Below are 92,371 nucleotides of genomic sequence, written 5' to 3'. Positions count from 1 at the left end.
TTTGGGTAAGAGCTTCGTTGGCGCATGGAAATCCTGACGTTAAGGGCGATCGCGTCCGCTTAAAAATACGCGGACACCATCGCGCTTAATGCTGGAGTTCGGAAGGTGTGTTCCCGGAACGCTTACGTCACAGCGACGTGTCGGTGTCATGGGGGTTGGCAACCTTGGACGTGCCGCGCTTGATCGTCTTCAACCATTGGCTTTTCGACTCAGTGGCTGGAATCGTTCTTTGAAGGAGGTTCCAGGTGGACGCTGTTACGTCGGCCCAGAACAGCTGGAGGAGTTTTTGGGGCAGTGCGACATCCTGGTGAACATGTTGCCGCTGACTCCAGAAACAGATGGGATCCTCAATTCGGCGAGACTTGATTGTCTGCCTCATGGTGCTGGACTAATAAACGTAGGGCGTGGTGCGCACGTTGTAGAGCGGGATCTGCTTTCTGCGTTGGATGATGGCCGTGTGGGAGGGGCGGTATTGGATGTCCTGATAAAGGAGCCGCCCACTGAAGATAGCCCTTTCTGGAATCATCCCCGCGTACTCTTGACCCCTCATATCGCGAGCGATGTGCAGGTTGAAGGTGGTGTAGCGGTGATAGTTGAGAATCTTCGACGAGAGAGTCATGGGATGCCGCTTCTGAATGTGGTTGATCGGTCTAAAGGCTATTAGATCTCGCGTTGCGAGGGGCTGAAAAAGTCTGCGCTAAATCTAGCCCCGAGCGTCGTAATCCGGCGACACAAACCAGTGTTAAAAGACTTGGCGAGTCTGTTCACTCGGTCTGGAGGGAGGCGTTATTTTATGACGCTGACCGGCGTTCCTAAAACATCCATATTCGGGGTGACACCCAAGCCAGGACGATCAGAGGCGACCATATAGCCGTCCTCAATCTTTGGCCCACCTGATGCGATTTCCAGAGAGTGGTACTCGTGAAACGCTGAAGACTGGAAGTGATACCCTTTAGGCGTTGAGTGAGCCAAGTGCGCAATGGCAGACGTCGCGATCTCGCCGCCCCACGTGTCTTCAATAGTCATCGTGATTCCCATGCTCACGCATAGATCTCTGAACTGCCGCGCTTTTGTCAGTCCGCCTACACGGTTGATCTTCAGGTTGATGACATCCATGGCGCTATCGTTGTAGCCACGGATGAGCGTTCTTAGATCATCCATACACTCATCCAAAATCATTGGATGGTCAGAATGCTTGCGGACGGCAAGGCACTCCTCATAAGAAAGGCATGGCTGCTCGATATAGATATCTACGTCGCGTACCGCTTTGACTACTCGGATTGCCTCGTGTTGACGCCAGCCGGTGTTGGCATCAGCTGCCAGGATGTTGCCGGAACGTAGCACTTCAGATACGGCGAAGATGCGGTCGATATCGCTATTTGCACCCGCTCCCACTTTCATTTGGAATTGCTTGAAGCCCTGATCTTGGTAGGCACTGAGCTTCGCAGCCATCGCATCAGGGGCTTGGCGACTAACCACTTTGAACAGGGTGACTTTGTCTTGAAGAAGGCCGCCAAGGAGGTTGTAGACCGGCTGGCCTGTGGCCTTACCTAAAATATCCCAGCACGCCATGTCAAAAGCCGACTTGACGTAAGGATGGCCTTTCAAAAGCTCGTCCATTCGTTCATTGATCTTGCCGATCTGAATGGGGTCTTCGCCGATCAATCCCTGAGCGATTTTGGCAAGCCCGACTCGCGCTCCCTCGGCGTAAGCTGGAAGGTAGGACGGGCCGAGTGGGCATGTTTCGCCAACGCCAATCAGGCCACTGTCGCACTCTACGATGATCACAGTGCTATCAAAGGCTGTGAATGTCTGAGTAGACCAACTGTAGGAGCCTTCTTTCAGAGGAAGGTCTACCTGATAGATCGAGATTTTTGAAATTTTCAACGGAAACACTCCTGATAGTGAGCTTCAAACAGAGCGTCATACTAATATTGAGAGTAGAGTTCCTAATTGTAGATTTCGGTCATTTTTCGGTAGGATTTGCAATCCATTGAGAGTCGGCATTATGCGCACGGATTACTCCTCCCTTGGCCCGTCCAAGGTTCCTCCCCAGATCGAACCATCGCTCAAAGTAGGGATCGTCCCCACCCCTGACTTCACGCTTTTTTCGCTCTCTTGCTTCGTAGAGTTTCTCCGGCTTTCATCAGACGAAAGCGACTTCAGTAGACAAATTTATTGTTCGTGGGAACTGCTGTCGCATGACGATAAGCCCATCAGGTCTAGCTGTGGTTTTCCATTGGTTCCGACCAAGTCGTATGGTGATCCCACAGCCTATGACTACATCGTTGTGCACGGAGGCGTGCTTCACGGCAACACGCCAATACCTGACGAGCTGTACCGATTTGTAGAAGCTGCAGTAAAAGTTGGTGTTCCTATTGTTGGGCTGTGTACTGGGCAGTTCGTGCTGGCTGAGATGGGCTTGTTGGCGGGCAGGCGTTGCGCTGTTCACTTCTCTCTGTCATCTGCACTGGTTCAGTCCTTCCCAGACGTAATTCCAGTAACGGAAGCCTCGGTGGTCACTGACGGTGAGTTCATAACCTGTCCCGGCGGCTTGGCATCAGTTAACCTCGCCATGCATCTGGTGACAGAAAGCTGTGGTAAATCGCGCGCTCATAAAGCAATGCACTACCTGATGGCGGGCCGAGGTTTTGATGACATGGTGGCCATGAAGCAGGACACGGAGCTTGGGTTGCAATGTTCCGATCAAAGGGTCGTCAATGCGGTGGGGATCATGCGCCAACGGTTGTTCGAAACCGGCTCGGTTACTGACGTGTGTAAGGGGGTAGGGGTAACAGAGCGCGAGCTGACACGCCTGTTCCAGAAACATTTGCGGACTTCACCTGCCGATTACTGGAGGCAAATGCGGATCAAATCCGCTCACTGGATGGTGCTGAACAGTAGTCGGTCTATGACTCAAATTGCCTACGAGTGTGGGTTTACCGATAGCTCACACATGACCCATTGGTTCAAACGCACATTCAACACAACACCTACTCGACTTAGGCGTGTGAATACACAGTTTGGTATCCACTAGCGAGTTGTTGTTTTGTCGCGTCACGGTAATCCAGGACGAATCATCCCTGCTTGGTAGAGAAAACCGCAGGCATTTGAAGATGCAGGTAAATGGCCAAAAATCTTAGACCGAAGCTGAAGAGGAAAGCGATCCATCCTGCGACCCAAATCGACGGGAATACATCACGCAGCACAACGTAAAGGGTGCACCCCAACAAGATTGGCGTTGCGTAGATCTCACGCGACATCAATAGCGAAACTCTTCCGGCCAAGACGTCGCGCGCTATACCACCTCCAATGCTGGTGAGCACGCCCATCATTACTGCCAACGGCGCGGCAAGGTGCAATACCAGCACTTTTTCAGTCGCGGCCAAGCCGAATAGTGCAGCCGCCAAGCCATCGAGATAGAGCAGCAGCCGGTAACGTCGCTGTAGTCTCTGGGTCAGAAAAAACGCCAGCAGTGCAGCAGTCAGGGCGGCCCAAATGTAATTGAAGTCGGCAATCCAGAAGATCGGTAGATCCAGAAGCAGATCTCGTATGGTGCCACCTCCAATCGCGGTGATGATGCCAAGCACCACCGCCCCGAACAGATCGACATCGGCTTTTTGGATAGCCAGCACACCGGTTATTGAGAACACGGCAATGCCAAGCATCTCCTGAAAATAAAGCATCCTGTGTTCCTTTCTCAGGTTACCCAACACCCAACTATGTTGAGACAGTAGCCCAAGATGGAGAAATCGCTTTTTCGGGCACCTGGGCTCGACTGCTGCAGGTATCCGTATCAGTATTTGCATGAGGATGAACGCTGCAATGGGGGCCATTCCGATCACGGCTGATCTGGGAGAAAGGTCCATACCCAGCAAATGCATTCCCGAGAAGAGCATTATTAAAAGGTTCAACACGTAGTAGGTGATGGCGATGATCGAAAGATCTTCCACTGCTCGCTGAATTTTGATCTGTGCATCAGCCCGAGCATTCAGGCTTTTCAAGATTTCGGCGTTCTGCTCCTCCATCTCCACTTGAACACGCGCCTGCAAGAGGTCACCAAGATTTGCCACGCTCTTGGCCAGCACGTCGAGTCGCTGCTCTGTAACAGCACAGTATCTAACCGTCGGCTTGAATCGCCGTTCGATGAATACCCCCAGACGCTGGCAGTCATCCGCGCGGTTTTCCCGTAGTTCCGCCAGGCGCTCGAAGACCAGTTGTGCATAGGCTTGTGTAGCGCTGAAGCGGTGACGATGTTTGGCTGAGAGGCTGACGACTTTTGCCGACAGCTCGGCGATTTCCGAAAGCAGTGCCTTTGCGTTGCTCGTGTCGGGTGCGGCGTTTTTCTCCGACAGGTCGGCCAAGGTTTTATCGAAAGTATTCAGCTGCGAACTCAACTGTTTTGCCGCAGGCAGCGAGAGCGAGGCCATCATGCGATAGGTTTCAATCTCGAGCAGCCGGCGAATCATCCGTCCTTGTCTGTAGGCATTGAGCTGATGGTTTATGAACAGAAAGCGGTTCTCGCCGCATTCGCTTAACCGGAAGTCGCTCCATACTGCCGCATCGCCGCCACCAATGGAGGAACCGCACGGGTCCTTGAAGCCGTATTGCGCGTGATCTCCGGTAAAGGCGCTCTGGTTGCGCACCACAATTTGCACGCGGTTGATCAGCAACTGGGTGTAAGGGCTGATTTTCGCGGCCAGGGCATCAGGAAATGAAATCCATTGCGGGCTATCCGTGGAAGCGGTGACTGCATAAGTGAGGGTAAAGAATTGGGCTGTCGCTCCCATTTCAGCCAGTGCCCATCAAGCCTGATGATGCCTTGGGGTAGATCATCACCAACCGGCTCGGTATAGAGACTGTTGAGCAGTGACTGTCGATCGCATTCACTGCCCATGATGGCCAGGTGAAACACATAAGCCGGCTCGCTGAAGTACAGGGAAGGGCGGGCGTGCAGTTCGTTATGAAGCGCATGTCGTAACGGGTGCATGGTGTTCAAGCCTTCAGCGCTGATTCTTTGCCGCAAGTGATGATGCCCAGGACAAAGTGGGTCAGGGTATCCGTGAGTTTTTGTTCCGGGACTTCAATACTCTGCCAGAGGGACTGTCCGTAGAGCATGCCGATAACGGCCTCGGTGATCAGGCCGGTGCGGTCACTGATACAGCCGGTTTCGCCACACTCTGCGGAAATGATGGCCTTCAACAGGGCGGCGTAGCTGCTCTTGAGCTGGTTGATTTTCTGTTGTTGTTCATCGGTCAGATTGACGAACTCACGGGTTACCAATAGCAGCCGGTGCTTCTCGGTCAAGTTGAAAACCACAAATGCATGCACAAAGCGCTGAAGACGGTCGCGATGAGTCCGGGCGCCGCGCATTCGGCGCTTGGTATCGGCCAATAGGTCAGATACCGCGCCTTCGATCAGCTCGAACAACAGGCACTGTTTGTTCTCGATATGGTTGTACAGCGAGCCGGCATGCAGCCCCAACTGGCCTGCCAGGTCGCGCAGGCCTACGGCCTGGTAGCCGCGCGTGGCAAAGAGTTCCAGCGCCACCTCCAGAAGGCGGTCGCGGGCACTGTTGGGTACAGGTTTCGAGGAAGCGGTGGCCGCAGGCATTGTGCTGTCCTGTGTGCTTGATCTGGGTATTTGCCGACCATTGTCGGACAAATTCGGTTTGACCAAATGTAAGACAACAGGCATCTTACGTAAAGACTAATCGCGGAGGTGTTTTATGGATGGACAAACGGTCGTAATCGTCGGTGGCGCTTCGGGTCTGGGGCTGGAAACGGCCAAGCTGATGCGTAAACGCGGCGCAGGCAAAATCGGCATCATCGATAGAAATGAGCTGTTGATGGCGGCGGCGGCAGAGATTTTGCGTGCCGATGGTTGCGAGGTTGCCACGGCAGTGGGTGACATCTCCCGCCAGGCGTCCGCTCATGGTGCTTTCCAGCAAATCGTCGATGCGCTGGGTCGCGTGGATTGTCTGGTCAACAGCGCCGCGATTTATCCGCGCAAGGACATTTTCGAGATCACTGACGAAGAGTGGGATATGGAAAATGCGGTCAACATCAAAGGCACCTACCACATGATGGTGGCGGCGGTGAAACACATGCAGGCCTATGTGGCTGCGCCCGCCGTGACAGGTCGTATCGTCAATGTCACCTCGGTAGACGCATTCAAGGCCCATCCTCAGAACGCCCATTACGCCGCGACCAAAGCCGCTGTGGTCAGTCTGACCAAATCATTCGCCCAGGCGTGTGCCAAGGACCAGATCCTGGTCAACTCCGTAGCGCCGGCCGGGTTTGCCACCGAACGCGCCAAGCAGTTGGGCTTCCTCGGTGAGCTGGCTGCGGCGAACCCGTTGGGACGCGCCGCTGAACCCGCCGAGATCGCCGAGTGGATCGTCATGATGGGCAGCAGCCGTAACAGCTACGCCACCGGTGAAAACGTGATCGTCAGCGGAGGATACATCTATGCCTGATTCAGTGTCGGTGCCGGCGGTTTATCGTCGGGCGCTGGTGACGGGCGCCACCAGCGGCATTGGTAAAGCCGTGGTATTGGCATTGCGTGATGCCGGTTTGCAAGTAATTGCGGTGGGGCGCAGCCCGGAAGCATTGGCCGAGTTGCACCAGGAGCCGGGCGTGACAGTGGTCGAGGCCGATGTACGCCAGGCAGAGGCGTTCACTGAAGTCCTCGCGAATTACCCGGTGGATGTGCTGGTCAACAATGCCGGTGTGTTGTCTACCCGCTCGTCCTTCCAGGAGATGGATCCGGCTGAAATCGACAACATGTTCGATATCAACCTGAAAGCGCCTTTGCATCTGGCACGCAAGGCATTGCCCGGAATGATCGAGCGTGGCATCGGCCATCTATTCTTTATTGGCTCCAGTGCCGGTCGGGCGCCGCATCCAGGCGCTGCGGTTTATGGTGCGTCCAAGGCTGGTATCAGCCTGTTCTGCGACGCCTTGCGCTGCGACTTACTCGGCAGCGGGGTACGGGTGACGGAAATCGCCCCCGGACGGGTCCAGACTCAACTGTACAAAAACGCCATGGGCATGCAGGCCGCTGGCGCCGAATTGTACGAAGGTTATGAGTCGATCATGCCGGAAGATATTGCGACGTTGCTGCTGGCAGCATTGAGCTTGCCGCAACAAGTGGATGTGTCACGTCTGGAGGTGTTCCCGACCGCACAAGCGGTAGGCGGGGCGCGGATGGTCAAGACCAAGGGTTGATGTTAAAGGCCGGGATTTCGTGGATCCCGGTCGACACTTTTACGAGTGTCTGGAGAAGCAGAATACCGTGTGACAATGCTTGACTACCTGTAAGACAACATATAACTTACATTTCAAGCGGGCTTGATTGCCTCTTGTCATGAAACCGGGAATTTCAGGGGATACGACGATGACTGCTACTTCATGCCGGGTCGGCGTGGACATAGGTGGGACCTTTACCGATATCGCGCTGGACGTAGGCGGGGTATTGCATTCAACCAAAATTCTTACCGACTATGAGCTGCCAGAGCGTGCCATTCTCACCGGTGTGAAAAGTGTCATCGAGGCCGCCGGCCTGAAGCTGTCCGACATTGATCAACTGATCCACGGCACCACCCTGGCCACCAACGCATTGATCGAGCGACGTGGGGCCAAGACTGCATTCATCACCACCGAAGGTTTTCGTGACACGCTGGAAATGCGCACCGAAAACCGCTTCGAACAGTACGACATCAATATCACCTTGCCGCCGCCGCTGATCGAGCGCGAGCACCGCTACACCCTGCGCGAGCGCCTGGATGTTCACGGTGATGTGTTGATCGCCCCAGCGCAGGCTGATATCGATGCACTGGTTGAGCGGGTGGCCGAGGGCAATTACGAAAGCATCGCGGTCGGCCTGATTCACAGCTACGTCAACGGCGTCCACGAACGTCTGCTGCGCGACGCTTTGCAGCGCCGGCTGCCGCAGGTGTCGGTCTCGATCTCCAGCGAAGTGTCGCCGCAGATGCGTGAGTTCGAACGTTTCAATACCGTGTGCGCCAACGCCTACGTCAAGCCGCTGATCAAGTCCTACCTTGACCGCCTGGTGGTGACGCTCAAGGCGTCCGGCGCCGATTGCCCGGTGTTCATGATTCACTCCGGCGGCGGGATCATCTCGGTGCAGAGCGCCGCGGAGTTTCCCGTGCGCCTGGTTGAGTCCGGACCTGCCGGCGGGGCGATTTTCGCTGCCGATATTGCGCGCAAGTACTCGCTGGATTCGGTAGTTTCATTCGACATGGGCGGTACCACGGCGAAGATTTGCCTGATCGAAAACCAGGTGCCGAAGACCGCCAAGACCTTTGAAGTGGCGCGTACCTACCGCTTCAAGAAGGGCAGTGGCATGCCGATCTCGATCCCGGTGGTGGAGATGGTCGAAATCGGTGCCGGTGGCGGTTCCATCGCCAGCATCGACAGCATGCGTCAGATCCGGGTCGGGCCGCACAGTGCCGGTTCCGAGCCAGGCCCTGCGTGCTACGGCCGTGGCGGCCTGGAGCCGACTATCACCGATGCCAACCTGTTGCTGGGGCGCCTGGATCCTGACAACTTCGCCGGCGGCGCCATGCGTCTGTCCACTGACAATGCCGCCTCGGCGACGGCTCGCGCCATCGGTCAGCCATTGAACATGGAGGCGGTCACCGCCGCCTACGGCATTTGTGAAGTGGTCGATGAAAACATGGCCAACGCCGGCCGTGTGCATGCCGTTGAAAGCGGCAAGGACATCGCCGAATACACCATGATCACCTTCGGTGGTGGCGGTCCGCTGCACGCGGCGCGTCTGTGCGAAAAAATGGGCGTGTCGCGCTTCCTCGTACCCGCGGGTGCTGGCGTCGGGTCGGCTATTGGCTTTCTGCGTGCGCCATTTGGTTACGAGGCAGTACGCAGTGCCTTTGTGCGACTTTCTGAATTTGATGCGCCACAGGTCAATGCCCTGATTGACGACATGAAGTCCGAGTCCATCGGTTTCCTGCGCCAGGGCATGCCTGAAGGCGAGCCTGAGCTGGAATGCACAGCATTCATGCGTTACGTCGGCCAGGGCTGGGAAATTCCCGTCTCTTTGCCATTCAAGCCTTTCAGCAATAGCGACACCGCACAGTTCAAGACGCTGTTTGAAGCCGCTTACACGCAATTCTTCGGTCGCCCGATCGAAGGGCCCGATGTCGAGATCGTTAGCTGGTCGGTTAAAGCCAGTTCGCCGTTATTGCCGGTGCAGCCAGTCCAGCAGATCGGCGCCTCGCATCGTGCTCACGAGGTATCGCGTCGAGAAGTCTTCGACGTCGTCAGCGGTGGTTTTGTCGATGCTGGCATCTTCCAGCGTGAGGAGCTGCAGCCGGGTGCTCGCATTGATGGCCCGGCCATCATCGCCGAGCGCGAAACATCGACCTTCGTGTCGTCCTCCTTTACCGCCACCGTTCAGCCTGACGGCTGCCTGCTGGTTGTCCGGCGCTGAGCGTCCCTTGCATAGAAGGCGATTTTCCCATGAGCGATACCTTGATCGATATTCAAATGCAGGTGATGTGGAATCGCCTGATTTCGGTGGTTGAAGAACAGGCCCTGACGCTGATTCGCACGGCGTTCTCCACCAGCGTGCGTGAAGCTGGCGACTTGTCCGCCGGGGTCTTCGACCGTGCCGGCAATATGCTTGCCCAGGCCGTCACCGGGACGCCGGGGCACGTCAACACCATGGCCGAGGCGGTGGTGCACTTCATCAACGACATCGGCCTGGACAACATCTTTGAGGGCGATGTCTACGTGACCAACGACCCGTGGAAGGGCACCGGTCACTTGCACGACATCACCATCGTTTCGCCCTCGTTCTACAAGGGCAAGTTGATCGGCTATTTCGCCAGCACCGCCCACGTGGTCGATATCGGCGGTCGCGGTTTCGGCCCGGATGCCCGTGAAGTCTACGAAGAAGGCTTGTTTATTCCGATCATGAAGTTGTTCGAACGCGGCAAGGTCAACCGCGACCTGATCAACATCTTGCGCAACAACGTGCGCGAGAACGATCGGGTGGTGGGTGATTTCTACGCGCTGTCGGCCTGCAACGAGACCGGTCACAAGCGCTTGCTGAGCATGCTTGAGGAGTTCCGCCTGGAAGACCTGGAGCACATCGGCGGCTTCATCCTGGAACACAGTCGCCGTGCCACGCTGGAATGCTTCAAGTCCCTGCCGTACGGCACCTACCAGAACAGCATGACCCTGGATGGTTACGATGTTCCGGTGACCTTGTCGGTAACGCTGACGGTCGGGCCGGATGGCATTTTGACTGATTTCAGCGGCACCTCCGGCATGAGTCAGTTCGGTATCAACGTACCGCTGGGCTATGCCAAGGCCTACGCCTGTTATGGCCTCAAGTGCATCGTCGCACCAGAGATCCCGAACAACTCCGCGTCGCTCGCGCCGTTCGATGTGGTGGCGCCCGAGGGCTGCATTCTCAACGCCAAGCATCCGGCGCCGGTCTCGGTGCGTCACGTGCTCGGACATTTCGTGCCTGACCTGGTGCTCGGTGCGTTGCACAAATGCTTGCACGGCCAGGTCCCGGCCGAGGGCGCCAGTGCCCTGTGGAACCTGCACTTGAGCGTTCGCCCGCTGGAAAGCAATCCAGAAGGGAGCAATGCCGAGATGCTGATGTTCAACAGCGGCGGCATGGGCGCACGCGCAGCCAAGGACGGCTTGAGTGCCACGGCGTTCCCGAGTGGCGTGCACACCATGCCGGTCGAGGCCACCGAGCATGCCGGACCTGTGATTGTCTGGCGCAAGGAGCTGCGTAACGGTTCCGGTGGTGCCGGGCAGCTGCGCGGTGGCCTGGGGCAGGAGATCGAAGTATCGGCTGCCGAGGGTTATTCGTTCCGCTTCAGTGCCATGTTTGACCGCATTCTCTACCCGGCTCGCGGCCTTGAAGGCGGCAAGGAAGGCGCCAAGGGTTATGTCGGCCTGGACGATGGCACGCTGCTGCGCGGCAAGGGCCAGCAGTTCGTGCCCTCGGAGCGACGTCTGATTCTCAGTCTGCCAGGCGGCGGTGGCTACGGTGATCCGCGTCAGCGTCCACGTGAGGACGTCGAGCGCGACCTGCGCTTTGGCTACATCAGTGCCGAACAGGCGCGTGACGATTATGGCTATGAAGCCGGGCAGGGGACCAAGTGATGGAATTTCAAAGTTCGCGGGTCAGGACAGTCAAGAGTTCGCCCAGCATGGCGGTGTCGGTTCTGGCCAAGAAAATGCTCGCTCAAGGCGAGCCGGTGATCAACCTCAGCCTGGGCGAGCCGGATTTCAATACCCCGGCCCACGTGATCGAGGCGGCCTACCAGGCGATGCTCGACGGCAACAACCACTACACTGCGCCCAACGGCTATGAGGCATTGCGTCAGGCCATCGTCGACAAATTCTCTCGTGAAAACGATCTGAATTACGGCCTGGACGAAATCTGCGTCGCCAACGGTGCCAAGCAGCTGCTGTTCAATGCCTTCCTGGCGACCCTGGAGCCGGGCGACGAGGTCATCACACCGGCGCCGTATTGGGTGTCCTACACCGATATGGTGTTGCTCAACGGCGGTGTGCCGAAGGTCATTCCCTGCGGTTCCGAGTATGGGTTCAAGCTCGACGCTGCGCGGCTGGAAGCGGCCATTACGCCGAAGACACGCTGGCTGATGCTCAACTCGCCGAACAATCCCTGCGGTGCGATTTACAGTCGGGAAGAGTTCGCCGCCCTGGGTGCGGTTTTACAGAAACACCCACGGGTTCTGGTGATCTCCGATGAGATCTACGAGCACATCATCCTCGGCGACAAGCCTTTCGTGCCGTTCGTGACCGCGTGCCCCGAGCTGCGTGAGCGCACGCTGCTGATCAACGGCGTGTCCAAGGCCTACGCGATGACGGGCTATCGCCTGGGGTATGCCGCCGGCCCGAAAGCGCTGATCGTGGCAATGAACAAGACCCAGTCGCAGACCACGACCTGCCCGTCGGCCATCTCACAGTTGGCAGCGGCTGCCGCCTTGAGCGGTCCACAGGATTTTGTACGTGACGCCAATCGCGAGTATCAGGCCCGAGGTGCAATGGTTGTCGAAGGTCTGGCGGCAATCGACGGTCTGGAACTGCAAATGCCGGAAGGGGCGTTCTATGCCTTCCCGAAATGCTCGGCGTTTATCGGCAAGCGTACGCCCGACGGACAAGTAATCGAAACCGATACCGATCTTGCCAACTACCTGTTGCGAGTCGGCAAGGTTGCAACGGTCCCGGGCTCTGCGTTTGGTCTTGAGCCCTACATTCGCCTGTCTTTCGCAACATCCCGCCAACAGCTTGAGCAGGCAATCGTGCAGATGCGCGATGCCCTGGCCCTGTTGGTTTAAGCGTTGCAGTCACTGACTAATTCGAGATTGATCTGATGAGCAAGCCTTTTAAACGACTGTTGATTACCGGGGCTGCCGGCCGCTTGGGCAAAGTCTTGCGCGAGCACTTGCGGGACTTCGCCGATGAGCTGCGCCTGACCGATATCGCTGACATGGGCACGGCGGCGCCGCACGAACAGCTGGTGCGCTGCGACCTGGGCAATCTGGCCGATGTGCTGCCGCTGGCCGAGGGTGTTGATGCGATTATCCACGCCGGTGGTATACCGCTGGAAAATACCTTTGCCGCGATCCTCAACGGCAATATCGTCGGTACCTACAACATCTACGAAGCCGCGCGTCAGCATGGTGTGAAGCGAGTGGTTTATACCAGCTCCAACCATGCCATCGGTTTCTATGACCGTACCGAGACCATCGACTCCACTGTTGCGCATCGCCCCGACAGCCTGTACGGCGTGAGCAAATGCTTTGCCGAGGATCTGGGGCGCTATTACTGGGACAAGTTCGGCGTCGAGTCGGTGAATCTGCGGATTGGCTCCTCGTTTGAAGAGCCGTTGGATCGCCGCATGCTGGCGACCTGGTTGTCGTTCGCCGACTTCGCTCAACTGGTGCAGCGCTCGCTGACCGCGCCACGCGTTGCGCACATGATCGTCTACGGCATGTCGGCCAACCGTGAGTCGCTGTGGGACAACCGCATGGCCTCCTCGATTGGCTACGTGCCACAGGACAGCGCCGATGATTACCGCGAAAAAATCGAAGCGAAATTCCCGCCCATGGACCCCAATGAGCCTGCCGCGCGCTACCACGGTGGCAATTTTGCCGGCGCAGGCCATTTCGAAGATCCGAAGTAACGTTTCCCTATCGAATTCTTAGAGGTCCGAACCATGGCTTCGACAGCTACAAAGCAACACTACGACGTAGTGATCGTGGGCGGCGCGGTGAACGGCAGTGCCACGGCTTACTTCCTGGCCAATAACCCGGACTTCACCGGGTCTGTGCTGGTCATCGAGCGCGACTGGACCTATGCGCAGTCGGCCACGGCGCTCTCCAGCAGCTCGATCCGCGTGCAGTTTTCCAACCCGATCAACATCCAGATCTCTCGGTTTGGCGCGCAGTTTATCCGCGATTTCCCGCAACTGATGGAGGTCAATGGAGACAAGCCTGACCTCGCCTTCAAGGAAAACGGCTATCTGTTCCTCGCTGACCAGACGGGTTTCGAGGTGCTCAAGCGTTTGCACCAGACCCAGCTCGATAACGGTGCCGATGTCACGCTGATGGACACCGAAGCGCTGGTTCGGCGCTTCCCTTGGGTCAACCCTGACAGTCTGGCTGGTGGTACTTACGGCGAGAAGGACGAGGGCTGGTTCGACAACTACGGGATCATGAACGGCTTTCGCAAGAAAGCGCGCTCAATGGGTGTGGAGTACATCGAGAATGAAGTGGTCGAGGTGCTGCGCAAGGGAGATCTGGTCACGGGGGTGACCCTGGCCAGTGGCGAACGTATCGACTGTGATTATCTGATCAACACCGCTGGCACCCGTGGGCCCAAGGTCGCCCGAATGGCGGGCTTGCAGATACCGGTCGAACCGCGTCGGCGCTCGCTGTTCGTTTTCGACTGCCATACGCCTCTGGAAGGTGTCGTGCCCTTGACCATCGACCCGACCGGAGTGTTTTTCCGCCCGGAAGGCCACCTGTATCTGGGCGGCACCTATCCAAAGTCGGACCCGGAAGTGGACTTCGATGACTTCGACGTGTTGCACGACGAGTTCGAGGAAGAGGTCTGGCCGATTCTCGCCGAGCGAGTCCCCGCTTTCGAGGCGATCAAGGTGGTCAACTCCTGGGCCGGTCACTATGACTTCTGCGTGCTGGATCACAACGCAATCGTCGGGCCTCACAACGAAGTGCGCAATTTCCTCTTCTGCAACGGCTTCAGCGGTCATGGCCTTCAGCAGGCGCCGGCAATCGGTCGTGGCTTGAGTGAGCTGATCACTTACGGCGAATACCGCAGCCTGGACCTGAGTGCGCTGTCTTATGAGCGCGTAGTTGAAAACCGTCCCTTTTTGGAAGACTCGGTCATCTGACCGCGTGGCCTGATGGAGAGCAGCGATGACTAACAATAATTCCACAGCGACCCGCACGGGCGGTCAGGTGTTGGTCGATGCATTGCGCATCAACGGCGTCGAGCGTGCCTTCTGTGTGCCGGGCGAAAGTTATCTGGCGGTGCTCGATGCGCTGCATGATGCCAAGGACGATATCGAACTGATCGTTTGCCGCCAGGAAGGTGGGGCAGCTTACATGGCCGAGGCTTATGGCAAGCTGACCGGCAAGCCGGGTATCTGCTTCGTGACCCGTGGTCCGGGTGCAACCAATGCTTCGGTAGGCGTGCACACGGCGTTTCAGGATTCCACGCCAATGATCCTGTTCATCGGCCAGGTGGCTCGGGATCAGGTTGAGCGTGAAGCCTTCCAGGAAATCGACTATCGCCGCATGTTTGGGCAGATGGCCAAATGGGTCGTGGAAGTGGACGACGCCTCGCGCTTGCCGGAGCTGCTGAGCCAGGCCTTCCATCGCGCCACCAATGGTCGACCCGGACCGGTCGTGGTGGCGCTGCCGGAAGACATGCTGACGGACCTGGTGGATGTGGCCGATGCCGGTCCGGCGCAAGCCATCGAACCGGCTGCTTCACCCGCTTCGCTTGAGCAATTGCAAAGCCTGATCGGCCAGGCGCAGCGTCCGCTGGTAGTACTCGGTGGCGGTGGTTGGAGCGCTGAAGCTGTCAGCGACATCCGTACATTCATCGAGAAACAGAACCTGCCGGTGGCGGCATCATTCCGTTGCCAGGACCTGTTCAACAACACGCTGCCCAATTACGCCGGTGACTTGGGTCTGGCGGCTGGGCCCGAGCTGGTCGAGGCCGTCAGGAATTCAGATCTGTTGCTGGTGATTGGCGCACGCCTCGGCGAGATGACCACCGGTGGCTATTCGCTGGTGAACATCCCTGTACCCAAGCAAAAGCTGATTCACGTGCATGCGGGCATTGAAGAGCTGGGACGGGTCTATCAACCGACACTGGCGATCAACGCCGGGATGAAAACCTTCGCCGCGCAGGTTGCTGCTTTGCCGGCCGTCAATCCGCAAGGGCTGGCTAACTGGACGGCACAACTCAATCGTGGCTATCGCGCAAACTTTGACTGTCCCGCCTCTCCGGGACCGGTGCAAATGAGCGAGGTCATCGCCTGGCTCAATGATCGCCTGCCCCACGACAGCATCATCACCTGTGGCGCGGGCAACTACACCGGCTGGGTGCACCGCGGCTATCAGCACCGGACCTTCCGTACGTTGTTGGGCCCAACCAACGGTTCGATGGGGTATGGGGTGCCGGCTGCGGTGGCGGCCAAAATCACCGCTCCAGAGCGTACGGTCGTGGCATTCGCCGGCGATGGCTGTTTCCTCATGAACGGTCAGGAGCTGGCAACGGCCGCCAACTATGACGCCCGTCTGGTGGTGATCGTGGTGAACAACGGCATGTACGGCACCATCCGCATGCACCAGGAGCGTAGCTATCCAGGTCGAGTTTCCGGCACGGAGTTGCACAACCCGGATTTCGCCATGTTGGCCCGCTCCTATGGTTTTCATGCTGAAACTGTCGTGGCAACCGAACAGTTCGCCAAGGCCTTCGAGCGGTGTGTCGCTTCGCAGAAACCGGCCTTGATCGAGATTCAGGTTGACCCGGAAGCACTGACGCCGCGAATGACCCTGAGTCAGATACGCGAAAAAGCCCTCGCTTCGCGCTGATTGACCTCGGGCGGGACGGATGGATCGTCCCGCCTTTTTTTTGCCTTCAATTTATACGAGCGCCTCATCATGAGACTTGCCGATCCTGAACTGCTGCGTGAACTTTGCTACATCGATGGTCAATGGGTGGCGGCTGACACTGCTCAGACAATTGACGTGACCAACCCGGCCACCGGCGAGGTGATCGGATGTGTACCGCGCATGGGTGCCGACGAAACCCGGCGCGCGATCAATGCGGCGCAGGCCGCGTTGCCCGCCTGGCGGGCGCTCACCGCCAAGGAGCGAGCCTCACGACTGCAAGCCTGGTTTCGCGAAATCATGGCTCATCAGCAAGACCTGGCGCAGATTATGACCGCCGAGCAAGGCAAGCCCCTGGCCGAGGCGCGCGGCGAAATTGCCTTCGCCGCCGCTTATGTGGAGTGGTACGCGGAGGAGGGCAAGCGCATCTATGGCGATGTGATCCCGTCGCCCCATGCTGATCGACGACTGATCGTGACCAAGGAACCCATTGGCGTTTGTGCTGCGATTACCCCGTGGAACTTTCCGGCGGCGATGATCACCCGCAAGGCTGCGCCGGCGTTGGCGGCGGGCTGCACACTGGTGTTGAAACCGGCTTCACAGACGCCTTTCAGCGCGCTGGCTCTGTGCGTGCTGGCGGAGCGGGCGGGCATTCCCCGTGGAGTGTTGAGCGTGATCACGGGCGACTCCGGGGCGATTGGCGGTGAGCTGACGTCTAGCCCGATTGTGCGCAAGTTGTCGTTCACCGGCTCCACGCCGATTGGCATCAAACTGCTTGAGCAATGCGCTGCCACGGTCAAGAAAGTCACCATGGAGCTGGGCGGCAATGCGCCTTTCATTGTGTTTGACGACGCAGATCTCGACGCGGCAGTCGAGGGTGCGCTGATTGCCAAATTCCGCAATGCCGGGCAGACCTGCGTGTGCGCTAACCGCTTTTTTATCCAGGATGGCATCTATGATCGTTTCGTCGAGAAATTCGCCGCGCGGATCAACAGCCTGGTGGTAGGAGAAGGCACTCAAGCGGGTATCGAGGTGGGGCCGATGATCGACACCAAGGCTCTGGCCGGCGTCGAGGCTTTAGTGGTCGAGGCTCGGGACTCCGGAGCCCGGGTCGTGGCGGGCGGCAAGCGTCATGCCTTGGGTGGCGCCTTCTACGAGCCGACCCTGCTGGCCGACGTCACCGCCGATATGCGTGTGGCTCAGGAGGAAATCTTCGGGCCGGTGGCGCCGTTGTTCCGCTTCAGTAGCGAAAGCGAGGTCATTGCCTTGGCAAACGCTACGGAGTTCGGTCTGGCCTGTTACCTCTATGCCCGTGATCTTGGGCGGGTATGGCGGGTGTCGGAGGCACTGGAATACGGCATGGTGGGTGTCAACGTAGGGGTGCTGGCAACCGAGGTGGCGCCGTTTGGCGGGGTTAAAGCTTCGGGTCTGGGTCGTGAAGGATCACGCTATGGCATCGAAGATTATGTCGAAATCAAGTACCTGTGCCTGGGGCTTGGCTGACGGAATGGAACAGCAGGGCGGAGATCACTCTCCGCTCTGTACCAGGCGCTGATAGCGCGACAGGCTTTCTTCAAGGTGCTTGCGCAGTGCGTTGCGGGCGCCGTTGATATCGCCCATGGTGATTGCCGAAAGAATCGCACCGTGTTCCCGGCCGATTTTCTTGATGTGTGCCTGACGGCTTTTGCCTGTGGATTGCCCGTGTTTGAGGTGCAGGTCGAAAATGATGTCCGGCCCCAGTGCCTCTAGAAGCTGGGTGAAGTGAGGGTTGTTGGTTGCCCGTGCAATGGCCAGGTGAAACTCGAAGTCGGCCTTGGCCTCTTCTTCAAGATCGGTTCCGTCCAGTGCGTTGAAGCGGTCGAAGGCCTGGGTTATGTCGGCCATGCTGGTCGGGCTGCGGCGTTCGGCGGCTCGTGCAACGGATTCGGTTTCGATGCCCAGGCGCAGCTCAAGCACTTGCGCCGCCGCACGAACGTCGTCGACAGCCGTGCTGAGTGCGTAACCGATGCGTTTTACGTCCTGTTCGACAACAAAGACCCCCACGCCTTGACGTGCGATCAGACGACCACCCAAGCGCAGCGAAGCGACTGCCTCACGGATGACCGGCCGGCTGACGTTGAATTCTTTGCACAACGCCTGTTCGGAAGGCAGCTTCTCGCCAGGACCGTATGTGCCTATATCAATACGATTAGACAATTCACGGATAACCGTCTCTGCAAGATTTTCCCTGCGTGTACCAGTTGTCGCGTCCATTTGTGTTGCTCCTGAACAAATTTGCTCATCACGGAAGATGAATGGTTGACCAGCTGAACGGACCTCGTCAAATAAATGCAAAGTCTCTGTTTATTTCATCAAAAGGCCGATGATCCGGGCGGATGACTGCTTCCCGTATGTTATCAAACAACTGACCTCACATGGTGCGAGCGTCCCATCTAACCGATGAAAACGCGTCGGATTTGTGCGTTTTTTTATCCTCCTGAAATTCTTCTTCCTCATTTTCGCTGACGCCTATCATATACCAATTGACAGTTGCCTGCTGACTGTTATCTTACAAGTGCGGTCGCCGGTGGCGGCTGTGCAATGCAGTGAGATTGTCCCGAATAAAGTCTGGCCGCCGTGACAGGGCTTCAGACGTGGAAAAGAAGACTTGCACGCCAACGTGCTCAATTCGTTTGTCCGATGATTTCTGGGAGGGGTATATGCGTAAACACAACCTGATCTTCACAGCACTCGCTGCGGCCATGGCTTCAGCGCTGAGTGTCGGGATCGCTACTGCTGCGGACACCGAGCAGGTCCGGATCGGATTTGCCGGGCCACTGACCGGGCCTTCCGGCCACCAGGGCCTGGATGTTGAACATGGCGTAAGCATTGCCATTGAAGAAGCCAACCAGCAAAAGCTGAAAATTGGCGACAAGGTGGCCGAATTCAAGCTGGTCTCCGAAGATGACGTGGCCGACCCACGCACCGGCACGGCGGTGGCCCAGCGACTGGTGGATGCCAAGGTGGCGGTGGTCATCGGCCACTACAACTCGGGCACCAGTATTCCTGCCTCGAAAATCTACGGCGACGCCGGCATTCCGCAAATCTCGCCTTCGGCCACCAACCCTGCGCTGACCAAGCAAGGCATCAAGTCCGTTTTCCGTGTCGTCAATGATGACGCGACCTTGGGGCGTTATGCCGGCAACTACCTGGTCAACAAACTCGGCGCCAAACGCATTGCGATTTTTGATGACCGCACTGCGTATGGCCAGGGCCTGGCGGATGAAGTGAACAAGGCGGTCAAGGCCGCTGGCGGCAATGTCGTGGTGCGTGAATACACCAACGACAAAGCCACCGATTTCAACGCCATTCTGACGACTGCGAAAGCGCAACAGGTGGACGCAGTGTTCTTTGCTGCCCTGGATTATCAAGCGGCGCCGATGGCCAAGCAGATGAAGAACCTGGGCATCAAAGCCAAGTTCATGAACATCGGCAACCTGCCTAATGACGAGTTCAAAAAAATGGCCGGCAGTGCTGCCGAAGGTGCTTACGCCTGGAACTACGGGACCCCGCTACAGGACATGCCGAAGGGCGCCGCCTTCGAACAAAAACTCAAGGACAAGTTTGGCATGGGCGTGGTGCAGTCCTCGCCAGCTGCTTACGACGCTACCTGGGCTGCAATCAATGCAATGGTCAAGGCGCAATCAGACGATCCTGCCGTTTACCTGCCCGTTCTGAAAAGCTCCAGCTATGAAGGTGTCACCGGCACCATCGCATTCGATGACGCCGGCAATCTCAAAAATGCGGCTGCGACGGTTTTCCAGTTTGAAGATGGCAAATGGAAAACCCTGGCGGTCGAGCGCGAGTAAGTTTTAGCAACACCTAGAACTATAAGCGGGCCGCCACGGCCCGCGACAATAACAAGAAGACTTTTTTCTGATCTGCCATGAGTTTCATCGCGTGCTCTCGCAAGTGATCGCCGGTGAATACAACGCAGCTTTGAGGATTCACCAAGTGGACGCCAATCTTAGTATCTTGTTGCAGCAGATCCTCAATGGTCTGGTGCTCGGTAGTATCTACGCCCTTGTGGCACTGGGCTACACCATGGTTTACGGCATCATCGGTCTGATCAACTTCGCCCATGGCGAGATCGTAATGGTCGGTGCAATGGTGACGATTTCGGTGCTGACCATGCTGGCAGGGTTTGGATTTGCACCTGGTGTATTGACGCTCATGTTCGCAATCATGATTGCAGCTGTCGTCTGCATGCTGATGGCACAAGGTATGGAGAAATTCGCCTACCGACCGTTGCGCAAAGCCCCTCGTTTGACGCCACTGATCCTGGCGATCGGTATCTCCATTTTTCTGCAAAATATGGCGATGATGATTTGGGGGCGCGGTTATAAAACCTTTCCCGAAGTCGTTGAAACCCGGCCTATCGAAGTGTTTGGCGCCACCATTACCAATATCCAGATGAGCATCATGATTATCTCGGTCGTCATCATGTTTGCCCTCTGGGTGCTGGTGGACAAGACCCGACTTGGCAAAGCCATGCGGGCAACGGCACAGAACCAGGAAGTAGCCGGCTTGATGGGTATCAACATCAATCGGGTTATCTCAGCCACCTTCGTCATCGGTGCATCACTGGGCGCTGTGGCCGGTGTCATGCGCGCAGTCAACTACGGTCAGGCTGACGCCTACATGGGATTGCTGCTTGGACTCAAAGCCTTTTCGGCGGCGGTACTCGGGGGGATCGGAAACCTCTTCGGAGCCATGGCGGGAGGGATCTTGCTGGGCCTGATCGAGTCTCTCGCTGCGGGTTACACCGGTCAATTGACGGGAGGATTCCTGGGTGCGAATTACCAGGACATCTTTGCGTTCATGGTGCTCATCCTGGTCTTGCTGTTCCGACCTAACGGTCTGATGGGCGAACGCCAGGCCGACCGCGCTTAGGAGGCTACGCCATGAAGAATAATTACGCTCAATACGCATTGCTCGTGCTGGCATTCGTCGCTCTGCCATTTGTGGTCGATGCGATACCGTTTCTCGGGCCGACCTGGGTACGCATCCTGGGTTTTGCCATGCTCTATGTGCTGTTGGCCCTGGGGCTGAACATCGTGATCGGCTACGCCGGTCTGCTGGACATGGGCTACATCGGTTTTTATGCCATTGGCGCCTATCTGTATGCGTTGCTCTCGTCTCCACATCTGAATATGACGGGGTTGGCCGAGGGGGTATTGAACTGGCCCCTGTGGATCATCATCCCGTTAGCCGCTGTCATTGCAGCAATATGCGGTGTTCTGATTGGCGCACCGGTGCTCAAGTTGCGCGGTGACTATCTCGCGATCGTCACGCTGGGCTTTGGCGAAATCATCCGGATCTTCATGAACAACCTCGACCAGCCGGTGAACATCACCAACGGTCCGCAGGGGATTTCCGGGATAGCCCCATTGCACATCGATGCCGGCGCCTGGAGCTACGCGAGCGGGCATGCACCGGATGCCATCCTGTCCTTGCAGACAAAATGGAGCCTGTTCGGTTTACAGGTTTCACCCGTCATCAGCTATTACCTGTTCTTTTTGGCAGTCGTCATCCTCTCGATTATTTTATCCAAGCGTCTGGAAGTGTCCCGCATCGGTCGTGCCTGGATGGCGTTGCGTGAAGACGAAGTCGCCGCTGAGGCAATGGGCCTGAACAAGCGCAACCTCAAGCTCCTGGCCTTTGCGATGGGGGCGACGTTCGGTGGCGTGTCCGGTGCATTGTTTTCCGCTTATCAGGGCTTTGTGAGCCCGGAATCATTCACGCTCATGGAATCGATCATGGTGCTGGCAATGGTGGTGCTGGGAGGCATGGGCTCGATCCGCGGTGTGGTGTTGGGCGCGTTGATTTTGTCGATCATGCCCGAGGTGTTCCGCGATCTGGTGAACTGGGTGCAGCCATTCGTGATGGACAACGTGACCTTCATCAGTCGCGAAGTGCTGCGCAATATTCTCGATGCTTCAACGCTGCGGATGCTGGTCTTCGGTCTTGCATTGATCCTCGTCATGCGTTTCCGGCCAGAGGGGCTTTGGCCATCGAACCGCCGCCGTGCCGAGTTGCATGAAGATGAAAGCGAGCCATTGGTTCCGGCACCTGCGCTGGATAGCAGCATAGAGCATCTTGAGTCAGCGACAGCCGAGTTCAGACTGAAAGAGGTGAATAAGGTATGAGCGACGTACTGCTGGAGCTGCATAAAGTCAGCAAGTTTTTTGGCGGGCTACAGGCCTTGCATGGCATCGACCTGAGTATCAACCGCGGCGAAATACGTGGCCTGCTTGGTCCGAACGGCGCAGGCAAGACGACGTTGTTCAACGTATTGACCGGCTTGTACCGCGCCGAGGAAGGCAAGGTGAATTTCAATGGCAAGCCGCTGCGTATCAACAAGCCCCATAAAGTGGTTGAGGCCGGTATCTCCCGAACCTTTCAGAACATTCGCCTGTTTCACAACATGACGGCGCTGGAGAACGTCATGATCGGTCGTCATGTTCGGACGAAAAGTGGCGTGTTCGGCGCCATCTTGCGTACCCGTCGTTGTGTCCAGGAGGAGCGTGAGATTCATGAGGCGGCGCATTACTGGCTCGATTACGTCGGCATTGGTCGGTTCGCAGGTGAGTTGGCAAAAAACCTCTCGTACGGTGATCAACGTCGGCTGGAGATAGCACGGGCTCTGGCAACTGAGCCGTTGCTGGTCGCCCTGGATGAGCCAGCGGCCGGTATGAATGCCTCGGAAACCGAAGGCCTGCGTCAGTTGATGTGCAAGATGAAGGGCGATGGAAAGACGGTTCTGCTGATCGAGCATGATGTGAAGCTGGTCATGGGGCTATGCGATCACGTTACGGTTCTGGAGTTCGGCAAAAAGATTGCTGACGGCTTGCCTGCGCAGGTACAGAAAGACCCTCGGGTGATCGAGGCTTATTTGGGCACTGAGACGGTGGCTTGAACATGAAAAATATCCTTCAGGTAAACGATCTCAAGGTTTCCTATGGCGCCATTCAGGCCATCAGGGGGCTGGACTTTCATGTGGGCGAGGGTGAGATGGTCGCCTTGATCGGGGCCAACGGTGCCGGTAAAACCACGACGCTCAAGACGCTTGCCGGACTGCTGACGCCGACCGCAGGACAAATTACCTTTGATGGCAAAGTCCATTCAAAGATCAAGAGTTATGACCTGATACGTGAAGGTTTGGCACTGGTGCCTGAAGGGCGGGGCATTTTCCCCAAATTGACGGTCATTGAGAATCTGGAAATGGGCGCCTTTTCGCGCACTGACGGCAAGACAGCCATCGAAGCCGACATCGAGCGCATGTTCAGCATCTTTCCCCGGCTCAAGGAGCGGGCGTTCCAGCTTGCCGGCACCATGTCAGGCGGCGAGCAGCAGATGCTGGCTATTTCCCGGGCCCTGATGGGCAAACCCAAGTTGCTCCTGCTCGACGAGCCATCCATGGGGCTTGCACCGATCATTGTGCAAAAAATCTTCGAGACCATTCGTGAAGTGGTGAAGGGCGGGGTCACGTTGTTGCTGGTGGAGCAGAACGCGAAACTCGCTCTCCAGACCTGTCAGCGCGCCTATGTGATTGACGGTGGTCGTATTGCGTTGGAAGGGCAGGCGGACGAATTGCTGCACAACGAACAAGTGCAGAAAGCCTACCTCGGCGAATAATCGGAATACTTTTCTTAAAGCCATCGGACGTCATCCACCCCAGTGCAATTTGCTTCTTGTACTGGTGTGGTTGGCGTTGTCGCCCCCGTCTTCGTGAGACTTCTTCAATGATTGCCCAGCTCCCACCGAGCCTGACAACACCTGACTACAGTGATTTTCTTGCGACCTTGAAAACGAAGGGGTTCAAGGGTGAAGCGGGAACCGATTACGCCAGTCGCACAGTCTTGGCGACGGATAATTCGATTTATCAGCGCTTGCCGCAAGCCGTCATTTTTCCTTTGGATCAAGACGACGTGGCGTGTGTGGCACGGCTTTTGGCTGCACCTGCTTTTCGCGGAATAAAACTCACGGCGAGAGGCGGAGGCACGGGCACTAATGGGCAGTCCCTGACCGATGGGATCGTGGTTGATCTTTCGCGGCACATGAACAAGATTCTGGAAATCGACCCAGTGAGCAGGCGGGTACGGGTTCAGGCCGGCGTTGTCAAAGACCAGCTCAATGCTGCGCTCAAGCCTCATGGACTGTTCTTCGCTCCAGAGCTGTCCACTTCCAATCGGGCAACTATCGGCGGAATGGTCAACACCGATGCAAGTGGACAAGGCAGCTGCACCTATGGCAAGACCCGGGATCATGTGCTTGAACTGCACAGTATTCTGCTTGGCGGTGAACATCTTCACTCTCGGCCTTTGGATGAGGATGAACTGGAAGGTGAATGTGCCCGGGATGACCGGATTGGAGAGATTCACCGAGTCGTGCGAGATATTCACGCCGACAAGGCCGATCTGATTGAGGCCCGGTTTCCTAAACTCAATCGCTGTCTCACCGGATACGACCTTGCACATATCCGTGGCGAAGACGGGCGTTTCAACCTCAACAATGTGATGTGTGGTGCCGAAGGCTCATTGGGCTTTGTGGTCGAGGCGTTGTTGAACGTTTTACCCATTCCCGAATACTCGGTGTTGGTGAATGTGCGCTATGCAAGTTTCATGGATGCATTGCGTGATGCTCGCTCGCTGATCGAGCATAAACCGTTGTCGATTGAGACAGTCGATTCGAAAGTGCTGATGCTGGCAATGAAAGACATTGTCTGGCACAGCGTCGCTGAATATTTCCCAGGAGATCCTGATCGTCCGACATTAGGCATTAACCTGGTCGAATTCAGTGGAGACGACATATCGGAAGTCGAAGGCCGGGTGGCAGTGTTCATTGAGCATTTGCATACGGATCAAACCGTAGAGCGTCTCGGTCACACCTTGGCGCAGGGTGAAGAGGCCGTAAAGCAAGTCTATGCGATGCGCAAACGCTCGGTCGGCTTGCTGGGCAACGTACAGGGCGAGATTCGGCCTCAGCCTTTTGTTGAGGACACGGCAGTCCCGCCTGAAAACCTTGCGGATTACATCGCCGAGTTTCGTGCATTGCTGGACAGTTTTGGTTTGCAATATGGAATGTTCGGGCATGTCGATGCCGGTGTATTGCATGTGCGCCCCGCACTGAATATGAAGGATCCTAAGCAGGCCGCATTGGTTCGGCCTATTTCCGATGGCGTGGCAGCGCTGACGCAACGCTATGGTGGCTTACTTTGGGGAGAGCATGGAAAAGGCATTCGCTCTGAGTATGCCCCGGCATTTTTCGGTGAGCTGTATCCATCCTTGCAAGCGGTAAAGTCTGCCTTCGATCCCTACAACCAATTCAACCCCGGAAAAATTGCCACGCCGCTGGACAGCACCGAGTCATTGATCAAAATCGATGAGGCTGTCATGCGTGGCGATTTTGACCGCCAGATCGATGAGCGTGTCTGGAACAGCTACGAATCTGCGGTGCATTGCAACGGTAACGGCGCTTGCTACAACTACGACCCGAACGATGCAATGTGCCCTTCATGGAAAGCCACGTGGCAGCGGCAGCACTCGCCGAAGGGGCGAGCGTCGTTGATACGTGAATGGTTGCGTCTGCAAGGGAATGCAGGTGTTGACGTCCTTTCAACATCAGTGCGACACCCACGCTTTCTCAGAGGTCTACCGCAGCGCTGGCGCAACAGTCGGGCACAACGTCAAGGTAGCGCAGACTTCTCCCACGAAGTGTATGAAGCCATGGCCGGTTGCCTCGCCTGCAAATCATGCGCGGGCCAGTGCCCGATCAAGGTCAATGTTCCTGAATTTCGCTCACGGTTTCTGGAGCTTTACCATGGCCGTTATCTTCGGCCTTTACGTGACTATCTGATTGGTTCGCTGGAGTTCAGCATTCCTTACTTCGCCAAGGTTCCCGGTCTGTACAACAAGCTGATGGCGGCGCCGCTTGTGAAGCGCTGGTTGATTGAAAAAGCGGGAATGGTCGACAGCCCGTTGCTCAGTCGTTTCGACTTACAGGTTGTTCTGAATCGCTGGAATGTCGAACCGGCAACCCCGAACGATTGGCAATGCTGAGTCCTGCTCAGGCCTGTAAAAGCGTGATAGTCGTGCAAGACGCTTTCACCCGGTATTTTGAGACCCCCTTGCTGGCATCGTTTATCGAACTGGCATCACGCATCGGGTTTAAAGTCTTTGTCGCACCGTACAGCCCCAACGGTAAGCCGCTTCATGTGCAGGGATTTCTTGCGGCATTCAACAAAGCAGCTGTGCGAAATGCCGGTCAGCTTCAGGCCTTGAGTGACTCGGGTGTACGTCTGGTCGGCCTGGATCCCGCGATGACACTGGTATACCGCCAGGAGTATTCAAGGGTGCCGGGGTTGACGAAGGTTCCCACGGTCGAGTTGCCTCAGGAGTGGCTGCTGGGTTGCGTGACCGAAGGTCCTGCTAGCAAGGTGTCTGGAACATTTCGATTACTGGCTCACTGTACTGAGAAGACCAATGTGCCTGCGAGCAGCAAGCAATGGGTTGAAGTTTTCCGGCGTATGAATCTAGAGCTGATTGTTGAAGCAACGGGATGCTGTGGGATGTCCGGCACCTATGGTCACGAATCACGCAATCAGGAGACCTCACGGGTTATTTTCGGCCAGTCATGGAAGCGTAAGCTTGCTGAGGACATGCCAGGCGAGGCACTTTGTACCGGCTACTCGTGTCGCAGCCAAGTTAAACGCCTTTCTAACAAAGCCTTGAGGCACCCGCTGGAGGTTCTGCTGGAGCTCTATCGGAACGTTTAGACTTGAGTTGGCAGGTGAGTGGGGAGGTCGGGTCGTTTTTTCGGGAGGGCGCGGCTCCTGTTGATCCTGAACAATTGGGCCACCAACTTGATGATCGGTTGTCCGATTGGCTATGGGTAGAAGCCAATAGCGTGGCTTGGAGTTGTTCGTTTTGTGCTCTTGATACCCTCTGAAAACAAGTCCAGAATCAAGTCCATTCCTGCTTCGGCAAGAAAAGAAACCCCTTATATTTCAATGGGTCGGACGCTAGATGCGAGTCTCGTTTCCCGCTCCAAGCATTAAAAAATGGATCTCTGAAAAGAGGTCCATTTTTTTTCGTCCAAAGAAAAGTCCTTCTTTGATTTTTGCTGCGCCTCCCCCCGAAAACACTCAGATCCAGCCCCACTAATGCCGAACAGCGCGTGCAGCCTCTGGACTGCATGTGCACAGAGTCTAAAAAAGGGTGTTGCAGGCGGGACGTCTTGGCTCTCAACCAATAAGGTCAGTTCCAACAGCGCAGCCTCTAGGGCTAGTTGGTTGTGATGCAGGCGTTCAAGAACATCGGAGGGAGTATTCGGGGGAGGGCATAGCTTCGACTCCACTCGAGAGAGTGGGGAGCTTAGCAGCGGGAATGTCTGACAACAAAAAGCCCGCGGATGGCGGGCTCTCTGTATGGGGTCAAATCCTTTTGTCCGTTCAATCTGCGCTTCGTTCTGTGAGCACTTCGTGAAAAGCATGTCGCTGGAACGAAAAAAACCTGCACGTAGCCGGGCTCACTGTCGATGGGGCCAAATCCTTTTGGCTGACCGCATTGTGCTTGGTGGGTGTGACGAAGGCATGACAGGGCTTCGATGGCGGCATTCAGTGCCAGCAGATTTGTCTGATCGGCGATTCCTTTGATCACGTCAACGACAGGCAAACTGCGCTACGTTTTATGGATGACCGCCAAACCATGGAGGTCGGAATGAGCCAACTCCCGACCTCCATGCGTCGCGCCTTTTTCCGCCCGAAGATCACTCCGCCCTTTGCTACAGGCCTCGCACTGTGGGTCGCCTTCCAGTTGGGCGTCGATCTGTTTGCCTGACACCGGGCCGCCAAGGGGACGCAACGTCTCCTCGGCGGCCAACGTTCAGTCAGTCACAGACCCCTGCGGTATTCTCCCGGCGAAACTGTCCACCAGGCTCGCCACCACCATCTCTCCCATTCGCGTGCGGGTCTGCAGCGTCGCACTCGCGCGATGGGGCTGCAGCACCACGTTCTCGTTGCCGAACAGTGTCTCGGGGACGTTCGGTTCATCGACAAACACATCCAGCGCCGCACCCGCGATCTCACCAGCGGCAAGCGCCGCCACCAGATCGACCTCGTTGACCAGCTTGCCCCGCGCCACGTTGATCAGATACCCGTCCTTGCCCAGCGCCTGCAGCACCTCGGCATTGATGATGGCTTCAGCCTTGTCGGCGGCGGCCGCGAGAATCAGTGCATCACTGTCGCGGGCCAGTTGGTTCAAGTCGGCGATGAAGGTGTGGTTCACGTCGCTCATTGGTTGCAGATCGGTGTAGCTGATCGGGCAGCCGAACGCTGCGGCTCGAGTTGCCACTGCACGGCCGACCCGGCCCATGCCGACGATCCCGATGCGCATGCCCGACACCTGACGCGCCAACGGCAACGGTGCCAACGGTGTCGGACTATGGGGCCATTGGCCCGAACGCACGTAACGATCACTGGTGCACAGACCCCGGCACACGGCAATCAATAATCCGATGGCCAGGTCGGCGACATCCTCTGTCAGCGCGCCGATAGTCGCGGTCACGCGGATCCCGCGATCCCGGGCGTAAGCCAGGTCCACCGCATCGGTACCGACGCCATTGACTGCCACCACTTCCAGTTTGGGTAATTGCGCCATCAGCGCCTGGCTGATGCCGGTATGCCCGCCGGTGATCACCCCGCGAATGTTCGCGCCGTGTGCCTGCAAATAAGCCTGCTTGTCGGCCTGCTGGAAGTAACGTCTGATGGTGAACAGCTCATCGAGCCGCGCGTTGATTTCAGGGATCAGGATCGGGCTGAGCTGCAAGACTTCTGGCTTCATGTAAACCTCGCGTAACGGAATAAAAGGCCGGTTTAACCGCGACCGGCAAACGGCATGGCACTGGCCATGACGGTCATGTTCAGGACGTTCGCCTCCAGCGGCAGGCCGGCGATGTAGCGCACGGCATCGGCCACATGCTTGACGTCCACCATCGGCTCCACGGCGATGGTGCCGTTGGCCTGGCGAACGCCTTTGGTCATGCGCACCGACATGTCGGTCAAGGCGTTGCCGATGTCGATCTGGCTGCAGACGATGTTGAATTCGCGCCCGTCCAGGGCCAGGGATTTGGTCAGTCCCAGTACCGCGTGTTTACTGGCGGTGTAGGCGCTGCTGAACGGTCGTGGGGTATGGGCCGAGATCGAGCCGTTATTGATGATGCGTCCGCCCTGTGGCTGTTGCCGGCGCATCAGTCCGAAAGCTCCACGGGCGCAGAGGAAAACGCCGTTGAGGTTGGTGTCGATCACGTTTCGCCACTGCTCGAACGTCAGCTCATCGAGTGGCACGGCAGGGGCGTTGACCCCGGCGTTGTTGAACACCACGTCGAGGCGTCCGTATACCTCCGTGATGGTGGCAAACAGCGCATCGACACTGGCCGGGTCGCGCACATCAGTGGGCACCGCCAAGGCTTCGTGTCCCTCGCTGACCGCCCATTCGACCAAGGCCTGCAACGGCTCCGGCCGGCGTCCGGCCAACACCAGGGTGAATCCGTCGGCCATCAGGCCCAGGGCCACAGCGCGGCCGATTCCGCTACCGGCGCCGGTGACCAGGGCCACTTTCAGAGGACTGTTCATGTTGTTATCTCTTTTTTCAATTCACGAGGGCGTGTGCCGGTTCAAGGTCGCTGACCGACGCGCATTTCCAGTTGGCCGATGCCGTCGATCCCGGCGTTGATGATGTCGCCCGGTTGCAGCACATCGACGCCTGCCGGGCTGCCGGTCATGATCAGGTCACCGGCCCGGAGCGCTACCGACTGCGAGATGCGGCTGATGATTTCACTGACCGACCAGATCTGGCTGTCGAGGCTGTCGCGCTGGCGCTCTTCGCCGTTGACGTTCAGCCACAAATCGCCGTCCGGGTGTCCCGCTCGAGTCACCGGTACGATGGCGGTCATCGGCGCGGCACCGTCGAACACCTTGGCACCTTCCCACGGCAAACCATTGCTTTTGGCCGCACGCTGGACATCCCGACGGGTCAGATCAAGACCGACGGCATAGCCCCAGACATAGGCCAGCGCCTGACTCTCCGGAATATTGGCGCCACCTTCACCGATGGCCACGACCAATTCGATTTCGTGGACAAACTCTTCGGTCAACGGCGGGAAAGTCACTTCCCCCGTCGCATCCACCACGTTGCTCGCCGGTTTCATAAAGAACACTGGCGGCTGGCGGGACTGGCCTTGGGTATCTGGCCAGGGGTAGTTACGGCCGACGCAAAATACCCGGCCAACGGGAAAGCGCTGCTGGCTGCCGGCAACCGGCAAGGTCACGGGCAGATCCGGGGTAAACACGTACTCGGTCATCGTCATTTTTGTAGTCGTCCTGTTAGAAGCGTCAGCGTACGGCGGCAATCTTTTGCGAAGTTGGACGAATGCCGCCTCGTGTTGGAGAAAAACGGTGTCTTGGCTCAGCGCGCCTTGAGTTCGATGCGATACAAGCGACCGAGCAGCAACGAATAGGACAAGGTACCGACTAGCGCCACGCCGCCGATGAACCAGAAGGCGTAGGCAAACGAACCTGTCGCGTGGACGATGCCGCCAATCACAATCGGGGTGACGATCCCGCCGATGTTGGCGGCCAGGCTGGTGACCCCGCCGGTCAGGCCGATCAGTTCCTTGGGCGCGACTTCCGATACGGCCGCCCACGACGACGAAGCGATTCCCTGGGCGAAAAAAGCGATGGTCAACACGGCAATGCAAATCACGTTCGAGTCGGTGAAATTCACCAGCACGATCGACATACCCAGCATCGATCCGACCACCAATGGCAACTTGCGAGCGAAGGACATTGAGTAACCACGGCGTATCAGCAGGTCGGAGACGATGCCGGCCAGCAGAATGCCGACCGTTGCACCCACGAACGGCAGCACGGCGAAGATCCCGGCCTTGATCATGGTCAGCTTGCGTTCTTCGATCAGGTACGTCGGGAACCAGGTCAGGAAGAAGTACAACGCCGAGGTGCTGGCGAACTTGCCGATGCAAATCGCCCAGATCTGCCGATAGCTGAACAGCTCGGCGATCTGCCGCCAGTTGAACCGGGTGCGCTCCTGACTGCTCTTGACCAGTCCACCCCCGGCTTCGATGTACTTCAGTTCTTCCTGGCTGACGTTCTTGCAGCTCAGCGGATCGCGGTACACGTAGAGCCAGATCACACCGAACACAATGCCGAGTATCCCGGTGCTGTAGAACACATGGCGCCAGTCATAGGTCGTGGCCAGCCATAACAACACGCCGGTAAACAGTGCCGTGCCCAGATATTGGCCGCACACGTAAATGCTGCTGGCCAGGCCCCGTTCGCGGGCCGGGAACCACACCGTGACCGCTCGGCTGTTGGCCGGAAACGCTGGAGCCTCCATGGCGCCGACGGCCAGACGCAGACCGAACAGCGAAGCGAACCCAGTGGCAAAGCCCTGGCACACGGTGACTGTCGACCAACTGATCAGCGACACCCCGTAAGTGAACCGGGAACCGAAGCGATCGGCGATGAATCCGGCGGGGACCAAGGCGAGTGCGTAGGTCCAGGCAAACGCGGAAAAAATCAGGCCCATTTCGATCTTGTCCAGGCCCAGATCCTTGGCCATGAACGGTGCGGCAATCGAGATGTTTACGCGGTCGATGTAGTTGATGATGGTCGCAATCAGCAACAACGACAGCATGAACCAGCGCCGACGCGTCGGCAGTCGCTGAGGCAGCAGAGCGTCCTGGATGCCGGCACTCACCGACGGCGCGGTGGACGGGGAGGTTTGCGAGTTCGACATGAGTAGACCTCTTTATTGTTAGAAGAATCGAGATGTTGGCGCGCAGCCGAAGCCGATGCCCCCAGTCCCGGGGCAGAGCAATCGCTACTTGAATGAGAGGCGCGGACAGCCGCTGTCAGGCGCTCAGATACGCCTTCGGACTGGCTGGATCGGGGGAGGGTTGGCGAGGGAAAAAAACAGGTTCATCACGAGCGCACCTTTTGATTGTTTTTGGAAGGGTCGGGCTGCATTGATTGTCACAGTGGTCGTACAACTGCTCAAAATCAACGGAGGCGTTAGATCGTTTTTTCTCCTGAAAAAGGCGAATAATGCAGGTGTCCAAGAAAAATAAAATCAGCTCATTTCCTTGGTTCTGCCTCATATTGTTCATAAGTTATTGTTTTTAATCGCTTAATTATTTTTGTGTGCGCGTTGTTTTTTGGACAGACGACACAACACACATGGATAAAATTAGTTCTCTGTATTTCATTGTCATCCTATGACATGTTGAAGCCAGCGGTGTCTGCCTTCACAATCACCGCGGTCGCCGCCTGCATCGCGGCGCGACGACAACCTGCCCATGTACCTGTCGAGGATCCTCAGGCGATGTCGTCACCGAGTCGAGTACCCACTTACGTCATGCAGCAACGCAGCGAATTGACGGACTTTTACATCCGCGACAAAAAGGGCAGGCGCGCCGAAACCAGCCCGCATCGCCATGAGTATTTCCAGATCCAGGTCAACCTCGGTGGTGATACCGTGCAGCACATTGGCAATGTCGAACGCCCGTTTCCGCGCAATACGCTGGCCTTCATCCTGCCGCATCGCGTGCACGTGATTCCGCATCCGGAAGACAGCAATTTCATGGTGATCAATTTTTCCCAGACCTTCCTGCTGCCACATTTGCAGTGCGACCCGATGGATCTGGAGGAGGTCTCGATTCTGCTGGCGCCGGAGTTGTCGCCGTTTCGCTTTCAGGAGCATCTGGATTTCATTCTGGCCGATGAAGATTTCAGCAAAGTCTGTGCCCTGATCGAACAGATGCGAGTCCTGGATGAGAACCGTCAATTTGGCACTCGCGAGATGCTCAAGGGGTTGTTGCTGCAACTGGTGGGGAGCGTGTGTGCCTTGTATGCCGAGCCGCTCAAACGATTGGCCGAAGAGAATGCCGCCGAAGTAAGCCGGCGCGACGCGCTGAGCAGGATGTCCGAATACTTGCGCAAGAATATTGCCGACCCCGATCTCAACCTGATCAAGGTGGCTGCTGCGACCTACCTGTCACCGACGTATCTGACGCACTGGTTGCGCAAGGAAATCGGCAAGACTTTCACTGAGCTGGTGCTCGAACGCAGGATGCACGCGGCACGCAATTATTTGCTCAATGGGACACGACCGGTGGGGGAGGTGGCGAGGTTGTGCGGTTTCGCTGACGAGGCTTATTTCTCCCGACGCTTTCGCCAGATACATGGCCAGCCACCCGGGCAATTCAGGCGTCAGCAACTTAATCCCGATACTCCGCAATCACCGTCCAACACGTGATCGACAGTTGTGGGTGATGTGGCGCATGCCGCGGGTCGCGGTCGACAAAGACCGAAAAAACAGGCCCTGAAAAAATTCTTCGCCATCGCTTAATACGTTCAGCCATTAAAAAAAGCAGCCCTTTGGCACCGATAACATCGTTTCTCGGGCTTACCGCTTTTCAATATATTGGTCGCCAGATCTGGTGAATGACTAAACACTCACCACCCTCAGTGCGAGTAGTCTTAATGAACAACAAACCTGACAAAGCAGGGCTGGATAACGCCGGAGCGGGGACCCGAGCGGTCTGGGGTGGGGAGCAAGTCAGGCACCCCTACAACGCCACTCAAACACCGATCGTGGTCAGCGCCGCTTACGGTTATGACGACATCGACGTCTGGTACGACGTTGCGTTGGGCAAGACGCCGGGCTTTATCTACAGCCGCATGAGCAACCCGACGGTCGAGACCCTCGAAGCAAAAATTCGCGAGTTGGAAATCGCCGAGTCCGCCGTGGCCTTCAGCAGCGGAATGGCGGCGATCAGCAGTGTACTTTTCACCTTCCTGGCCAATGGCGATCGTGTGGTGTCGACCAAGGACAGCTACGGTGGCACCAACAAGATTTTCGAAGAATTCCTGCCGCGCACGGGCGTTGAGGTGACCTTGTGCGAGACGTTCGATCACGAGGAGATCGAGCGTGAAATTGCCAAAGGCTGCCAGTTGGTGTACCTGGAAACGCCGACTAACCCGACCCTGAAAATACTCGATATCCAGCGTTTGGTGGCTGCGGCCAAGCGCGTCGGTGCCGTGGTGGTGGCGGACAACACCTTTGCCACGCCGCTGAATCAGAACCCCTTGGCGTTAGGGGTGGACGTGGTCATCCACAGCGCGACCAAGTTCCTCAGCGGTCATGGCGACGTGCTTGGCGGCCTGGTGTGCGGCAGCGAATCCTTGATGGCCAAGGTTCGTCATTATCGGGAAATCAACGGTGCGACACTCGACCCGTTCTCGGCCTACATGATCATCCGGGGTATGAAAACGCTGGTGCTGCGCATGCGTCAACAGCAACGCAGTGCCTGTGCTCTGGCGGAGTTCCTCTGCACCGAACCGTTGGTGGAGTCGGTCAATTATCCCGGCTTGCCCGGTCATCCGAACCACGCTGTGGCGTGCACGCAAATGTCCGGCTTCGGCGCCATCGTCAGTTTTGTTCTGGCCGGTGGGATGGACACGGTCAAGGTGCTCTTGCCACGTCTGCGATTCGCCCACTGCGCGGGCAATCTCGGTGCAGTGGAAACCATTTACGGCCCGGCCCGGACCACCAGCCATGTCGAGAACACGCTGGAGGAACGACTGGCTCTGGGTATCTCCGAAGGACTGGTGCGGGTCTCGGTCGGCATTGAAGACACTGACGATCTGCTCGACGATTTGAAGCAGGCGTTCGCTTTTGTCAGGTGTTCGCGCGATGAGCTGGCACAGGCAAACACACAGCACTCAAACAACAAAACGTGCATCGAGGCAGCAAGCTGAAGTTTTAACGTTGGTACCTCACGACAAGGCCGTTAGTGAGGCGTTCATGAAGTGGAAATAATAATAAAACTAGTGGCGACCTGTTTTGACTCTGCCCCGTAACTCATCGCAGACGTTAATGCGCGCCCTAACAACTTTCATGAGAGCAACCATGTCCATAAAAGAAGAACAACTCAACACACATACCGGTTTTAAACAGGAAATGCAGACGCGCCATATTGTCATGTTGGCATTGGGTGGCGTCATTGGTACCGGGCTGTTTCTCACGTCCGGGTACACCGTTAACCAGGCCGGTCCGTTGGGTGCGGTCATCGCTTACATCATCGGCGCACTCATGGTTTACATGGTCATGATGTGCTTGGGCGAATTGGCGGTGCAGATGCCGGAAACGGGTTCGTTCAGCACCTACGCTACGCGTTTTCTCGGACCCGGCACCGGCTACACCGTGGCGTGGTTGTATTGGCTGACCTGGACTGTGGCAATCGGCTCTGAATTTACCGCCGCCGGTATTTTGATGGCGCGTTGGTTTCCGGATACACCGGTATGGATTTGGAGTGCGCTGTTCGCAGGCTTGGTGTTTCTGACCAACGTGATATCGGTGCGCTTGTTCGCTGAGACCGAATTCTGGTTATCACTGGTCAAAGTAGTGACCGTGGTGGTGTTTCTGCTAATCGGTGGTGGCGCGATTCTCGGCCTGCTGCATATCGATCAGGCTCACAGTATCGGGCTGAGCAACTTCACTCGCGAGGGGCTTTTCCCTACCGGTTTCATGCCGATTGCCATGACGTTACTGGCGGTTTCCTTTGCGTTCTCCGGCACTGAACTGATCGGCATCGCCGCGGGTGAAACCAAGGACCCCCAGCGTAATGTGCCGCGTGCCATTCGCACTACAGTGCTACGCCTGGCAATCTTTTTCGTGGGGACCATTTTTGTCCTGGCGACTTTGTTACCCCGTGAACAGGCCGGTCTCGTAGAGAGTCCATTCGTCACCGTGTTCACCTACATCGGGATTCCGTACTCCGCAGACATCATGAACTTCGTGATCATCAGTGCTTTGTTGTCGGCTGCCAACTCCGGTTTGTACGCTGCTTCGCGGATGCTCTGGACCCTGAGTGACCAAGGTCACCTGCCCAAGCAGTTCTCGGCCCTGACCCGCATGGGCACACCACTCAACGCCATTATCGTCAGCATGGCCGGTGGCGCCGCATCGTTGCTCAGTAGCGTATTTGCCGCCGATACCATCTATCTGGCACTGGTGTCGATCTCCGGGTTGGCGGTGGTGGTGGTGTGGATGAGCATTGCCGCGAGCCAGATTGCCTTTCGCCGTCACTATGTCGCCAATGGAGGCGATGTCCGCGATCTTAAGTTCCGCGTCCGGGGTTATCCGTGGGTGCCACTGGGGGCGCTGGTCTGCTGCAGCCTGGCGTGTGTCGGGATTGCTTTCGACCCTGAACAGCGGGTAGCTCTGTACTTCGGTTTGCCATTCATCGCCTGGTGCTATTTCGTGTATTACATTACCCGCAAAAGCCGCGAGCGACGCTTGTCGGTTACCCCCTTGGCACAACCTTCCGATGCGTACTAGGCACTGTCGACGGGGTGGGCAAGCGTGCTCGGTGGAGGGGGCGTCATTGAGGTTCAGACCATGAAGCAAAAGACGTTACCCCCATTGAACTGGTTGCGGGCATTCGAGGTGTCCGCCCGTTGCCTGAACTTCACCCACGCCGCCGAAGAACTGTTTTTGACCCAGGGTGCGGTAAGCCAGCAGATCCGCCAATTGGAAAGCCATCTGGGGGTGGCGCTGTTCAAGCGCTTGCCCCGTGGCTTGGGGCTGACCGAGGAAGGACAGGCCTATCTGCCGGTTGTGCAGGATGCGATCACTCGACTGGCGGTGGGGACCAACGAAATTTTTGGCCAGCACAAACGCCGGCCGATCAAGGTGCGCGGCAGTCTGGCGTTTTTCGTGCATTGGCTGGCGCCCAAGCTGGTGGGCTTTCGCCAGGCCCATCCACAGGTCGACATCCGCTACATCAGCAACATCTGGGTCAAGGAACTGGATGGTGAGGACGACATGGAAATTCGCTGGGGCCATGGTCAATGGCCCGGCCTGGTGTCGCAGCGCCTGACTTGGGACACCTTGTTTCCGGTCTGCTCGCCAGCCCTGATGGCGAGTTCGCCGCTGACGGTGCCGGCGGACGTGGCGCACCATCCGTTGTTGCATGTCCTGGGTTATGAAGAGGGTTGGGGTTACTGGTTGAACATGGTCGGTGCGGATACCGTCGATTCGTCGACCGGCATGCAGTTCGACACACTGATTTCCACCTTGCGCATGGCTGAGTTGGGACAGGGGATTGCCCTGGCCCGGTCCTCGATGGTTGATGAAATGCTTCAGGACGGGCGACTGATCGAGCCCTTCGACCAGCGCATCGAAGCCAGCGAGTCGTTTTACCTCGTACGCGGTTCCGGGGCCGACCAGCACCCCGACGCGGTCATGTTTTCCACCTGGCTGGTCGAGCAGGCACATCGTTTCAAATGAATGGCCGGGAGCCAACCATGCGCTATGTAAGTACCCGAAATTCGGCCGTTCAGGTCGATTTCGAAAGGGTCGTGTTGTCAGGGATTGCCGAGGACGGTGGGTTGTTCGTGCCGCTCGAATTGCCACTGTTCGAACCGCAGGACATCGCCAACTGGTCGACGTTGCCCTATGACGAACTGGCCTATCGAGTGATGAGTCCGTTTGTTGGCGAGACGATCCCCGAGGCGGACCTCAAATGCTTGCTCAAGGAAGCTGGCAGCCAATTCAGCCATCGGTCCCTGGCACCTTTGCATCAGGTAGATCGCAACGAATGGGTGTTGGAGCTGTTCCATGGGCCGACCCGCTCTTCGAAGGATTTTGCCGCTCAGTTGCAGGCTCGGCTGGTGCAATACTTTCTGCACAAACGCGGGCGTCGCGGGATAGTGATCGGTGCCACCAACGGCGATACCGGGCTGGCGGCCATCGAGGCATTCAAACACTGCGACGAAACAGTCGTGGTGGTGTTTTACCCGGAGGCAGGTGTACCGCAAGACCAACTCCAGCACCTGCAAGCGGTGGCGCATCCCAAGGTTCACCAGTTCGCAGTGAATGGCAGCTTCGACGAGTGCCAGACCATCGTCACTCGGCTGTTCCGGCAGTGGCCGTGCACTCAACATGAGGCGATCAGTTTCAACTCCAGCAACTGGGTCAGTGTGTTGGCGCAACTGGTGTTTTATTTCCACGCCGTGCTGCAACTGGGAGGGGGGCAGCGTCCGATCGGTTTCAGCGTGCCAGCCGCGAGTTTTGCCGAGGTCTATGCCGGTTACATCGCGCAGAAAATGGGCTTGCCGATCACCCAGATGATCGTTGCGACCAATCAGAATGACGCGTTGCATCAGTTGTTTCTGAAGAACCACTACTCCCGGTTGCGAGCCAACAAGACCTTGTCGCCGGCCATGGACCTGTCGATCTTTTCTAACCTGGAACGTTTTCTCTGGGAGCTCTACGGGCATGACGATCAGGCTGTGAGCGCGCTGATGGCAGCATTCGAATCCAGCGGCGAGATGAGCATCGCCAACGAGTTCTGGTTGCAGGCGCGGATGATCATCGACTCTTACGCGGTCAGTGATGAGGAGACGCTGAAGGAAATCACCTCGCTGTATCGCGACACCGGTTACGTCATCGACCCGCATACCGCCACCGGTGTCCTCGCGGCCAGGTTGTATCGCCGAAGCCTGGTGGCGCCGATGGTTACCCTGGGGGAAATCTCGCCGGCCAAATCGGCGGTACTGCTCGGCGAGCTGGGGATCAGCACGCCGGCGCAACACAGCCCAGTCGCGAAGCAAGGGCCGGCGCAGCTTTACCGGATTAAGCCGGACGACCTCGACACCATCCATCAGCTGCTCGGCGCGCTGTGAAGGCGCGGCAACAGGAGGCCAAGTGAAGCGAATTCTGGACCCTCTCGATGAACGCATCATCGCGGAACTGCGGCTCAATGGCCGGGCTGCCCACGCCGAGCTGGCGACGAAGGTCAACCTGTCGCGCAATGCCGTGCGCCAGCGCATTGAACGGCTTGAGCGCGACGGGGCGATACAGGGTTATACGGTACGCACGGGGGAGGGGCGACAAGCTTCTTCGAACATCAATGCGGTGATTTTCGTCTACCGCTACGACCGCATGCGCGGCGCGGAAGTGCTGCAGGCCCTGCGGGCAATACCGGAAGTCATTCAGTGCGATGTGATGAGTGGCGAGTTCGATCTGATGCTGCGGGTCGGCGCTGCCAGTCCGGAGCGGGTGCATAAGGTCTGGAATGAAATCTCTGCGTTGCCCGGGGTGGAAAACACCGTGACCTCATTCGTGCTGTCGTCCGTCGTCTAACCCCTTTATCGTTCTGAAAAAAGCCAACCTGTGTTGGCTTTTTTTATGCCTGGCGTTTTGCCCGGGTGCTGGTCAAAACGCCCACAAAATAGAGCAAATTGGCCTATTTCACTGCCCTGGCCGCGCCCCTAACCTAGAACCCAACAACCCATCACCCGGATCAAGGGCATAAAAAAATGACTGAATACAAACTGGCGCTTGTCGGCTTCGGCGGTGTGAACCGGGCATTGGCTCAGCTGATTGCCGAACGTAACGAAAACTGGAAAACCGAATTGGGTTTCACTCTGAAAATCGTTGGCGTGACCGACCTGTTTCTTGGTTCGGTGATTGGCCGCGAAGGGCTGGACGCCGCGTTGCTGGCCAAGCTGCCGGCAGTCAAAGGTGCATTGGCGCAGCTTCCGGGTGGCGAAGCAGATGCCCTCAACGAAGCGGTGATCAAGGACTGCGGCGCAGACATCATTGTCGAAGCCACCTTCACCAATCCGGTAGACGGCGAGCCGGCCACCTCGTTCTGCCGTTGGGCGCTGGAACGCGGCAAACATGTCGTCACCACTAACAAGGGACCCATTGCCTTGCACGGCGCCGAGCTGAAAGAACTGGCCCGACGCAATAACGTCGCCTTTGAATACGAAGGTTCGGTGATGAGTGGCACGCCGGTTATTCGCCTAGCCAAGCAGTCGTTGGCAGGCAGTTCGATAGTCGGTTTCGAGGGGATTCTCAACGGCACGTCCAACTTCGTTCTCACCTGCATGGAAGGCGGCCTGGGGTTTGCCGAAGCGGTCAGCAAAGCACAGGACCTGGGGTATGCCGAAGCCGATCCGACGGCGGATGTCGAGGGGCATGACGTGCGCCTCAAGGTGGTGATCCTGGCCAATGAACTGCTGGACGCCAAGCTGAACGTCAGCGATGTCAGGTGCAGCGGTATTTCCTCACTCGACCTTGGCGACATTGAAAAAGCCCGGCAGGACGGGGCTCGCTGGAAGCTAATCGGCGCAGCCATGCGTCATGCCGATGGGGCGATCAGTGCCAGTGTCGAACCGCGTCTGTTGAAACACGATCATCCGCTGGCCGGTATTTCCGGTGCCACCAATGCCGTGTCGTTTACCACCAATCTGCTCGGCGCGGTGACGGTTTCGGGGCCGGGGGCAGGGCGCATGGAAACAGCGTTTGCGCTGCTGTCGGACATCATCAGCATCCACCAGTCTGTTGCGCGCAACTAGGAGAAAGCCTGTGAACCTATCACGTCTGTCCCTGGCTGTTGTGGAGCCGCAAATCGAAGTCTTTAACCCCTTTGACGGCACCGTCATCGGGACCGTCGCGGATGTCTGTGCGTCGCAAGTGCCGCAGCTGCTGGAGACCGGGCGCAGCGGTGCGCGGGTGTGTGCCGGGTTACCGCGTCATCGTCGGGCACGCATTCTCGAGCAGGCTGCATTGAACATCGAGCTTGATGCCCAAGCGTTTGCCCGGCTGATCGTCGACGAAGCCGGGAAGACCCTCAAGCAGGCAGAAAAAGAAGTCAAACGCTGCGTCAACACCCTCAAGCTTTCTGCCGAAGAGGCCAGGCGTAATGCCGGGGAAGTGGTGCCTTTCGACGCCTATGAGGGTTCTGAGTCGCGCCAGGGCTGGTTTTCCCGCGAACCCCTGGGCCTGATCGTCGCGATTACCCCGTACAACGATCCGCTGAATCTGGTGGCGCACAAGCTCGGTCCCGCCATTGCCGGCGGCAACGCGGTGATTCTCAAACCGTCTGAGCTGGCGCCGTTGTCGGCCATTAAATTGGTGTCGTATCTGGTCATGGCAGGGTTGCCCGAATCGGTGGTCACGGTCGCCACCGGGGGGGCGGAACTGGGCAAGGCCTTAGTCGCATCCCGTGAGGTGCGGATGATTTCCTTTACGGGCGGCTTCGTCACCGGGGAGCAGATCGCACGCACCGCGGGCCTGAAGAAACTTGCCATGGACTTGGGCGGCAATGCGCCGGTGATCGTCATGGGCGACTGCGACCTTGAGTCTGCCGTCGAGAGTTGCCTGTCGGGAGCCTTTTGGGCTGCGGGGCAGAATTGCATAGGTACTCAGCGCCTGCTGATTCAGGCACCGATTTATGAAGCGTTCCGTGAGCGTTTCGTCAGCCAGGCCAAGGCGCTTGTGAACGGTGACCCTATGCGTGCCGACACTGATATCGGCCCGATGATTACCCCGCAAGCCGCGCAGAATGCCGAGCAAGTGGTGAACGACGCGTTGCAAGAGGGCGCGACATTGCTCTGCGGCCATCGGCGCCAAGGCTCGTGCTACGCCGCTACGGTATTGGAAAACGTCGATCATTGCAGTCGGCTGTGGCGCACCGAAGTCTTCGCGCCGGTGGTGGTTTTGCAGCCTTTCGAAACCTTCGATGAGGCCATCGCATTGGCCAACGAGCCCGAATACAGCCTGCATGCGGGGATTTTCACCAATGATCTGGCCACGGCCATGAGCGCCGCACGAAGAATCGAAGCCGGGGGTGTGATGATCAACGACTCCTCCGACTACCGCTTCGACGCGATGCCGTTTGGCGGCTCCAAGTACGGCAGCCTGGGCCGGGAAGGGGTGCGCTTCGCCTATGAGGAAATGACCCAACCCAAGGTGGTGTGCCTGAACACGCTGGGTTAATCGATTCGAGGAACATCTAATCAGGTCGTTTTGCATTGGGAAGGTCTGGTCACCCGCCCAATGCATTTTTTTCTGGCGTTAGCAAAATCATTCCGTCGGGCTTACCTGCGCCGCCTCGTCAAACTTCAACCGGGCCGCTTCAACCTCGGGCAATTTATCGAGCGTCCATTTATGCAATTCGCGAAATGGCTGCTGCAATGTTCGACCCAGTTGGGTGATCTCATACTGGACTGCCACAGGCGAGAACGAAATGACCTTGCGCGAGACAAGACCATTTCGTTCCAGCCGTCGCAGGCACTGTGTCAGTGCCTTCTGAGTGACGCCCTCCAGGCGGCGTCTGATGGCATTAAAGCGATGCGGTCCGTCATCAAGCACCGCCAGAACCATCATTGACCACTTGTCTGCGATTTGGTCGAACAGCGCCCGGCTTGGGCACTCCGACGAAAAACATTGCGGCTTTAATTCCAGCATCGAAGTTTCCTCATGTATACCTAGGCGACTCTAGGTGCCTAATTGACATTTGGTTTACAAAATATACTTATGTGGCTTCCGAAAGCAAATGGAGTCCATCCAATGTCAAACCTTGATACCAGCATTTTATTCCGTCCTTTTTCCATCGGGTCGCTTGAGCTGAAAAACCGGATTGTCATGGCGCCGATGACTAGGCAATTTTCGCCAGAGGGCATCCCCGGCGAAGGGAGCGCTACATACTACCGGCGGCGCGCTGAAGGTCGGGCCGGATTAATTTTGTCAGAAGGGACCGTCATCGATCGTCCCGCTTCACGTAACGGTTCCGGCATTCCTTTTTTCCACGGTGAAGCAGCGCTGGCCGGATGGAAGAACGTGATCGATTCTGTCCACAATGCGGGTGGCCGTATGGGGCCGCAACTCTGGCACACCGGTGCAGTGCGTGACGTCAGCGGCTGGGAGCCTGATGCGCCAGTTGAAAGCCCATCTGGCCTCGATTCGCCAAACGACCCGCGCGGTGTGGCGATGAGCGAAGAGGATATTGCAGATACAGTTGTTGCCTTTGCCAAGGCAGCCGCGGATGCCAAACGCCTGGGTTTCGACACCGTTGAGATTCATGGGGCTCATGGTTATTTGATCGATCAGTTCTTCTGGGCCGGCACCAATCAACGCACCGATCGTTATGGCGGACCGACGATCAAAGAGCGCTCGCGCTTTGCCGCTGAGATCGTGTCTGCCGTTCGTCATGCGGTCGGCCCCGAATTCCCTATCATCATGCGCGTTAGCCAGTGGAAGCCGCAGGACTTTGGGGTGCGCCTCGCCGAGACCCCTGCATTAATGGAAGACTGGCTGCTGCCGTTGGTCGAAGCGGGTGTTGATGTTCTGCATTGCTCGCAGCGACGCTTCTGGGACCCTGAGTTTCCCGAAATTGATGGTGAGAACGGGCTGAACTGCGCGGGCTGGGCGAAGAAAGTCACAGGGGCCACAACCATTAGCGTCGGTTCGGTCGGGCTGGATAACGATGTTACTCACGCATTCGCCGGCAAGGGATCAACCCCTGCGAGTCTGGATCGACTCGTCGAGCGTATGGAGCGCGAAGAGTTTGATCTGATCGCTGTAGGGCGTGTTCTGCTGAGTGACAAGGATTGGGTCGCCAAAGTGGAACAAGGCGATTACGCGGATCTGAAGGGCTTCAATCCGGCATCTTTAGCCGAATTGGTTTGAGCCTTATTACGGAGTATGGAAAGTGTGATGTTACAAAGGTTTTAGTCTGAAGAGAACCTCGCTGCCCTCATCGGTCAGCGCGAACCCGGCGCGCCCTTGTGTCCGTGAGCTAGAGGCACAGCCCTGAACGAGTTGTCGCAAGACAGCCCCAAGACCGTTCAGTCCACGAAAGCTGAGTGGTTTTGGGTTAATGCACCACACGCGATACGCGCAACGCGTGTCGAAATCAGACTCGTCAGTGGCGCACTCGGGCTACTGGCTTTCAAGACAAGACGCGTAAGGTGACGCGTCACTTCATGGCCGTGTGCAGCTGTGATGCCTGATTTAGAAACTCGGGAGCGTTTGAGGTGCGCTGCGTTCGAAACGCGGCAACAGGGAGAAATGATGATCGCCTGACCCTCAGTCAGTACGCCCTAACGTCGATCACCAGAGAACAAAAAAAACAATGAATAGCCTGAACTCCAAAGATTCGAATGGTCAGTTGGCGCAGGGTTTCAAGCCGCGTCACGTCACAATGCTTTCTATCGCGGGGATTATCGGCGCAGGTTTGTTTGTTGGCTCGGGACATGCCATCGCTGCGGCGGGGCCGGCGGTATTACTGGCTTATCTGTTTTCCGGCCTGTTGGTCGTTCTGGTCATGCGCATGCTGGGTGAAATGGCGGTTGCCAACCCGGACACCGGATCTTTCTCTACCTACGCCGACCAGGCAATCGGGCGTTGGGCAGGCTTCACCATCGGCTGGCTGTATTGGTGGTTCTGGGTGCTGGTGATACCGATCGAGGCGCTCGCGGCCGGGCATGTATTGAATCAATGGTTCCCGCAGATCGATGCCTGGTTGTTTGCCTTGCTGTCGATCATTCTGTTGGTCGTGACCAACCTGTTCAGTGTGTCCAAATACGGTGAGTTCGAATTCTGGTTTGCGATGGCCAAAGTCGTGGCGATCATTGGATTCATCGGCCTGGGTTTTGCGGTGTTGATGGGGTGGATTCCAGAGCGCGAAGCCAGCGGATTGAGTCGACTCATTGAGGAACATGGCGGTTTTGCGCCCAACGGCTTGTCAGCGGTTGTAGGGGCATTCATCACCATCATGTTCAGCTTCATCGGTACGGAAGCGGTGACCATCGCTGCGGCCGAATCCAGCAATCCTGCGCAGAACATTGCCAAAGCCACACGCTCGGTGATCTGGCGCATCGGGGTGTTCTACCTGCTGTCCATTTTCGTGGTCATTTCCGTGGTGCCCTGGAATGATCCATTGCTGGCGTCGGTGGGCTCTTACCAGCGCGCGCTGGAACTGATGAACATTCCCCACGCCAAGTTCATGGTAGATGTGGTGGTGTTGATTGCCGTGGCCAGCTGTATGAACTCGTCGATCTATATTGCCTCGCGCATGTTGTTTTCGCTGGGCAAGCGCGGTGATGCACCGAAGCCGCTGAAGGTGACGTCGTCGGCGGGCGTGCCGAGGGCTGCGGTGATCGCCAGCACCGTGCTGGGTGCCGGTGTGACCTTGTTCAGCTACTTCATGCCCGCCGGACTGTTCCAGTTTCTGCTCGCCAGCTCCGGCGCCATTGCCTTGCTGGTGTACCTGGTTATCGCAGTGTCGCAACTGCGCATGCGCAAGATTCTGCGTCGGCAGAACGTCGAGCTGAGCTTCAAGATGTGGTTGTTCCCTTGGCTTACCTGGTTGGTCATCGCCTTCATCTGCGCAGCGTTGGCGGTGATGATGGTGACGCCCGAGCACCGTATGGAAGTTTCTTCGACCATCGGCCTGGCGCTGGTGATTTCCTTTCTCGGCCTTGTGACCGCGCGTCAGCATGGGCAACCGCAAAGTGCGGTGTCGGCGGAAAGTGCATAGCAGCCATATCAGCGTAAACCTGCTTGCGATCTTATCAGTGCGCCAGCAGTGGCGGGGCGGTTAACACCGCCGGCGCCACGGGCCATTACCGCTCACTGCGAGAAAAAACTTCGATGGCATACGACACCTCCAAGGCCGCTCTTCCCCAAACCATTGGCTTTTTGCTGCTGGACCAATTCACTTTGATCTCTTTGGCATCTGCCATAGAGCCTCTGCGAATGGCCAATCAGTTGACCGGTCAAGAGCTGTACCGTTGGCACACTTTCAGCTTGGGGGGCGAGCGGGTGTGGGCAAGCGATGGCATGCCGATCACTCCGGATTGGGCGATCAATAACGCACCGATACTTGATACCGTGATCGTCTGCGGTGGCATTGGCATTCAAAGCGCGGTGACCCGTGAGCACATTACCTGGTTGCGAGCCCAGGCGCGGCGCGCGAAGCGGATGGGGGGTGTTTGCACAGGTAGTTGGGCCTTGGCTCAGGCAGGCTTGCTCGATGGCTTCGACTGCAGCGTGCACTGGGAATTTCTGGCGGCCATGCAGGAAGCTTTTCCACGAGTGAACCTCAGCTCCAGTCTGTTCACCCTTGACCGAGACCGCTTCACCAGCTCGGGCGGAACCGCGCCAATGGACATGATGCTGCACCTGATCAGTCGCGATCATGGTCATGAACTGTCAGCGGCCATCTCCGACATGTTCGTCTACGAGCGAATCCGCAACGAGCAGGATCACCAACGAGTGCCCCTCAAGCACATGCTCGGTACCAACCAACCGAAGTTGCAGGAAATCGTCGCCTTGATGGAGGCCAATCTGGAAGAGCCGATCGATCTCGACGAACTGGCGAATTATGTTGGTTTGTCCCGTCGACAGCTGGAGCGGTTATTCCAGAAGTACCTGCATTCCTCACCCTCGCGCTACTACCTCAAGCTGCGTCTGATCCGCGCGCGTCAGTTGCTCAAGCAAACGCCGATTTCGATTGTAGAGTTGTCGGTGGTGTGTGGCTTTGTGTCCACCCCCCATTTCTCAAAGTGCTATCGCGAGTATTTCGGCATCCCACCCAGCGACGAGCGCTTGGCGGCGCAAACGCTAACGCAACCGCAAGTGACAGCAAGATCGATTGCACAGGCGTTGCCCTTGGCAAGGCCGATGAGTTTGCTGGATCAGGCACGTGATGAGTCAACATTCGCCAGTATCAAAATTTTGAAATCCTGAACAATCAGGGTGATCAATTCATCACTCCAAACGGTCAACGATAAAACCCGGAAGCTTCTCTGTTTCCCGGTTTTTCGTCGTTATGAAGTTTAGTTGTGAGTGGCGTTACGTTATTCAGAAAAACGACCTGTGCTTGTCGGTAACAAGCAAGTTGTCATTGCCAGGCATCCTTCCCATACCTGCTACCTAATTGCTCGCAGTTTATAAGCAGGCTTACCAGATCGACCCTTTTCGCTTTTGATCTGCGCCATTGCGACCCTTCATATAGAGGCACCGTCGTGTCGTTTTTTGAATTGATTGGAAGTCTATTCAATTACGGCGTGACTTTTGCACTTGAAATTACAAATAGCCCGGCGTATTTGGACGGGCAATAAAAAGAGCCTGTGTCTGAGGCCAATACTTGCTTGGTGTGAGGAGTTACTGCAATGACGACGTTCAACTCCGGGGCGAAGCCCCAGAACCGTGCGCCTCAATCCATCGGCTTTTTGCTGTTGGACAATTTCACACTGATTTCTCTGGCTTCCGCGGTGGAGCCTCTGCGCATGGCTAACCAATTGTCCGGTCGCGAACTGTATCGCTGGACGACCCTCACTGCCGACGGAAACAAGGTCTTGGCCAGCGACGGCTTGCAGATCACCCCTGACACCTCGATGCAGAACGCGCCTGCCATGGACACCATCTTTGTCTGCGGCGGTGTCGGTATTCAACGCTCCGTAACCCGCGCGCATGTATCGTGGCTACAAAGTCAGGCGCGTCAGTCCAAGCGCCTGGGCGCGGTGTGCACCGGCAGCTGGGCCCTGGCGTGCGCCGGTCTGCTGGATGGTTACGATTGCAGTGTTCACTGGGAGTTTCTGGCGTCCATGCAGGAAGCCTTCCCGCGAGTGGTTATAAGTACGCGACTGTTCACCCTGGACCGTAACCGTTTCACCAGCTCCGGTGGCACCGCGCCGCTGGACATGATGCTGCACTTGATCAGCCGCGATCACGGCCGTGAACTGTCGGCGGCGATCTCGGAAATGTTTGTCTACGAACGCATCCGTAATGAGCAGGATCACCAGCGTGTTCCGCTCAAGCACATGCTTGGCACCAACCAGCCGAAGTTGCAGGAAATCGTGGCGCTGATGGACGCCAACCTCGAAGAACCGATCGACCTCGACGAGCTGGCAGTTTTTGTCTCCGTGTCGCGGCGTCAGCTGGAGCGGTTGTTTCAGAAATATCTGCACTGCTCACCGTCCCGCTATTACTTGAAACTGCGCCTGATTCGCGCCCGACAACTGCTCAAGCAAACACCCATGTCGATCATCGAAGTGGCGTCGGTGTGTGGCTTCGTGTCCACGCCGCACTTCTCCAAGTGCTACCGCGAGTACTACGGCATTCCACCACGCGACGAGCGTGTGGGTTCCAACACCACGCAACAAGTGGCAATGATACCGCTGCCGCAAGCGCTGGGGCTGTCTCCATTGTCCGACCCGTCGTCGGCGCTCGGCCAAGCTCGCAACGAATCAACCTTTGCCAGCGTCAGGATATAAAGCTATATCGCGATGGACTTTTGAGCTCATTACTCAGGATTTTGCGGCCTTTCAAAGCCTATGCGATGAGAGGCTTTATGAGGCTATTGCATCACTGATGTACCTGGCCACGTTGATCATACGAGTTGATTTCGCAACTTTTGCACTACTTTGGCGAGATAAAAAAGTATCGACTGATAATGGGAATTGATATTATTCGTTGTCAATTCTCGCCGAGCTCCTGAAGTGCCCGGCATCTTCTCAAGGTTGTATGTCGATGCGTCGAACTCTCGTTTCTCTGTGTGTGATCCAAGCCATTTCCCAGACCACCTGGGCTGACCAGGCACCGACTGATCCTGCGTCAATAGAGTTACAAGCGATCGACATCAACGGCACATTCGAAGAGCCGGCCCAAGGCCCGGTCGAAGGGTATCGGGCGACCCGTTCGGCCAGTGCGACGCGCACAGACACTCCGATTCATGAAACCCCACAATCGATCAGCGTGGTCACCCGGGATGTCGTGGAAGACCTCGGCGCCACCCGCCTGCAAGACGCTCTCGATTACGCCGGAGGCGTGGGCCGTGCGAACAATTTCGGCGGCCAGGGCCTGACCACTTTCACCGTGCGTGGCTTTACCACCGGTGAGTTCTACCGCAACGGTTTCCCGATCAACCGCGGTTATCCGAACATGCCCGATGCCAATACCATCGAGCGTCTGGAGGTCCTGCGCGGGCCAGCCACCACGCTCTATGGCCGTGGCGACCCGGGCGGCACCTTCAACGTGGTGTCCAAACAACCCCTGGCCGAGCGCACTGTGACCCTGGGCAGTCAGCTCAATGATCAGGGCATGCGTCGCGGAACGCTGGATGCCTCAGGACCGCTGGATGATGAAGGGCGACTGGCCTATCGTCTCAACGTGATAGGCGAGGGTGGTGACACTTTCCGTGATCACGTCGAAAACGAGCGTTACGGTGTGGCGCCGGTGCTAGGTTGGCAGGTCAACGACACCACCCGCATTACCTTCGAAGGCGATTTCATGCGCAACAACGCGCCGCTCGATCGGGGTGTGACCCGCTATCGCAATCAGATCGGTGTCGCGTCGCGGGATACTTTTTTCGGTGAAAAGGATATCGGCAAACTGCACAACGACAACAACATGGCGCAACTGCGTTTCGAGCATTTCCTGAACGACAACTGGACCTTGGGCGGTGGCACGCAATATCTCGACGGCAGTTTGCAAGGCAATGCCATCGAAGCCAACGGTGTCGCTGCCGACGGCCGAACGCTAGGGCGCAACTTCAACTACCGCAAGCTGGAGTGGCGTGACCTTGATGTGCAGTTGAATCTGACCGGCCATTTTTCCACCGGTGGATTCGACCACACGTTGCTCACGGGCATCGAGTATGAGGATTACGATTACAAGTCGATTATCCGTCGCTCCAGTGGGGCGGTGAGTGCCTACCCCATCGACATTTTCAATCCGGTCTACGGCCAGCCGCGTCCGGCGTTGACTCGCACCACCACCAATGATCAGGAAAACCTCAAGACCTATGCCGCTTTCGTGCAAGACCAGGTGACCCTGGCCGAGGGTTTGAAAGCTTTGGCTGGCGTGCGTTTCGAACGCTTCGAGCAGGATTACGACAACTACATCGTCAACGGTCCGAGCTGGACCAACAGTGACAACGCAGTCACTCCGCGCCTGGGGCTGATCTACGATTTGACCCCGACCGTGGCGATCTATGCCGACACGGCGCGGTCCTTCAAACCCAACAGCGGTGCCAGTCGAACGGGCGGCGGTTTCAAACCCGAAGAAGGCAAATCCTACGAGGTGGGCGTCAAGTGGCAGGCCCTTGATCGTCAGTTAAGCGTGGATGCCGCGGTGTATCAGATCGAAAAACGCAACGTTCTGACGACAGACCCGGTGGACTCGACCTTCAGCGTTGCGGCGGGTGAAGTTCGTAGCCGTGGCTTTGATCTGAATGTGGCCGGCAACCTCACGCCAGAGTGGCGCATGATCGGTGGCTACGCCTACGTGGATGCCGAAGTCACCCAGGACAACGTGCTGAAGTCAGGCACCCGCCTGGTGAACATTCCGCGCAACAGTTTCAGCCTGCTGAACGTCTACGAGTTTCAGGACGGTGGCCTCAAAGGACTGGGCCTGGGGGTGGGAGCCAAGTATGTCGACGAGCGCGCCGGCCAGACCGCAGCCAATGCCTTTTCCATGGATAGCTACCAGGTGTTCGACCTGCTCAGCTTTTACAAAGTCAACGAGCACCTGCGGCTTAACCTTGACCTGAAGAATGTGTTCGACAGCCACTATGATGAAGGCGCCTTTGGCAACGTTTACGCCTATCCGGGCGCGCCGAGAACGGTGCAAATGGGTTTCTCGTACACGTTGTAACTGGTAGACAGGAAGCGCCCGCACGATCAATCGGCCTGTGCGGGTCTCCGGCGCGACGTTGCAGATCCAGGACTAAAGTTCGCGCACTTTACCCACAAAAGACCTGATGACAGCAGAACCGACTATCCTTTCAGATAGTGAACGCTGCACTCTTGGCAAAAAGGGACACCATGCCAGACTATGATCGCGCCATCGGCTCCAGACCCGGCATCACATGCGGTGATCGAACCCGTCTGATCAGGCCCTGGTTACTCAGGCCCTGGTTACTCGGGATGGCTTCAATTACGGCTTTCTGTCTTTTCACGGCAACGCCCGGATACGCTGTCGAAAGCGCCACGGTTACGGTGATTCAAGCGCAGGAAATCGTTTCCAGGGCCACCCTCGAAGCCGTTCGCTGGAGCGGCCCTGAATCCGGCCCGCGAGCTCTGCGGGGCAAGAACATCGCCCTTGTCGCAGAAGACCTGCGTAACGGAGGAATTGTCGGTGTCGCGCAGGGTGCTCGCGAGGCAGCCAAGGCGATGGGCTGGGCGCTGAAGATATTCGATGGCGCCGGATCATCGGCCGGTCGCGCAAAGGCCTTTTCCGATGCCCTGGCAGCGAAACCCGACGGCCTCATTCTGTGCGGCTCCGATGCCCTTGAGAACAATGCCGCGCTGATCCTCTTCGCCAACAGGGATGTGCCAGTGGTTGGCTGGCACGCCGGGGCACGCCCCGGGCCGATTGACGGCACGCCGGTGGCCATGAACGTCACGACCGATCCACTCGAAGTGGCTCGCCTCACGGCCATGGCGGCAGTGGCACAGTCAAACGGACGCGCCGGCGTGGTCATCCTGACCGACTCCAAGTACAGCATCGCCATGGCGAAAGCCAAGGCCATGGAAAACGTCATTCGGGCCTGTCGGGACTGTACGTTGCTGGAAGTGCGCGATGTCGCGATCTCCGAAAGTGGCGAGAAGATGCCGGCGATCACCAAGGAGCTGCTTCAGCGCTATGGCAAGCGCTGGACCCACACGCTGGCCATCAACGATATCTATTTCGACTACTCGATTGCCTCATTGACCAGCGCTGCAATACCCAGTGACGGCATCAGTCTGTTGTCTGCCGGTGATGGCAGCGCTTCGGCTTTCTTGCGCATACAGGCAAAAACCTACCAGACCGTCACCGTGGCCGAGCCGCTCAACCTGCATGGCTGGCAAGTGATAGATGAATTGAACCGGCTGTTTGCAGGTCAGCCGGTGAGCGGCTTCGTAGCGCCGATTCACTTGGTCAATGCCGACAATATCGCCTTCGACGGCGGTAAGAAATTTCAGTACGACCCTGACAATGGCTATCGAGACATCTATCGCCACCAATGGAATCCCTGATATTGGACGTTACTTCCCGGCTCGGACGCCGACTATTGCCGCAATCGCTACGCGCACAGTTCACACTGGCGTTTCTGACGCTGGCGCTGCTGATCCTGGCGGGTGGTGCCACTGCGGTCTATGCGTTGCGCACGTCAAACAGCGCCACCCGCCAGCTGACGGATGAACGACTGGTCCGCATGCAAAATGGGCAAGACATGCTGCAGCGTACTTTGCTGATCGAACGTCAGACCGATCAGCTTCTGACAACTCGCTCGCCCGACACCCTGCGTTCAAGCTATGCGGCGACCGTCCAACAGCTTGAAGCCCTTGATCAACTGGTGCAGCAGCTGACTGCCGCGAACAGTGGCGTGGCGATACTCGACATGCATCAGTCGAGTCAGATGTTCCGCAATACCGCCAACATCGTTGCGCAGCTGCGAGAAAGCCTGCTGCAAACCGAGGTCACCTTCGAGCAAACCCTGGAGGATCACACCGCCCGGTTAACCGCGACCCAGACCCGGGCCAGCCTGGAACTGGCAGTGTTACTTTTCGATCTGCCGCAGGCTGTTGACAGTGATGCCGTGCAAGAACTGCGGACCCGATATGAGCGCCTGTCACGTACCGCAGGCAAGTTACCCGACGCGGATGTGCAGACGCCCGATCTCTTCTCCCTGCGCCTGAGGCTCATCAATCAGTACAACGTCATACAGCGCTTCAATGAGGAACTGAAGAATGAGGCCGGGGTTCTGGTTGCGGTGGCCCGTGCGCAATCCAGTGCTTACACCGAAGACTATCGCGAAGCCGTGCAGCGCCTGGTCGAGGCCTCAAATCGTAGCCAGCAATGGGTGCTGATCATGTTGGGCGCCAGCCTGGTGTTCGCCTGGTTTGTAACCCGGGTCTTCATGGGCCGTCATGTGCTCGTGCGCCTGAATGAAATAAGCCGGCAATTGCGTCAGGAACACACTGACAAAACGCATGTGATGATGACGGAACATGGCAAGGACGAGATCGGCAACATGGCTCGCGCGGTGAATCAATTCCTCAAAGACCGACTTCAGCTGGAAAAAAGAACGGTCCAATTGAGTATCGCCACAGAGCGGCTCGCCGTGCAAAACAGCCGATTAGAGCAAGAAGCCGTCATCCGTGCCGGGCAAGGTCATGTCCTGGAGCTGATAGCCAGGAGCACCGAGCTTGCCGAAGTCCTCGAAAGCCTGGCTCACCTGGTCGAGTCCCAACTGGAGGGGATGGTGGTGTCCATCCTGGTGCTGGATGAGGAGGGCAAGCACCTGCTGCACGGGGCTGCGCCCAGTTTGCCGAAAGCCTATAACCAGCTCATTGACGGGATTGCGATCGGTCCGAACGTCGGTTCATGCGGCACCGCGGTGTATCGACGAGAACCGGTCATCGTCACCGATATCGAGCTGGATCCGCTGTGGGAAGAGTACCGTTCAGTCGCTGCGCCCTATGGATTTCGCGCCTGCTGGTCGACGCCGATTCTGTCCCATGAGCGAAAAGTATTGGGTACGTTTGCCTTGTATTCCAGCACCGTACGCAGCCCTAGCTCGATCGAGACGCGACTGATCAACATGGCGACACCTCTTGCCGGCATTGCGATAGAACGCCAACTGACCGAAAAGCGCATTCGCTATATGGGTGACCATGACGCACTGACCGGGCTGCCGAATCGCACACTGCTCGAAGACCGTCTCAAACAGGCAATACTTTATGCTCAGCGCTACAGCCGGCTGGTGACGGTGGTGTTTCTCGATCTGGACAAATTCAAACTGGTGAATGACAGCCTTGGGCACAGTGCTGGAGACGAACTGCTGAAAACCGTCGCCCAGCGCATGCTGGCATGTGTACGCCGCACCGACACCGTCGTGCGACTGGGTGGCGACGAGTTTGTGATCATCCTGTTCGACCAGCCTTCAGACCTCGACGGCGTTACTCCAGCCCTGCACAAAATCCAGGAAGCCATCCTGCGACCGATTCAGCTCAGCGGACATACACTCCACGTCACCTGCAGCATGGGGTTGGCCACTTACCCTGCCGACGGCAGCGATACCGAAACGTTGCTCAGCAATGCGGACGCCGCCATGTACCGGGCCAAGGAGCTGGGTCGCAACAGTTACCAGTTCTATACGAGCGAGATGAATAACAAGGATCAGGGCAAGCTCGCCATGCAAGACGGGCTTCGAAACGCACTCAACCATGACGAGTTCCTGCTGCTGTACCAGCCACAGGTGGATTTGCAGTCAGGTCAGATTATCGGCGTAGAGGCATTGATCCGCTGGCAGCACCCCGAGCTCGGCATGGTGTCTCCAATCAAATTCATTCCGCAGGCCGAAGAGACCGGGTTGATCGTGCCCATCGGCGACTGGGTGATTCATACCGCGTGCAAACAGAACAAGGCCTGGCAGGATGCGGGCTGGCCGCCGATCACCATGTCGGTGAATATTTCAGCACGCCAGTTCATCGAAAGGGACCTGATCGACCGGGTGAGGCATGCCTTGCAAGAAACCGGACTGGACCCGAAGTACCTTGAGCTGGAGCTGACCGAAAGTCTGATCATGCAAGACCTTCAGCAAGCCATCAGCAAAATGAAAGAACTGCAATCAATGGGGATCAGTCTCTCGATCGACGACTTCGGCACCGGCTACTCCAGCCTCGCAGCATTGAAAAGCTTCCCGATCGCGAGACTCAAGATCGACCAGTCTTTCGTGCGCGATCTGCCCGACAACGAGAACGACAAAGCCATCGCCACCGCAGTGATTTCGTTGGGGCACAAACTGAACCTCAAGGTCATTGCCGAAGGTGTCGAAACCGAAGAGCAGCAAACCTTCCTGCGTGAAAACGGCTGCGATGAAATTCAGGGCCATTTGTTCAGCTGCGCGGTCAGCTGCGATGAAATCAGTCTGTTACTGCGTACGCCCCGGTTGCCTCAATCGAGCCACATTGCGAGCCCTGGCTCGGTAAGGCGTACCCGGCATGCCAGAACAGATTGATCTCGATTTTCGGCAACTCCAGGGACGGCGGTAGAACAGCGAGCCCGAAGGGCTGTTCGCAACTGATGGCGAATCGTTCGGGCACTGTTGCCCTGCGGTGACTCAATAGTGCAGTCGCGGGTCGGAATCGATCAGGCTGGCCAGTTTGGTCAAGGCGAAGCGCAGTTCGTCCTGGCTCGTGGGTGACATCAATACCAGCCGCACACAACGGGTAGTTCCGGAGCGTTCAGCCTGGAACTGGGTGCCACTGAGTACGAGCACACCGTTGGCTCGGGCGAGCATGGTGAACTCGTCGCTGGTCCATGGCTCGGGCAGCGTCAACCAGACGTGATACGAATAGGGTTGAGTCTTGAGCTCGAAATTGGCAAAGATTTCCTGGGCAATCGCTTGCCGCCCGGCCGCTTCATTGCGCTGGATGCGGATCAGTTTTTTGTCCAGGCCTTCGGTAATCACATTGCTGGCCAGTTGCGCTGTCAACGGCGACGGCATCCAGACGCTGCTGCGCACCATCGAGGTCAGGCGTGACAGCAGTTTCGGCGGGCTATAGATGTAACCGACGCGCAGTGCCGGCATCACCGACTTCGACAGGCTGGTCAGGTACACCGAACGGTCTGGCGCAAACGCCGACAGCGGCTTGATCGACGGATCGGTGGCGAGGAAGCCATAGATGTCATCGTCGAGGATGATGAAGTCGAACTCTTCGGCCAATGCCGCGATTTGGGCCCGGCGCTTTTGCGACATGATCGCCGCCGTCGGGTTCTGGCAGGTTGCCACGCACACCAGCATCGCCGGTTTCTCTCGCTCGCACAGTTCGCGCAACGCTTCGGGAATGATCCCTTCGTCGTCCATCGGTACGCCACGCAGGCGGCGCTCAAGGCCATGGGCCAGGGAAATAATGCCGGGGTAGCAAAGCGCTTCGCAGAGCACCAGGTCACCGGCGTTGGTCAGAGCGCTCATCGCGACCATCAAGCCATGCTGGGCCCCGGCAGTGATCACCACTTGCTGCCATTGCGCATCGGGCAACGAATGGCGCAACCACTGCGCGCCCGCCTCGCGATGCGCCGGGTGACCGCCGTCCGGTGCGTAATCCAGGGCTCGGGTGAAATCGGTGCTTTTGGCCATCCCCACCAGGGCGTCGCGTAACCAGTACTCCAGGGTTTCGCTGTAGGGCTTGATGATCGAAAGATCGAGTAACTCGGATTGCCCCAGATTCAGCGGCGCGGCGCTGTTGCTCGCCGGCAGTTCCAGCTGCTTCTGGTTGAGCACATAAGTACCACGCCCCACTTCCCCCTGCACCAGGCGACGCCGATGGGCTTCGCTATAGGCCCGGCTAATGGTGCCCGGCGTGACATTCAGGGTCGTGGCCAGCTCCCGCAGGGTCGGCAGGCGATCGCCTTCATTCAACACGCCGTTACTGATATCGCGCGCCAACGCATCGGCAATCGACAAGTACATCGGCTGGCTGAACTCGCTTAGCTGGGGAACCCACATGGATGATCACTGCCCATCGTAGAAATGATGAATATCCGAGCATATCACATGGAGGTTAGGCATCTAATAAATCGACCCAATCTATGAATTGATTCGATTGATTTGGTCATTGAGTCGATATCAATTGTTCGAATATGATTTTTTTCACGAAATTAATTTCCTTATAAATCAAATAAATAAATGAATAATCACCGAAAAGCAGGCACTGATAGCAAAAAAACATCTCGTAACAACCTCACCACCTATTGAATCAATTCAATTCATTCAAATACACTCATGTCGAATCGAGTCAATCGACTCAATCTCCCCCGGGTCACCGCGCGACTCTGCCGCGCCAAGTCGAGATATCATGGACACACTCAGAAAGGATCTATCCCTGTCAGCCGTCATTGCGGGCTTTATTGCCGTAATCATTTCCTACGCCGGCCCCTTGATCATCGTGTTTCAGGCAGCCAAGGAAGCGCACCTGCCCAACGATGTGGTGTCTTCGTGGATCTGGGCCATTTCCATTGGCAGCGGAATTACCGGCCTGTTCCTGAGCTGGCGCCTGCGAGTTCCGGTGATCACCGCGTGGTCGACGCCGGGCGCGGCGTTGCTGGTGTCAATGCTGCCCACTGTTACTCTGCCTCAAGCCATCGGCGCCTATCTGGTGGCATCGGTGATCATTGCCGTGGTCGGTTTGTCCGGGGCGTTCGACAAACTGATGAGTCGCCTGCCCAAAGCCATCGCCGCCGCCATGCTCGCGGGCATTCTGTTCCGCTTCGGTGCCGAGCTGTTCACTTCGATCAAGCTGCAACCGGAACTGGTGCTGGCGATGATCGCGGTCTACCTGATCTTCAAACGCTTTTCGCCGCGCTACGCGATTCTGTCGGTACTGATTGTTGGCTGTGCTGTGGCCGCCTCGTTCGGCGAGCTCAACAGCGGCTCGATCACCATCGCCGTGGCCCATCCGGTCTTCATCACCCCCGAGTGGAGCTGGCACGCGATCATCAACATTGGCCTGCCACTGGCGCTGGTGACCCTGACCGGCCAGTACGTGCCGGGCATGGCGGTATTGCGCACCTCGGGTTACAACACCCCGGCGCGCTCGATCATTTCGGTCACCGCGATCGGCTCGATCCTGATGGCGCCGTTCGGCTCCCATGGCTTGAACCTGGCAGCGATTACAGCGGCGATCTGCACCGGCCGCGAAGCCCACGAAGACCGCGACAAACGCTACATCGCCGGGATCGCCTGCGGGGTGTTCTACATACTTATGGGCACTTTCGGCGCGACCCTGGCCTCGGTGTTTTCCGCCTTGCCAAAAGAGTTGATTGCCTCCCTTGCCGGCCTGGCCTTGTTCGGTGCAATCAGCGCCGGGCTGACCGGTGCCATGGCGGACGAGAAACAACGGGAAGCGGCGTTGATTACCTTCCTGGTGACGGCCTCGGGTATGAGCTTCCTCGGTTTGGCCGCTGCATTCTGGGGCTTGATCTTCGGCCTCGCGGCGCACTTCGTACTGACCTACACCCGGGAAAGCAAAGCCGCTGCCCTGGCTGAGGGCAGCCGACCATGAGCCTGCAAAATTTCGACCCCGCCATTGCCCGCCTGATCGACCGCGAACGCAATCGCCAGGAAACCCATCTGGAGCTGATCGCTTCAGAAAACTATGTCAGCGAAGAGGTGCTCCAGGCCCAGGGGTCGGTGCTCACCAACAAGTACGCCGAAGGCTATCCGGGCAAGCGCTATTACGGCGGCTGCAAGGTCGTCGATGAGATCGAAAACCTGGCCATCCAACGCGCACGCAAACTGTTCAACTGCGAATACGTCAACGTCCAGCCGCACTCCGGATCCCAGGCCAACCAAGCAGTTTTTCTGGCGGTGCTCGAACCCGGCGACACGATTCTGGGGATGTCCCTGGCCCACGGCGGGCACCTGACCCACGGTGCCTCGGTGAATTTTTCCGGCAAGTTTTACCGGGCGTTTTCCTACGGGCTGGAGAAAGAAACCGAAACCCTCGACTACGCCGAAATGGAAGCGCTGGCCCGGGAACACCGACCGAAAATGATCATCGCCGGGGCCTCGGCGTATTCCCGGACCATCGACTTCCAGCGATTTCGCAATATCTGCGATGAGATCGGCGCTTACCTGATGGTCGACATGGCGCACTATGCCGGGCTGATCGCGGCGGGCGTGTACCCGTCGCCGGTCGGCATTGCTGACTTCATCACCTCCACCACCCACAAAACCCTGCGGGGCCCACGCGGCGGTTTGATCCTGGCCAAGGCGCAATACGCAGCGCTACTCGATAAGACGATTTTCCCGGTTTACCAGGGTGGGCCGCTGATGCACGTCATCGCCGCGAAGGCCGTGGCGTTCAACGAAGCCTTGAGCGATGGATTCAAGCATTACCAGCAACGGGTGATCAGCAACGCCAGGACCATGGCCGACATTCTCACTCGGCGGGGTTTGCGGGTGGTGTCCGGCGGCACTGATTGCCATATGTTCCTGCTTGATCTGCGTTCGATGAACATCACCGGCAAAGATGCCGAAGCGCTGCTGGAAAGTGCTCACATCACGCTGAACAAAAATGCGATCCCCGACGATCCGCAGAAACCGGCGATCACCAGTGGCATTCGCATCGGCACATCGGCGTTGACCACCCGTGGTTTCGGTGAAGCGGAATGCGCGGAAGTGGCGAACCTGATCGCCGACCTGTTGGAACAACCGAACAACGCGGCGCTGCTGGATAACATCCGGTGCCGGGTGATGCATTTGTGTGAATGCTTTCCGGTGTATCTGCAGGTTTGATTGCTGGAGGAACAATTAACCCGTCAGCTTTTGGCCCGGAGCGTGTAAAAAACGCTCATGGGTGCCTTGATCGCCGCACTACGTCTGGGAGGGCCTGAAGCGCCCCGCGATTGGCCTACCGCAACGAGCGATAGGCAATGGGGTCGATGTAAGCCGACTGCAGGTCCCGCTCCGGGATCTCCCAGATGATTTGCTTTGGTGGCGTTTCTTTGGAGGCCGGGTTGTTGAGGTAGCTGTTTGCCGCGCCAGAGAACGCTCCGCCGTCTTTGGCGAAGTTACCCACGGGGGCGCCTAGTGCCTGCTGCAGAAACCCTGCGAAGTTGGAGTTGCGTGAGAATGAAGTGCCGATGAGCACGGTGTTGGGGAGGTCGGCATCGCCAAAGAGGTCTGCCTCAGAATCAGGGCTGTCGGCTGACGCAACGGGAAGTTCATGGGTGCTGGTTTGGGCGACCATTTCGGGCGCGGGTTGCCATTTGAGCGGCAGCCAGTCGATGCCCGCCAGATGGACCAGATCGCCAGGTCGCACCGCGAGCGGGGCATGACTTTCGTTGAACGACCTGCGTGGCGTTGCGCTGATGCCCAGGGTCTTCAGGCGCTGTGCGATGGCAGCGGCCGCCGCCTTCGCACCGGATTCGCTCCAGTGGGTATCAGTGCGCAACCAGGCACTGGCCCCCAGTGGCATCAGCGCACCGGTGAGGTCCAGATTCGACACGCCAGCCACATCCAGCTTCGAGGTCCAGGCCCGGATGCGCCCTTCAAGAACGGCTGGGCGGTGCAGTGCACAACGCTGCTCAGCAGCAATGCGGCTCTTGTCTGGAACGATGACCACCAGCAGGCTGATGTCACGTTGGGAGAGCTGCTGCTTCAGATCAATCACTGCCTGGACTTTGGCATCGGCATTGCGCTGCGCTTGATGATTGACCTTGAGCTCATCGGCCAAAAACAACCAGTCAGGACAACCCGAGCGAACCCTCGGCCCGGTGTCACCGAGGAGCAGCCAACTGACACCTCGCTCCAGCTCGGCAAAGGTCGTGGGGAGTTGAGCGTTTGACAGTTCCTTGGCGATCCGATGCGTGATTTCGCCGTCAAGAATCTGCGGGGGCAGCACTTTATCGGGTAGCGAGATTTGCCCTGAGACAATCAGACGGCCAGAGGACAGCAGTCCGACGAACAGGAATATCAGCAGCGCCACGCCTGCCAACCGACTGCTGCGTGTCGTCAGATCATCTGGCGGAGTGGGGGGCGGGGTGTGCTTTGGGGTCGTCATCAGAATTGGAAGTACAGGAAAGGTACGGTTTCGCGACTGGCGATCAGTGCGAACGACAGCATGAAACCGGCGATGGGCCAAAGGGCGGCGGTGTAGAGAAAAAGGCCGCCCAGTTGTTTCTCACAGTAAGGGCGCAGCAGCGGTGCGATCACACCGAACACACCCAGCAAGCCCGCAAGGCCATGTACCGGGCGCAGGGTTGCGGACAGTTCATCACCGAGGGCGATGCCCTGCAGGCCGAACTGTCCGGCATACAGGCGTAGCGCGCTGTGAAAGTCAGGGGCGCGGAACAGTGTCCAGGCCAGGCAAACGAACAGCAGTGTCAGCCCATGGGAAAGCACCGGCGGTACCGGGGGCAGGGTAGAGCTGTTCCAGGCACGATTCACACACAACGCAATGCCATGAGCGCTGCCCCACAGCAGATAATTCCAGCTATCGCCACCGTGCCAGAGGCCGGCGATGGCCATGATCAGGAACAGGTTGCGATAGGTTTTCCAGGTGCCATTGCGATTGCCACCCAGCGAAATATACAGATAGTCACGTAACCAGCTGGACAGCGACATGTGCCAACGACGCCAGAAGTCCTGGATGCTGTTGGCCAGATACGGACGGTCGAAGTTTTCGGGAAAGTGAAAGCCCAGCATCAGTCCCAGCCCAATGGCCATGGCGCTGTAGCCGGCGAAGTCGAAGAACAGTTGCAGGGAGTAGGCCAGGCAGCCGATCCAGGCGTCGGAGAAGCTGGGGTTGGGCAAACTGAACGCCACATCGACCACCGGCGACAGGGTGTCGGCCACCAGCACCTTCATGCACATCCCGACCATGAACCGGCGTGCGCCCAGCGAGAAATTCTGCAGGTTGAAGTAACGCTGATTCAGCTCACGCCGGACCCAGTCATAGCGAATGATGGGGCCGGCGACCGAATGGCCGAACATCGAAATATAGGTGGCGTAATTAATGAAGCTGCGTTCGACCGGCACGGTGCGGCGGTGTACATCCACCAGATAGGAAATCGCCTGCAATACGATAAACGATAGCCCGGCCGGCATGATGACCCGCTGCCAGTCCAGCGGCATGGCGCCATACCAAGTGACGGCATCGATCAACGTCCCAGCGACAATGTTGGCGTACTTGTACCAGCACAGCACCGCCGTGTTGAGCACTATCAATGTCGCGAGTAGTCGCACGCGACCCTTGCCTTCTTCCCGCAAGGCGTCAATCAGCAAGCCGCCGGCCCACGCCGTGATCGTCAGTACCACATGCACTGCAAGGAACCGGGGGCTCAACCAGCCATAGAACAGCCAGCTGCCGATCAGTAGCGTGACGTTACGCCAGGCGGCTGGGCACACGGCATAAGTGCACAAGAACAGCGGCAGGAACAACGTCAGAAACTCGAGAGAGGCAAAAACCATGGTAGTGGCGCGATCCGATCAGTGGGCCAGGACGTCAGTCGCGAGCAACAGGTATGGACCATTTGCGCCAGGTAGCAGCACAACGCTGTAGCGTTCGCCGGCCTTGAGCTGGCCCAGGTCAAGCGGGGCACCGACGTTGGTTTGGGCGCAAACCAATTGAACCGACAGGCTGACCGGGTTGATCGTTCGGCGTTGCACGCTGCCGTCGGCCACCTCCTTGAACAGGTTGGCGTTCTTCCCCGCTGCGCGCAAACCGGCCTGGGTGCACGCAGGATCGGCGCTGATAAACGCCAGCGAAGCCTTCAGGCTATTGAAGTCGTCGGGTTGCTCACGGATGACGACCTGGCGGATACCTTGAGCGCTGTCTGGCAAAGCGATCACGCTGGCGAATTCGCCTGCTGCCACCTGGATGTCCAGCGGCTGGCTTTTGCCATTGCGTTCCAGGGTGCCCTTGATCGGCTGGTTGGCAGGCACGGGCAGGTAGTCGGAGACGGCATTCGAGCCTTCCAGTCTGAGGCTGGCCCGCGAGCCTTCGGCCAGCAGCTGCAAGGGGCGGTCGGCGGCGTTGATAAAGCGCAGGAAGGCCGAGTCCTGATCCGGGCCCGTCGGGTACAGGGCAATGTCGGCGGCCTGGGCGTGCAGGCTCAGCATCAAGGGCGCGAACAGCGCCCAGCCACATGCGGATCGGCTCATTTACCGGCTCCTGTGCTGCTGACGCGGTCGGCGGGCAATTTGGCCAATGCACCACCAATCGCAGTGCCCCATGCTTGATATCCGGCGACGGTGAAGTGCTGCCCGTCGGTGGTGATCCACTGCCCGGGTTTGGAGAACGCCAGCGAATCGATGTAGGTGCAAGGCGCCACGTTGGCGGCCAGAAATTGGGACATCAAATGGGTGCGCAGATCATTTTTTTGGTACATGCCACCGGCTTTGCCCCAGGCCGGGCCCACCCAGGCGCAACGGGTGCCGGTGGCCGCGATGGCCTTGGCCAGACCGGTGACGCTTTGCCATGCCCAGGCCTTCGGAAACACTGGCTTGTCATAGGACGCCATGGTGTCGCCGATGACCAGTACCACCAGATCGGGTTTGTCGGCGGCGATCAGGTCCTGGATCGGCGTGGTGGTTGCCTCGCGCCCTTTGATCACGATCTTGTCGTTGCCTTTGCGCTCGGCGCCGCAGTCGACCTTTTTGCTGATCAGCCAATCGCCGGCGCTGGCACCGCAGGCACCGATGGAATGAACCTGGGCGCCTTGGCGAGTCAGGTTGTCGTGCAGCGGCTCCAGCAAATGGTCCGCGAGGCTCATATGGCTCTCCCCAAGAACAAGGAGGGACAGGCCGGCAAGGGCAGAAGTGGGCATCGAAAACTCCAGAATGATCAGTTGGAATAAGGCGAGGTGTACGGGCTGACCGGCAGGCTCATGGGGCCGCTGATGTCTTCGAACTGGTAGCGCAAAGACAGGGCACCGCTGAGTTGTTGGTAGTCATGGGCGTTGTCCAGGCCCAGATTGGCGCCCAGCAGGAAGTTCGAAGCGACCTTGTATTCAGCCGCCGCAGCGATGCTGTAGCCGATCCCGGTTTTGTTTTGCCCTTCGTAGCGCAGGCCCGAGGCCGCTTGCATGGCTTTGTCGTTGGGGAAATAGTCGGCGCTGTCCTGCTCGAAATGCTGCACGCCGACCGAGCCCTTGACTTGATACGTCAAGCGTCCGGTGCGTTGTGCCCAGGTCACTGGCACGCCCAGGGCGAAGAACGTCTGCGGGCTGAAATAGCCGCCGTGGCCATAAGTGAAATAGTCCTGATTGTTGGCGTAGCTGATGCCGGTCATGCTCAGGCCGACGGTCAGCTTGCTGTCCGTTGCATTTTGCAGGTACCAGTAGACACCGCTGCCCAGCTCACCGCGGCTATTGGACTCGACATGGTTGCCCAATAGCTGGTGCCAGGAGGCGTAGCCATAGACGCCGACTTCGTTGTCGTCAAAGCTCAACTGGCCACGCCCGCCGTTGGCGGTCACGCCGCCCCAGGACTGCCCGCTGCGTTTGTCCGTGGTGCCGGCAAACGAGGTGACGCTGTCAGTCACCGGACGCCGGGAAACGCTCACGCCGTAACGGACGTTAGAGGTGTCGCTCACCGGGCGATCAATGCTGATGCCGCCGGTGGCGGTGGTGTACTTGAAGCCGAGCGGGGTGGTGCCGAGATCGGCTTTGAGCCCATCCGCGGGCCGTTGAATGGCGACGGAAAGACCGACACCCTCGGCTTTTTGCGAGCCGACGTTGCCACTTTGCGCACCGTTACCGAAACGCGACAGCGCCTCGCCGTTGACACTGCCGGCGTTCAGCGAGACCGGCGTCACGCGCAGGGCGACGCGGCTTTCATCCAGCGGGATATTGATTTCCAGCGGTGTCTCAATATCAGTCAGTTTGCTTAGCCCCGACTCACTGTTGTTGCTGCGAATGCTCACGCCCTGGGTGACGTAGGCACTGCGCTCCTGAAGGATTTTATTCAACGCCAGTTGCGCGGGGCTGATGTCCTCGATCACCAGTGCTGCGCGCGGCAGCTGCGACTCGAATCGATTGCTTGCCTGCTGCGGTCTTGGCGGGACGTCGATGCCAAAAGGGGTGTGAGACCTCACGCTGCCCGGCATCTCCTGAACCGGTGGCGGGATCGCTGCCAGCAAGCTATCGCGACTGACCTCGCTACGTGGACCCGACACCCCCGCAAAAGGGTTGGGTGCCATCGTCGAACCGGCCAGTTGGCCGCTCTGGCTTCTGCGTTTCTCGTTCTGTTCAATGGCCACCGCTTTGCGCAGCAGATCGGTCGCTGTGCCGGTCTTGCCCATGTTCTGGTAGAGGCGGGCGGCCTCTGTCAGCGTTTGAGGGTTGCCGGATTCAGTCTTGAGCAGCTGTTGCAGTGCCTGTTCGGCAAAGGCAGTGTCATGTGCCAACACCGCCGCGTCGGCGGCACCCAACAGCAGTTGCGGGTCGTTTGGCTGACGTTGTAACAGCGGTTTATAGAGTTCGAGGGCTTTTGCCGTGTCGTCATTGGCCGAGTACATCCGCGCCAGTGCCGCGACGGCAGCGCTGTCACCGGGGCGTTGCGCCAGGGCGGGCGCTAGCGTGTCATAAGCGCTGGCCAGATTGCCTCGTTCACGCAGCTGGTCAGCCTGGCGGATGCGATAGAGATAGAGCAGGTCGTCGAAACGCTTGCGAGCCGGCGCGTTCAAGGGCCTGTTTTGAAGGTCGCGCAGAATCTCGTTGACCTGTGCGTCTTCTCCGGCTTTAAGCAGGACCGCGGCGTATTGCAGGATGAAGTCCGCCGAGGGCGTCGTGGTGTTTTGCAACTGGCCGCGCATGAGGGCCAGCGCACGGGTTGGCTCGCCGATGTCGACATACGCCGAGGCCAGGCTCGCCGTGCGATCTGGACTGTTGTTGGCCATCGGCTGGATACGATCGAGCAAGGTCAGGGCTTCCTGGCGCTGTCCGCGCTTGCCCAACTCGATCGCCTGGCTGAGTTGCAGGTTGAGGCTGACATCAGCGGCCAGCGCTTCCATGTCCGGGGTGCGTTGGTCCGGGCGCAAGCGTCCCAATGTTGTCTGGGCGGCTTTCCACTCACCCATCTGGACCGACAGCAAGGCGCTGACATAAAGCGCATCGGCATTGTCGGGGCGGGCCTGGAGCATGGCGTTGATCAGGTCCCGAGCCTTTTGCGGTTCGCCCATCGCCAGGTTCAGGCGGGCCAGGGCGAAACGTGTCCAGATGTTGTCCGGCTCAACGCGCAGCGCGTCTTGCAAGGCGTTGCGCGCAGCGGGCAGGTCGTTGCGTTGTTCGGCGAGGGCGGCCAGTTGCGTCGCGCGCAAGGCTTGCAGGCGCGCGGACTGGCCGATCTTTGCCTGTCCGGTGGCGGGCAGGCTGTTGATCAGTTGCAGGGCTTCATCGTTCTTGCCGCTCTTGAGCAGCACATTGACCAGCCCTTCCTGTGCTTGAGGGTCGTCGCGGCGCTGGTTCAAAATCTGCCGATAGTTGCGCTGAGCGTCATCAAACTGGCCCGCGCTGGCCTGAATATCCGCCAGGGCGAGGCGAGCATCTACCCCGTTTGGATTCAGCCGCAGCGCCTGGTTGACCAAGACCTGTGCCTGGGCTGTCTGGCCTTTGGCCTGGGCGTCGCGGGCTTGCTGCAACGCTGACCAGTAGCGCACTTCGTTCAGCGCAACTTGCCAGCGGCTGCCGTCGCTTTGTCGCGTGGCCTGACTCAAGAGCTTTTCCGCTTCGGCCAGTCGGTGTTGCTGCTGGCGAATAACCCCAAGGCCGCCCAGCGCGTCAGCATCCTCGGGCCGGGTTTTCAAGCGCGCTTGAAAAGCCTGTTCGGCGGTGGCCTGATCGCCGTCTTTGAGCGCCTTCAGGCCGCGCGCGACGTCGGCGGGCGGTTGCCATTCCTTGCTGGCCGTCGTTGCCACCTGTTGCTTGCCCTTGTTCATCTGCGCCCGGACTTCCAGGTCATCCGGATGCGTCTTGAGGTACGCCTCGAACAACGGCACTTGTGCCGGATTGGGCGGACCGATCCAGGTCAGCGCCAGGCGCCAGCTTTCGTCGGCATCACCAGCAATGTCGGCACGCTGGGTCAGCGCGGCCAGGGCGCGGATGCCCTCGGCACGGCTGTCTTCTCGGCGGATCAGATGCTTGGCGTAAAACAGCGCGACGATCGAGTCGTTGGGCATCTCGCGTTGCAGGCGCTGAAGTCCGCTGCGTGCCTCAGCCCAGTCAGCCTGATTGAAGGCAAGGTTGTTGTAATACTCGCGGCCGATCGTACCTTGAGGTGGACGGCCATCGAACAGCGAGCGAAACACGGCGGTCGCCTTGTCACGCTCACCGGCATCGACGAGGCGCCGAGCCTCTTCCAGACGCTGCTGGTTCTGCGGTTGGGCCACACTGATGTCCTGCGCCAATTGCAGTGCCTGCCGAGGCGGTGGCTGGATGGCCTGCAAGCGGGCGAGGTATTGCTGCGCCTGTTGTGGCTTGCCCTGTTGCACGCCGATCAAGCCCAGGCCATACAGTGCGTCAGCTTGGACCGGGTCCAGCAGCAGGACTTTCAGCCAGACTTCCGCAGCGCGTTGGGGGTTGTTGTGCTGCTGCCAGTACTGCCCTTGCTCGACGAGTAATGTCTGTGGCGTCGGACTTTGAGCGTGGGCAGCAGCGGCCGTCCATGCGCTCATGACGGCGATGGCTAGCGTGCGGTGGTGCGCGTGCATGCGGTCTCCCAGGAGAGTTTCAGCGTTCCGTCTTCCCGGAATCGGTAATGTTTATCTGCCCATCCGAGGGCGAACAGGCTGAGCATGAAGTTGTAGTAACGCGGCGGACCGACATCGGCATCAGGCCTGGCCAGCGCCTCGTGCAAGGCGAGTTCCACGCGGCGTTGCAGCTGATCGGCCAACTTGGGTTGGCCCTTGGCCTGAAGGTAGGGAATCAGTGCAGCCCGGAATCCGAACGGGCTCTTACCCTGAACACTGCCGTGGAGAACCTGGACTGTTTCCGGGGGGGAACCCGTCGCGACCGTGCTGCGGGCCATGCCGTCCAGCCGTTTGAGCAGGAGCGCTGCCAGCGGTTCGGAGGGATCACTCATGCCCAGCCAGAGGTACACGCGAATGGCATCGTAGCTGCCCGTGTCGCCGTGGATCGGGTCGTTTACGAAGGCACCCGATTGCGCTGAAGTGCCTTGATAACCGACCCAGTCAGCGACGAAACCGTGGTGGCTCGATTGGGCAATCATCGTCGCGGTGTTGTTGGCAATCGCTTGCCAGGGCCCGGCGGGTGCTTCCTTGGCCAACCGTCGTAACAGTGGCAGTGGCAGGTAGCTGGGGTTCAGGCGCCAGAGAGCGTCCGGCTGGACGAAGCCCTGTGGTCCAGGCAACACCATCGGGCCCAGCCCGGGGAGCTTGACGACCAATTGCGCTTCAATCGTCGCCATCAGGTGCAGGGCGTCCTGGTGATAGTCCGGCCGATGCCACAGGCGTGCGGCTTCGAGCAAGGCGTAGGCAATCCACAGGTCGGCGTCGGCGGCCGAATTGGCGTCTTGCAGGCGCCACTGACCGTCCGTGCCTTGCCCCCATAACCAGCCCGGCAGGCGTGTGGCGGTAGCGGAGCCTGCGAGGTTGGCTGAGGTCCAGCGCCAGAGTTTGTCGAAGCGTGGCTGATCGTTGCCGATCAGTGCGAAGAGCATGCCGTAGGACTGCCCTTCAGAGGTGCTGTGATTGTTCTCCAGGCTCGATTCCAGAACCCGGCCGTCGGCCTGGACGAAGCGCGTTGCGTAGGTTTGCCACAGTGGCCAGGCTGGCGACTCACAGGATTTCCCGGCCGCTATCGCAGGCGCCAGCAGGGCAAGCGCAAGCACAGCGCTCAACCTGCGCGTGTTACCGCGCAGGCACTGGCGAAGTGAAACACCCCGGCTGCTCATGGACGACACAGGCATGCGTGGCTCATTGACCAAGACGACGTTTGGCTCGTACGCGCAGGGCCAGGTAGGCCATCGAAGCAAGCAGCAGGATCCCGAGGAGAGTGAACAGCATGAGCGCCATTACGTTTTGCGAGAGGTACCACTGCAGATAGCGCAATGGGCCCAAGCTCCCGACGTAATAATCCTGCTCGGCGACCAGCGATTCGACATGCTTGCCCCTGACCACCACCAGACTGCCTTGCAACTCGCGGGCGTTTTCTTCGCTGCTGAGCAGGGCGTTGGTTACGTCGGCCAAGCCGTTGGGCCTTGCGCTGGCGATAAACACCACACTGCGCCCACTCTTGAGCGGCGATTCGAATCCAGTCAGATATGCACTGCCGTCGTCAGCGGTAAACCTGAAGCTGCTGCGCGCTTCACGCAGATTGGTTTTCGTATCCGGGCTGATCCAGTTGCGCAGACGCAAGGGCAGGTCAGACAGTTCAAAGTACTGCGCAGCATCTTCGCCCTTGGCAGGCAGAAGGTTTCGCCATTGCTCCAGCAGCGGCTGATTGTTGCCCGAGGCGAGCACCAGCAAATCCCGGTCGCGTTGCTCGGCCACCTGGTCGGCGTGAACTACCTTCACGCCGGTGGCCGGATAACCGGTGGAGTCGCCGAAGCGGCCCAGCAGGGTCAGGTAGGCGCCCAGATCGGCTGGGCCTGGCTCGTTGGGCAGGATCACCGATGTTTCAGAAAGGTCGGCCATGCGGGTGAACGGGAAGCCACTGTCCTTGAACACCCCAAGGTTGGGCATGGCCATGAAATGTTCGTATTGGCTGAGGTCCAGGGTCGAGTCCGGGTCGATCACACCGCGCATGTTGTCGATGATGATGTCGCGGCATTCGCCCTGTTTGATGTAGTCATACATGAAGCGAAATTGCAGGCGTGATTGCAGCGCTACGGAATTGAGCGGCAACAGCATGCGCGACGTGCGGGCCAGGCTGTCGTCGGTTTTGAGCATCGCCAGCAGGCTGTCGCTGCTGCCGAGTTTCTCGATCGAAGGCAGATCGATCGACTTGATGAAGGTGTCGTTGAAGTTGACCAGCAACGAGGAGTTGGTGGAGACCGGTTGCGGCGTATAGCGGTATTTCAGGTCAAGTTGCGCACCGGGTTCACGCCAGTTGAACAGGTCGGGTGGCAAGCGCAGCGCAACCGTCATTTGCCCCGGGTTATAACCCGACACATTGAGTTCAGCGGGCTTCGCCAGTTCACCCAGGCGAACCGGGCGATCGGAGGGCAGCCAGTTAGGCGCGTCGTACGGTCGGCGTGGCTTGAGCGAGTCGATCCGGTCGATCACTACGCTCTGCCCGGAGAAGGCCGAGCCACCGAGAGCCAGCGCTGTCGCGGCGACCTTGAGATCGGCGCCATCGCGCCCGGAGACGATCAACAGTTTGCCCTGAACATCATTCGGGTTGCTCACGAGTGTCAATGTCGGCCCCGTGGCCTCTTTGATGGGTAAGCCACTCAAGGCCGTTGATTCGCTGCCGCTGACAAACACCACGGCGTTGCCTTTGGCCGGCAGGCTGGTGAGGCTGGCGGGGAAGGTTGCGCCGCGGTAGCTGGCCAGGGCGCCAAACCAGGACGACAGGATACCGGCGGCCTCAAGCTCAGGGCCGCCAGGGCGTCCGGCGAACACGAAGGGCAACTTCAGGGGCGAGGCGTCTCGACGATCGAACAAGGGCAGCGGCAGAGCGGACAGGTCGTTGGGCTGTTTGATCGAGGACACCTGGAGGCTCAGCTGGCTCTCGTTGCCGATCCGGGCCCACAGGCTGGAGTGCAAAGGGTCTTCACATTGCATCGTGTAGTGACCGATGAACTGCAGGCTGAGCCGGTTGAATTCGGTGATGGTCTGCGGCGGAATCTGCACGGTCCGGGTCTGCAATTTACCGGCCTCTTCCTTCGGGAGGGGCAGGCTGGCGGCCACTTGATCGTTGACCAGCACATTGATCTGCGAAAGGTCGGCCAGCAGCGCCGGTGAGTAGCTGTACTGCAGCGTGACCTGCGCCGCCGTGACGACTTCATCGGCGCGCACATCGAAGTTCACGCTGTCGGTAGCCTCCACGCCTTTAAGGGTCATCGAATAGCTTTTGCCCAGCTCCTTGAGGGTGCGGGTATAGCTGTTGCCCGGGGCATCGGTCCCGGGCAACGCTGCGACCGGCATCATCGCCGGCTCTGTGGCGGTGATTTGGGCGGCAGCACTCAATGCCCAGCCGCTCCAGCCCACTAGAGAGCAGGTGATCAGCATGAGTGAGCGACGAGGAAGAAAGGTCCGGCGAATGGAAGGCTTCAAGATCGTTGCGTGTCCGCGGTGGAGTCGATAGGTGATGGAGTGTCCGGGCGTTTGCGCAGCAGCGCCTGGCTGTCCTTTAGGGTTGCAATGAACAAGCGCAGGATGGCGCGAAAGCCAATGCTGCTGACCTCGCGCAACGCCGACATGGGCGCGTCGAGGCGGCCGTTACCCCAGGTGTTGGCCCAGGTGTCGGCCCGTGAAAAGGTCAGTCGCACCAGCTCACTTTGCTGGCGCAGGGTCAAAGCCTCGAATTGCACGCCCGCCACGTTGTCGTTGCTGAAGACCGTTTTTGCAGGAAAGAGGCTTGAGGGAGGTGTGCGCAGAATGCACAGCCGCAGCTTCTCATTGACGCTGAGCAGAACCTGCGGTGGCAGTGCCAGACCCACGCCGTTTTGTGAGAAGTCCCGGGTTATGCAATCGAACCAGGTGCCGTCTTCGCGATAGACGCGCACGGGCAGATCCGCGGGCACCCTGGGTTCGTTGCGCACCTGAGAGGATTCAGTGGCCACCGCCACAGCGGTGCTGACGATGACGATGTTGTACACGGTCCAGGCCAGGTTGATCAGCAGGGTAGTGGCCTCGGCAGAATCACTCCCGATCAGTTTCACCACGCCGATCGCCAGACCGATCATGTTCAAGGTCAGCAGGACGATATAAGGCCGCGCGAGCTTCCAGTTGAAATAGTCCTTTTCAATGGTGCCGCCCTTGTCGGTCACGTTGAATTTGCCCAGCGAAGGGCTGATCAGGGCCAACAGCACCGGTCGCATGATGTACCAGGCCAATACCGACTCATACACTTCGTTCCAGAAGGAATGGCGGAAGCGTCCCTGGATGCTGGAGTTGGTCAGGCTGGAATGGAAAATATGCGGCAGTACATAGACCGTGACCATCAACGCCGAGGCATGGAAAATCTGCGCGTCGAAAAACAGGTAGGCCAAGGGTGCGGTCAAGAACACCAGGCGGGGCAGGCTGTAGAAAAAGTGCATCATGGCGTTGAGGTAGCAGATGCGCTGCCCCAGGTTCAGTCCTTTGCCAAACAACGGATTGTCGGTCCGAAAAATCTGCGCCATGCCCCGCGCCCAGCGTATGCGCTGGCTGATGTGTCGGGAAAGGCTTTCGGTGGCCAGTCCCGCCGCTTGTGGCACGGCGAGGTAAGCGGTGTTGAAACCACGGCGATTGAGCTTGAGTGCCGTGTGCGCATCCTCCGTCACGGTTTCGGTGGCGATGCCGCCGACTTCCAGCAAATGAGTCCGCCGGATGACCGCGCACGAGCCACAGAAGAAGGCCGCGTTCCACAGGTCGTTGCCGTCCTGCACCAGGCCGTAGAACAGCTCACCTTCATTGGGTACCGAGCGAAAGGTATCGAGGTTTTTTTCGAACGGATCGGGCGAATAGAAAAAGTGCGGCGTTTGCAGCAACGCCAGGTTCGGGTCTTTTAAAAACCAGCCCATGGTAATCTGCAGGAAGGAGCGGGTGGGCACGTGGTCGGCGTCGAATATGGCAATGAACTCACCATCGGTGACTTTGAGTGCCTCGTTGAGGTTGCCGGCCTTGGCATGTTGATTGTTGTCGCGGGTGATGTAGTTGACACCAATCTGCTGACAGAAAACCTTGAATTCCTCCCGGCGTCCGTCATCGAGCATGTGCACCCGCAGTTTGCCCTCTGGCCAGTCAATGGCCTGAGCAGCGAGCACCACCAGTTTGACGATACCCAATGATTCGTTATAGGTAGGAATGAAGACGTCTACCGTCGGCCATTCTGCGGGCGGCTGTTGCAGAAACTGCGGTTTGCGGTGCAATGGCCAGGCGGTCTGTACATAGCCGAACACCAGGACGAGCAAGGCATACAGTTCGGCCAGCACCAGCCCGTAGCCAAATACGGCATCCTGCCAGTTGTCGAAGTTCAGGGTGTCGGACAGGCGCCAGTACATGTAACGCAACGAAGCGATCAGCGAGAGGGTGATCAGGGTCAGGATCGCCAGACGTCCGGCTTGCTTGCGGATGATCAGGCTGGCGGCAAAACAGACGGCGGCAAACGCGGCCTGGGAATACAGATTCAGCGGCGCAGTGAGGATACCCAGCACCAACAATGCTGCGATCAGCCCGGCTGAGATCTTCAGGACTTGGCGCCAACGCAGGGGCCATCGACTGACGCGAGCCTGGAAAGTATCCAGTAGCCCCTGCAACCACCACGTTTTTGCAGGTAGCTGATTCAGCTGGGCGGTCATGGCGTGCCCTGCTGGCTGGAAGTATCCGCGAAAAGCAGGGCATGGACCGCGCCGGACAGCGAAAGAATGTCCTGGCAGCCAATGCTCTCAGGTGCGTACTGGAGGAGGTCCCGACCATAGGCCAGCGACTCGTTGAACTGGTGATCGAGGCGAATCGTCCCGATCAGGTCAGCGCCGAGCCGCCGCAGAAACAGCACGCCCATGTCCCTGCTGAACGAGCGCGAGTCATCCCGTTGGTTGAGCACATACCGATGCCGCTGCGCGCGTCGTTGGGTGGTTTCCAGCCACTGGGTCATGGTGTCCAGTGCCAGGTAGGAAGCCGCGTCGGCCACCGTCATCACCAGCACCAGATCGGCGGCGTCGAGTGCCTGTTGCGAATAGACGGTCGCACCCGAAGGAGTGTCCAGGATCACGGTATCGTTTTCGCTGAGGTCCATTGACGCAAGGTGCTGATTCAACCAGTCAGAATCTTCAAGCATCAATTGCTTGAGCAATCGACGATCATTCACCTCGCCAGTGCCGAAGGGCAGGCACTCACTGTCGCTAAAGCCCGGCAGGCGATGAGCGCCCCAGTCTGCGTCCTGCTCTTTGAGCTGAATCAGCCCGGGAGCCTGCCTGGTGATACCCAAGTGGCTGGACAGCGCGTTCTGAGGGTCCAGATCAATCGCGATGGTTCGCCCACCGGGGCGTCGAAGTGTTTTTGCGAGGCCAGCGGCGACGGTGCTTTTACCCACACCACCATTCGCCGAAACGATAGCAATGACCTTCGCTTTGGTCCGCTTGCGAGTCGTTTCTGGCAGACCGTCTCGACGAACCTGATTGAGTTCACGCAACAGGTCGCTCAATCGCTGACGATCACCCGTAGCAGAACTGGCAGGTGGCTCGGTCAGGGGAGGGAGTTTGGGCGCGCCAATCAATAAAGAAGGCTGTGGCTCGTCCAGTAAAAACACAGGGGGCGTTGGTGTTGGTGTTGGGGGAGGCAAGGCTACCGACGGTTCTGGCTCAACCAGTACAGGTGTAACCGGGGCGTCTTTGAAAGCTTTATAGTTCGGTTGTATTTCCTGATAGTTCTCCGCATTAGCGCCAAAACGTGTAAAGAGTTTCGTAATATCGTCTACATATTTCATGCGTTGTACCGGGAATGAAATAACTTAGAAACTCAACATTCCATTAACTTGACAAAGTTGATGTGTCGTTTTGGCGTTGGCAGAGTGCCATTAATCTAGGGTGCCGGCCTCTGGGTGTCAATGGTTGTTATAAAAAGTCAGCAAGGCTTGTTAATGTTAATTTGAGTGTTATTAAAGCCTTATGTTATTCGTGGAAAGTGTTAGTTGAATGCGTCAAGATAATGACTGTCCAATCAGGTGCAGTGTGCTGATAGGTGATGGGTTTATTTGTTGAGGGGGATAACTTCCGGCGCGATGAAGTGTGAGTGCGGATCGCCTTCGATGATTTGATGCTGGGTTATGTCTTAAAAGAAGTTGACTGATGTATTTGAAGAAGTGGTGGTGGTTTAAAAGAGACTTTTTCGTATAAGGCAAGCTGTTTAAGAGATGCCAGGCAGGCGTTACATGCAGACTGGCTCTGGCCGTTGAAAACCTGGTCAGTCAGTTAAGCGAGTAAACCGCTTTTCGTAGGAGCCAGACTTGCCGACGAAGGCGCTCTTAAGGACGCCTTTTCCCTCCAGTCCACTGCCTTCCCATCATGACGGCGCGCGCATGTGGAGTGCGACATCACCCAGCCCGCCGGGCTGACCGAAGCGGGCAAAGCTGATGCCAAAATCATCAAGCAAAAAAAAAGCCGCCTAAAGTGGCAGCAGAAAAAACAGCAGGCGTTGAGCAGCCTGAGTATTGCTATTGGAAGGTTACAAAACGATGACGAATTTTTATGCATCGAAGACGGCATTTCGTCACCGTGAGGACCAGGCAGCATCCGATGGCGCGGCGCCCCGCTATGCATCATTCTGGGCAGCACTGACTGACGGCCGTTTAAGCCGCCGGTGGCGTTGCCTCTTTGGATCCAGTTAGGGCGACTCAGCGATCTGCGCTCTCTGCTCTTTCGATATGTAGCCAGTGAAGGCACAATGCGCATCCTTTTTTTGGCTGGCCTTGCCGGAGGCCTCGAAATGATCAAGACGCCGTACTACCTCATCGACAAACAAAAGCTGCTGGCGAACATGCAGAAGATCGCTTATGTGCGCGAACAGTCCGGGGCGAAGGCCCTGCTGGCACTCAAGTGCTTCGCCACCTGGTCGGTGTTCGATCTGATGCAGCAATACATGGACGGCACTACGTCGTCGTCGCTCTATGAGCTCAAGCTCGGTCGACAGAAGTTCGCTGGCGAGACCCATGCCTACAGCGTGGCCTGGGCCGACGACGAGATCGAGGAGATGCTCGACAACTGCGACAAGATCATCTTCAACTCCATTGGCCAGTTGCAGCGCTACACTGAAGCTTCAGCGGGCAAGGTGCGCGGTCTGCGGGTCAATCCGCAGGTGAGCAGCTCGGATTACCTGCTAGCCGATCCGGCGCGGCCATTCAGCCGTCTGGGCGAGTGGGATCCGGTGAAGATCGAGCAGGTCATCGAGCAGATCTCGGGCTTCATGTTCCACAACAACTGCGAGAACGCCGATTTCGGCCTGTTCGACCAGATGCTGTGCACCATCGAAGAGCGGTTCGGCCATCTGCTGCACAAGGTCGAGTGGGTCAGCCTGGGCGGCGGCATTCACTTCACCGGTGAAGGCTACGCGATCGACGAGTTCTGCGCGCGGCTCAAGGCCTTTTCGCAAAAATACGGCGTGCAGGTCTACCTGGAGCCGGGCGAAGCCGCCATCACTCAGAGCGCATCGCTGGAAGTCACCGTGCTCGACACCCTCTACAACGGCAAGCACCTGGCCGTCGTGGACAGCTCCATCGAGGCGCACATGCTCGATCTGCTGATCTATCGCCTGAATGCCAAGCTGGCGCCCAGCGAAGGCGAACACACCTACATGGTGTGCGGCAAATCCTGCCTGGCCGGCGACATTTTCGGTGAGTATCAATTTGATCGTCCTCTGGCCATCGGCGATCGGCTGTCGTTCATCGACGCTGCGGGTTACACCATGGTCAAGAAGAACTGGTTCAACGGCCTGAAAATGCCGTCCATCGTAGTGAAACAACTCGACGGTAGTGTCGAGGTGGTTCGTGAGTTTGGTTACAACGACTACATGTCCAGCCTTTCGTAAGCTGGCAGAGAAGGAGAGAGAGAAAAATTGAAGAAGAACGTACTTATCATTGGTGCAGGAGGTGTCGCCAAGGTGGTGGCCCACAAGTGCGCGCAGCACAACGATGAACTCGGTCGTATTGCTATCGCGTCGCGCAACATCTCCAAATGCCAGGCCATCATCGACAGCGTCAAGGCCAAGGGCAGCCTCAAAGAGCCCGCCGATATAAAAGCCTTCTCGCTCAACGCTATGGATGTCGAAGCGACCAAGGCGCTGATCCGCGAAACCGGATCGCAGATCGTCATCAACGTCGGTTCTGCCTTCCTCAACATGTCGGTGCTGCGTGCCTGCATCGATACCGGCGTGGCCTACCTGGACACCGCGATTCACGAAGAGCCGGGCAAAATCTGCGAGACGCCGCCCTGGTATGGCAACTACGAGTGGAAGCACCTCGAGGAATGCAAAGAGAAGAACATCACCGCCATCCTCGGTGTGGGCTTCGACCCAGGTGTGGTCAACGCCTATGCAGCGTTGGCGCAACAACAGTATTTCGACCGTATTGATTCGATCGACATTCTCGACGTCAATGCCGGTTCCCATGGCAAGTATTTCGCCACTAATTTCGATCCGGAAATCAACTTCCGCGAATTCACCGGACAAGTGTGGAGCTGGCAGAACAGTCAGTGGACCAGCAACACAATGTTCGAAGTCAAACGCACCGACGACCTGCCGGTTGTAGGGGCGCAGAATCTGTACCTGACCGGCCACGATGAAGTGCACTCGCTGTCGAAGAACCTCGACGTGCCCAACGTGCGTTTCTGGATGAGCTTTGGCGAGCACTACATCAATGTGTTCACCGTACTCAGGAACCTCGGCCTGCTCTCCGAGCAACCGGTCAAAACCGCTGAAGGCCTGGAAGTCGTGCCGCTGAAAGTGGTCAAGGCCGTGCTCCCTGATCCGAGCTCGCTGGCGCCTGGCTACACCGGCAAGACCTGTATCGGCGACCTGGTAAAAGGCACCAAGGATGGCCAGCCGCGCGAAGTGTTCATCTACAACGTGGCCGACCACGAAGAAGCTTACGCAGAAACCGACAGCCAGGGCATTTCCTATACCGCTGGCGTGCCACCTGTGGCGGCAGCCCTGCTGGTCGCACGCGGGGAGTGGGATGTGCAGCGCATGGCCAACGTCGAGGAACTGCCGGCTGAGCCGTTCCTCAAGGCGCTGGATGTGATGGGTCTGCCGACCCGCATCAAGGACGAGAATGGAGACCGTCCCTGGAGCTGAAACGCCCTGAGGCGCGCAAAATACAGGTGAATCTTGTATTGCGCTCCAAACGCAAAAACGCCGCTCTTTGAGCGGCGTTTTTGTTTGTGCGTCATTTGTCGGATTTGTTGAGGACTGGATCAAGATGGCTACTTTTGCCCCAGGTCAGTCGCAATCACTCCGTTGCTCAGCCACCAACAGCAACGACTGCGGCACAGGACTTTGCGGGTGCTGCGGTTCCTGCAGGCCAGCCAGCCGAAAACCGGCCATGTCCAGCGCATTGAGCCAACTGGACAGCGTGCGGAAGTACCACGGCATGGGTTGCCACTGCCCCTTGAACCCAGTGAAGGTCTCCTCCCGCCAACCATCCTGATAGTCGCCCGCCGCCACGGTCCACGGATGCAGCGTCTGGATCACCAGCGCGCCGCCGGGGGCGAGCAGGGCGTTCATGGCGGCGAGCAGGGGGATGATGTCCTGGTGCAGCAGGGCGAAGTTGGCGCAGATCAGGTCGTAGTCGCTGCCGATATCCACCTTCGCCTCCACCAACTCCTCATAGCTCGCCAAATGCACCCGCGAAGAGCCCGCCGCCCGCGCCGCCTCCACCAGCGTCGCATCGCCATCCACACCGACCGCCTCGATGGCCCGTTCAGCCAGCGCACGCAACAGCCAACCCTCGCCGCAGCCCAGGTCGAGCACACGCTCGGGTTGGCGGCCTAGTACCGCCAGCAGTATTGCCTGGTCGGTGACCTTGAGGCGGCTTTCGATGGTGCCGGTGCGGATAGCCTCGATCCAGGATGGGGCGTTGTGGTGCCAGCTCTGGAGGAGGGTGGATTCGGGGGCAGGCATTTCGATGTCCGGAGTTGTTGGGTGGATGAAAGGATAGGACAAATGCGGGTGGGCAGACCTTCTTGTAACGCTTTATAACGCGGCGGGTGTCTGGATTTTTCTAGATATTTTTTCTAGAGACGGGGCGAGGCTTATCGTGTCATGTGTGCGTTTTGGCGCCAGCAACCGCTCGATGGCGCCACTCACCATGTTTTCCATCAGATTATCGCGCTCTTGTTCATCCAGTGAATAGTGCGTCAGCCAACTGGGCGCGCCGTTGAGCAAGGCGGCAATGGCATGACCGGCGGCCATCCGGCCCTGTTCACTGAATCGGGGGCGGACGCCGAGCATCAGCAGCAACTTGCGTTCGTACTGCTCGCGCAGTTGCCGGACCCGTTCCTGCTGCTCTTCATTCAGGCAGCCGCTGTCGCGCTCCACCAGACGAAAATGCCAGGGCATCTCCCGATGCAGATTCAGGTGCGCGCGGATCAATTGGTTGAGTCTGTCGCGTTTTGCCGGGGCCGCGTGTTCGATGCGCCCCAGAGTGGCCAGCAGCTCTTCATAGAACTCCTCGATCAGGTCGAGCAGCATGTGCTGCTTGCTGGGGTAATGGTGATACAGCGAGCCCGGGGCGAGCCCCAGGCAGGTCGCGAGCTCACGCATGCCGACCTGACCGAAACCCTTGCTGGCAAAGAGCTCCAGCACCTTGTCCCGGTATTCGGCGAAGCGCGAGCAACGCTCAGGCGTAGGCATGGAAGCCGCGCCCCGTTTTACGTCCCAGGTAACCGGCGGCGACCATTTCCTTGAGCAGTGGAGCGGGGCGGTATTTGCTGTCGTTGAAGCCGTCGTAGAAGGCTTCAAGGATTGCCAGCACGGTGTCCAGGCCGATCAGGTCCGCCAACGCCAGCGGGCCGATCGGCTGATTGCAGCCCAGGCGCATGCCGGCGTCGATGTCTTCGGCGCTGGCCAGGCCTTCCTGAAACACCAGGATCGCTTCATTGATCATCGGCACCAGAATCCGGTTGACCACGAAACCCGGACGGTTGCCCGCGGTGATTGCGGTTTTGCCGAGTGTGGTCGCCATGTCCAGCGCCAAGGCGTGGGTAGCATCGCTGGTTTGCAGGCCACGAATCACTTCGATCAGGCCCATGACCGGCACCGGGTTGAAGAAATGCAGACCGATGAAGCGCTCAGGCTGACTGACACTGGCAGCGAGTTGAGTAATGGACAGCGACGACGTGTTCGAGGCAATCACACAGTCGGCGCTGACCTGCGCGGCGATTTGTTGCAGCACGCGCAGTTTCAGGTCGAGGTTTTCGGTGGCGGCTTCGATCACCATTTGCACGTTTTGCAGGCTGTTGTAATCGGTACTGGTGCGAATCTTATCGAGGGCAGCGAGCTTTTGCTCATGGGGCAGCGTGTTTTTGGCAACCTGCCGATCGAGGTTTTTATCGACGGTCGTGATTGCCTTTTGCAAAGCACTCTCGGAGATGTCGATCAACGTCACATTGATGCCGGCCAGGGCGCAGACTTGCGCGATGCCATTGCCCATGGTGCCGGCGCCGATGACGCCAATGTTCTGAAGATTCATGCGCATGTCCTTATCAAACCCGTTCGAACAACACGGCGATGCCTTGGCCGCCGCCGATGCACATGGTCGCCAGGGCATACCGGCCTTGGCAGCGATGCAGTTCGTGAATCGCCTTGGTCGCGATGATCGCGCCAGTGGCGCCCACCGGATGGCCCAGCGAGATGCCCGAGCCGTTGGGGTTGACCTTCTGCGGATCGAAGCCCAGCTCTTGCGCTACGGCACAGGCTTGGGCTGCGAAGGCTTCGTTGGACTCGATCACATCAAGATCGGCAACGGTCAGGCCGGCGCGCTTGAGCACCAGACGGGTGGCGGGAATCGGTCCCAGTCCCATCATCGAAGGTTCCACGCCGGCGTGGGCATAACCCACCAGTCGGGCCATTGGCTTGAGGCCTTGTTCCTGAACAGTTTGGCTCGTGGCCATGATCAGTGCGCCGGCCCCATCATTGAGGCCGGATGCATTGCCGGCGGTGACGCTACCGTCCTTTTTGAAGGCGGGTTTCATGCGGCTCAATTGCTCGGCGTTGACCTCGGCCCGTACATGCTCATCCGTCGCAAACGAAACCGTCCCTTTGCGGGTCGCTATTTCGATCGGCACGATCTGCCCGGCAAAACGCCCTTCGGCAATCGCTCGGGCAGCACGCTGCTGGCTGAGAAGCGCCAATTCATCCTGGGTCTGGCGCGTGATGCCATAGTGCTCGGCGATATTTTCTGCGGTGATACCCATATGGAAACCGGCAAACGGGTCTTGCAGTGCCCCAAGCATGTAGTCGACGGCCTGCATGTCGCCCATTCGTGCGCCCCAGCGCGCCTGCGGCAACAAGTACGCGCCTCGGCTCATGGACTCGACGCCACCGGCCAGCGCAGCGCCCGCATCCCCCAGCATCAAACTTTGCGCGGCACTGACAATCGCCTGCAAACCCGAACCGCAAAGGCGATTGACGTTGAAGGCGGGAGTCTCTTTCGTCAGGCCGGCATTCATCGCTACGACCCGGGAGATGTAGGCATCGCGTGCCTCGGTCGGGATGACATGTCCCATCACCGCATGGCCGATGTGCTCGGGCGCCAGGCCTGATCGTTCGATAGCGGCGCGGCAAACGTCGGTTGCCAACTGAATAGGCGGCACATCCTTGAGTGAACCGCCAAAGCTGCCGATGGCAGAACGGACGGCGCTCACTACAAAAATATCGGAATGGTTCATGTTGGCTCTCTGAATAGGTCTTTTTTGTTGGGCACGAGTCTAGAATCAGCAGCGCCACAGGCCTATGCCAAAACTGTTCAAGGGTGATGGCGTTTTTTGCCATATTCAGATGTGACGAGAGAGGCATTCAAATGCGGGAAACGGATTCAGTGGCGGTTTACTTCATGTACCCCATGATCCATGCGCTACGTGAGGAACCGCAGCGCCTGCGGGCAGTACTTGAACAGGTGGGAATTGATCCGGCACTGATGGATCAGCCGACGGCACGGGTGCCAGCCACGGCTTTCGCCGCGTTGTGGCTGGTGCAGATTCGTGAGTTGAACGACGAATTTTTCCGGTTGGACTCCCATGGAATGCCACCAGGCAGTTTTGCCTTGATCTGTCGGGCATTGATTCAGGAGCCGACGCTGGAAAAAGCCATGCGTCAGTGCCTGGCCAATTTCGCTCTGTTCCTGCGTGATTTTCGCGGCACGTTGAGTGTGCGTGGCAAGCGTGCGGTCATCAGCTTGCAGACCTGTTCGCAGAACAGTGAGGTCAGCCGGTTGGGCGAAGAAACGTTTCTGGTGTTGATGATCAGTCTGCTGTGCTGGCTGGGCGGGCGGCGCATTCCTATCGATCGTGCGGACTTTCGTCATCAGCGTTTGTCGCTGCGTGATGATGCCATGCTCTGGGGCCCCAACCTGACCTTCGGCACCGAACGCACCGAAATCGAGTTCGCCAGTCACTACCTGCGGTTGCCGGTGGTTCAAGACCTTGCCTCACTGAAAGTGTTTTTACGCACCGCCCCGCAATGGCTGGTGATCCGTTTCCGCAACCAGCATGGGATGGCGTCGCAGGTTCATCAGCGCCTGCGCCACAGCCATTACAGCGAATGGCCGACCTTGCAGGCCTTTGCCCTGGAGCAGCACCTGAGCGCTAGCACCTTTCGCCGGAAACTGGGGCGTGAAGGCTGTTCGTATCAGGAAATCAAGGATGAAGTGCGGCGCGCGGTGGCGTTTGAACGGTTGCGCCAGAGCAAGGCGAGCATCAGCGATATTGCCGAACAGTTGGGATTTCAGGAGCCGAGTGCGTTTCATCGCGCGTTCAAGAAGTGGACGGGGGAGAGCCCGGGGCGGTATCGGGCGCGGTTTAAGGAATGAGCCCTGCTCGTTGGGTCACGGCAAGGCTTTAAAGGTCTGTTTTTGAGTGCCGAACTGCGCAAGGAAAGAGCGCTTATGCGAGTACATGCGACTAGCTTTGCATCTCTCGTTCAAGAAAATCGATGAACGCGCGCACCTTCGCATTCAAAGCCGATCGCTCGGTGACGCAGGCATAGATGTGCATCGGTTCAGGCTCTGCGCAAGCTGCATTGCGATTGCCCGACTCGAACAATGGCAGTAGTCGGCCGCTGTCGATCAATGGCTGAGCAACGAAGCTGGCGAGGCGTGCGATCCCGCCACCGTTTACAGCAATCTGCGCGATCGTATCAATATCATCGCAGATGAAGCCCGGATTGACTTTGGCTTCGAAACGGCTGCCATTGAGTACAAAGGTCCAGGGCAGAAAACGACCATCAGTTGGATAGCGAAAGACAAGGCAAGTGTGTTGCTTCAGCTCCTCTGGTGTTGTCGGCATGCCCGCGCGGTCGAGATACGCGGGTGACGCGCAGAACACGAAAGGACGCGAGGCGATACGCCGGGCGATGAGCTGATCGTTCAGCTGCGCTTCAATACGGATGCTGACGTCGACGCCCTCCAGCCGATGATCGACGCTGCGATCCGTACTGATCAGTTCGATGTTGATGCGCGGGTAGGCGTCCTTGAATGCGGGCATTAATGGCGCGAGTACATGCCGACCAAATGCCGCGGTGGTGGCGATGCAAAGCGGCCCATGCGGCTTGGTTTCGACCGTGGCAGCTTGCGAGGCGAGATCAATATCGCCCGGAATGTGGCGCACTTTCTCGAAATAGCGAGTGCCGCTTTCGGTGAGCGCCATGCTCCGGGTCGTACGAGAGAGCAGGCGCACGCCCAAGTGGGCTTCGAGCCGCGTGATGCTCTGGCTGACCGCCGCGGCGCTCATGCCTTGGGCACGGGCCGCCGCCGCGATGCTGCCGTTTTCTACCACACGGATATAGGTATTGATCAAACCAAGAATATCCATCGGGTCCCCGTGCTCGATTCGTTGATTGTTCTTAAGAATGATTCAAGCGTCACGCGTCTACCGGCGTGTTCGGCAGCTTGCTAGGTTAGCCGCTCTCGCCACTCAAGATCGACAAGGCTCAAATCGATGACCGATAGAACAGCTAGAAATACTGCACGTTTTCGCTTGCCTAAACACACGACGCCTTACGTCTTTGCGCTTTACATGGCCACTATCATGGCGTTTCTCATGTGTCTCGTCATCACAATCGCTGAATTCGGAATAGGCGAACATTACATGGGAAATGTGATGAATGCGTACAAGGTGGCAATGCCTTCGGCATTCGTCTGCGTGCTCATCGTGCGTCCGCTCGTTGCCCGACTTGTGGAGTGGACCGTGCAAGCCCACTGAGAGAAAAAGTGGGGGAACGCGCAGTGATCGTATGACTATGGTTGAACAAGTTGTCGTCGTCATACTGGGAAAACTGAAGGGCTATCGGCCAGTATTTTCCGCGTCTCTTGCGGGATATGGGCCTACATGTCTTTGAGACAGACGGCCATTTTTCAGATTGACAGGGTGGTAGGGGACTCGATATAAAAAGCCAAGTTGTACGACGACAGACAATTCGTCGGCAATCATCACCCTAATCCAACAATAAAGTGATGCCATGAATCTGAACGAGCCCATCAATGCTCAGCGAGTCGGCCAGGCCGTCGGTAAATATCGCTGGACGATCTGCGCGCTGTTGTTTTTTGCCACCACCGTCAATTACCTCGACCGCCAGGTATTGAGTCTGTTGGCGCCGGACCTATCGACGCAATTTGGCTGGAGTAATAGCGATTACGCCAACATCGCTTCGGTCTTTCAGTTTGTCTACGCGATTTCCATGCTGTTTGCCGGCCGGGTGGTCGACAAGATCGGCACCAAGACTGCCTATGTGGTAGCGATCAGCATCTGGTCGACCGGCGCGATCATGCACGCCTTTGCGGTGCCGATGGGTGAGGGGATTGGTGCCGTGAGCAGCGCGTTCGGCATTGCCATGATTCCGGTTTCCATCGCAGGCTTCATGGTGTCGCGCGCCGTGCTGGCGATAGGCGAAGCGGGCAACTTCCCGATTGCAATCAAGGCCACCGCAGAATATTTCCCGAAGAAGGAGCGTTCCTTCGCCACCGGCATTTTCAATTCCGGTGCCAATGTGGGCGCGATCCTGGCGCCGATCTGCGTGCCGCTGATTGCCAGCCTATGGGGCTGGGAAGCGGCTTTCATCGTGATCGGTATGTTGGGCTTCGTTTGGGTGGGCGTATGGATTGCGCTGTACGAGAAGCCGGAGCAGCAAAAACGCCTCTCGGTGCAGGAACTGGCCTACATCCGCAGCGACCAGGTCGTGCAGGTGGTCGCCCGCCCGGTACCGGGTGTCGCCGATAAGAAAGTATCGTGGTTCAAATTGCTGACCTACCGTCAGACTTGGGCTTTTGCTTTCGGTAAATTCATGACCGACGGTGTGTGGTGGTTCTTCCTGTTCTGGCTTCCCACCTATCTATCGGCGCAATACGGCATGAAAGGCCAGGCCATCGTGATGCCGCTGGCCGTGTTGTACAGCATGACCATGGTCGGCAGTATCGGCGGCGGCTGGTTCCCCAGCTATTTCATGTCACGCGGCGACGCGCCGTATGACGGCCGCATGAAAGCCATGCTGGTGATCGCTTTCTTCCCGCTGCTGGTGTTGCTGGCGCAGCCATTGGGTTACATCAGTTTCTGGGTGCCAGTGCTGCTGATTGGCGTAGGCGCATCGGCGCACCAGGCATGGTCGTGCAACATTTTCACCACCGTGTCGGACATGTTTCCGCAAAAATCCATCGCTTCGGTGGTCGGTATTGGCGGTTTGGCCGGCGGCTTGGGCGGCGTAGTGATGACCAAGATCGGTGGTTGGGTGATTGATCACTACAAACTGATCGGTGATATTCATACCGGCTACATGATCATGTTTGCCATCTGTGCGTTGGCCTATCTCGTGGCATGGAGCGTCATGAAGGCGCTGGTACCACGTCATAAGGAGATCACCGATCTGTAAACGGTTGGCTCCCGTAAACCAGCGAGCGCTACGCACTGTGATGGATTTTGTCGCAGTGCGTGACCTGCCCCCCTTCTTCTGAACCTCCACCCCCCCGCACGTGATTCTCATCCTGACTACCCTGTCGTAACGCTACATCGCCGTGCTGAACATGTTGATCTGGTCGACGAAGTACGGGCTGTCGGCCAATTGCTCCACACAGTCGTTCGGCATGATCTAAGCTCCAAAGGATGGTTTTTGCGAGCAGGGGTTTCAATGCGAAGCACACCTGAAAACAGCCTGAAAAATGCGTTGAAAGCCTGTAGAGATAGTTTTATTTCTGTTGGTTTTTTCAGCTTTTTCATCAACGCGCTCATGCTCGTGCCTACCTTCTACATGCTTCAGGTGTATGGGCGAGTGATGGCCAGCGGAAGCCTGACAACCCTGGCAATGCTGACGCTTATCATGACCGGGCTGATTATCACGCTCGGTTCCCTGGAGTGGATTCGTTCGCGCATCATGGTTCGGGTCAGTACCCGACTGGATGTGTTGCTGAGTCGCCAAGTCTATAAGGCCAGTTTCAAACGGGCTCTGGACAGTGGCGGCATGGATGCCTCGGCCCAGTCGCTCAACGACTTGACGGGCTTGAGGCAATTTCTCTCCGGTAACGGTTTGTTCGCCTTCTTCGATGCGCCCTGGTTGCCTATCTATATCGCCGTGATGTTCATGTTTCATCCCTGGTTTGGCTGGGTAGCGACGGGCAGTGCGCTGCTGTTGTTATTGCTCGCGTTTATCAATGAGAGGTTGACGGGGCCGGCGCTGGCCCAAGCGAACAAGGAACATATTGGCGCGACGCTCTACACCACGAAAAATCTGCGCAACGCTGAAGTCATCGAATCCATGGGCATGCTTGAAACCCTTATGGACCGATGGGGACTTCGTCAAAGAAACGTTCTGTTGCTGCAGGCCGAGGCGAGCGACAGAGGCGCCATAATCAGCACGCTTTCCAGGACCTTCCGGATCCTGGTGCAATCACTGATCCTTGGCCTGGGGGCGTACCTGGCCGTGGACCATCAAGTGGGGGCTGGCCTGGTGTTTGCCGGGGCCGTGCTGCTAGGGCGCGCATTGGCCCCCATCGATCTGATCATCGGCAGTTGGCGGGGCTTTATTGCGGCCCGCTCGCAATACCGCCGTCTCAACGACATCCTCGACAAACAACAGGCTCAGCCCGAGCGTATGTCATTGCCGGCGCCTCAGGGGCACGTGCAGGTGGAGAGTCTGGTTGTTGCGGCACCTGGCTCGAAAACGCCGATCATCAACAACATAAGTTTCAGCGTACCTGCCGGCTGCGTTGTCGGAATCATCGGTCCAAGTGCCGCGGGCAAGTCCACCCTGGCCAGGGCACTGATGGGGGTATGGGTGCCGCTGCATGGTGTGGTCCGGCTCGATGGCGCGGACATCAGCGCGTGGGACAAACATGAACTTGGGCCGCATATAGGTTACTTGCCCCAGGACATTGAACTGTTCGAAGGCAGTATCAGCGAGAACATTGCCCGCTTCACCGAGGTCGACTCGGCGAAAGTCATTCAGGCTGCCAGGACCGCTGGCGTTCACGAAATGATTTTGCAGTTACCCGATGGCTACGACACCGTCATTGGCAGTGAGGGCCTCATGCTGTCGGGAGGGCAGCGCCAGCGCATCGGGCTGGCCCGTGCCCTGTATGGCAACCCGCGGCTGATTATTCTCGACGAGCCCAATTCCAATCTTGACGAAGTCGGTGATCGCGCCCTGGTGGCTGCCATCCAGCAGCTCAAGCAGACCGGCGCGACCCTGTTTGTCATTACCCACCGAACCAACATCGTGTCGCAACTTGACCGACTCATGGTGATGAACGCAGGGGTTATCAGTCTCTACGGACCACGCGAGCAGGTGCTCGCCGAACTCAACGCGCAGAGACAGCAGGCACAAAAGCACGCCATGTCGGCAGGCGCCAGCATGGCTTCGGTCAAAACCAGCAAGGGCGATGCCGATGAACCCTACGATGCCCAGTCGTCAAATTGAAAGCTTCGCCGGCCTGCCGATATCTGATCGTAAAGCACGCCGCCTGGGCATTGGTATTGTAGGAGTGACCTTCGGCCTGTTCGGTACCTGGGCGGCGCTCGCGCCCCTCGACGGTGCCGCTTTCGCGCCGGGAGTGGTCACCGTGCAGACTTACCGCAAAACGGTCCAGCACCCTGAAGGGGGCATCGTCAAAGCGGTACTGGTCCATGACGGTGACATCGTCAAGGGTGGTGATCCGCTGATCATCCTTGATGATGCCCAGTTGCGCTTCGAATACGAGATTACCCGAGGCCAGTTGGTCGCGACCAGAGCCATGGAGGCAAGGCTCAGAGCCGAGCGCGACACACTGTCGGCGATCAGCTTTGGGGAGATAGCCGATTCCGAGAGTCTGCGAGGAGTGGAAGCGCGCCAGGGCGAGACCCAGGTATTCAACGCCCGGCAGGGCTCGCGACTGGGCCAGATATCGGTGTTGCGCGAGCGCATTGGCCAGTTGAATCAACAGATCAAGGGACTGGAATCGATGATTGCTGCCAAGGTTCAACTGGAGAAATCCTACAGCGGTGAAATCGTTGAATTGACCGACCTGCTCAAGCAAGGGTTCGTTGACAAACAACGTCTGCTCGAGCAGGAACGCAAGCTGGGGATGCTCAGGTCGGAGGTGGCTGATCACCGTTCCGCTATTAACAAGACTCGTCTGCAGATCAACGAAACACAGCTGCAGATTCTGCAAATCGACAAGGATTTCAGTACCGAGGTGGTCAAGGAGCTGGCCGAGGTTCAGACCCGGATGTACGACCTGCAAGAGAAAACCTCGTCCCTGGAAGACCGGCTCAGTCGTATCGTCATCCGCGCACCCGACGCGGGCATGGTGATTGGCATGACAGTGCACACCATTGGTGGTGTGGTGAGCCCGGCGACGCCGCTGCTGGATATCGTGCCCTCGGTTTCCGAGCTGGTCATAGAGGCCCAAGTGGCGCCGGTGGATATTGATCGTGTCGCCATCGGCAAACGTGCCGATATCCGTTTCGGCGCGTTCAATAGCTCGACCACACCGGTGATCGAAGGCGAGGTCAGCAGCGTATCGGCTGACCGGCTGGTCAACGAAAAGGCCGGGACGGCCTATTACCTGGCGCGGGTGCGGGTAACCGAGGAGGGCGCGCGCACCTTGGGTGAGCGCAAGTTGTTGCCGGGGATGCCGGCGGACGTATTAATCATCACCGGGCAACGCACGTTGTTGCAGTACTTGATGCAGCCGGCTCGCGATGCCATGGCTCAATCGATGATCGAGGAATAACCATGAGCGCGTCGGCAGTTCTGCTGGGCGGTGCGTTCATCCTTGCCGCGGGTGCCGCCCTGGCGCAAACCACTGCGGCAACGCCGAACGGGGTCAGCGCCTCGACGTTTTCCACCGACCTCATGCAGTTGTATCGTGAGTCACGGCTGGAAGATCCGCGGGTGTTGGCCTCCTATGCGCAAGCGCAGGCGGGTAAGGAACATCAGCGCGAGGCTATGGGTGCGCTGTTCCCGCAAGTATCGCTCAACGCCGGGAACAATCGGATTCATCAGGAGAGCGACTTGGTGCAGCGCAGTTACGACAGCGAAAACTACAGCCTGGTGCTGCGTCAGTACCTCTACAACAAGGCCGCGTGGGAGAACTACCAAAAATTCAAAAGCCTGGCCAAGCAGTCCGAATCGCAAGCGCTGGATGCCCAGGCTGAGGCCACAGTGGACTTGGCGCAGCGTTACTTCAGCGCGTTGGCGGCCGAAGATGAACTGGAGTTGGTGAAAGCGGAGCGTCGAACCACGCAAAAGAGTCTGGACCGAGTCAATGCGTTGTACGAGAAGCAGCTGGCAATGATTACTGATCAGCTCGACCTCAAGGCCCGGGTAGATTTGCTGGCGGCGCAGGAACTGGATGCCCAGAACCAGGCCAGTATCAGTCGCGAGGCACTGGCGGAGATCGTCGGCCGGCCGGTCAAGGAAAAGCTCAACCGGATTCGCGATGACGTGCAACTGCGGGTTTCAGCGCAGAGCCTGGAAACCTGGGTCCGCGACGGTATAGCGCTAAACCCGGCGCTCAAGGCCAACGAGAGCAGTGTGGAAGCCGCGGGCGCAGCGTTGCGCAGCGGCAAGGGCGGGCACTATCCGACCCTGAGCCTTACGCTGAGCGCGCAGCAGACCAACGAGGGCTACAACAATACCCTGCAGCCGCGCACCGACAGTTATGTCGCCGGTATCGGCGTGCAGGTGCCGCTGTACAGCGGCGGCTCGACCTCGGCGCGGGTCCGTGGGCTCTACCAGGATCAGATTACCGCCGAGCAGGAACTGGAAGCGATCCGGCGCCGGGTAGTCAAGGAGATCACCAGCGCTTACCTGACCGCCAATTCGAGCGGAGAAAAAATCAGTGCGAGCCGAAATGCCCTGGCCTCGGCACAGTTGTCCAGAGTGGCAGCAGAGAAAGCGCTGGATTACGGAATGGTCAATGCCGTCGATGTACTGACCAGCGTACGCAACGAATTCCGGGCTCGTCGTGACCTGCTCAAGGCGCAATACGAGTTTGTCACAAATGTCCTTACTCTCAATCGCTGGGCGGGAAAGCCGCCTGCGGAGGGTGTCGAAAGCGTTAATGCCTGGTTGAGCCCCGGCAGCTCTAGTCAAAGTCTCACATCCCACTGATCCTGCCGCAATATCGCTGCGTATTCCCCGTCCCCACTGGGCGCCAATTTGAGCCACAACCTCCAGCAGTTCAGGCGGTGGTTGCTGTGGTGTAATCGCAAAAAACTCGAGCACCGCAGTCATGCTATTACCCCAGCGCGCCGGAAGGAAAAACCAGTGGCGAGACTCAGACTGGGAGCATTCCCATGGCTCGAGCGAGGCAATTTTCGCCGATAAATTGACGTCAGTGTTACGGCCATCCTTGTGCGCGCACCATTCGTCGGTTAATTGACGATTTTGATCGGAGTCGGACTTGGGTCGCAAGTCGCCCGCGGTGAGCCTAAGACCTTGATTTTCTAGAGAAGGGGGGGCCTTGGTAACGTCAGTCGGGCTACTCGCAGGTGGCTTGAGTCGACGACTGGCGGATGGGCGTGCTGGCAGTGTGCTGGTGTGGCCTAGACTCAGTTGAACAGCTCGAGGGAGCACATCAATCATGCGCAAGCTATTGATGATTATTCCTATTTATGTTGCCTCGATGGTTTTACCCGGTTTTTGGAAACGCCTGCAGTCTCTGTCGGCGAAGCCAGTGGAAGTGTTGCCCGAGTGGGCACGGTGAAGGCCTGCCAGCGTTCGCATCTGTCCTTCGATCACGGTGGTCAGGTGAGCGAGCTGCTGACCCAGGAAGGCCAAGGGAGGGAGGTCAGAGTTAATTCTTCAAGGGAGTCAGGAAAGTAATGACGACCCACAGAAAAACAATACGCGTGATGCTGATCGATTGTCGTCCCCTCGTTCTCATGGGCCTTCAAGATTTGATCAATGCCAGGAAGCCTCAGATGGAAGTGAGCGGCCAGGCCACCACCTATACCAATGCGCTGGATCTTGCCGATCAGTTGCGTCCCAATGTGATTTTTTTCAGTTTCTTTCCAGATGCGCTGAACCCGCTGGAGGTCGTTGCGGGGCTCACCCGCAACGCCGAAATGAAAGTGCTGGTGCTCAAGGGTCTGTACGAAGCCGTCCCCGTTGCCCAGGCAATAGAGGCGGGCGCACGGGGTATCGTGCTGGCGGAAGATCCGACGGAATCGATCATCCAGGCCATCATCACGGTCCACCACCGCGACACCGGAAAGGATAGAGCCTGGGCCGGTGGGCTTTCCGGCTATTCCGCGACTGAGCATATACACTTGAAATGCAATCTGGAGCAGGCGAAACAGGCGCGGCTGACGCTGCGCGAGAGGGAACTTATTCGCGCCATTGTGGGGGATCCGTCCGCCAAATACATGAGCATCGCCGGGCGCCTGGGCATCAGTGAACACACCGTGCACAACCACCTCAGCAACATTTATCAAAAGCTTAATCTGATCAACCGTATCGATTTGCTGATGTATGCGCTGAAGCACGGGCTCACCAACAACGAAAAGCCACCCGAGTCCTCGTGGGTGGAACTGGATTTGGTTTCACGTCAAAAAAAGACGCTCTGACATCCTCTGGCGCGCCTGGGCCGACACTGTATCGCCGTCCTTGTCGGTGGCTTGCCACTGGGTACCCAGGTTGATGCGAGCGTGCGGATCTCCTATTGGAACTGCAAAAAAAATGCGAGGGTGGCTTGCGCCACCCTCGCATCTTTTTACGCGCGTTTCTCAGGCGCTGCCGTAAACAATGTCGCTAGACAGAAGATCGACCCCGACCAAGGTGATGGTCGTGACTTGTCCGCCCGTTTCGGCAACCGTCACGATGCTGTCTGCACCGCTGATGTCGATCGATTGGACAACCGCGCTCTGGTCGCCGTTGAGCACCAGGGCGTCTCGCAGGTTTGCGCTCGCATCGAAGCCAGTGACCTGGTACAGGTTCTCATCGACTGACAAATCGATGTTGAAGGCATCACGCTCACCGCCTGTGCCCACCAGCGAGAAGTCGAAGAGGGCATCCTCCGAGTCGTTGGCGAACAGGTTGGCGTCGAAGGTACTCGTCGCCGAGTCCCCATCCTTGTCCGTCAGTGTCGCGTTGAACGTCAGCTGGACATCGCTGGCCAGGCTCTCACTCTCCTGAATGAACTGGATCGTCGGGATCTTGATCTCGCCTCGGGCCATCGTGAGCTGAACAGCGTCGATCAGATTCGTGCCATCGCTCTCAATGAGGAAGGATACCTGTCCGCCTGCCTCCGGAGTCAGGGTGTTCACTTCGATGAGGTTCGAGAACGTGCCGTCCTCGTAGTAGGCCCTGTAGTACAGGTCCTCGGTCGCCGTGTTGTAACCTCCCACGGAGTTGTCGATAAAGACCCTCATGCCTGTCAGCAGGCTCTCCGGGTTGACGACGAAACTTTCGTCGTCAACGCCGATTGCCGCCAGGTT

At 58.1% G+C, this 92,371-nt stretch carries 69 protein-coding genes and 3 pseudogenes (1 of these 72 only partly in view); 45 read left to right on the top strand and 27 right to left on the bottom strand.

From position 1 onward, the window contains the following. Positions 1 to 88 precede the first annotated feature (88 nt). Positions 89 to 664: an NAD(P)-dependent oxidoreductase gene (locus tag KGB18_RS13050; protein ID WP_223570061.1), complete on the top strand. Its 576-nt coding sequence runs from the start codon at positions 89 to 91 to the stop codon at positions 662 to 664. Between the two features lie 122 nt (positions 665 to 786). Here KGB18_RS13050 and KGB18_RS13045 read toward each other — a convergent pair whose 3' ends face one another. Continuing rightward, entirely contained in the window at positions 787 to 1,887 is a 1,101-nt protein-coding gene (locus KGB18_RS13045) for a cis-3-hydroxy-L-proline dehydratase (protein ID WP_223570060.1), read from the bottom strand. A 121-nt stretch (positions 1,888 to 2,008) separates the two neighbouring features. On the opposite strand from KGB18_RS13045, the gene KGB18_RS13040 reads away from it, so the two are divergent. Beyond that, positions 2,009 to 3,037 (top strand): GlxA family transcriptional regulator, encoded by a 1,029-nt coding sequence (locus KGB18_RS13040; protein ID WP_223570059.1) that lies wholly within the window; start codon positions 2,009 to 2,011, stop codon positions 3,035 to 3,037. Between the two features lie 40 nt (positions 3,038 to 3,077). Here KGB18_RS13040 and KGB18_RS13035 read toward each other — a convergent pair whose 3' ends face one another. The 3 genes and pseudogenes from KGB18_RS13035 to KGB18_RS13025 form a co-directional block, all read right to left on the bottom strand. Beyond that, on the bottom strand, positions 3,078 to 3,668 hold the full coding sequence (locus KGB18_RS13035; protein WP_223570071.1) for a trimeric intracellular cation channel family protein: 591 nt from the start codon (positions 3,666 to 3,668) through the stop codon (positions 3,078 to 3,080). 111 nt (positions 3,669 to 3,779) lie between these two features. Then, a pseudogene (locus tag KGB18_RS13030) lies at positions 3,780 to 4,990 on the bottom strand (DUF3422 domain-containing protein); the annotation flags it as partial. A 5-nt stretch (positions 4,991 to 4,995) separates the two neighbouring features. Beyond that, positions 4,996 to 5,613 carry a TetR/AcrR family transcriptional regulator gene (locus KGB18_RS13025; protein WP_223570058.1) on the bottom strand — a complete coding sequence of 206 codons (618 nt, stop codon included), beginning with the start codon at positions 5,611 to 5,613 and terminating at the stop codon, positions 4,996 to 4,998. Between the two features lie 115 nt (positions 5,614 to 5,728). Here KGB18_RS13025 and KGB18_RS13020 point away from each other — a divergent pair, with 115 nt between their 5' ends. From KGB18_RS13020 to KGB18_RS12980, 9 genes are all read left to right on the top strand, one after another. Then, a complete protein-coding gene (locus KGB18_RS13020; protein ID WP_223570057.1) occupies positions 5,729 to 6,478 on the top strand; it encodes an SDR family NAD(P)-dependent oxidoreductase in 750 nt (249 codons plus the stop codon). After that, complete coding sequence (locus KGB18_RS13015) at positions 6,471 to 7,229, top strand: SDR family oxidoreductase (RefSeq protein WP_223570056.1); 759 nt, start codon at positions 6,471 to 6,473, stop codon at positions 7,227 to 7,229. Before KGB18_RS13020 ends, KGB18_RS13015 begins: the two co-directional genes overlap by 8 nt. 169 nt (positions 7,230 to 7,398) lie before the next feature. Continuing rightward, positions 7,399 to 9,474: a hydantoinase/oxoprolinase family protein gene (locus KGB18_RS13010; protein ID WP_223570055.1), complete on the top strand. Its 2,076-nt coding sequence runs from the start codon at positions 7,399 to 7,401 to the stop codon at positions 9,472 to 9,474. A 29-nt stretch (positions 9,475 to 9,503) separates the two neighbouring features. Beyond that, the gene (locus tag KGB18_RS13005) at positions 9,504 to 11,171 is read left to right on the top strand and encodes a hydantoinase B/oxoprolinase family protein (protein ID WP_223570054.1); all 1,668 of its coding nucleotides are present in this window, start codon (positions 9,504 to 9,506) and stop codon (positions 11,169 to 11,171) included. After that, on the top strand, positions 11,171 to 12,373 hold the full coding sequence (locus KGB18_RS13000; protein WP_223570053.1) for an aminotransferase class I/II-fold pyridoxal phosphate-dependent enzyme: 1,203 nt from the start codon (positions 11,171 to 11,173) through the stop codon (positions 12,371 to 12,373). Before KGB18_RS13005 ends, KGB18_RS13000 begins: the two co-directional genes overlap by 1 nt. A gap of 35 nt (positions 12,374 to 12,408) precedes the next feature. Next, positions 12,409 to 13,221, top strand: coding sequence for an NAD-dependent epimerase/dehydratase family protein (locus KGB18_RS12995; RefSeq protein ID WP_223570052.1), 813 nt, complete (start codon positions 12,409 to 12,411; stop codon positions 13,219 to 13,221). Between the two features lie 33 nt (positions 13,222 to 13,254). Beyond that, the gene (locus KGB18_RS12990) at positions 13,255 to 14,451 is read left to right on the top strand and encodes an NAD(P)/FAD-dependent oxidoreductase (RefSeq protein WP_223570051.1); all 1,197 of its coding nucleotides are present in this window, start codon (positions 13,255 to 13,257) and stop codon (positions 14,449 to 14,451) included. Between the two features lie 25 nt (positions 14,452 to 14,476). Further along, entirely contained in the window at positions 14,477 to 16,165 is a 1,689-nt protein-coding gene (locus tag KGB18_RS12985; RefSeq protein WP_223570050.1) for a thiamine pyrophosphate-binding protein, read from the top strand. A 69-nt stretch (positions 16,166 to 16,234) separates the two neighbouring features. Beyond that, positions 16,235 to 17,686, top strand: coding sequence for an NAD-dependent succinate-semialdehyde dehydrogenase (locus KGB18_RS12980; RefSeq protein ID WP_223570049.1), 1,452 nt, complete (start codon positions 16,235 to 16,237; stop codon positions 17,684 to 17,686). A 24-nt stretch (positions 17,687 to 17,710) separates the two neighbouring features. Here KGB18_RS12980 and KGB18_RS12975 read toward each other — a convergent pair whose 3' ends face one another. After that, a complete protein-coding gene (locus tag KGB18_RS12975) occupies positions 17,711 to 18,436 on the bottom strand; it encodes a FadR/GntR family transcriptional regulator (RefSeq protein ID WP_223570048.1) in 726 nt (241 codons plus the stop codon). A gap of 446 nt (positions 18,437 to 18,882) precedes the next feature. Here KGB18_RS12975 and KGB18_RS12970 point away from each other — a divergent pair, with 446 nt between their 5' ends. The 6 genes and pseudogenes from KGB18_RS12970 (at position 18,883) to KGB18_RS12945 (ending at position 26,999) form a co-directional block, all read left to right on the top strand. Further along, on the top strand, positions 18,883 to 20,031 hold the full coding sequence (locus KGB18_RS12970) for a branched-chain amino acid ABC transporter substrate-binding protein (protein WP_223570047.1): 1,149 nt from the start codon (positions 18,883 to 18,885) through the stop codon (positions 20,029 to 20,031). 145 nt (positions 20,032 to 20,176) lie between these two features. Next, complete coding sequence (locus KGB18_RS12965) at positions 20,177 to 21,115, top strand: branched-chain amino acid ABC transporter permease (RefSeq protein WP_317850976.1); 939 nt, start codon at positions 20,177 to 20,179, stop codon at positions 21,113 to 21,115. A gap of 11 nt (positions 21,116 to 21,126) precedes the next feature. Then, positions 21,127 to 22,371, top strand: a complete 1,245-nt coding sequence (locus KGB18_RS12960) for an ABC transporter permease subunit (protein ID WP_223570045.1) — start codon at positions 21,127 to 21,129, stop codon at positions 22,369 to 22,371. After that, the gene (locus KGB18_RS12955; RefSeq protein WP_223570044.1) at positions 22,368 to 23,141 is read left to right on the top strand and encodes an ABC transporter ATP-binding protein; all 774 of its coding nucleotides are present in this window, start codon (positions 22,368 to 22,370) and stop codon (positions 23,139 to 23,141) included. Before KGB18_RS12960 ends, KGB18_RS12955 begins: the two co-directional genes overlap by 4 nt. A gap of 2 nt (positions 23,142 to 23,143) precedes the next feature. Next, entirely contained in the window at positions 23,144 to 23,860 is a 717-nt protein-coding gene (locus tag KGB18_RS12950; protein WP_223570043.1) for an ABC transporter ATP-binding protein, read from the top strand. Between the two features lie 107 nt (positions 23,861 to 23,967). Beyond that, positions 23,968 to 26,999, top strand: a pseudogene (locus KGB18_RS12945) (FAD-binding and (Fe-S)-binding domain-containing protein). Between the two features lie 823 nt (positions 27,000 to 27,822). Here the strand turns inward: KGB18_RS12945 and KGB18_RS12940 are convergent. The 5 genes and pseudogenes from KGB18_RS12940 to KGB18_RS12920 form a co-directional block, all read right to left on the bottom strand. Beyond that, positions 27,823 to 27,891, bottom strand: a pseudogene (locus KGB18_RS12940) (methyl-accepting chemotaxis protein); the annotation flags it as partial. Positions 27,892 to 28,107: 216 nt separating this feature from the next. Then, complete coding sequence (locus KGB18_RS12935) at positions 28,108 to 29,064, bottom strand: 2-hydroxyacid dehydrogenase (RefSeq protein WP_201062233.1); 957 nt, start codon at positions 29,062 to 29,064, stop codon at positions 28,108 to 28,110. Between the two features lie 32 nt (positions 29,065 to 29,096). Then, positions 29,097 to 29,855, bottom strand: a complete 759-nt coding sequence (locus tag KGB18_RS12930) for an SDR family oxidoreductase (RefSeq protein WP_223570042.1) — start codon at positions 29,853 to 29,855, stop codon at positions 29,097 to 29,099. Between the two features lie 41 nt (positions 29,856 to 29,896). Further along, positions 29,897 to 30,589 (bottom strand): fumarylacetoacetate hydrolase family protein, encoded by a 693-nt coding sequence (locus tag KGB18_RS12925; protein ID WP_201062231.1) that lies wholly within the window; start codon positions 30,587 to 30,589, stop codon positions 29,897 to 29,899. 98 nt (positions 30,590 to 30,687) lie between these two features. Next, positions 30,688 to 32,037 carry an MFS transporter gene (locus KGB18_RS12920; protein ID WP_123356819.1) on the bottom strand — a complete coding sequence of 450 codons (1,350 nt, stop codon included), beginning with the start codon at positions 32,035 to 32,037 and terminating at the stop codon, positions 30,688 to 30,690. Positions 32,038 to 32,622: 585 nt separating this feature from the next. Here KGB18_RS12920 and KGB18_RS12915 point away from each other — a divergent pair. From KGB18_RS12915 to KGB18_RS12880, 8 genes are all read left to right on the top strand, one after another. Beyond that, the gene (locus KGB18_RS12915) at positions 32,623 to 33,555 is read left to right on the top strand and encodes a helix-turn-helix transcriptional regulator (protein ID WP_223570041.1); all 933 of its coding nucleotides are present in this window, start codon (positions 32,623 to 32,625) and stop codon (positions 33,553 to 33,555) included. A 227-nt stretch (positions 33,556 to 33,782) separates the two neighbouring features. Further along, positions 33,783 to 35,060 (top strand): cystathionine gamma-synthase family protein, encoded by a 1,278-nt coding sequence (locus KGB18_RS12910; protein ID WP_223570040.1) that lies wholly within the window; start codon positions 33,783 to 33,785, stop codon positions 35,058 to 35,060. Between the two features lie 151 nt (positions 35,061 to 35,211). Further along, positions 35,212 to 36,642 carry an amino acid permease gene (locus KGB18_RS12905; protein ID WP_201062228.1) on the top strand — a complete coding sequence of 477 codons (1,431 nt, stop codon included), beginning with the start codon at positions 35,212 to 35,214 and terminating at the stop codon, positions 36,640 to 36,642. Positions 36,643 to 36,702: 60 nt separating this feature from the next. Then, positions 36,703 to 37,593, top strand: a complete 891-nt coding sequence (locus KGB18_RS12900; protein ID WP_201062227.1) for a LysR substrate-binding domain-containing protein — start codon at positions 36,703 to 36,705, stop codon at positions 37,591 to 37,593. Between the two features lie 17 nt (positions 37,594 to 37,610). Next, positions 37,611 to 38,990: a threonine synthase gene (thrC, locus tag KGB18_RS12895; protein WP_223570039.1), complete on the top strand. Its 1,380-nt coding sequence runs from the start codon at positions 37,611 to 37,613 to the stop codon at positions 38,988 to 38,990. Between the two features lie 22 nt (positions 38,991 to 39,012). Continuing rightward, positions 39,013 to 39,450, top strand: a complete 438-nt coding sequence (locus KGB18_RS12890; RefSeq protein WP_201062225.1) for an Lrp/AsnC family transcriptional regulator — start codon at positions 39,013 to 39,015, stop codon at positions 39,448 to 39,450. A 176-nt stretch (positions 39,451 to 39,626) separates the two neighbouring features. Continuing rightward, positions 39,627 to 40,670 carry a homoserine dehydrogenase gene (locus KGB18_RS12885; protein WP_201062224.1) on the top strand — a complete coding sequence of 348 codons (1,044 nt, stop codon included), beginning with the start codon at positions 39,627 to 39,629 and terminating at the stop codon, positions 40,668 to 40,670. A 10-nt stretch (positions 40,671 to 40,680) separates the two neighbouring features. Beyond that, a complete protein-coding gene (locus KGB18_RS12880; protein WP_201087474.1) occupies positions 40,681 to 42,093 on the top strand; it encodes an aldehyde dehydrogenase family protein in 1,413 nt (470 codons plus the stop codon). Positions 42,094 to 42,180: 87 nt separating this feature from the next. On the opposite strand, the gene KGB18_RS12875 is transcribed toward KGB18_RS12880, so the two are convergent. Next, a complete protein-coding gene (locus KGB18_RS12875) occupies positions 42,181 to 42,564 on the bottom strand; it encodes a winged helix-turn-helix transcriptional regulator (RefSeq protein WP_201062222.1) in 384 nt (127 codons plus the stop codon). 102 nt (positions 42,565 to 42,666) lie between these two features. On the opposite strand from KGB18_RS12875, the gene KGB18_RS12870 reads away from it, so the two are divergent. From KGB18_RS12870 to KGB18_RS12840, 7 genes are all read left to right on the top strand, one after another. Further along, entirely contained in the window at positions 42,667 to 43,785 is a 1,119-nt protein-coding gene (locus KGB18_RS12870; protein ID WP_223570038.1) for an NADH:flavin oxidoreductase, read from the top strand. Positions 43,786 to 44,230: 445 nt separating this feature from the next. After that, positions 44,231 to 45,637: a GABA permease gene (gabP, locus tag KGB18_RS12865; RefSeq protein WP_201062220.1), complete on the top strand. Its 1,407-nt coding sequence runs from the start codon at positions 44,231 to 44,233 to the stop codon at positions 45,635 to 45,637. A gap of 113 nt (positions 45,638 to 45,750) precedes the next feature. After that, complete coding sequence (locus tag KGB18_RS12860) at positions 45,751 to 46,848, top strand: GlxA family transcriptional regulator (RefSeq protein WP_123722413.1); 1,098 nt, start codon at positions 45,751 to 45,753, stop codon at positions 46,846 to 46,848. A gap of 425 nt (positions 46,849 to 47,273) precedes the next feature. Beyond that, a complete protein-coding gene (locus KGB18_RS12855; protein WP_123722414.1) occupies positions 47,274 to 48,377 on the top strand; it encodes a GlxA family transcriptional regulator in 1,104 nt (367 codons plus the stop codon). Between the two features lie 256 nt (positions 48,378 to 48,633). Beyond that, a complete protein-coding gene (locus tag KGB18_RS12850) occupies positions 48,634 to 50,757 on the top strand; it encodes a TonB-dependent siderophore receptor (RefSeq protein ID WP_223570037.1) in 2,124 nt (707 codons plus the stop codon). 344 nt (positions 50,758 to 51,101) lie between these two features. After that, complete coding sequence (locus KGB18_RS12845; RefSeq protein WP_223570070.1) at positions 51,102 to 52,121, top strand: substrate-binding domain-containing protein; 1,020 nt, start codon at positions 51,102 to 51,104, stop codon at positions 52,119 to 52,121. Then, positions 52,109 to 55,108 (top strand): EAL domain-containing protein, encoded by a 3,000-nt coding sequence (locus tag KGB18_RS12840; RefSeq protein ID WP_123722417.1) that lies wholly within the window; start codon positions 52,109 to 52,111, stop codon positions 55,106 to 55,108. Before KGB18_RS12845 ends, KGB18_RS12840 begins: the two co-directional genes overlap by 13 nt. Before the next feature lie 102 nt (positions 55,109 to 55,210). On the opposite strand, the gene KGB18_RS12830 is transcribed toward KGB18_RS12840, so the two are convergent. Then, complete coding sequence (locus tag KGB18_RS12830) at positions 55,211 to 56,599, bottom strand: PLP-dependent aminotransferase family protein (RefSeq protein ID WP_123722418.1); 1,389 nt, start codon at positions 56,597 to 56,599, stop codon at positions 55,211 to 55,213. Positions 56,600 to 56,948: 349 nt separating this feature from the next. Between KGB18_RS12830 and KGB18_RS12825 the strand changes: the two genes are divergently transcribed. Next, complete coding sequence (locus tag KGB18_RS12825) at positions 56,949 to 58,154, top strand: benzoate/H(+) symporter BenE family transporter (protein WP_223570036.1); 1,206 nt, start codon at positions 56,949 to 56,951, stop codon at positions 58,152 to 58,154. Next, on the top strand, positions 58,151 to 59,389 hold the full coding sequence (glyA, locus tag KGB18_RS12820; RefSeq protein ID WP_223570035.1) for a serine hydroxymethyltransferase: 1,239 nt from the start codon (positions 58,151 to 58,153) through the stop codon (positions 59,387 to 59,389). Before KGB18_RS12825 ends, glyA begins: the two co-directional genes overlap by 4 nt. 115 nt (positions 59,390 to 59,504) lie before the next feature. Here the strand turns inward: glyA and KGB18_RS12815 are convergent, their stop codons facing one another. Genes KGB18_RS12815 through bcsQ form a run of 9 tightly spaced genes read right to left on the bottom strand, consistent with a single transcriptional unit; the run spans position 59,505 to position 74,187 of the window. Continuing rightward, positions 59,505 to 60,656 (bottom strand): alginate O-acetyltransferase AlgX-related protein, encoded by a 1,152-nt coding sequence (locus KGB18_RS12815; RefSeq protein ID WP_223570034.1) that lies wholly within the window; start codon positions 60,654 to 60,656, stop codon positions 59,505 to 59,507. Further along, positions 60,656 to 62,065 (bottom strand): MBOAT family O-acyltransferase, encoded by a 1,410-nt coding sequence (locus KGB18_RS12810; RefSeq protein ID WP_223570033.1) that lies wholly within the window; start codon positions 62,063 to 62,065, stop codon positions 60,656 to 60,658. The genes KGB18_RS12815 and KGB18_RS12810 overlap by 1 nt, the downstream gene beginning before the upstream one ends. 18 nt (positions 62,066 to 62,083) lie before the next feature. Continuing rightward, entirely contained in the window at positions 62,084 to 62,758 is a 675-nt protein-coding gene (locus tag KGB18_RS12805) for an alginate O-acetyltransferase AlgF (RefSeq protein ID WP_223570032.1), read from the bottom strand. After that, positions 62,755 to 63,423, bottom strand: coding sequence for an SGNH/GDSL hydrolase family protein (locus KGB18_RS12800; RefSeq protein ID WP_123722424.1), 669 nt, complete (start codon positions 63,421 to 63,423; stop codon positions 62,755 to 62,757). The genes KGB18_RS12805 and KGB18_RS12800 overlap by 4 nt, the downstream gene beginning before the upstream one ends. 17 nt (positions 63,424 to 63,440) lie before the next feature. Further along, entirely contained in the window at positions 63,441 to 67,304 is a 3,864-nt protein-coding gene (locus KGB18_RS12795; RefSeq protein WP_223570031.1) for a cellulose biosynthesis protein BcsC, read from the bottom strand. After that, positions 67,280 to 68,521, bottom strand: coding sequence for a cellulose synthase complex periplasmic endoglucanase BcsZ (gene bcsZ, locus KGB18_RS12790; RefSeq protein WP_223570030.1), 1,242 nt, complete (start codon positions 68,519 to 68,521; stop codon positions 67,280 to 67,282). Before bcsZ ends, KGB18_RS12795 begins: the two co-directional genes overlap by 25 nt. Before the next feature lie 7 nt (positions 68,522 to 68,528). Next, positions 68,529 to 70,787 carry a cellulose biosynthesis cyclic di-GMP-binding regulatory protein BcsB gene (gene bcsB / locus KGB18_RS12785; protein ID WP_123722427.1) on the bottom strand — a complete coding sequence of 753 codons (2,259 nt, stop codon included), beginning with the start codon at positions 70,785 to 70,787 and terminating at the stop codon, positions 68,529 to 68,531. 41 nt (positions 70,788 to 70,828) lie between these two features. Next, positions 70,829 to 73,060, bottom strand: coding sequence for a UDP-forming cellulose synthase catalytic subunit (gene bcsA, locus KGB18_RS12780; protein ID WP_123722428.1), 2,232 nt, complete (start codon positions 73,058 to 73,060; stop codon positions 70,829 to 70,831). Continuing rightward, complete coding sequence (gene bcsQ / locus KGB18_RS12775; RefSeq protein ID WP_317850975.1) at positions 73,057 to 74,187, bottom strand: cellulose biosynthesis protein BcsQ; 1,131 nt, start codon at positions 74,185 to 74,187, stop codon at positions 73,057 to 73,059. Before bcsQ ends, bcsA begins: the two co-directional genes overlap by 4 nt. Positions 74,188 to 74,780: 593 nt before the next feature. On the opposite strand from bcsQ, the gene KGB18_RS12770 reads away from it, so the two are divergent. The 3 genes from KGB18_RS12770 to KGB18_RS12760 all read left to right on the top strand — a co-directional run bounded on the left by KGB18_RS12770 (position 74,781) and on the right by KGB18_RS12760 (position 77,546). Beyond that, complete coding sequence (locus KGB18_RS12770) at positions 74,781 to 74,978, top strand: hypothetical protein (protein ID WP_123722430.1); 198 nt, start codon at positions 74,781 to 74,783, stop codon at positions 74,976 to 74,978. A gap of 207 nt (positions 74,979 to 75,185) precedes the next feature. Further along, positions 75,186 to 76,283 (top strand): carboxynorspermidine decarboxylase, encoded by a 1,098-nt coding sequence (nspC, locus tag KGB18_RS12765; protein WP_048393627.1) that lies wholly within the window; start codon positions 75,186 to 75,188, stop codon positions 76,281 to 76,283. Positions 76,284 to 76,310: 27 nt separating this feature from the next. Then, positions 76,311 to 77,546, top strand: coding sequence for a saccharopine dehydrogenase family protein (locus tag KGB18_RS12760; protein WP_123722431.1), 1,236 nt, complete (start codon positions 76,311 to 76,313; stop codon positions 77,544 to 77,546). A 144-nt stretch (positions 77,547 to 77,690) separates the two neighbouring features. On the opposite strand, the gene KGB18_RS12755 is transcribed toward KGB18_RS12760, so the two are convergent. The 4 genes from KGB18_RS12755 to KGB18_RS12740 form a co-directional block, all read right to left on the bottom strand. Continuing rightward, positions 77,691 to 78,371 carry a class I SAM-dependent methyltransferase gene (locus KGB18_RS12755; protein WP_201062206.1) on the bottom strand — a complete coding sequence of 227 codons (681 nt, stop codon included), beginning with the start codon at positions 78,369 to 78,371 and terminating at the stop codon, positions 77,691 to 77,693. A 72-nt stretch (positions 78,372 to 78,443) separates the two neighbouring features. Continuing rightward, positions 78,444 to 79,103: a TetR/AcrR family transcriptional regulator gene (locus KGB18_RS12750; protein WP_123722433.1), complete on the bottom strand. Its 660-nt coding sequence runs from the start codon at positions 79,101 to 79,103 to the stop codon at positions 78,444 to 78,446. Beyond that, positions 79,090 to 79,941 carry a 3-hydroxybutyryl-CoA dehydrogenase gene (locus KGB18_RS12745; protein WP_223570028.1) on the bottom strand — a complete coding sequence of 284 codons (852 nt, stop codon included), beginning with the start codon at positions 79,939 to 79,941 and terminating at the stop codon, positions 79,090 to 79,092. Before KGB18_RS12745 ends, KGB18_RS12750 begins: the two co-directional genes overlap by 14 nt. Positions 79,942 to 79,954: 13 nt before the next feature. Then, positions 79,955 to 81,139 (bottom strand): acetyl-CoA C-acyltransferase family protein, encoded by a 1,185-nt coding sequence (locus tag KGB18_RS12740; protein WP_223570027.1) that lies wholly within the window; start codon positions 81,137 to 81,139, stop codon positions 79,955 to 79,957. Positions 81,140 to 81,270: 131 nt separating this feature from the next. Here KGB18_RS12740 and KGB18_RS12735 point away from each other — a divergent pair, with 131 nt between their 5' ends. Beyond that, complete coding sequence (locus KGB18_RS12735; RefSeq protein ID WP_223570026.1) at positions 81,271 to 82,278, top strand: AraC family transcriptional regulator; 1,008 nt, start codon at positions 81,271 to 81,273, stop codon at positions 82,276 to 82,278. 91 nt (positions 82,279 to 82,369) lie between these two features. On the opposite strand, the gene KGB18_RS12730 is transcribed toward KGB18_RS12735, so the two are convergent. Then, positions 82,370 to 83,278: a LysR family transcriptional regulator gene (locus KGB18_RS12730; protein WP_223570025.1), complete on the bottom strand. Its 909-nt coding sequence runs from the start codon at positions 83,276 to 83,278 to the stop codon at positions 82,370 to 82,372. 126 nt (positions 83,279 to 83,404) lie between these two features. On the opposite strand from KGB18_RS12730, the gene KGB18_RS12725 reads away from it, so the two are divergent. The 7 genes from KGB18_RS12725 to KGB18_RS12695 all read left to right on the top strand — a co-directional run bounded on the left by KGB18_RS12725 (position 83,405) and on the right by KGB18_RS12695 (position 91,501). Beyond that, positions 83,405 to 83,668 (top strand): DUF2798 domain-containing protein, encoded by a 264-nt coding sequence (locus tag KGB18_RS12725; protein ID WP_223570024.1) that lies wholly within the window; start codon positions 83,405 to 83,407, stop codon positions 83,666 to 83,668. Between the two features lie 256 nt (positions 83,669 to 83,924). Beyond that, on the top strand, positions 83,925 to 85,328 hold the full coding sequence (locus tag KGB18_RS12720; RefSeq protein WP_223570023.1) for an MFS transporter: 1,404 nt from the start codon (positions 83,925 to 83,927) through the stop codon (positions 85,326 to 85,328). 255 nt (positions 85,329 to 85,583) lie between these two features. After that, on the top strand, positions 85,584 to 87,368 hold the full coding sequence (locus KGB18_RS12715; RefSeq protein ID WP_223570022.1) for a type I secretion system permease/ATPase: 1,785 nt from the start codon (positions 85,584 to 85,586) through the stop codon (positions 87,366 to 87,368). After that, the gene (locus KGB18_RS12710; RefSeq protein WP_123722441.1) at positions 87,349 to 88,662 is read left to right on the top strand and encodes an HlyD family type I secretion periplasmic adaptor subunit; all 1,314 of its coding nucleotides are present in this window, start codon (positions 87,349 to 87,351) and stop codon (positions 88,660 to 88,662) included. The genes KGB18_RS12715 and KGB18_RS12710 overlap by 20 nt, the downstream gene beginning before the upstream one ends. A gap of 2 nt (positions 88,663 to 88,664) precedes the next feature. After that, positions 88,665 to 90,044 (top strand): TolC family outer membrane protein, encoded by a 1,380-nt coding sequence (locus tag KGB18_RS12705; protein ID WP_123722442.1) that lies wholly within the window; start codon positions 88,665 to 88,667, stop codon positions 90,042 to 90,044. 472 nt (positions 90,045 to 90,516) lie between these two features. Then, on the top strand, positions 90,517 to 90,639 hold the full coding sequence (locus KGB18_RS29905; RefSeq protein WP_317850974.1) for a hypothetical protein: 123 nt from the start codon (positions 90,517 to 90,519) through the stop codon (positions 90,637 to 90,639). A 118-nt stretch (positions 90,640 to 90,757) separates the two neighbouring features. Next, on the top strand, positions 90,758 to 91,501 hold the full coding sequence (locus KGB18_RS12695) for a response regulator transcription factor (protein ID WP_123722444.1): 744 nt from the start codon (positions 90,758 to 90,760) through the stop codon (positions 91,499 to 91,501). A 159-nt stretch (positions 91,502 to 91,660) separates the two neighbouring features. On the opposite strand, the gene KGB18_RS12690 is transcribed toward KGB18_RS12695, so the two are convergent. Next, on the bottom strand, positions 91,661 to 92,371 hold the 3' portion of the coding sequence (locus KGB18_RS12690; RefSeq protein ID WP_223570021.1) for a DUF5801 repeats-in-toxin domain-containing protein. It continues 5,244 nt past the right edge of the window; 711 of the gene's 5,955 nt are visible here — the last part of the coding sequence; its start codon lies beyond the right edge, outside the window — the gene reads right to left on this strand; the stop codon is at positions 91,661 to 91,663.

It is taken from the genome of Pseudomonas sp. BF-R-26, assembly GCF_019947395.1.
GTDB lineage: Bacteria > Pseudomonadota > Gammaproteobacteria > Pseudomonadales > Pseudomonadaceae > Aquipseudomonas > Aquipseudomonas farris.
Note: the sequence above shows the minus strand (reverse complement) of the source record. Positions and strands in the feature narration are given on the sequence as shown.

Bases quoted from the DNA above. Each gene is read 5' to 3' on its own strand.
- KGB18_RS13050 (WP_223570061.1), top strand. From the start codon at position 89: ATGCTGGAGTTCGGAAGGTGTGTTCCCGGAACGCTTACGTCACAGCGA.
- KGB18_RS13040 (WP_223570059.1), top strand. From the start codon at position 2,009: ATGCGCACGGATTACTCCTCCCTTGGCCCGTCCAAGGTTCCTCCCCAG.
- KGB18_RS13035 (WP_223570071.1), bottom strand. From the start codon at position 3,668: ATGCTTGGCATTGCCGTGTTCTCAATAACCGGTGTGCTGGCTATCCAA.
- KGB18_RS13025 (WP_223570058.1), bottom strand. From the start codon at position 5,613: ATGCCTGCGGCCACCGCTTCCTCGAAACCTGTACCCAACAGTGCCCGC.
- KGB18_RS13020 (WP_223570057.1), top strand. From the start codon at position 5,729: ATGGATGGACAAACGGTCGTAATCGTCGGTGGCGCTTCGGGTCTGGGG.
- KGB18_RS13015 (WP_223570056.1), top strand. From the start codon at position 6,471: ATGCCTGATTCAGTGTCGGTGCCGGCGGTTTATCGTCGGGCGCTGGTG.
- KGB18_RS13010 (WP_223570055.1), top strand. From the start codon at position 7,399: ATGACTGCTACTTCATGCCGGGTCGGCGTGGACATAGGTGGGACCTTT.
- KGB18_RS13005 (WP_223570054.1), top strand. From the start codon at position 9,504: ATGAGCGATACCTTGATCGATATTCAAATGCAGGTGATGTGGAATCGC.
- KGB18_RS13000 (WP_223570053.1), top strand. From the start codon at position 11,171: ATGGAATTTCAAAGTTCGCGGGTCAGGACAGTCAAGAGTTCGCCCAGC.
- KGB18_RS12995 (WP_223570052.1), top strand. From the start codon at position 12,409: ATGAGCAAGCCTTTTAAACGACTGTTGATTACCGGGGCTGCCGGCCGC.
- KGB18_RS12990 (WP_223570051.1), top strand. From the start codon at position 13,255: ATGGCTTCGACAGCTACAAAGCAACACTACGACGTAGTGATCGTGGGC.
- KGB18_RS12985 (WP_223570050.1), top strand. From the start codon at position 14,477: ATGACTAACAATAATTCCACAGCGACCCGCACGGGCGGTCAGGTGTTG.
- KGB18_RS12980 (WP_223570049.1), top strand. From the start codon at position 16,235: ATGAGACTTGCCGATCCTGAACTGCTGCGTGAACTTTGCTACATCGAT.
- KGB18_RS12975 (WP_223570048.1), bottom strand. From the start codon at position 18,436: ATGGACGCGACAACTGGTACACGCAGGGAAAATCTTGCAGAGACGGTT.
- KGB18_RS12970 (WP_223570047.1), top strand. From the start codon at position 18,883: ATGCGTAAACACAACCTGATCTTCACAGCACTCGCTGCGGCCATGGCT.
- KGB18_RS12960 (WP_223570045.1), top strand. From the start codon at position 21,127: ATGAAGAATAATTACGCTCAATACGCATTGCTCGTGCTGGCATTCGTC.
- KGB18_RS12955 (WP_223570044.1), top strand. From the start codon at position 22,368: ATGAGCGACGTACTGCTGGAGCTGCATAAAGTCAGCAAGTTTTTTGGC.
- KGB18_RS12950 (WP_223570043.1), top strand. From the start codon at position 23,144: ATGAAAAATATCCTTCAGGTAAACGATCTCAAGGTTTCCTATGGCGCC.
- KGB18_RS12935 (WP_201062233.1), bottom strand. From the start codon at position 29,064: ATGAAGCCAGAAGTCTTGCAGCTCAGCCCGATCCTGATCCCTGAAATC.
- KGB18_RS12930 (WP_223570042.1), bottom strand. From the start codon at position 29,855: ATGAACAGTCCTCTGAAAGTGGCCCTGGTCACCGGCGCCGGTAGCGGA.
- KGB18_RS12925 (WP_201062231.1), bottom strand. From the start codon at position 30,589: ATGACGATGACCGAGTACGTGTTTACCCCGGATCTGCCCGTGACCTTG.
- KGB18_RS12920 (WP_123356819.1), bottom strand. From the start codon at position 32,037: ATGTCGAACTCGCAAACCTCCCCGTCCACCGCGCCGTCGGTGAGTGCC.
- KGB18_RS12915 (WP_223570041.1), top strand. From the start codon at position 32,623: ATGTCGTCACCGAGTCGAGTACCCACTTACGTCATGCAGCAACGCAGC.
- KGB18_RS12910 (WP_223570040.1), top strand. From the start codon at position 33,783: ATGAACAACAAACCTGACAAAGCAGGGCTGGATAACGCCGGAGCGGGG.
- KGB18_RS12905 (WP_201062228.1), top strand. From the start codon at position 35,212: ATGTCCATAAAAGAAGAACAACTCAACACACATACCGGTTTTAAACAG.
- KGB18_RS12900 (WP_201062227.1), top strand. From the start codon at position 36,703: ATGAAGCAAAAGACGTTACCCCCATTGAACTGGTTGCGGGCATTCGAG.
- thrC (WP_223570039.1), top strand. From the start codon at position 37,611: ATGCGCTATGTAAGTACCCGAAATTCGGCCGTTCAGGTCGATTTCGAA.
- KGB18_RS12885 (WP_201062224.1), top strand. From the start codon at position 39,627: ATGACTGAATACAAACTGGCGCTTGTCGGCTTCGGCGGTGTGAACCGG.
- KGB18_RS12875 (WP_201062222.1), bottom strand. From the start codon at position 42,564: ATGCTGGAATTAAAGCCGCAATGTTTTTCGTCGGAGTGCCCAAGCCGG.
- KGB18_RS12870 (WP_223570038.1), top strand. From the start codon at position 42,667: ATGTCAAACCTTGATACCAGCATTTTATTCCGTCCTTTTTCCATCGGG.
- gabP (WP_201062220.1), top strand. From the start codon at position 44,231: ATGAATAGCCTGAACTCCAAAGATTCGAATGGTCAGTTGGCGCAGGGT.
- KGB18_RS12860 (WP_123722413.1), top strand. From the start codon at position 45,751: ATGGCATACGACACCTCCAAGGCCGCTCTTCCCCAAACCATTGGCTTT.
- KGB18_RS12855 (WP_123722414.1), top strand. From the start codon at position 47,274: ATGACGACGTTCAACTCCGGGGCGAAGCCCCAGAACCGTGCGCCTCAA.
- KGB18_RS12850 (WP_223570037.1), top strand. From the start codon at position 48,634: ATGCGTCGAACTCTCGTTTCTCTGTGTGTGATCCAAGCCATTTCCCAG.
- KGB18_RS12840 (WP_123722417.1), top strand. From the start codon at position 52,109: ATGGAATCCCTGATATTGGACGTTACTTCCCGGCTCGGACGCCGACTA.
- KGB18_RS12830 (WP_123722418.1), bottom strand. From the start codon at position 56,599: ATGTGGGTTCCCCAGCTAAGCGAGTTCAGCCAGCCGATGTACTTGTCG.
- KGB18_RS12825 (WP_223570036.1), top strand. From the start codon at position 56,949: ATGGACACACTCAGAAAGGATCTATCCCTGTCAGCCGTCATTGCGGGC.
- glyA (WP_223570035.1), top strand. From the start codon at position 58,151: ATGAGCCTGCAAAATTTCGACCCCGCCATTGCCCGCCTGATCGACCGC.
- KGB18_RS12815 (WP_223570034.1), bottom strand. From the start codon at position 60,656: ATGACGACCCCAAAGCACACCCCGCCCCCCACTCCGCCAGATGATCTG.
- KGB18_RS12810 (WP_223570033.1), bottom strand. From the start codon at position 62,065: ATGGTTTTTGCCTCTCTCGAGTTTCTGACGTTGTTCCTGCCGCTGTTC.
- KGB18_RS12805 (WP_223570032.1), bottom strand. From the start codon at position 62,758: ATGAGCCGATCCGCATGTGGCTGGGCGCTGTTCGCGCCCTTGATGCTG.
- KGB18_RS12800 (WP_123722424.1), bottom strand. From the start codon at position 63,423: ATGCCCACTTCTGCCCTTGCCGGCCTGTCCCTCCTTGTTCTTGGGGAG.
- KGB18_RS12795 (WP_223570031.1), bottom strand. From the start codon at position 67,304: ATGCACGCGCACCACCGCACGCTAGCCATCGCCGTCATGAGCGCATGG.
- bcsZ (WP_223570030.1), bottom strand. From the start codon at position 68,521: ATGCCTGTGTCGTCCATGAGCAGCCGGGGTGTTTCACTTCGCCAGTGC.
- bcsB (WP_123722427.1), bottom strand. From the start codon at position 70,787: ATGCTGATCACCTGCTCTCTAGTGGGCTGGAGCGGCTGGGCATTGAGT.
- bcsA (WP_123722428.1), bottom strand. From the start codon at position 73,060: ATGACCGCCCAGCTGAATCAGCTACCTGCAAAAACGTGGTGGTTGCAG.
- bcsQ (WP_317850975.1), bottom strand. From the start codon at position 74,187: ATGAAATATGTAGACGATATTACGAAACTCTTTACACGTTTTGGCGCT.
- nspC (WP_048393627.1), top strand. From the start codon at position 75,186: ATGATCAAGACGCCGTACTACCTCATCGACAAACAAAAGCTGCTGGCG.
- KGB18_RS12755 (WP_201062206.1), bottom strand. From the start codon at position 78,371: ATGCCTGCCCCCGAATCCACCCTCCTCCAGAGCTGGCACCACAACGCC.
- KGB18_RS12750 (WP_123722433.1), bottom strand. From the start codon at position 79,103: ATGCCTACGCCTGAGCGTTGCTCGCGCTTCGCCGAATACCGGGACAAG.
- KGB18_RS12745 (WP_223570028.1), bottom strand. From the start codon at position 79,941: ATGAATCTTCAGAACATTGGCGTCATCGGCGCCGGCACCATGGGCAAT.
- KGB18_RS12740 (WP_223570027.1), bottom strand. From the start codon at position 81,139: ATGAACCATTCCGATATTTTTGTAGTGAGCGCCGTCCGTTCTGCCATC.
- KGB18_RS12735 (WP_223570026.1), top strand. From the start codon at position 81,271: ATGCGGGAAACGGATTCAGTGGCGGTTTACTTCATGTACCCCATGATC.
- KGB18_RS12730 (WP_223570025.1), bottom strand. From the start codon at position 83,278: ATGGATATTCTTGGTTTGATCAATACCTATATCCGTGTGGTAGAAAAC.
- KGB18_RS12725 (WP_223570024.1), top strand. From the start codon at position 83,405: ATGACCGATAGAACAGCTAGAAATACTGCACGTTTTCGCTTGCCTAAA.
- KGB18_RS12720 (WP_223570023.1), top strand. From the start codon at position 83,925: ATGAATCTGAACGAGCCCATCAATGCTCAGCGAGTCGGCCAGGCCGTC.
- KGB18_RS12715 (WP_223570022.1), top strand. From the start codon at position 85,584: ATGCGAAGCACACCTGAAAACAGCCTGAAAAATGCGTTGAAAGCCTGT.
- KGB18_RS12710 (WP_123722441.1), top strand. From the start codon at position 87,349: ATGCCCAGTCGTCAAATTGAAAGCTTCGCCGGCCTGCCGATATCTGAT.
- KGB18_RS12705 (WP_123722442.1), top strand. From the start codon at position 88,665: ATGAGCGCGTCGGCAGTTCTGCTGGGCGGTGCGTTCATCCTTGCCGCG.
- KGB18_RS29905 (WP_317850974.1), top strand. From the start codon at position 90,517: ATGCGCAAGCTATTGATGATTATTCCTATTTATGTTGCCTCGATGGTT.
- KGB18_RS12695 (WP_123722444.1), top strand. From the start codon at position 90,758: ATGACGACCCACAGAAAAACAATACGCGTGATGCTGATCGATTGTCGT.